Genomic DNA, 115,343 nt, shown 5'->3' with positions numbered 1-115,343 from the left:
CACAAACGCCACCCAATGGGAAAAGTCCCTGTACTTGAACATAACGATACAACAATCATTGATTCAACCGTTATTGCCCATTATCTTGACGATACCTACCCCGTTCCCCCACTTTATCCGGGCGACGCTAAACAACGAGCGAAAATTCGTTGGTTTGAAGCTTATGCTGCAACGCGTGTCACGTCATTACTCGGTGGCGTTTTGTTTTACCAAAAAGTATTGCGCGATAAAATGCAAGATAAGTCGTGTGATGGAGAAGCAGTGGCTCAATGCCTTACTCATCATCTTCCTAATGTGTTGAATTACCTTGAAGAGCAACTCCCCGAGCTAGGGTATGTTGGCGATCATTTCTCAATGGCTGAAATAAGTATCTGGAGTATTTTTAGAACGGGATGGATGGCAGGGCTACGATTGCAACCCCATTATCCTACTCTACACCACTATCTACACCGTATAGAGCAAGAGCCATGGATAGCCAATATTGTGTCAGAAGAAGATCATCAATTACAAAGTTTCTATTGCGAAGCTATGATATGGCCTAACCTGCATGATAAAGTCTAATGTTAGATATCATCATGTTCAAAGCGAGCTATCTCTGGCGACTTTCCAAGAGTCCCTTGAGTCGCAAAATCACGTTTTAATTCAGCTTTACTCTTAAATTTTATTTCGCCACCGGCTGCAACCGTCATATGTTGCGCATCACTATTATGGCGAGACTGATAAAGCATCACAGCCTGCATAGCAGAATCTCTTTGATTAGCCGTTAATACTGAACCATCAGGCCACTTTCCGGTTTCTACTGCAGTTGATATCCGCTCAAAAACTTCTGGCGTCATAGCCTTCAATAATTGCGACACATCCATATCCACTCCTCATTTTGATACTAACAGGCTTGTTTAAGTACATCGCTGTAGCTTATAAAATACGTAATAACAGTCAACGCTTTCCCCTCAAACTGTAATAGCGATCACAGGTTGATAGCTCTATCAAAATAAATTCACCATTTTCGAGATCATCCGTCGATAACAACAAATGACATCGTTATATTTATCCTTATTCGTAACCAACATGTAGGTCACTATGGCGTATTACTCCGCAATTATAGAAACATCAAAAAGAGTAGTGCCGACAAGGTTGCTCTTAAACAGTACTAAACGTCTTATCACAACGATCAGTATGAGCTTATTATTAACTGGCTGTTTTGAACGACACCGTACCACAGATAGCTTATGTGAAAGTTATCCTGAATTGTGTACCCAGCTCAACGTCAATGATGGTCAATGTCGTATTCAACGAACAGGATTAATTTGGCAACGTTATGATGTGTTGAAAAATCCAACCGACCAAGAAAAATTTAAAGAGCTTGAAGCGACGCAAAAGTACATTTTTTGCTTGGAATATGCCGCTCGTATTGAACCAACAGAGCTAAAAGATCGAAAGACTATTCGCATGAACGCACTCTACGATAGCTATAACAATGTAACACGCCTAAACAAAGAGCTATCGTTGTCGACCGATCCAGAGATTATTTACTACCGTTGGAGTCAAGGTGATGAACAAGCACAACAACAATTTCTCGCTCTCGAAGGTAAAAAGGAGTTAGAAACCCCGGATCTTCAGCTTGCGCTTGCCAGCTACTACATCAGCAAAGATAAGGATAAAACCTATCAATTACTGCATCATGCACTTTCACTCTATAAGAAAAATGAAACAGTAAACCAAGATATTATTAAATCATTGGCAACCTTATCTCAGCAGCAAAAAAAACTGAAGGAAGCTTATATCTGGGTATTAATTGCTAATGATATGAATATGCCTGTAGTCGAGGCCAAAAATATCGCCAACCTATTTTTATTAACAGAAGATGAACAGAAGGTTTTAAATAAAAAAGCAGTCAATATTTTAGATAATTTACAAAATGGCAGCTATGAACGAAAAATGATTAATTAAAATTTTATTGCAAATATCAAATAATTTTATAATTGATACATACAAGATTTAATCATTAAACTTATTTAATTTTAAGCGTTATATTTAGATATTTATTTCAGCGACGGTCAATAATTATATATTACCGTCACTCATACGTTTTATTCATCTGCAAAAATTAGAGAAACAGAATTAACACAGTAACGTTCACCTGTTGTTTGCGGGCCATCAGTAAAAACATGTCCAAGATGACTATCACAATGCTTACAGCGAATTTCTATGCGCTGCATGCCATGACTATTATCTTCTAAATAAGTGATACAATCGTTATCAATAGGCGCATCAAAGCTAGGCCAACCGCACCCTGAGTCATACTTATTCGCTGAAGAAAACAGTGGGGAATCACAACAGACACATGAATAAATACCTGTTTTATGATTATGAAGAAGCGTACCGCTAAAGGGAGGTTCAGTTGCCTGTTGTCGACAAACTTGATAAGCCTCTGCTGATAATTTCTCTTGCCAATAAGTATCAGGTTTATTTTTCATCACACCCTTCCCTTCTTTCCCTCAATATTACTTTTCAAAATATATTTTTTATTTATAAAGACTGTAACACATATGGCTGTTTTAAAAATTCACAGTTTAAAGAAAAACCGTCTAATGTATTTATCAGCGATATAAAATTGAAAATTACGCCGCTGTTAAATCACACAGTATTTGTATGATTTACCGCCGTTGTAGTCAAAATGTAAATTAAATCCGATCTTTTTTTTGATTTTAAGCAATATAAACGATTTTTTTGCTTGCAGGGTCACGTAGTATTATGTAATTTTACTACCAGTTATCTTTCATTAGAAATTAAGTTGTGGAGCAACTGTAATGACAATTAAAGTAGGTATTAACGGTTTCGGCCGTATCGGTCGTTTTGTTTTCCGTGCAGCGCAAGAGCGCAACGACATTGAAGTTGTTGGTATCAACGACCTTATCGATGTTGAGTACATGGCATACATGCTTAAGTACGATTCAACTCACGGCCGTTTCAACGGTACTGTTGAAGTTGAAGGCGGTAACCTAATCGTTAACGGTAAAACTGTTCGTGTAACAGCTGAACGTAACCCAGAAGATCTTAAGTGGGATGCAATCAACGTTGACGTTGTTGCTGAAGCAACTGGTCTTTTCCTAACTGACGAGACTGCACGTAAGCACATCACTGCTGGTGCTAAGAAAGTTGTTCTTACTGGTCCATCTAAAGACGCAACTCCAATGTTCGTTATGGGTGTTAACCAAGACACTTACGCAGGTCAAGATATCGTTTCTAACGCTTCTTGTACTACTAACTGTCTAGCGCCTATCGCTAAAGTTCTTAACGACAAGTTCGGTATCGAATCTGGTCTTATGACTACAGTTCACGCAACTACAGCTACTCAGAAGACTGTTGACGGTCCTTCTGCTAAAGACTGGCGTGGCGGTCGTGGTGCTTCTCAGAACATCATCCCATCATCAACTGGTGCAGCTAAAGCTGTAGGTGTTGTTCTTCCTGAGCTAAACGGCAAACTAACTGGTATGGCTTTCCGCGTACCAACTGCTAACGTTTCTGTAGTTGACCTAACAGTTAACCTTAAGAACGGTGCATCTTACGAAGCTATCTGTGCTGCTATGAAAGAAGCATCAGAAGGCGCTCTAAAAGGCGTTCTTGGCTACACTGAAGATCAAGTTGTTTCTCAAGATTTCATCGGCGAAACTCAAACTTCAGTATTCGATGCTAAAGCTGGTATCGCACTAACTGATAACTTCGTTAAAGTTGTATCTTGGTACGACAACGAAATCGGCTACTCAAACAAAGTTCTAGACCTAATCGCTCACATCTCTAAGTAATGTAAGCAATTAGCTCGCTTTCTTTGAAAGCAATTAAAAAGGCGGCGCATTTTGCGGCGCCTTTTTTATATCTAGTACAATACAAAAAACGATCAGAACTCTTCACTGCTTTAACAAATTAATTTTCATATTTTTTGATATTTTAAAGCGAAAAATAAGTGTTTTTTTGCTTAATGTTTAATGCACGAATAAACGCTAAACAAATAAGCACTTCCTGCTTTTAACTTTTAAGGAATGAAGATGAACCTACGTCAACTTTCTACTGTTAACGCTTTATCCGACAACGTCACAGTTTGTGAATATCAAGGGATTAATATCATTCGAGTGATCCACCCTCTTGCTGAAGCTGGAATTTCACTGCATGGTGGCCACCTGTTATGGTTTAAACCACAAGGTGAAAAAGACATTATTTGGTTAAGTGAAAAGGCCATTTTTGATCAGTCAAAAGCGGTACGTGGCGGTATTCCAATTTGTTGGCCTTGGTTTGGTCAAGCTGGTACCCCATCTCATGGTTTTGCCCGCACATCGCAGTGGTCATTATTAGAACACCGTGAAAATGAAAACGGCGTTATTGTCAGCCTAGCACTGGAAGATAATGAAGAAACCTATGCGATTTGGCCGCATAAGTTTAAAAACGTCTTAACGTTTGAAATCGGTCAAGAACTCAAAGTAAGCCTGACATCGACTAATACCGACAATCAACCATGGTCATACAGCGGCGCATTGCATACTTACTTTGATATTGCCAATATTAACGATATTGATATTACAGGAATGGGGCCAAACTACCTTGATAGCACACAGCAAGGCAAAGCGTGTGAAGGTGGTTCTACACTGACCTTCAACAGCGAAACTGATCGTGTATATACTCAGCCAGAAGCCACTATCACGATTAATGATAAAAACAATAATCGTGAAATTTTGGTCACTAACGAAGGTCACAATGCTGCTGTAATTTGGAACCCTTGGCAAGCTCTATCCATTAGTATGGGTGATATGGCTGATAATAGTTTTGAAACTATGGTATGCGTGGAATCAACAATCCACCAACCAAGTATTGAGCTAACGCCTGAACAGTCACATACTTTAGTGACAACGATTTCTAGCCGTTAATTAGAAACGAACCACGGGCAATATTATTGCTCGTGGTTCAAGCATACATTTTTGCAGAAGCTTCAATCAATACCCAGCCATTTCCATCGGGATCATTAAACGTAGCAAACTTACCACCGACTAAATTAACAATACTTGATAATAATACACCACGTTGCTTGAGCTCTTTATGTGTTAGCTGTATATCATCCGTTTGTACGACTAAACCTTGCACTGTACCTGCTTCCATTCCGCCAAATGGCGTCACTAAACTGATTGTCGTTTCTGCACCTCTTGGTGCTAATTGCAGCCAGCGTTTTTTATTATTCGAACAATGATCTCGGATCAATTCAAAACCAAGTGCATCTCGATAAAACTTCAAAGCCTGATTTTGATCCGAAACCGGAATGGAAACAGTATCGACACGTGAAATTGTCATAAAGCCACCTACCTATACAATTTTTAGGACTTCATTTCAGCTTATGTCAGAGAAAGCTGTTTCGTGGAAAAAAAATATCTTAGGCTCAAATACACAAAAAAATTCTCAATAATTGTCCTTCTCTATCAATAATTCAAAAAAAAACAAATAAAACCAAACAAAGCCAATAGACCAAAACAATAATTCAACACAAAAAAGTTTTATAGTTTTTTACTTCAACATAACCCACAAAAACAAGATTCTTCATTAATTACTATAATTAACAGTAGATTTACATATTAACAATAAAAAACAAAAGCATTTTAGCGTCAAAAGCGCTTGCAGAACCCATCCCATAAGAGGATAGTAAAAATATACGGTTAAAAAACATCCAGTTTTAAACCGTTATCACAAGCTATTTTTTATTTAGAAATCATTAACTCAGTACAGCAAATTGATTAGTTCGGTCTAGGCTTACAGTAAGGGATGCAAAAGAGGTTGATTTTCGTCCTGTCTAAATGATCAAAGAACGATTCAGGGGGCATACCATGAGTATTTTTGACCACTATCGTCATCGCTATGAAGAATCCAAGGACGAAGAACTTTCATTACAAGAATTCCTTGATATTTGTCGTAACGATCGCAGCGCCTACGTCAACGCCGCAGAGCGTCTATTGATGGCGATTGGCGAACCAGAAATGATTGATACCGCACAAGACCCATATCTTAGCCGTCTCTTCTCTAATCGGGTCATCTCTCGTTATAAAACGTTTGAAGACTTCTACGGTATGGAAGATGCGATAGAACAAATTGTCTCTTACCTCAAACATGCAGCCCAAGGGCTTGAAGAGCGTAAGCAAATTCTTTATTTATTAGGCCCTGTCGGCGGTGGTAAATCGTCGCTAGCAGAAAAATTAAAAAGCTTAATGCAGAAAATGCCTATTTATATTCTAACGGCAAATGGTGAGCGTAGCCCAGTTAATGATCACCCTTTCAGTTTATTTGATAAATCAGAAGATGGTGATCTACTTGCCAATGAATACAATATTCCATCACGCTATTTAAATACCATCATGTCACCGTGGGCGGCAAAACGACTCCATGAATTTGGTGGCGATATTACACAATTTAAAGTGGTGAAAGTGCGTCCGTCCATCCTTGACCAAGTCGGTATCGCAAAAACTGAACCGGGAGATGAAAATAACCAAGATATTTCATCGCTAGTTGGTAAGGTAGATATACGTCAACTTGAACATTATTCTCAAGACGATCCTGATGCTTATAGTTATTCAGGTGCTCTATGTAAAGCTAACCAAGGCTTAATGGAGTTTGTTGAGATGTTTAAAGCGCCGTTAAAAGTACTTCACCCACTTCTTACCGCAACACAAGAGGGTAACTACAACGGTACTGAAGGGTTATCCGCATTACCTTTCGATGGAATGATCCTTGCTCACTCTAACGAGTCAGAATGGCAGACCTTTAGAAATAACAAGACGAATGAAGCTTTCTTAGATCGTGTTTACATCGTCAAAGTCCCTTATTGTTTACGGGTTTCTGAAGAAATAAAAATCTACCAAAAACTACTTGAAAATAGTGAGCTATCAGCCGCACCTTGCTCACCAAGTACGCTTGAGATCCTTGCTCGATTCACCGTTCTGTCTCGCTTGAAAGAGCCTGAAAACTCAAGTGTGTATTCAAAAATGCGAGTCTATGACGGTGAAACACTAAAAGATACCGATCCAAAAGCAAAATCTTACCAAGAATATCGCGACTATGCCGGTGTCGATGAAGGTATGAATGGGTTATCAACTCGTTTCGCCTTTAAGATTTTATCGCGGGTCTTTAACTTCGATCATTCAGAAGTTGCAGCAAACCCTGTTCACTTGTTCTATGTGCTTGAGCAACAAATTGAACGTGAACAATTCCCACAAGATATTGCTGAAAAATATCTTGAACATTTAAAAGGCTTCCTTACACCGAAGTATGTCGAGTTCATTGGTAAAGAGATCCAAACCGCTTATCTCGAATCTTACTCCGAATATGGTCAAAACATTTTTGACCGCTATGTCAGCTACGCCGACTTCTGGATTCAAGACCAAGAGTACCGTGATCCTGAAACTGGACAGCTCTTTAATCGCGAAGCACTTAATAACGAATTAGAGAAAATAGAGAAACCAGCGGGGATCAGTAACCCTAAAGATTTCCGAAATGAAATTGTTAACTTCGTTTTACGTGCTAGAGCAAACAATGCAGGCAAAAACCCCAACTGGACCAGCTATGAGAAACTCAGAACAGTCATAGAGAAGAAGATGTTCTCAAATACTGAAGAGCTACTTCCTGTTATTTCATTTAATGCAAAAACATCAACAGATGAGCAAAAGAAACATGATGATTTCGTCGCTCGTATGATGGAAAAAGGCTATACCCGCAAGCAAGTACGCTTATTGTCTGAATGGTATTTACGCGTACGTAAATCGTCGTAAACCAGCTGCAAATGAAATAAGGGGGAGCTATGGCATATTTTATCGACCGCAGGCTCAATGGTAAAAATAAAAGTACGGTTAATCGCCAGCGCTTTTTACGCCGCCATAAGCAGCAAATAAAAGAATCTATTGCTGATGCGGTAAATAAACGCTCGATCACGGATGTTGATAGTGGTGAAGATATCACTATCCCATCTCGTGATATCCGAGAACCTAGCTTTCATCAAGGTAAAGGTGGACAACGTGATGTTGTCCACCCTGGCAACGACCAATTCACACCCGGTGATCGTATCGAGCGACCGCCAGGTGGCGCTGGTCAAGGTGGGGCTGGTAAAGGAGATGCAAGTCCTGATGGCGAAGGCAATGATGAGTTTGTTTTCCAAATATCTAAAGATGAATATCTTGATCTTTTATTTGAAGATCTTGAATTACCTAATTTACAAAAAAACCAAATGAACAAAATAGTCGAGTGGAAAACCTTCCGTTCAGGCTATAAATCACAAGGTGTTCCCGCAAATATTGCCATTGTGAAAACCTTGCAAAATTCATTAGCAAGACGTACCGCAATGACCGCAGGAAAAAGAAGAAAACTGCGTGATTTAGAGCAAGCGCTCACTTTATTATTTAACACTGAACCTGCACAACCTTTTGAAGAAGAAAGGATAAAGCAAGAAATCGAGTCATTGAAACAAAAAATAAATAGAACACCATTTATTGATACCTTTGATCTTCGCTATAAAAATTATGAACGCCGACCGCAACCATCAAGTCAAGCGGTGATGTTTTGTTTGATGGATGTATCAGGCTCGATGGATCAAGCCACAAAAGATATTGCTAAACGTTTTTATATTTTGCTTTATCTCTTTTTAAACCGTACCTATAAAAATGTGGATGTTGTTTTTATTCGCCACCATACCCAAGCAAAAGAAGTGGATGAACACGAATTTTTCTATTCACAGGAAACTGGCGGCACCATTGTTTCAAGCGCACTACGTATGATGAATGATATTGTAAAAGACCGATATCGTCCTGAAGAGTGGAATATTTATGCGGCTCAAGCTTCTGATGGCGATAACTGGGCTGATGACTCACCCGGTTGTCGAGAGCTATTAGATAAGCATATATTGCCATTTTCACGTTATTACTCATACATAGAAATCACACGACGAGCACATCAAACATTATGGCGTGAGTATGAAGCGCTACATAACAGCCATGATAATTTTGCGATGCAAAACATACGGACTGTAGATGATATTTTCCCAGTATTTAGAGAGCTATTTAAAAAACAAGTAAGTTAATATTTGAAAGCTTACTAAACGATAGTCAGCGATATTGAAACAATATCGCTACTCTTTCTGGCCGGTATCACGCGCTTTAAGGGGATCTTAGTCATGAATACAAAGACAAAAACAAAAACACTCAGCGATGGACCGGATTGGACCTTCGACTTATTAGAACAATACCATGTCGAGATCAAGCGAGTTGCAGAGCACTATCGCCTAGATGCCTATCCGAACCAAATTGAGATCATTACTGCCGAACAAATGATGGATGCCTATTCAAGCATTGGTATGCCCATCAATTATCATCATTGGTCTTTTGGTAAACGTTTTATCGAAACCGAGCGAGGCTATAAGCATGGGCAAATGGGACTCGCTTATGAGATCGTTATCAATTCGAACCCTTGCATCGCTTATTTAATGGAAGAAAACACCATCACAATGCAAGCCTTAGTAATGGCACATGCCTGCTATGGTCATAATTCATTTTTTAAAGGTAATTACCTGTTTAAAACATGGACTGATGCAAGTTCAATCATCGATTATCTTCTCTTTGCTCGAAAGTACATTACTGAATGTGAGGAGAAATACGGCGTCAATGACGTCGAAAAGCTCATTGATTCCTGCCATGCATTAATGAACTACGGTGTGGATCGTTACAAACGCCCACAAAAAATTTCATTAGTCGAAGAAAAGGCGCGTCAAAAAGCCCGTGAAGATTACCTTCAATCACAAGTTAATTCGCTATGGCGCACCATTCCTGTTCAAGCCGAAAAAGAAACCGTGATTGAAGAAACACGATTTCCTTCTGAGCCACAGGAAAATATTCTCTATTTCTTCGAAAAGCACGCTCCGTTGCTTGAACCTTGGCAACGTGAATTAGTCCGGATAGTACGTAAGATAAGCCAATATTTTTATCCTCAAAAACAAACTCAGGTTATGAATGAAGGCTGGGCGACATTTTGGCACTACACGATTCTTAATCACCTCTATGATGAAGGCTTGGTGACTGAGCGTTTCATTATGGAATTTCTCCATAGTCACACTAATGTTGTTGCCCAGCCTGAATATAACAGCCCCTATTACAGTGGTATAAACCCTTATGCTTTAGGGTTTGCTATGTTTCAAGATATACGTCGAATATGTGAAAATCCTACAGAAGAGGATAAGCATTGGTTTCCTGATATAGCAGGATCTAATTGGCTTGATACCCTACATTTTGCGATGGAAAATTTTAAAGACGAAAGTTTTATTAGCCAGTTTCTTTCACCTAAAGTTATGCGAGATTTTAAACTTTTTGCAGTAAATGATGATGATCGTCATAACTATGTTGAAGTGAGCGCTATACATAATGAAGAAGGTTATCGTGCGATAAGAGAAAAACTCTCTTCACAATATAACCTCAGTAATAATGAACCCAATATTCAAGTCTGGGATGTTGCTTTGCGCGGTGATCGCTCATTAACACTACGCTATATTCCCCATAATCGGATCCCACTTGGTGATAGCCATAAAGAAGTAATTAAACATCTTCATCGACTTTGGGGATTTGATGTTACATTAGAAGAAGAATTACCGGACGGACGTACCCAAATCATTGCGACTTGTCCAATTAAGACACAATATAATACTGAGATTTAAATTTTCTATCTCTCGTTAAAAACAACGCCACTGAAATCTTTAATTTCAGTGGCGTTTTATTTATTAGAGTAAATTAGTAATTAAAACTTATAGGTTGCGCCTAAGTACCAAGAGCCAACAGACATATCATAATCTTTATTCGTCGCTTCAAGTGTATAGAAGTCTGCTTCATAAGCTGTTCGAATACCTAAACCTGGTGCTTGTTTAATTTGATACTCGAAACCCGCACCTAAACGAATTAAACCACCATCATCTTTAAATCCAGGCTCTTTAACAGAGATTTGACCTAAACCAACAAGAGCAAAAGGGCGTAAACCATTATCAAAGGTATAACCCAAGTTTGCAGCTAGGCTGAAAGATTGATGCTCTGTTTTACCAGTGAACTCGTGACCTTTTACTTCTAATGTATTTTTAATATCACCATAGGTCGTGTATTGCGCTTCTAAAGCAACTACGCGGTTAAACTGATAACCCGTAATTAGTTTATAACTTTCACCATCAGCTTTATTTGAATAACCAATTTCGTGGTTATTTTCAAAACTGTTTGTAAGTGATTTATCATAATGAAAATCAGTAGTACCCACACCAGCACCAATATAAAAACCATTATATTTATTAGATGGGTTTTCAGATGCTGAAGCATAAGATGAAGTTAGTGTGCCAATAAGTGTCACTAATAATAATTTTTTCATATTTTTACGTTTTAAACTGCTTTACAAAAGAGGTGCCCAGCTTAGTAAATCATGTATAAAAAAAACAAATGAAAACCAAACCTTAACTACACTAAAAATAAATCAACATAAAAAACAAACAAAATCATAATGATACATTTAAATTGGTTACTGCTTGTCGGTATAACAAACCATATCAAACGCTTCATTTTTGCTATCAGTGAAAAAATACAATCTATTATCTATTCTCTTATAGCGATAATAGATGCTGTAGCCTTCATAATCTTTATAGGCTCTATTTAAATTAGGATCATCATGTTCTTTTAAAATTCTAACACGATTAAAATTCAAGGTTAAATGTTCTCTCGTTTGTATATAGTCGCCTTCATAATAAAGCTCCATCAGCTTATACTCATCATCCCCTTCCTGAGCTTGTATAAATTCATTAATCAAAAAGCTTCTTTTAGAGCTAAATGTTAAGATCATACTTTCAGATATATGACTATATTTAGTATAAGATTTTGATATAAACCCCGACTTTATTTGGTCGCATACCCATGTCGTTGACACTAAATTATCTTTATTTGTAAATAAGTAACAAAGACCTAATATAAGGAGAAAAACAACGACCATTAATACTGCATTAATATACTTCAACATACTACTTTTTTACTCTTCAAATAGTCATTTAACTGTTTAGAAAATCTACCATTAATAAATTTTGACATTCTAAAATTAAATGTTCTACCATCTGATGTAATTATAAACACTACGACTGCCGTATTGTTCGCTATTCTCGTATTATAATAAAATTGTATAAAAACCTTAGAGTCACATATTGATGAAACACCTTTCTTTATATCTTTAATAAAGAAAACTTTATCAACCTTATATTTATCGATATTATTGAAATATATATTATTACTACCAATACTGAGTTCATTACTATAATTTTTAGTATCAATAAAATACGGTAATGAATGTATTTTATTATTTGTATAAATAAATATGCTTACTAACACAACAGCCAGAAAAAGTAGCAAATAAAAAAAACGTTTATGAGCATAGAATGACAGTTTTATTTCTTTAATCTTATCATCACCTTTCTCGATAGCATCATCCTCTGAAACTGGTTCAGGTGTAATATCGCAACTTTCTTGGTGGCATTGAGTTATAAAACTTTTTTCTTTTATTTCAAGTAAATACCCTGATTTACTGACGGTTGTGATCGTAATCATCTCTAAAGCATGATTGGCTAATACTTTTCTAAGTTTAGAAATCACATTTGTTAAGGCCTGCTCAGATACAATCGTATCTCCCCAACACTGAGATAATAAAAACTCTTTTTCTACACATTTTCCTTGGTGCGCCAGTAAAAGTAAAAATACATCACTCACACGAGGCGTAAAATACTCTGTCTGTCCATTGTCATGAGTAAGAGTTCGTGTGGAACTGTCGTAGGTTACGGAACCAATTCGGTACACTTCACTGCTTGCCATACTGACCATTTTATTAACATAATTAATCCTTAATTATTAGTTATGCTAACTATACAATCAACTTACAATCGAGTTATTCACCTTCAAGCATCCCTATTTACATCAAGATGCTGATTTAAACAGCAGAAATACAGGCATAAAAAAACCAAGTGCTTAACACTTGGTCTAATATTCGCCGCAGTAATTTTAAATTATTGCTCTTCTTCGTACATATATTTTGAAATTTCAACACGGTGACTATACCAGATCGCACCACTTTCACGTCCATATAAACGAATACGATCAGCAACTAGCTCTGGTTTATTTTCATCACAGTATGATTTCATGTCGCGGTAGAAGTTTAATGCTAATTCACATGCTTCTGGCTTCATAAAATAATAACCACCAACACGCGTATAAATTTTACGTAAGCCATTAATAGTTAAAACATAAAGTGTATTACCAGACTTACCCGCCATACCTTGGAATAGACGATAATCATAATAGTTGAACGCACGAGCTAAACAAATTTCTTCACAAAGCTGTGGATCATCTTTGCCGTATTTATCTACGATTTTTTTAACTTCTTGAATAAGATCAATACGATCATCGCTGTTTTCAATAAACTCAGCAAAGCTTGATGCTTTTCTAAGTCTTTCAACTGAGTCAATGACATGCTGAATTAGAAGACTTGATTCTTCTGCATTACCTCTTACAGCATAACGCATAAATACGCTACTAATGTCAGTTCGAGCAGCAAGAAGATCGGTTAATACTCGTTGAACATCCTGCCCATCTAGTGTCACTAAGGTATCAAGGATATTTAAACCTGAAGTATCCATGTAGTTATTAACACGTGTTGGCTTACCATGTTGGATGGTTAACCATCCATCACGTGCTAAACGCTGCAATACTTCACGTAATGTTGTTCGAGTTACGCCAATTAACTCTGAAAGTTCACGCTCAGCAGGAAGAATCGACCCCTGAGGAAAGTGATTATTCCAAATGCTTTCAATAATATATTTCTCAGCAAATGTCGCTGGGCTATCTGCCTTAATGACCATCTAAGTAAAATCCAGTTCGCTTCATGCACTTTTATAATTGCACTCATCATACCACTAGTTTCTTATTAGAAGAAACCTCACTATTAACTCTGACATGAACATGAAAGAGAAGTATAAAAATACAACGATATTGTTAAACTGATCACTAAAAAAAAGGGAATTTGAATGCATCTAACAATTCCAGTCATATTTTCTGTATACTGTGCGGTTTATAACACTGACATATTCAACTCCCATTTCAAGATGAAAATGTAACGAAATAATTGCATTATTGTTTAACTTATTGACTAATATCTCTTAAACGGTAGAGTTATATAAAGATGAACTGGGAGCGAATGGAAGCTGCTGCCTAAGAAAGTTAAAACATCCGAGAACCATATTCTTGTTTAACTTTGATACCTCAATCTCGACCATTAATCTTTTGCAAGAAGCGACTGATTACCCTGCTGATTGATCAATCAAGGCATTTAGCCAACATCAGATCCATACTATTTTGCGCTAATAATAAAGAGATCCAACACATGGCTATATCGCTAGGGAATGCCTTTATCAAAAATTTTTTGGGTAAGGCACCTGACTGGTACAAAATTGCAATCATTACTTTTTTGATCATTAACCCTATTGTCTTTTTTCTTATTGATCCGTTTGTTGCTGGCTGGTTGTTAGTAATTGAATTCATCTTTACTCTCGCAATGGCATTAAAGTGTTACCCATTACAACCTGGTGGGTTATTGGCAATAGAAGCTGTTGCTATTGGAATGACAAGCCCAGATCAAGTAAAACATGAACTTGTTGCAAATATTGAAGTTTTACTCTTACTGGTCTTTATGGTCGCGGGTATCTACTTCATGAAACAGCTTTTGTTGTTCATGTTTACTAAAATATTAATCGGCATCCGCTCTAAAATTTTACTTTCTCTCGCTTTTTGTGTGATGGCCGCTTTTCTTTCCGCTTTCCTTGATGCTCTAACCGTTATTGCGGTTGTTATCAGTGTAACGGTAGGTTTCTACAGCATTTATCATAAGGTTGCTTCAGGGCAAGATCCTCATTCTAATCATGATCATACCAATGATAATCACGTTCCAGAGCTCAGCCGCGATGACTTAGAAAACTACCGCGCTTTCCTACGTAGTTTGCTAATGCATGCTGGTGTAGGTACCGCGCTAGGTGGCGTAATGACAATGGTAGGTGAACCACAAAACTTAATTATTGCCGATCAAGCCGGATGGGATTTTGGTGAGTTTATTATTCGTATGGCGCCCGTTACTGTCCCTGTCTTTTTCTGTGGCTTGTTAACCTGTGCACTGGTTGAGAAATTTAAAATTTGTGGCTATGGTGCTGAATTACCTGAAAATGTTCGCCAAATTTTAGTCGACTTTGATAATGAAGAACGTAAATCACGTACTAACCTTGACTACGCGAAATTGATTATTCAAGCGGCAATAGCAGTATGGTTAATTATCGGCCTTGCAATGCACTTGGCTGCGGTGGGTTTAATCGGTTTAACCGTTATTATTTTGGCAACATCGTTTACTGGGATCACCGAAGAGCACGCTTTGGGTAAAGCATTTGAAGAAGCACTGCCCTTTACCGCACTACTTGCTGTGTTCTTCTCTGTCGTTGCAGTCATCATTGATCAACAGCTATTCGCACCTATTATTCATTGGGTGTTAAGCCTTGAAGGTAGTTCACAGCTTACTATGTTCTACATTGCGAATGGCTTGCTATCTATGGTTTCAGACAATGTATTCGTTGGTACGGTATATATTAACGAAGTAAAAACCGCGCTAACAAACGGTGTTATTAACCGTAGTCAGTTTGATATGTTAGCCGTTGCTATCAATACAGGTACTAACTTACCATCAGTAGCAACGCCAAATGGTCAAGCGGCATTCTTGTTTGCTTTAACCTCTGCTATTGCACCACTTATCCGTCTTTCTTACGGTCGTATGGTATACATGGCGTTACCTTACACTATTGTTCTTGCATCCGTAGGTTTAGCCGGCATTGAGCTAATGCTAGTTCCTATGACAGATTGGTTCTATACCATGGGCTGGATCACTGATGCATCATCAGCCGCCGCAACAATACCTGCACTTGCTCACTAATTCACAATAGCGAAATTGACAGATGATTTACTTCTCTATAAAGCTATGATTGAATATTGGTGTTAGATTAGTGTCATAACGTATATGAAAACCCTGATAGTTCAGGGTTTTCTTTTATCTTAATTAGTACGTAGAGTATCGATGATGCAATACCTCAATACCTTTTCAAAATCACGTTTAGCATGGCTGCTACTACTTCTTTCTATTGTTACCTTTGAAGGTTGTGCCCTATTCTTTCAACATGTAATGAACCTTGCACCGTGTGTGATGTGTGTTTATGAACGTGTCGCGATGATGGGGATCGGTTTTGCCGCTCTTGTTGGTCTTCTCGCCCCTCAAAATGCCTTTTTCCGATGGATTGGTTTAGCCGGTTGGGGATATTGTGCATACCGTGGTGTTGTATTGGCCTATCAACATGTGGGTTTTCAGTTAAACCCATCACCATTTGCAACCTGTGATTTATTCGTCCGATTTCCAAGCTGGGCGCCAATAAATCATTGGGCTCCTTGGATGTTTGAAGCATACGGTGATTGTGCAAAAATTGTTTGGCATTTCTTAACACTTACGATGCCACAATGGTTGGTTGTTATTTTTGCTGGAAACCTCATTGTTTGGGCTGTCATGGTTATCGCGCAGTTCTTCGGTAAGAAATCAGCTTAAGTTCGAAGCGAATAAATAAGACAGAAAAAGCGAAGACTAACAATTTAGGCTTCGCTTTTTTGTTAGTCGTTACTTCGCTAATACATGTTGTTCTAAGGCGGTTAGAATAGGGTAATCAGCAGGACATAATGGATAACGTTTAAATTCGTTTAAACTCACCCATACCATTGCTTGATGCGTATTTAATACAATATCGCCTTCACACCATCGAGTTAAATAACCTTTTAATTCAATGATTTTATCACCGTAATCAAACACGCTATCAGCCAACCATTGTTGTGTTTTAGTCGTGATCGCTAACTCTTCCATAAGCTCACGCTCTAATGCGTACTCTGGTAATTCCCCCACTTCAACTTTACCGCCAGGAAATTCCCATAAACCACCTTGGCTCGCATTATCTAATCGCTGAGCAAGTAGGTACTTACCTTCTTTCTCAATCACTCCCGCAACAACAACGATTGTTTTAAGCTTTTGCATTAATGTGACTTACCGCAGCACTGTTTGAATTTCTTACCACTATCACATGGGCAAGGATCATTACGACCAATATTTTTATAAGGGTTAATCGCTTGTGCTCCTGTGCCAATTTGAAGTTGATCCGCTGCCATCATTACTTCAGTTAGCATCAATGGTAGTTGCGAATAAAGCTCACTTGGTGCCGGCATTCCTGTTACGCCCGCTTGCTCCATTTGTTCCAGAGTACCTGCTTCATCAACACATAACATTAGCGTTGTCAGTAATGCTGATAACATACGCATTGTGCCATCTGAAATCGACATCTCTTCCCAGTTTGGTTCAATGTAATGCCAAACAGCTAAAAAGCCTTGAGCAAACTGTGAAAGTGCCTCATTTGTTTCACCACTTTCTTGCCATTTAAGCTCTACCGGTAATTGGTATTCACCCGCTTTTACTGTGCGATACTGCATTTCAAAGTGATTTAATACGGCAACTTTATCGGTATCTGATAGCGCTGTATCATTACCTTCAGTGACAGCACCAGTTAATAACACGGGTAACCAAATCTCAGGTTCCATTGGTTTCGGGTTTGCATTTGCAGCAAATAACGCGCCTTCAATAAAAGAAGCTGACATGCCATCCCAGCCAGTTGGGAGTGTCATTAATGTATTCATGATAATTTCCAATAAAAGTTTCTATCGCCATTATACCTGAACTCATCCTTTAACTTCATATCATCACTTATTGAGTAGAATAAATCGCAATATTGATTGTTTCTGATAACAATGTAAGTCGTGCTGATTAAAAATTTATTATGCTAATTACTTGATATTTGATGCAGTTCAGCGAAATTAAACATATATTCTGTTTAATTACAGATAAATGTCATCATTTATAATCTATGCGATGGGAATAGCCATGGATAATCACGATTTAAATGCAATCATTGCTGGCGCGAGTGGTTTAGTTGGAGATGAACTCTTACACCAGTTACTTGCCAATAAAAAATTTAAACATATTTATGCTCTATCTCGTCGTGAATTACCGTTTCACAGCAGTAAATTACACCAAATCATTGATCCGCTCCTTCGAATAAATAACTGGGAGCACGAAACGCCTCAGCCGCAATATGGTTTTATTTGTTTAGGTACGACAAAACGTAAGGCGGGCAGTAAATCGGCACTTGCAGCAGTTGATCTCGATTTGGTAAAAGATGTCGCCACCACAATGAAAAATCTGGGCGTTAGACACATTATTGTCGTATCCAGTCTTGGTGCATCGAGCCGCTCTCCTTCCCACTACTTACGCTGTAAAGGAAAAATGGAGCAAGCAATCACTAAGATCGGATTTGAACACTGTATTTTTATTCGACCAGGCCCTTTAAAAGGTGAGCGCAGTGAAATGCGTACTGACGAGCAATTATTACAACACGTGTTTGATGTGATCAATCCATTGGTTGTCGGTCCCCTAAAGCATTTCTCCCCAATACCAGCTGAGTGCGTGGCACGTAGCATGGTGAAAATGGCGCTATCTTGTCAACAACATCAACTTGAACAAAAAACCATTGTTTCGGGTCATCAACTCCGCACTATTTAAAATCAATGGTGACAAATTAACCCTCTCGCACTAGAATCTTGCCCCTTATATGTAATTACCGAGCAGAGCTATAACCACTATGCGAGTTATTTTAGGCCCGATGGAAGGCGTCTTAGACCATTTAATGCGTGAGATGCTGACTGAAATTAATGACTACGATCTTTGTGTCACTGAATTTGTCCGTGTCATTGATAGCCTATTGCCTAGCAGTGTTTTCTATCGTCTATGTCCCGAGTTACGTCAAGGTGGAAAAACACGCTCAGGTACCCCTGTGCGGGTACAAATTTTAGGACAAGATCCTAACTGGATGGCTGAAAATGCGCAGCGTGCATGTTCACTAGGCTCTGCAGGTGTTGATATTAACTTTGGTTGTCCAGCAAAAGCGGTCAATAAAAGTCGTGGTGGTGCTGTTTTGCTAAAAGAGCCAGAGCGTATTTATCAAATAGTTAAAGCTTGTCGCGCTGCTGTCAATCCCATTAAGCCTTTAACGGCAAAAGTACGTTTAGGCTGGGATGATCCTGCCCAATGTTTTGAAATTGCAGATGCTATTGCCCAAGCCGGTGCCGATGAAATGGTAGTCCATGCGCGTACTAAAGAAGATGGTTACCGTGCAGAGACGATTAAATGGGATTATATTAAGCAGCTTAAACAAAGTGTCACTATCCCAATTATTGCTAATGGCGAAGTCTGGAATTATCAGGATGGTCAAGCATGCCTATCTGCCACCAATACAGATGCATTAATGGTCTGTCGCGGCGCGCTTAATTTGCCAAATTTAGGCAATGTCGTAAAACATAACCAAGCGCATATGAGTTGGGAAGAAGTACTCTCTTTATTATTAACTTACTCTCAATTTGAGATCAAAGGAGATAAAGGGCTTTACTACCCTAATAGGGTAAAGCAATGGTTCTCTTACCTACGTCATGAGTACCCCCAAGCGAAATTATTATTTACCGATATTCGCGCCTTAAATAAAGCTACCCCCATCATCGAAGTGCTTCAGCGCGCGCAGCAGTAGTCGCATCAATGGACAGCCCAACCTAATTAGGCTGTCTTCTTTTACCTTCCACCATCATTGAATACTCCCCATTCTTCACACTTGTGCATAAATGGCAGGCCATGCCGTTCAACCTGACGGTTTTACACATCGCACCTCTGCACAACGTATTAAATGGTTTAAGAAAAGGCTACAAACTGACGATCCTCGTCAATGCAATTCCTTTAACACGTTGTAATCACTTCCTCACTAATCAGCCTAATTAGCATACTTATTTATTAGACTATATTTTATTTCAGCTATCTCTCACTTCTTATAAAAATCACTTTGCTCTCAACCGTGTATTTTGTATATATCTCGCTGTATTAGGACTCTTTCAAGTTACGTTTTAGCGTTTATCAGCACTAAAACCATTTCTTATCAGTATGGATTTTTATGAATAAACATTTAATTATGGCTGCACTGTGTTGCTATTCATCATTCAGTTTTGCTGGGTTTGATGTTATTACACTTGGCGCTAAAGGTGGGATCCAAGACGGCAACCTGACCGCATTTATGCTGAAATCAAACACTGACAACAATTACATAACCTTAGATGCTGGTAGCATTGTCAATGGGCTTATCGCTGCGACCAATAAAGATGCATTCAATGACATGATGGCACCGATATCCAGCCCTTACACCCAAGAAGGTTATATCCTAACCCAGAAAATTCAGGGCTACTTTATTAGTCATGCCCACCTTGATCATATTGCAGGACTTATTATTGCTTCGCCAGATGACAGCAATAAACCTATTTATGCCCTTCCGTCTGTTCATCAAACTATCAGCCAAGATTATTTTAATTGGAAGGCATGGCCTAATTTTACGAGCCAAGGTGAAGGCTTTAAACTCGGCAAATATGAGTTAGCACCACTGACTATCAACCAGTGGTTACCCGTTGCCAATACCGAATTAAAAGTAAAAGCCTTTCCATTAAGTCATTCAGGCGCAGAATCTACCGCATTCTTATTTAAAAATGCCGCCAACGAAGTGGTCATTTATTTAGGGGATACTGGTCCTGACGCGGTCGAAAAAAGCACGGCGTTAGATACTATTTGGCAACAGATTGCACCGTATATTCAGCAAAAGAAACTAAAAGGGATCTTCATTGAGACTTCTTTTAGCAATAGCACACCAGATAAATTACTATTTGGTCACTTAACACCAAAATGGTTACTCGCAGAATTAGATTCATTGGCAGGCTATGTTGGTGGTGAACAACCATTAAAAGATCTTAATGTGATCATCACACACATTAAACACAGCTTAAAGAAAGGCACGAATCCACAAACCGTTATCGAACAAGAACTCAATGCAGATAATAAACTAGGTGTTAATTTTATTTTCACTGAGCAAGGCGATAAAACGCTGCTTTAGATTATTATAAAAATAAACAAAAAAGGCTCGTTATCTAACGAGCCTTTAATATATATCTTTTAAATCAACGACGTAAGGGGTGATTTGTGATGTGATCTTCCCAATCAATCACATCAATTTCGTACACAATCTTGTCGCGTACCGATTCGTTGGCTTTATGCATCGCTTCTTTTGAACCAGTGAGCAATGGATGCCACTCAGGTAATGGTTTTCCTTCTGCTAATAAACGGTATGCACACGTTTCAGGAAGCCAAACAAACTCATCAATACGATCACGAGTCAACTTTAGGCATTCTTCTCCGGATTCAAAACGATTAGGATAATCTTTACAAGAACATGTTTTATTATCTAATAAACTGCATGCCACATTGGTGTAATAGATATCATCTGTATCATCATCAATAAGCTTATGCAGACAGCACTTACCACAACCGTCACAAAGTGATTCCCACTCCTGATCGGTCATTGTTGCTAAGTCTTTTTCTTGCCAAAAATGCGTCATGATACCTACACCGAATTCACGTTACGCGCTTTATAACAGCGCTAAATTACCATTTACTATTTTATTATAGCGCGGTGTTTATAGCGATCCTGACGGTAAACTGCAAATTTAAATTACCTATTAATAAACAACAGCATCGAAATGAGAGCTATTATTATTTATAGAAATAAAGTAAATATATCGCTGAAATAGTTCTTTAATTTTGATCTTATGAATAAGGAGTGGTAATTTGCGCAGCCAATTTAAACAATGAAGAGAGTGATTGATGGAATGTCGTCTTGGCTGTGGTGCCTGCTGTATAGCTCCAAGTATCTCATCAAGCATACCAGGAATGCCAAACGGCAAGCCTGCAGGTGTCCCTTGCGTTCAACTCAATGAGCAAAATTTATGTAAACTTTTTGGCAAAGCTGAACGCCCTGCTGTATGCCACCACTTTAAAGCTTGCCCTGATATTTGTGGAAAAACCAATGAGCAAGCTTTAACGATAATTACAGAATTAGAGCAAATGACTTGATCAATGCTCACTATCTTGCGACGGCGTTATTCTGTCGTTTTCCCCGTCAGAATACGTAACGCAATTTTTGCGCTTTCCGCCACCTGATGGCCAGTATGTGTTAAATAACCACCATCTAGTTGAGTAACCAATCCTTTCGCATATAAACGTTGAGCAGCTGAAACCAATGCTGGATTTGCATCACTATGAACTTTTACCCCTTCCATGTTGCTATGAATAGGGAATTTCACTAATAGATTCATTTCTTCAACAATATCTTGAGTGTATGGCATAACGACCTCTTATTAGTCTCTATTTAGATCTCAATGTCTAACGACTGACCTATTTAATATCATGAGTTAATACTAGCGGTTACTGGTGATAAAACTAGGTGCCAAGATCAACATCTTACGATCTTTATATCAGTGAAATGCGATCGCGCTCATAATTTTATAACTCTTTTTTCGGATGTTTACAATTGTACAAAAAACGCCCTAACCTGTTGAGAGATATAAAAAAGCCGCTAATAAAAGCGGCTTTTAAATTAAGCTTGAATACCGACAATTAACCATGGTGCATTTGGCGTTTTTAAATCTCGCTCTAAATGCCATACATCATTAATATCTTCTTCAATCCCTTCTTGGGTATCTTTATAACGACCAGAGAACTTAATACTTAGCTGTGCTGAATTTGCGTCATAGTCTGCACGTACAAGTTCAGCATCAACGTACATCACTTCGGTGTGTTGCTCACCTGAAAGTTTAGCACGTTCAGCTTGTAAATCAGCAAATAACGCAGGTGATACGTACTCTTTGATTTTCGCTAATTCGTTATGATTCCATGCACCTTGAATAATGCGATAGTGATCGCGAGAACCACTTAAAAATGCATTCATATTAAAGTTAGGCGGCAAATTAAATGGCACATCACTATCGGTTGACTCAAAACCACCATTTTGTGGTTGAGATTGCGAACCTGTCGCTTGACGATATTGCTGTTGTGCTTGTTGTGGCTGCTGTCGTGGAGAGTTTCCTGCATAAGATTCACGATGCCCCATCGGAGTGCCTTTATTTGCACGCATTGCTTTAAATAATTTAAACAATACAAATGCAATCACACCGATAATGAGAATATCCATAAACTGGATACCATCAAATGAACCACCAAAGAAAGCAGCGAGTAAGCCACCTGCAAGTAAGCCACCTAATAGACCGCCCATTAAGCCTTTCTTGCTCGATGACGCAGGTGAGTTTTGTTTACGAATAGTATCTGTTTGTTGTGGCTGTTGTTTTTTCATTGGCGCAGTTTTAAAACTTTTACCAAACGACTTGCCACCACCGAATTTCTTTGCTTCAGCATGCGGAGCCGACAATGCGACCACAAACACTAAAGCAAATACGGTAAAAAAGCGTTTCATCATTGTTGAAGTACCTTATCCATGTCCTGTATGCATCGTAGCCATATAACGGAGAATGTCAATTCAAAGCCGTCGCGAAATTGTTACTATTTCTTAACATTTATCGGTGATAATCTCATCATTCTTAAATACAGCGCCTAAATATTTTTGTATACTGTTTTTTATTTAAACGACTTATAAAAATGTTCTTCTTTTTATGGCACTTTCCCCATCAAAAGTGGTCTTTTATAAGTAATCACACGTTAAGTCTTTGTTGTTTTTTATCTTACGATATTTTCAACACTAACATGGATATTTTTATGCAAGAGAATAACACTCACAGCAAAATCATTGGTTATCTACTCTGGATATTCGGCTTTACGGGCGCTCACCGCTTTTATTATGGCAAACCTGTAACAGGGACTATTTGGTTTTTAACCTTAGGTCTATGCGGTATTGGCTGGTTAATTGACTTGTTCTTAATTCCATCAATGAACAGAGAGTCTGACTTGCGTTTTGCTAGTGGTGAGATTGATTATAATATCGCTTGGCTACTGCTCACTTTTCTTGGCGTGTTTGGCGTCCACCGCATGTACATGGGTAAATGGATCACAGGGATACTTTATCTTTGTACCTTTGGGTTCTTCCTAATAGGTATTCTTATCGATTTTTGGACGTTAAACGATCAAGTATCTTTAGAAAATACCAAGAATAAAACTGTATAGCGTTTAGTATTGGTGATTTTTGTTGTGACAAGATATCATTTCCAATCTTTAGAAATAAATTGTCACAACTTGTTCTGGCATCGAATTCCTAACAACTATGGTTTCGATTAAATAACAATAACAATATTGAACACCGTTCTATAATTAATAACGTTAGTTTTTAAAATACGATAAGCAAACACATCAAAGAGTAATACCCATGGCAAGAAGAAATGACCATACTCGTGAAGAGTTGGTAAGCATGACACTGGAGCAGGTAAAAAACTTTCTCAATGAGCACCCTCACCATGAGCTAAGTTTACGTAAAGTCGCCGCTATGATTGGCTATGTTCCAAGTACATTAGTGAATGTATTCGGTAACTATAATTTACTGTTACTACACGCAGTTGCCCAAACACTTGATGAATTATCTCAAGAAGCACAGACGTGTTTAACAGGTGCAACCAATCCAGAGCAGGCACTTCGTAGTCTCGCATATTGTTATCTCGACTTTGCAATTGCTCATCCATACCGCTGGCAGTTAATCTTCCAACACACCATGAATGGTGAAGATTTACCAGAATGGCAATCAGATCGAATCAATAACATGACGGGCATGTTGGAATCATTGATTGGTCAAGTTAGCAGTAACATGTCTAAAGAAGAAGTACTGGAAACAAGCCGTGTTATTTGGGCTGGTGTTCACGGTATTACACTACTGACTGTTGATGATAAGCTATTTACCTCGACGCCTGTTGACGGCAAAGCACTTATTGATAACCTTTTAAATACTTATCTAAATAAGTGGAATTAGTAATAGAGATAGCGTAAATGACCACAAAGCCCCAATCGAGTCTTCTAACCAAACGGCGTTTCTTACCGTATTTTTTAACGCAGGCACTTGGGGCATTTAATGATAATGTTTACAAAAATATATTATTAATCCTGATCGCTTACGCTTCTGTTGATACCCTTCCACTGAGTGCTAATTTACTGATTAACATTGCCGCTGGGTTATTTATTTTACCTTTCTTTTTATTTTCAGCCTCTGCTGGTGTTATTGCCGATCAATACGATAAAGCAATGATCATGCGCCGAGTTAAACTCGCTGAAATTGTGATAATGAGCCTTGCTGCAATAGCCTTTTTCTATCACAGTTATTCCGCCCTTCTGGTGTTGCTCTTTTTGATGGGAACCCAATCGGCTTTCTTCGGGCCTGCAAAATATGCCTTACTTCCCCAGCACTTAAAATCAGAAGAGTTAATATCAGGTAACGCTTTGGTTGAAACAGGGACCTTTTTAGCTATTTTACTTGGCACATTGCTCGCAGGTTTTATTGCCGACAGCCATAACGCTCACTATATTGCTGCAGGAGCCGTGATCATTTTTGCGATATTAGGCTATCTCACATCTCTTGCTATTCCGAGCGCGCCACCTACGGTAAAGAAAACAACGTTCAAATGGCAACCGATTAAACAAACTCGTTCAACCATGGCTATTGCACGACAAGATAAAACGATTTTCCAATGTATTATGGGGATTAGTTGGTTTTGGTTTTTAGGGGCTTGCTATCTCACCCAATTCCCTAATTATGCAAAAATCAGCCTCGGTGGTAATGCCGCTTCGGTCTCTTTCTTACTGATGCTATTTTCTATTGGTATTGCTATTGGCTCAATGTGTTGTGATCGCTTATCTCAACACCGTATAGATCCAGGAATAGTGCCTATTGGTAGTTTAGGGATCACGTTATTTGGTTCAGGTTTATATTTCCTCGCCCCAGCAACTACAGTGCAAACTCAGAGCCTAATGGCGTTTATGACGGCACCAAGCCTATGGCCAATCTTTGCGTCATTGCTTTTACTCGGTATTGCTGGCGGTATTTTTATTGTTCCGCTTTATGCCTTAATGCAGCAGCGCTCTAAAGAAGATGAACGTGCACAAATCATTGCAGCAAATAATATATGGAATGCTGTATTTATGGTTGTCAGTGCTATTTCAGCCATTGTCTTCTTATCTGTTTTAAAGCTTTCCATTCCAGAGTTCTTCTTAATCTTAGCGGCGGTTAATTCATTAGTTGTTGTCTATATCTACTTCCAAGCCCCTGATTTTTTTTGGCGCTTTGTGGTTTGGATGATCACTCATACGATGTATCGTGTAAAAAAACAGAATTTGAATAATATTCCTGAACAAGGTGGTGTGTTACTTGTCTGTAATCATGTCAGCTACATGGATGCATTACTATTAGCAGGCAGCTGCCCACGCCCTATCCGCTTTTTGATGGACCGTGATATTTATAACCTGCCATTGGTCAAATCCTTCTGTAAAGCATGTAAGGCGATTCCTGTCGATGCGAATGACCGTACATCTATTCGTAATGCTTTTTCAAAAGTGTCAGAACATTTGGATAATGGCGATATTGTTTGTGTTTTTCCAGAAGGACAGCTCACCTTTGATGGCGAAATAGCCCCGTTTATGCGTGGCATTGATTTAATCATTAAACGTTCGAATGTCACGGTGATCCCTGTGGCATTGCAGGGGCTATGGGGAAGTTATTTTAGTCGAGAGGGTGGCGTTGCTTTATTAAAATGGCCAAAACGTTTCTGGTCACAAGTCACTATCGTCGCTGGGGAGTGTCTATCTTCCCAAGAGGCAAATAGCCAATTGTTATATCAACAAGTAACGCAATTACGGGGCGATAGAAAATAGTGCTCTTCTTTGTTAGGTTCTAACTAACAAATAGATTAAAAAGGCGAAGCTATATTAGCTTCGCCTTTTTATTATTGCTTAGATAACCAGTCGGCTAATTTCGTCCGAGAGAGTTTAATCCCTTGATAAATATCGCCATCAGGTAAAGCAAGATAACGAACTGGGCGCTTAAACGCAGCCACTTTATCTGTCATATAAGTCATCACATGATCAATAAATACCGCATCCATCGGGCAAGTTGTTTTCACAATAGCAACCGGTCGTTGACCAAAGTCATAATCATCAATGGGTAAAACAACAGCTTGCTCTATCTCTGGATACTGTAACAGTACCGCTTCAATATCTTCTGGTTGAACATTCTCTCCACCAGAAATAAACATGTTATCTGCGCGACCATGAATAAATAGCTCATCATCGTGCCACTCACCCATGTCTTTAGTTGCAAACCATTCCCCGTCGTGGCCATGGTTATCTAAAATAGAAAAAATAGTATGGTTACGGTAATACCCCAAGCACAAGCTTTTACCTCGAACTAAGATCTCACCATCACGTAAAAGTAATTCTCTATTCGGTAATACGTTACCGACACCACTACTCTCATTCGCTTGTTTAGCCGATATTGTTGATGCCATTTCCGTCATACCGTAACCACACCAACAGCTAATACCAGCACTGTGCGCTTTATTAGTGAGAGTAACTGGGATATGTGCACCACCTAATAACACCTGTTTTAGCATCATCGATGATGGTGCTGCCGTATTATCAATACTCTCGAGCAGACGTTGTAATTGCGTTGGTACTAATGATGCGTGAGTCACCCAATGCAATGCTTGTTGCTGCTGTGCCTTATCGACAATAACTAAACATGCTCCGCGATATAACCAGCGCCATACAATCGCTAAACCCGAAATGTGGAATAACGGTAATGACAATAACCAACTATCCTCTGCTGTGAATGTCATTTGACTCAGCAAGCCAGAAGCACTGGCTAAATGTGACTCGGCATTATGAACCACTGCCTTGGGTATACCCGATGAACCTGATGTTAAAGTCAGTGTCATTGGACGATGCTCTTGCCATGTCACAGGTACCATCCGTGCCACAGTGGGGAATTGCAGAACAATATTTTGCCCAGTTAGCACTGTTATATCGTGTTCACTATCCGACCAAATATAGTCATTATCGAGTACCACTAACTGTTGCTGCAATTCAGAAGAAGACAACTTCGGGTTAAGCCCTACATAGCGTGCCCCCACTCGAAAAATTGCAAGCATCAGCCATAATACTTGGATCGAATTATCAGCGATGACGGCCACAAGTTGATCACGCTTAACGCCCTGCTCGACTAACCCTTGTGCGTAATCATCAACGTTTGAAGAGACATCTGCCCAGGTGTACGTTTGTGCATCACGCGTTTTATCACCTAAAGAGATGGCTATATCTGATGGGCGTTCTGCAGCCCATCGCTGCCAAGGCCATGTTAGAAAATCGTGTTTTATTTCTGCCATACTAGGTCTAATTCTGCTAAAGAGATCATTGGAAGTTCACTATCCGGCCAAGGTGTCACCAATTGTGCTTTAAACAACTGCATGGTATCTAGACCGGGGATAACATTGGGTGTTTGCCACTGGGCGAAACGCGCTAACTGATTTAATCCTAGGCTTGATTCTAAACTTGAACTAATCACTGCCGTTAACCCTACCGCTTGAGCTTGTTCCACCAGCTCGATACAACGGGCTAAGCTACCAGTTAGTGTGGGCTTGATAATAATTGCCGCAACACCTGGTTGTGCTTTTACTTCAAAATGAGGCTCGCGGACAGTTTCATCCCAGGCAATATTAATACCTGTTTGCTCTGCAAAAATCAGGCTATCTTGAGGATCAATACAAGGCTCTTCTAAAAACGCGATCCCTTGCCGATTTTCAGGCTTCACATATTTAGCAAACTGCTGTGCTTTAAGCGGTGTCCATCTACGGTTAGCATCTAAACGTAACTGAACCTCAGGGATCGCTTCAATAAACATATTAGCGACAATACCATCACGTACCGCTTCATACATGCCGACTTTAATTTTAGCGACTTTATCGCCATTTTCGGTATTTAAACGCTCAATCAACTCGTCAGGATCACCGGAGCATAATGGCGCTACCGCATAGTTTGCAGTAAGGGGTAATTCGCCCGCTAACTCTGCCATTGCACAACTAAAACCAAAGGCAACAGAGGGATAAGCATCGTTGATATGGATATCTTTCCCTTCAAGCCAATGTTCAACTAGTTGTTTTGTTTGATCTAACGCTTGCTCTAGCGTTTCATTGCTAAACTCAGGCAGTGGCGCAATTTCACCTACACCAACTTTGTCACCTTGAGTAAGTTCGACAACCAAACCTTCACGTGTTACTAAACGTTGATCACGTAAAATAACACCAGAATCCATCGGTAACTGATATCGATATAACTTAACGCTGCGCATTCTTGATAACCTTTAATTAATACCAGAGCATAAAACACGCTAAACCTTAGTTTAACGGCATATTAAATCACTTTAATTACAATGGCTCGTTACAACTTTTGAATAAAAGCAGATAAGGCAGATGTAAATGCATGTGGTTGTTCTACATGAATATTATGCCCAGCATCAGGGATCACTTCTACGCTTAGCTCTGATTGCATAGCGATCTGACGAAATTTTGCATCATATTCACCACAAACATAACGAACGGGTAATTTTAAGTTTTGTAGCGGTGTGAGTAATAATGGTTGTTTAGATAATGACGTTGCTAGCAACATATTCGCGACACCTTGGCCAAGGTTATCACTACGTTTAGCGACTAAGCTTTGTCTTTGGTCATGGTTCAGTGATGAAAAAACAGTTTGTTGATACCAATCATTCAGCACTGAAATTAGAGATTGTTGAGAAAAACGTGCAGCCCATGTTTTATCATTATCAAGACGCGCCGCACGGTCTGAAAGCGGTAATCCAAAGTGCCCACCTTCTAAAAAGATCCCTTGCAACCTTGGCCCACGCTTAGTGGTATCCTCATTTGATAATTGCGTTGCCAGATACATAGCAAGTCGCGCACCTAACGAATACCCTACCAAAACGAAACGTTGAATACCATGGTGTTCCAACGTTTTTAGTATCGCCTGATAACTCTGTTTAAAGCCAATATCAGAATCATCTAGTGGCATAGATACTGACGCACTAAAGCCATGCCCAGGCAGATCGATAGTTACACAACAATAGTGATGCATTAGTGCTGAAGTAATTAATCGCCAGTCCCGCCCTGAGCCTAATAGCCCATGAAGAAAAACAATCACGGGTTGGCCTGCTTGCGGGCATTTTCCAAATACTTCAGAGTAAAGACGCACGTTTTACCTCAGAAAAGATCTCTTTTAACATCTGCCCAGCTTCTCCAGCAGGCGTTTTAATTTCGATGATCGTTGTCTGGTTAACTTGTTGTGCATTCACTACCGCAGTTTGGGCTTCAGCAACTGTTGTTGGGCTTTGATAGTTAAATCCAAACATGGCAGCTGCATGGCTAAATTCAAAACCATGAGGCATACGATAAAAATCATCTTTTTGCTGCTCTGGTACTGGTAACATATCAAAAATACCGCCACCATCATTATTCGTAACCACCACGACCATAGGTAATGCAGTTTGTTTTAATAATGCGAGAGAATTAAGATCGTATAAAAATGACGTATCGCCTAATAGCATCACTAATGGTGCTTTTCTAGCGCGTTGCACACCAGCCGCTGTTGCTATTAATCCATCAATACCTGATGCACCACGGTTGGTAAATGTCGCTGTAGTTGGTAAATCACCAAACATATCTAGCAGTCGAACAATCATGCTATTACCGAGAAACAACTCAGAATCAGGTGCGAGCCAATCTCTCAATAATGTCGCTAATGACATTTCAGATAAATTGTCACAATGCTGCTTCGCTATTTCACGATAACGCTTAGACGCGCCCACTAACGGTAATGCCCATCCACTATGTGGTGATGTTTTTTCATCAAGAAGCGCTGCACAGGTCCACGCGCTCACATTCGCTTGAATACGAGAACCAGAATGATGATGAGGGTCTAAACGTCCTTGTTGTGGATCGATTAACCAATAATCATCCCACGGCTGATCGCCAATAAACTGTAATAAACGTTTAGAAACAATCCGTGCACTAAATTGCAGTAATACTTGTGCTTGAGACAAAACTTCGGCACAGGCTGGATTTTGTAACCAACCATCAAACCCCGCATATTCGCTCGAGCCTCCAGCTTGAGGATCGACCAATAATGGCCAGCCTAATCGGGCTGCTAACGCTTTCACATCAGCAAGTTCATTGGCCGCTAACTTACCCGCAACAATTATGCCTTTTTTATCGCACAACCGCTGCCATTGCACTGAATCAATGACGATATCAGCGCTAGTCGCTTGTTGATGTTGGCAATACGGTAATACCGTTGCCTGCCACTTTTTAACTGGCGCTAGATAGGCCGAAAAATCTATCGCCTCACCATATAGCGGCTCAGGGTAATGACAATTTAAATGGATGGCTCCGCCACGTAACTGCTGTTGATGCATCAACTCATCAACCACGCCTAATAACCAATTAGGAGAGATATCAAGTGTAGGGGCGGGTAGATCAACAAACTCTGTTACATGTTGCGAAAAAATACCATGCTGGCGTATGGCTTGATTTGCGCCACATTGCAGTAATTCAACAGGACGATCTGAGGTTAACAGCACTAATTTTTCTTTTGTTAGCCCAGATTCAGCAACTGCAGGTAATAAATTAGCGACTGCTGTACCTGATGTCACAATCACCGCAATGGGGGTTTGTGATGCTTTGGCTAAACCTAATGCGAGAAAGCCTAAACCACGTTCATCAAAATGAGTGTGAATAGTCAGTTTTGACTGCTTTGCTGCCGCTAACGTCAATGGTGTGGAACGAGAACCTGGCGCAATACAAACATGTTGAACACCTTGTCGGACTAACTCTTCAAGTATCAGCTCAGCCCAACAACTATTTAATGCAGCCCTATAAGAAAGACTATTCGATAAGGTTAATTGCATGATGCGCTTTTATACTCCATTTCAGCAGTTAACGAGCTATCCGTCTCTTGCTCAAATAAACTACAGAGTGTTGATGTTTTTCGATCAAGTTCTTTCCATTCACTTTCAGCTACTGAGCCCGGCACAATGCCTGCTCCTGCAAATAAATGAACTTCACCTTCAATGATTAATGCACTACGAATAGCCACACAAAACTCACTATGCTGCTGGCTAATATAACCCACCGCCCCACTATACCAACCGCGAGAAAAAGGTTCGTTTTCAGCTATAAAATGAAGCGCAGGATCACGAGGTAATCCAGCAATCGCAGCGGTTGGTTGTAAATTATCTAATAGATCTGCACTAAAGACGCCACTATTTAATTCAGCATCAATACTTCGCTTTAAATGCTGGACTTTACGTAGTTGAACCAACTCAGGAGTTTGAGACACATTCATCGATTGGCTACAGGGCACTAATCGATTAACAATATCATCAACCACTAAACGATTTTCGTAGCGATTTTTATTATCAGATAATAACCATTGTGCTAATTGCTGATCTTCTACATCATCTTTACCACGCCCAATCGTACCTGCCAACGCTTCAGTTTGTATCGCATGTTCATGGCGTTGAAATAAACGTTCTGGCGTTGAGCCCATAAAGCCATGCTTTTCATCCAGCGCCAGTAAAAAGTGAAAACTATTGCTGTTATTAGCGCAACTCGCTTTCAGTAATTGAGCGGGTGATACAGGTTTATCAAGCTGTAACTTTGTTCGTCGAGCAAGCACCACTTTTTCAAATTCTTTATGTTCAATCGCATCTAATGCTCGTGTCAGCATGTTTGACCAACCAGAAAAATCTGGCGTATAACTGCGATTTAAAATTTTACTGTGAATACCACTGATCAACGATGTATCAAACATCAAATGTTGTAATGCCGTCACAATACGTGCGCGATCTTCACCGACATTAACAGCAATATGCCATTCATTATCCAGACGGCTTAATTCAAGCAGCGGTAAAAAGAAAAAGGAGGAGAGACAACGTTTATTTCGCTCTGTTCTTCCATCAAAAGATCGCCCGCCCCACACTCGCTGCTCATCAGAAATCACTTTCTCAGCGGCTTTAGGATCAGTAAATGTTTTTATTTGTCCTAGCGCGACAACCTCTTCTCGGCAATTACGCGATTGCCAATAGAATTTGGGATACAAAGCTTGTGTATCCATCCAATCAATCAGGTCGATATGTTTTGATAGATCTAATTTAACCAATATACGCTGGGTTGTTGCAGATGCTTGCTCTAATTTAGCAATTAATCGTTCAACGGCTTGTTGTAACGCAGTCAAGATAACCTCGCTCAGCTCTATTACACCAATACGGCTCATCCCTGGCTGAAAGATACATATGTCACTCTCTTAGACATATTTTCCTTACTAAGAATAGACACTTATTTCCTAAAGAGAGAGAATAACTGCTAATTCTCTTAGTAAAGAAGAATGATGTATTATTCTACCTCACAAGAAAGCATCTGACTAATGAAGTAACACATTTGTATTACTTATCTGACTAGCAGAAACCTCTGTTCAACTTTGCTGATTCTAGTTAAACACGCCATTTTCATTCTGCCAAAAGAAAACAAAACACTATTTTACATAATTATCTTCTAAAAGGTGTTCCTATATCCCTCTTTTATAGTGTAATTTGTGGTTATACCTAATAATCATCAGGAAAGCCTCATATGCAAAAATTCGGGATGTCATCCAAGCTTAATAATGTTTGCTATGACATACGTGGTCCCGTTCTGAAACACGCTAAGCGTATGGAAGAAGAAGGGCAAAAAATACTCAAACTAAACATCGGTAATCCAGCACCGTTTGGTTTTGATGCCCCTGATGAAATTCTCGTGGATGTGATCCGTAATCTACCAACTTCCCAAGGTTACTGTGATTCAAAAGGCATTTATTCTGCGCGTAAAGCCGTTGTTCAACACTACCAAAAGCGCGGCTTACTTGATCTTGATGTCGAAGATGTTTATATCGGTAACGGTGTCTCTGAATTAATCGTTATGGCAATGCAAGCACTGCTAAACCATAAAGATGAAATATTGGTTCCATCACCTGATTACCCATTATGGACAGCAGCAGTCTCATTATCTGGTGGCACACCGGTTCACTACACATGTGATGAACAATCAGATTGGTATCCAGATCTTGATGATATAAAGAAAAAAATCACGCCAAATACTCGCGGTATTGTTTTAATCAATCCGAATAACCCGACGGGTGCGGTATATAGCCGAGATTTTCTGATCGAAGTGGTTGAAATTGCACGTCAGCACGATTTGATTATTTTCGCCGATGAGATCTACGACAAAATTCTATACGATGGTGCACAACATACCTCTATTGCCCCATTAGCAGAAGATGTAGTTTGTGTAACCTTCAATGGCCTTTCAAAGTCTTACCGAGTGTGTGGTTTCCGTGCAGGTTGGATGGTTATTTCAGGGCCAAGACACCGAGCTAAAGGTTACATCGAAGGGTTAGAAATGCTGTCATCAATGCGCTTGTGTGCCAACGTACCTATGCAGCATGCCATTCAAACTGCATTAGGTGGTTACCAAAGCATTAATGAATTAATCTTGCCGGGTGGACGCCTGCTCGAACAGCGCAATAAAGCTTATGATTTATTAACTCAAATCCCTGGAATTTCTTGTGTTAAGCCAAAAGGCGCGTTGTATCTATTCCCGAAATTAGATCAGAAAAAATTTAATATTCAAGACGACCAAAAAATGGCAATGGACTTTTTACTACAAGAGAAAGTGCTTGTTGTACATGGAACCGGATTTAACTGGAAACAACCGGATCACTTCCGCATTGTAACCTTACCTCATGTCGATGATCTTGAACTGGCAATGGGACGCTTAGAGCGCTTCTTACATAGCTATCGTCAATAACCTTTACAAACAATTCTTAAGCCTCGGTAAACCGGGGCTTTTTATTAACTAAAAACTGTCAATATTTCCCTAACTTCTGTTACCTTTAGTGCATAACGTCTATAGATGCTGCTCATCAGCACATTTAGTTTAAGAGAATTGGTCATCATGGAAAAAAGTCATTTCTTCGCTCACCTTGCTCGTATGCGTTTAATTCAACGCTGGCCATTAATGCGAAGTGTCGAAACTGAAAATATCTCCGAGCACAGCCTTCAAGTTGCTTTTGTCGCTCATGCACTTGCGTTAATTAAAAATCGAAAATTTGGTGGGAATCTAAACCCTGAACGTATCGCGCTGCAAGGTATGTTTCACGATGTTAGTGAAGTACTCACAGGTGATATGCCAACCCCAATAAAATACTACAACCCTGCAATTGCTGAAGAATATAAGAAAATCGAATTAGCAGCAGAACAACGACTTATTTCTATGCTTCCTGAAGAATTTCAGGATGATTATGCCTCTCTGCTTGATAGCCATAAAATTGATGCTGAAAATGCAGCTATTGTTAAACAAGCCGATACATTATGCGCTTATATAAAATGCCTTGAAGAACTCAGTGCAGGGAACCATGAATTTACTCGAGCGAAGAAAAGATTGGAAGAAACTCTTGAGCAACGCAAAACACCTGAGATGACCTATTTTCTTGAGACATTCGCTGATAGCTTTAATCTTACTTTGGACGATATTAGTTAATGACAGAATTTACTATCTCACCTGCATGGGAAGAGCGCTTTTATAACGAACAAAAAATGCGTCGTGATGATCATCGCTCAGCTTTTCAGCGCGATCGAGCCCGAATTCTTCATTCTGCCGCCTTTCGTCGTTTACAAGCAAAAACTCAAGTCCATGGCGCTGGTAATCACGACTTCTATCGGACTCGACTCACCCACTCGCTAGAAGCATCACAAATCGGTACAGGGATTGTTGCACAACTCAAATTAAAACAACCTGAGTTTAAATCATTACTCCCTTCAACAAGTTTAATGGAAAGTTTGTGCTTAGCACATGATATCGGTCACCCACCATTTGGTCATGGCGGTGAAGTCGCTTTAAATTACATGATGCGAAATCATGGCGGCTTTGAAGGAAACGCACAAACCTTTCGTATTGTAACCTTACTCGAACCTTATACCGAAGGATACGGTATGAACCTCGCCAGACGTACCTTGCTTGGTTTACTAAAATACCCAGCTCTACTCAGTGAAACTACCGCTCCAGAGCGCGCACCTGATGTCGTGAACTTTCGTCACCTTAAAGCAAAAGACTGGTATCCAGCGAAAGGCTTATATGTGGACGATAAAGAGGTCTTTGACTGGGTATTAAGCCCGTTATCAGGCAAAGATAAAGCCCTCTTTGCGCAAATGCGTTGTGAGCGTTTATCGCCAAAAGAGCCCTGTAAGACACGTTTTAAATCATTAGATTGTTCAATCATGGAATTAGCTGATGACATTGCATACGGTGTCCATGACTTAGAAGATGCCATCGTAATGGGGATTGTGACACGTGATGATTGGCAAGAAGCGGTTGCATCAAAAATAGCAGAATGTGGTGATCCATGGCTAGAAGAACGGATAAGTGATATCAGCGAGCTGATGTTTGCTAGCCACCATCAGCGCAAAGATGCCATTGGCGCGCTGGTCAATGGTTTACTTACCTCTATAACCATTAGTCCTACGATTCAAAACGGTACTGATTTTTTTGATGAGCCATTATTACAATGGAATGCCTTTTTATCCGAACCGATGGAGCGCGCTTTAGAGGTGCTTAAACAGTTCGTAAGTATCTATGTGGTAAAAAAACCGGAGATACAACTGTCAGAATATAAAGGGCAACAATTGATCATGGAACTCTTTGAAGCTTTTGCTTCTGATCCCGAAAGATTGTTACCAGATAATACTCGCATGCGGTGGTTAGAAGCTAAAGAGCAAGAAGATAACGAGCTTAGGATCATTGCCGATTACATTTCAGGCATGACGGATGGATTCTCTCAACGTCTCTATAGCACATTATTCTTACCTACCTCTGAAACAGGTATCAGCAATAATGGTTATGGTTTTTAATCATTAACCAGTGAATATAAAGGGAGCCCATGCTCCCTTTTGTGTGCCAACTAATCCTTATAGTTTTTATCAAATACGCCGGGCGGCATTTGTTGAATTTGAAAATTAATCATATTTTCGAATGTATAGAGCAATGGCTGAAGATTTAAAGATATTGGCTCTAACACTGATAATGCTAAATATCCCGCCTCAACCGTTGATACTCCCTGCTCTTTTGGCGATTTTCTAATACGATAGTTTCCAGTCTCTACATTATCTAAATGGACTAACGGTAAGTGATGTAAATTGGTCGATAGTTGCCACATTTTATAGGCTTTCTTCCAAGTCCCATCAAGTAAAATAATCACGTTGTTTCGAGATGGCTGAGCCTGCTCTGCTACATCAGACAGTGCTATCGCACGCTCTCCTGGGTAAACTACATAAATATCACGTTCGGAATCAGTTAAAGCTGCATTTAATTCCTCATGCTGCGAAAAATCCTCACCTACCCAAAGTCGGCTATTGGGTAAAGAAAGTGATAGTATTCTTGCAGTACCAATTGCTCGTTTAACTTCTGATGGATGTTGTAATATCCATAACTCTGTTTGAGTTGCAATAGGTTTAATCCAGTGGCAAATGCAGGCTTTGTTTGCTTTACCACAGTTATCACAGTACCGACTCATTGAGGTTGCCTTGTCTATTCGAAATTATATTGTTATTGCGATAATCATGATGGTTATAGCTCAATTACCACAATGTCAGCCATTATTAGTTTGGGATCGCCAAGACATTATCAATGGCGAATTATGGCGGATCCTATCAGGAAATTTCACGCATACCAATTGGGTGCATCTTGCAATGAATGCTAGCGCCTTTGCAATCATTAGCTATATTTTCCGTGCCCATTTTCATGCTAAGTCTTATAGCTTATTGATCTTAATTTTATCGTTCACTATAGGTATTGGGCTCTTTGCTACCAGTATTACTTGGTATGCTGGATTTTCAGGTGTACTACATGGCATCTTCGCTTGGGGTTGTATTCGTGATATCCAATCAAAAACGCGGGGGGGATGGCTCTTACTCCTCGGGCTAATCATTAAGATAGGTTGGGAACAATACTTTGGAGGATCTGTGAGTTCTGAAGAATTGATTGGCGTTCGTGTAGCAACTGAAGCCCATTTGATTGGCGCAATCACAGGCATACTGTATGCCTTGCTTATCAAGCAAAAAATCAACGCTCAAGTTGAATATAACCGCTTTAAATGACGATCAATATACGGGAGCACGCTCGCTCCCGTTAATATTAATAATTACAATTCAATACGCTTTCTATTTTTATCGACAGTCGCCTCACCGATCCCTTTCACTTTAGTTAGATCATCAACGCTCGCAAATTTACCATGCACTTTTCGATAATTAATTATCGCTTGTGCTTTCTCAGCACCAATGCCGATTAGTAATGTATCCAATTGCTCAACATTAGCAGTGTTAATATTAATTTTGATATCAATACCTTCATGCGTATTGTCAGCAGCGTAACTTAAAGAGGCGAGTGCTAATCCACCAGCCAACGAAATAACTTTAAACAAGCGAGATGGCAACATATTTTTATCCTTTATTGGTATGAGTGTTTAAAAAGGATAAAAAGAAAAGCGGGACGATGAGGGAATTATTTAAAAATAAAAGATAAAAAAACGACGGGCCGCACAATAGCGGCCCGTTAATAGAAATGTAAATTTCAATTAATTTGCTGGTTTGTCCAACATTGGGTAAGTCACTTTCGCCGACTCACGTAAAGTCTGAAGTGTTGTTGATAGATCTTGTTGAGCAAACATATTCTCAACTTGGGTTGCAAACTGAGTATCAACATCATCTTTCGATGGTGTAACATTCACAACTTTATCTAATGCAATAATTTCAACATTACCTTTGTTGTCACGTGTTACACCATAAGACACTTTACCGTCTTTTGGTTTAGGTAATGTAAACGCAACACGTGCAACATTAGCATCAGGACCTGAACGTGTTATGGTTTGATCGCCAGAGAAACTTAAGCCATCTTTTGCTACAACATCTGACTTACCGTCACGTAATGCTGCAATGATAGAATCCGCCTTCTCAGTTGCTTGCTTCTCACCTTTTTGTTGAGCCAATAGTGTTTTCACTTTTGCTTCAACATCAGTAAATGGCAGCACTGATTCAGGGCGTGCATCATCAACACGAACCACAACAACATGCTCTGGTGCAATCTCAATTACATCAGAGTTCATACCGTCATCATGAACCTCAGGGCTTTGTAATGCTTCTTGCACTTTCTTATCACTTAACACACCGGTCTCATCTTGTAATGAGATAAAGCCTGTTTTAATGATCTTAGCCTTTACAGCTTCTGCTGCTTCATCTAGTGAATCTGGTGATTCAAATGCTGTCTCAGCTAGCTTGCTTTGTAGCTTATAGAATTGCTCTGCTACTTGCTGCTCTTGAAGTTCAGCGACAATGCTAGCTTTAACATCAGCAAAAGGTTTAACTTTAGGCTCTTCGATACCATCCAGTAAAATAATGTGGTAACCATAAGGTGACTTCACAAGGCCAGACATATCACCTGGTTTTGCTAATGAAAATGCTGCTTTTTCAAACGCAGGATCCATCACACCTTTACCGAACCAATCAAGCTTACCGCCATCTTTTGCACTGAAAGTATCATCGGATGATTTTTTCGCAACATCAGCAAAGTTAGCACCAGCTTTCAACTCAGCCAGTAATGCTTCCGCTTCTGCTTTAGAAGCATCACTATCACCTTTTACTAAGATATGGCTAACTTGAATCTTCTCAGCAGTACTGTATTTGCTCTTATGTTCGTTGTAATACACTTCAGCTTCTTTATCAGTGATCTTAATATTGTTCACTAGATTTTTATCTGACAGTTCAATGTAAGACACTTTCACTTGAGCTGGGCGTGTAAACTGCGTTTTATTCTCATCATAATAAGCTTTAGCTTCTGCATCCGTTACCGTTACTTTATCGGTAAAGTCTGCAAGGTTTAGCTTCAAAGTACGAACAACGCGCTCTTGTGATTCAAGTTTACGAAGTTCATTCAATTCATTTTTAAGTGCGAAGTCACTGCCTTCTAATGCGCTTAAGAATTGTTGACGTAGCATGTCTTTACGGATTGACTCTGCAAACTGCTCAGGAGAAATTCCAGCACGACGTAACGTTAAATTATATTGTTCATTATTGAACACACCATTAACTTGGAAAGCAGGCATTGCTACAATCGCTTGCTTAACTTGAGCATCGCTCACACTCAGGCCTAGCTCTGTTGCGCGTTGCTCAATCAACTCATCATTAACCATACGCTCAAGCACGCTATTACGGAGTTGCTGTACGTAAGCAGGATCACCCATTAGTGTTGAGAAGTAATCACCTAAACGTTGCTGCATTTGGTTACGTTGATTTTGATAAGCCTGCTCGAATGCACGCTGACTAATTTCTTTACCATTAACTTTTGCTGCAACTTGCTCATTACCGCCCGCCAGATAACTGCCGACACCAGCAAATACAAAAGAAAAAATAATTAAGCTAAGAATAATCTTAACCCAGATGCTGTTAGCGCCTTCGCGCAATCGCTCCATCATAATTTGCCGTCTCTCCTACTTGTTCGATCTGGCACGGTTTCGAACTACAAATGTGTGCACAAAATATCGGTATCAACGCGATAGCCGAACCTTCAATATTATTAAGCCGTTACTGACTAAAACGTAAATAACCTGTTGTATTAGTTTTTAAACTAAAGATAGCACCAACACAATAAGCCACAAAGCGCATAGTATGATAACTTGATACCGATTTGACTAATGAAATGTTCTTTATCTTTATATTGGTTAAGAAACAAAACAATAAATCCCTAGTCAAATAGGCATCATTATAAAGTAAAAAAAGCGCATCAACCGATGCGCCTTTGTTGTACTGGATCAGTATACCCTTTCCAGTAGCAATATTTAAGCCATGATAACATGACAAAACAGTCAGAAAAAACCAACTATTTCTTAGTTAACAGAGTCTTTTAGCGCTTTACCCGGTTTAAAACCAGGTACTTTTGCAGCTGCAATTTGAATTTCTGCACCTGTCTGTGGGTTACGGCCAGTACGAGCTGCACGTTCACGTACAGAGAAAGTCCCAAAACCAACCAATGCAACTTGCTCACCGTCTTTCAATGTATCTGATACCGCTTCGATGAATGCGTCTAAAGCACGACCCGCTGATGCTTTTGAAATATCTGCGCTTTCTGCGATTTTATCTACTAGTTGAGTTTTGTTCACGATTAAATCCCCTTAATGAACTTGCCTACCCGTAACTCGTCACTGAGACGCTGTGAATAGTAGACAATAAATTGTTTCTAGACCTGATTGTATTGATAAAAACTTAACAGGCCTTAATAATACATCGCTTAGCGCGGATTAGAGTTAACTTATAGCCAGACAAAAAAACGCTGACAAGGACTTTTGTCTTTGAAAGCGTTTTTTATTTAGGTAATTTTGCTACAGGTCACTATTTTGAGCATTTACCAGCTCAATACCTGTTGGATTATTCTGAAGTGCAACAGTTAACACTTCATCAATCCAACGTACTGGACGTACTTCCAAGTCGGCGATTACGTTCTCTGGGATCTCTTCCAAATCACGCTCGTTCTCTTTGGGAATAAGCACTGTTTTAATGCCACCGCGGTGTGCCGCTAATAGTTTTTCTTTCAAACCACCGATAGGTAAAACTTCACCACGAAGTGTAATTTCACCCGTCATAGCCACATCAGCACGAACAGGATTACCCGTTAGGCTAGATACAAGTGCTGTACACATTGCAATACCCGCACTTGGGCCATCTTTCGGTGTCGCACCTTCAGGTACGTGAACGTGAATATCACGTTTTTCGTAGAAATCAGCTGCAATACCTAAACGCTCAGCACGAGAACGTACCACCGTCATTGCCGCTTGAATCGACTCTTGCATCACATCGCCGAGTGAACCGGTATAAGTTAACTTACCTTTACCTGGCATAGACTCTGTTTCAATGGTTAATAAGTCACCACCTACTTCCGTCCACGCAAGTCCTGTCACTTGACCAATGCGATTACTTTCGTCAGCTTTACCGTAGTCGCAACGCTGAACACCTAAGTAATCTTTTAAATTATCTTGGCTGATTTCAACGTGTTTAATGTCTTTATTAAGTAAAATTTCTTTCACTGCTTTACGGCAAAGTTTAGATATTTCACGCTCAAGGCTACGAACACCCGCTTCACGTGTGTAGTAACGAATAATGCCAATAATCGCAGAATCATCAACAGTCAACTCACCCGCTTTTAAACCATTACGTTTAATTTGCTTATCAAGTAAATGGTTCTTAGCAATGTTTAGCTTTTCATCTTCGGTATAGCCCGATAGACGAATAACTTCCATACGGTCAAGCAATGGACCTGGGATATTCATTGAATTAGATGTAGCGACGAACATCACATCAGATAAATCGTAATCCACTTCTAAGTAGTGATCATTAAATGCACTGTTTTGCTCTGGATCTAACACCTCCAGCAATGCTGAAGCCGGATCACCACGCATATCAGATGACATTTTATCAATTTCATCTAATAGGAAAAGTGGGTTTTTCACCTCTACTTTTGCCATTTTCTGAATCAATTTACCCGGCATAGAACCAATATAAGTACGGCGGTGACCACGAATTTCCGCTTCATCACGTACACCACCTAATGCCATACGAACATACTTACGGCCCGTTGCCGCAGCGATCGATTGACCTAGAGAGGTTTTACCAACACCAGGAGGACCAACTAAACATAGAATTGGGCCTTTTAGCTTGTTTACACGGCTTTGTACTGCGAGATACTCAAGAATGCGTTCTTTCACACGCTCAAGACCATAATGATCGGCATTAAGCACTTCTTCGGCTTTTGCAAGGCTCTTCTTCACTTTAGAGCGCTTGTACCAAGGCACGCTTAGCATCCAATCAATGTAGCCACGAACAACGGTTGCTTCCGCTGACATTGGTGACATCATTTTTAACTTTTGCAGCTCTTGCTCGGTTTTTTCACGAGCTTCAGCTGGCATTTTAGATTCTTCAATCTTTTTCTTTAGCGCTTCAAACTCATCTGGCGCATCATCAAGCTCACCCAATTCTTTTTGGATAGCTTTCATTTGCTCATTTAAGTAATACTCACGCTGAGATTTTTCCATTTGCTTCTTAACGCGTCCGCGGATACGCTTTTCAACTTGAAGTAAATCAATCTCGGATTCCATCATTGCCATTAAGAACTCTAAACGTTCTGTAATATCAACGATTTCTAATACTTTTTGCTTATCAGCCAGTTTCAGCGGCATATGCGCAGCAATGGTATCTGCTAGGCGGGCCGCTTCATCGATACCGTTAAGTGAAGTTAATACTTCAGGCGGGATCTTTTTATTTAGCTTGATAAAGCCTTCAAACTGGCTGATAGCGGTGCGAACAAGTACTTCTTGTTCGCGTTCATCCATTTCAGGCGTAACCAGATATTCAGCATGAGCAGTAAAGAACTCATCATCAGCTAAATCTTCAACTTTGGCACGTTGTTGGCCTTCAACCAAGACTTTTACGGTACCGTCAGGTAGCTTCAATAGCTGTAAAATAGTTGCAACAGTACCGACATCATAAAGATCAGTGATTGACGGTTCATCTGTCGCTGCTTCTTTTTGGGCAACCAACAGAATCTGTTTATTGTTCTCCATTGCCGATTCTAGGCAACGAATAGATTTTTCCCGTCCCACAAACAATGGAATAACCATATGAGGGTACACCACCACGTCACGTAGTGGCAGAACCGGGATCTCAAGGCGCTCAGAACGCTCCAGGTTCATATTCATCTCTCTTCCTGTCAATACTAATCGTATTAAGTAACTGATTGAGTCACTTACTTAATACGACTAGAAAGTTAGCTTATATTGAGTATATGGGGGTGAAACATGATTATTCAACGAAAGAAGTAACAGAAAATAAAAAAGGAGGCTTATGCCTCCTTTTTTTAGCCTTTATGTGCACTTATTAGACACTTACTCAGCTGCAGCTGCTGGTGCTTCCGTGTTTTCATAAATCAGTAGAGGCTCAGACTCACCTTTAATTACTGACTCATCGATAACAACTTTACTTACACCTTGCTGAGACGGGAGCTCATACATAGTATCAAGCAGTACCGCTTCCACAATAGAACGTAGGCCACGAGCACCTGTTTTACGCTCCATTGCTTTACGTGCAATAGCAACCAGTGCATCATCACGAAACTCAAGTTCAACATTCTCTAGCTCTAATAACGCAGCATACTGTTTAGTTAGTGCGTTCTTAGGCTCACGAAGGATCTGAACTAGTGCTTCTTCGTCAAGCTCACCTAATGTTGCTGTGACTGGTAGACGACCGATAAATTCCGGAATTAAGCCGTATTTAACAAGATCTTCAGGCTCAACTTTTTCAAACAGATCACTTAATGTGTCGGCTTGGTCTTTTGAACGCACTTCTGCGCCAAAGCCAATACCAGTACCTGTTGCTACACGCTGCTCAACAACTTTATCTAGGCCTGCAAATGCACCACCACAGATAAATAGGATCTTAGAAGTATCAACTTGTAAGAATTCTTGTTGAGGATGCTTACGACCACCTTGTGGTGGCACTGATGCAACAGTACCTTCGATCAACTTCAGTAATGCTTGCTGTACACCTTCACCAGATACATCACGAGTAATCGATGGGTTATCTGATTTGCGAGAAATCTTATCGATTTCGTCAATGTAAACAATACCACGTTCAGCTTTCGCCACGTCGTAATCACATTTCTGTAGCAATTTCTGGATAATATTTTCTACGTCTTCACCCACATAACCCGCTTCAGTCAGCGTGGTTGCGTCAGCCATCGTAAATGGAACATCTAACATTCGTGCTAGTGTTTCAGCTAATAGTGTTTTACCACTACCAGTAGGGCCGATAAGTAAGATGTTACTCTTACCTAGTTCAACACCTTCACTAGTTGTATCGCCATTACGTAGACGTTTGTAGTGATTATATACCGCAACAGCTAGCACTTTTTTCGCATGTGCTTGCCCAATTACGTAATCATCTAGGTTGTTACGAATTTCTTGCGGAGTCGGCAGTTCATCGCCATCGCGTTTAGGCATCACTTCTTTAATTTCTTCGCGAATAATATCGTTGCATAAATCAACGCATTCATCACAAATATAAACAGAAGGGCCTGCAATCAGCTTGCGAACTTCATGCTGACTTTTACCGCAGAAAGAGCAATACAATAGCTTACTGCTACCACTCTCTTTTCGCTTATCTGTCATTCGCTAACCTCTTATTGGGGTATTCCCATCATTGCCTTGTCTTGAGTGTATAACAAGTCGGCTTATTTTGCTGCGTTAACTATCTAGAGTTAATCAGCGAAATAAGTACTTAGTCACGTTGACTCAACACGGCATCCACTAAACCATATTCTACAGCTTGTTCTGCAGACATAAAGTTATCACGGTCAGTATCACGCTCAACAACCTCTAGTGGTTGGCCTGTATGTTCAGCCAATAAACCGTTTAGACGTTGTTTGATTGTTAGAATTTCTTGTGCATGGATTTGAATATCCGATGCTTGTCCTTGGAAACCACCTAATGGCTGGTGAATCATTACACGTGAGTTCGGTAGACAGTAACGCTTACCTTTCGCACCACCAGCAAGTAAGAATGCTCCCATTGAACATGCTTGACCCATACATACAGTACTCACATTTGGCTTAATGAACTGCATAGTGTCATAAATTGACATACCCGCAGTAACAGAACCACCTGGAGAGTTGATGTATAGGAAGATGTCTTTATCTGGGTTTTCTGACTCTAAAAATAGTAGCTGTGCCACTACTAAATTAGCCATGTGATCTTCAACCTGACCCGTTAAGAAAATCACACGCTCTTTTAAGAGACGAGAATAGATATCATAAGAACGCTCACCACGAGAAGTCTGCTCGACCACCATAGGTACCAGCGCATCCAAAATTGGTGACATGGCGTTTTTTTCTTGGTAGCTCATAACGTTATTTCCCTAAAATAAATGGCCCGAATGAAATGACTCACACGGACCATTGTTAGCAGAAGACTTGAGATAATGTCAAATCTCTACATCAATTTCAGCAAATTAAGCAGCAGGATTCATTAGCTCGTTGAAGCTAACGTCTTTATCAGAAACCTGTGCTTTAGCTAGAAGTGCGTCAATCGCTTGCTCTTCTAGAGCAACATTACGCATGTTGTTCATTAGCTGTTCGTTAGTTTCGTAGTATTTAACTACTTCTGATGGATCTTCGTATGCAGAAGCCATTTCAGCGATGATTGCTTTAACGCGCTCTTCGTCTGCTTTTAGCTCTTCTGACTTGATCACTTCACCAACTAGAAGACCTACAACTACACGACGTTTAGCTTGCTCTTCGAACAACTCACGTGGTAGTTCAGGCATGTTCTTAGCATCACCGCCAAAACGTTGTGCAGCTTGCTGACGTAGTGCTTCGATTTCTTGATCGATAAGTGCAGCAGGAACTGTGATGTCGTTTTGCTCAACAAGACCGTTAAGAACTTGATCTTTGATGCGACCTTTAACAGCTTGCTTAAGCTCACGCTCCATGTTCTTACGAACTTCAGCTTTAAGACCGTCAACAGAACCGTCTTCAACACCGAACTTAGCAACGAACTCTTCAGTTAGTTCAGGAAGCTCTTGTGCTTCAACTTTGTGAAGTTTAATAGCGAATGCTGCAGCTTTACCTTTTAGGTTTTCAGCGTGGTATTCTTCAGGGAACGTTACTTCAACAGTAAACTCTTCACCCGCTTTTTTACCTACAACGCCTTCTTCGAAACCAGGGATCATACGACCTTGGCCCATAGCAAGTGCGAAACCTTCAGCTTTACCGCCCTCGAACTCTTCACCGTCGATAGTACCAACGAAGTCGATAGTTACACGGCTGTTTGCATCAGCGGCTGCATCTACTTCAGTCCACGTAGCTTGTTGCTTACGTAGAGTATCAAGCATTGTATCAACGTCAGCTTCAGTTACTTCAACAACTGGCTTCTCAACAACAACTTTATCTAGACCTTGAAGTGCGATCTCAGGGAATACTTCGAAAGTCGCTTTGAATACTAGGTCTTTACCTTCAGCAACTTCTACTGGAGTAAATGTTGGCGCGCCTGCTGGATTGATTTTCTCTTTAACGATAGCTTCGATAAAGTGACGGTGCATTACTTCACCTAGGATGTCTTGACGTACTGATGCGCCAAACATTTTAGCAACCATCTTAATTGGTGCTTTACCAGGGCGGAAACCGTCGAAACGACGAGTTTTAGCAATTTTCTTTAGTTCAGCTGTTACTGCATCTTCGATGTTTGCAGCAGGAACTGTGATTGTTAGTTGGCGTTCTAGGCCTTCAGTGGTTTCAACGGTAACTTGCATTATATTTAACCTCAAAACTTACTCAGCTTTCTGAGTGATGTTGCCGAACAGCCATTTACTGACGGTGGCATCCTTTTCGTGTTACGGCTCGAAAACCATAACGCCTCAATTCTTTTACTTTATTTCTAAACTGTCAGATATGCTCATCCAACTTAGAAATTAAAGCGCGTTATTATAACGACACACTTAGGTGGCGTCGAGGTGAGATAGACTAAACTGCTATCTAGCTCTACAACTGAAACACAAGATAGGGTCTATAACGAACATTTCAAGGGGTAAGGAGAAAATAATCATAGATCTCTGCGTTTTTTGGGTTCAAATGTTGGAAAAACAGTCGAATTAACGCAAATATGACGTAACAGAGAAAGCATTTTTTAGCCGTTATAAGACTAACTACAGAGTGATTTTTGTATTAAAAAAGCTTAGAAATGAATTAGATTTTGGATCTTATATATAAAGAAGAGAGAATGGCACGCCCTGCAGGATTCGAACCTGCGACCACATCCTTAGAAGGGACGTGCTCTATCCAGCTGAGCTAAGGGCGCATCATTGTGTAACATGGCGTTACGAGGCAGGATTATACGTTGCTAATCATTTAGGTCAATACGTTTACTTTAAATTTCATGATTTAAACCGCCAAGCGATTAAAGTTAAAGCAATCTGTTTTATTTTCAGTTTTTTTAGTGCAATTGTAGATACCTATTCCCTTCAACGATAAACACTTAAGATTGTTCGCCATTATTAAACAAACAAAAAGCAAACGTTTGCGTTATAGCTAAAGTAATCATTTTCTGACACAATAATAGCGTCCACATGCTTAGCCTATATAAAAAGGATTACCATGACCGCCCAAATTATTGATGGGAAATTAATATCCCAAACAGTTCGACAGGAAGTTGCCGCTAGAGTGAAAGCTCGTAAAGATGCTGGTCTTCGTGCACCCGGCTTAGCTGTTGTGCTCGTAGGTCAAGATCCTGCTTCTCAAATTTATGTTGGTAGTAAGCGAAAAGCCTGTGAAGAAGTCGGCTTTGTCTCTAAATCATTCGATCTACCACCAACAGCCTCAGAAGAAGAATTATTACTTCTTATTGACGAATTAAATCTCGATCCAACGATTGATGGCATTTTAGTCCAACTTCCATTACCAGCTGGTATGGATAGCACACGAATTTTAGAGCGTATTGATCCTGAAAAAGATGTTGATGGCTTCCATCCATACAATGTCGGACGCTTAAGTCAACGTATCCCAAAACTACGCTCTTGTACCCCTAAAGGTATTATGACCCTCTTAGAACGTTACAATATTCCGGTACGAGGGAAAGAAGCGATTATTGTTGGCGCTTCTAATATTGTAGGTCGCCCGATGACACTCGAATTATTATTAGCAGGGGCTACAACAACAACTTGTCACCGTTTTACTCAAGATCTTGAGAGCCATGTTCGTCGTGCAGATATCCTTGTCGTCGCTGTAGGTAAACCTAACTTTATTCCTGGCGCTTGGATTAAAGAAGGGGCTACCGTCATTGATGTGGGTATTAACCGATTAGATAATGGTAAATTATGTGGTGATGTTGAATTTGATATTGCCAACCAAAGAGCAAAACATATCACTCCAGTCCCTGGTGGTGTCGGCCCAATGACAGTCGCAACATTAATAGAAAATACTATGTTAGCTTGCGAGCAGTTTCATGGCGAATAATTGGTAATAAAAGAGTGATACCTATTGCTCTTTTATTCTCCAAAACAATGCTATTTTAAATTAGCACTCCTCTTCTTATTAACAAATAGAATAAATAAAAAAAGCGATGGAACACCATCGCTTTTTCTTTTGATTATACAATTTATGGCGTCGACTATAAGCTTTTAGCTAGTTGTTTGACATACGCTGTAAATTCTTCACCAAATTGATTATGGCGCAAACCGTACTCAACAAACGCTTTCATGTAACCAATTTTACTACCACAATCATGGCTTACGCCTGACATATGAAATGCATTCACTTGTTGAGATTGCATTAGCATATCGATAGCATCGGTCAATTGAATTTCATCACCCGCGCCAACAGGCGTACGGGCTAATAATGCCCAAATTTCAGCTGGAAGTATGTAACGACCGACAATAGCTAAATTAGAAGGCGCGTCTTCAACTGAAGGCTTCTCAACAACCTTTGTCATCGGTGCTGATTCGCCAGCATGTAATTCCACACCATTAATATCCGCAACACCATAGTTTGACACTTCAGACATAGGAACAGGTTCAACCATCACCTGACTCACTTTAGTCTCGTTAAACATTTTCACCATGGCAGCCATATTATCGCAACGTAAATCGCTCGCAACATCATCCAAAATTACGTCAGGTAAAACAACTGCAAAAGGCGCATCACCAACAAGGGGATGTGCACACAATACTGCATGACCCAAACCTTTAGCTTGACCTTGACGTACATGCATAATGGTCACATCAGGTGGACAAATCGCTTGTACTTCTTCAAGTAGCTGACGTTTTACTCGCGCTTCTAATGTCGCTTCTAATTCAAAAGAGGTATCAAAGTGGTTCTCAATCGAATTTTTTGAAGAATGCGTCACTAAAATAATTTCTTTAATTCCTGCTGCAACACACTCATTCACTACATGCTGAATAAGCGGTTTATCAACAATTGGAAGCATCTCTTTTGGAATAGCTTTTGTTGCAGGTAACATTCGAGTCCCCAGACCAGCAACAGGAATAACAGCTTTACGCACTAATGAAGTATTCAATTTTTTTTCCAGTATATTATGTTTGCAAACATCGTATTAGATGGCTTTCAAATATGCAAAAGAGAGTTCTAACTTATAGAAAAAATGATCATTTTTTAAGTAAATCAGTGTTATCTACGCTTACTTTTACAGGCTTACCTAACAAGTTAATCAGCATAAATGAGCGTTTCTCACCATCCGGCTCTTGGTAAATAGCTTCAAGACCTTGAAACTTACCTTGCTCTAACTTTAATTTTTCACCGGGCTGAGGAAGCATTGACAACAAACGTTGATGCTCTTCACTATCTTCATTCATCATTAAGTTGTAAATAAGTTCTTCACGTACTTTTTGTGGCATTGCACCACAGCGAATAAAGTCAGCCACACCACGTGTTGATCGCACCGACGTATAACTTACCATTTCAGGATCAAATTGAACAAAAACATAACTTGGGAATAATGGTTCGATTGACTCTATGCGTTTGCCTCGGCTCACTTTTTTTACTGTTACCTGAGGGTAGTAGCAATCCACACCTTGACGATCCAGATTGATCACTGCACGCTCTTGTTCACTGCGCTTACAATAAAGCAAATACCAATCTTTCATCATCAATCCTAAACATTAAAATTCATCGCTATTATATACATAAATAGCTACTTTTTATATTGCGGCTAATTCGGGATATAAAGTATTTATTGAGTGCTTATTGTTGCTCAACTCATTTATGGAAACCAAGACAGTCACCACTTTTACAGTAATTCCACAGTCAAACTTTGTAACATTCATGAACAATCCAAATAGATAGACAAAAAAACCACAAAAATATTAAAAAACAAAATATAAAACCAAATAATTAATAATTATAAAAACAACAACATAATTACCATACTAAAAATTAACTTTTCAATTTTGACTAAGAAATCTACAACCATTTGTTTTTCAATAGGTTGAAATGTTTATCATTTGTTCTTTAAATGTAAAAACTTGCAGTCGTATATATTGTGCTTTATAAAACCACCGGTATTAGCAAACACACCATCACAATAATATAGAGAATCCTATGAGTCATAATAGTAGTGGTACCTTATTGGGCCACCCAAAAGGCTTGTTCCTGTTATTTGGAACTGAGCTATGGGAGCGTTTCTCCTACTACGCCATGCGCGCTATTTTAGTTTTGTACTTAACAGATAAAACAATCAATGGCGGCTTAGGCTGGAGTACTCAAGAGGCATTAAGCCTATATGGTATTTACACCGGTCTTGTCTACTTTACTCCTTTAATTGGTGGATGGATTGCAGATAACTACTTGGGTCAACGTCGATCAATTATTATTGGCGGCGTATTAATGGCTATTGGTCAATTTACTCTCGCACTCCCGCACAGTGTCGTTGATCCTCATGCTGTAAACGCTTTCTATTTAGGCCTTACTTTCCTGATCATTGGTAATGGTTTATTTAAGCCAAACATCTCAACCATGGTGGGTGATCTCTACAAAGAAGGCGATAACCGTCGTGATGGTGCGTTTACTATTTTCTATATGGGTATCAACATAGGTTCATTACTTGCCGGTGTTATTGCAGGTACAGCTTCTGCCATTTATGGCTGGAAAGCAGGTTTCTTATGTGCCGGTATCGGTATGCTACTCAGCCTATTGATCCAACTGTTTTTCGCACAACGTTACCTAGGTGATATTGGTACTGTTCCAGCTGCAGTTCGTGACGCAGCAAACAACGCAAGCGGTAAAAAAGAGCCACTAACCAAAATTGAACGTGATCGTCTGAAAGTAATTATGGTGATGTGTACTTTTGTTATCGTATTCTGGGCAGGCTTTGAACAAGCTGGCGGCTTAATGAATATCTATTCTCAAGAATACACAAACCGTATGATTGGTAGTTTCGAAGTGCCGGCAGCTTGGTTCCAATCACTTAATCCATTTTTCATTATTATTTGTGCTCCGATTCTTGCTGCTCTTTGGGTAAAATTGGGTAAGAAAGAGCCAAACTCACCTGTGAAATTTGCACTAGCAATGTTCTCGTTAGCAGTAGGCTTTGCTTGTATGATCGGTGCTGCGCTTGAGCAAGGTGGCGATATGACAGTGAAAACCTCTATGCTATGGCTGATTGGTGCATACTTCTTCCATACGATAGGTGAGTTATGTTTATCACCGATTGGTTTATCAATGGTGACAAAACTTGCACCTCTTCGCTTAGCATCATTAATGATGGGTGCATGGTTTGGTGCTAACGCCATTGCTAACTATATTGCAGGTGAGATTGGTTCACGTATTGGTGAAGCCGGTCCTCTAGCAATCTTCTCTGGTATTGCAATTACTGCAGTGATTGCCGGTGTATTACTGCTGTTACTATCCAATACCTTAATTAATTGGATGCATGGTGCAGAATCTTCATCTCATGATGAAACTGCAGAGGTTAAAACAGTAGAAGCGTAATGCCGTACTGATAATAATCCATTTAAGGGTAGTGTTGCTAACACTGCCCTTTTTTACATCTTAATGTTTTTAAAGTTCACACTAAAACTAGCATGCCCCAATTGGCTTAGCGATAAACGCCCACCTGATGGAGACAATGCTAGCTTCGATAACATATTGTGCCTTGCTTCTCGTCCAAGCCATTCACCTGATGCGACTTCAAAAGAAGCGTCACTTGTTCGAAGTTGTGCTTCAATACCTGCAGGAAGAATATGCAAACATCTATCAGACAAATCAAATACGCCAAACAAAGCCTTGATAGGTGACGCATAACCTGAGTGCTTCATCCCTTTTTCAATCAATGTGACTAAGTGGCTTAAGCTTTCTAAACAATTACCTTGATTACGTAAATAATCATTAAAAAAAGCACGAATTAATAACGCAGTTGCCGTCGCATTATGATCACCACTACTGGTATCAAGAAGGTAAAAGGCTAATTGACCATCTAATAGCCAAGTATAATCAAGAATAACTGGAAGGGAATCAATGGATTGTAAAACACAATAATTTAACTGCCATCGCCCATAAGTCGATTGTGTTTCAGGCATTAGTCCCACTAATAGCTCACGTGCCGCTTTAGGGTTATTTTGCAAATCTTTAATATGCCATTCCAATTCTTCTTCAACAGGCTCTGTATCTTCTGTAGTATCAAACCATCGATTAGAAAAATCTTGTCGATGATGTGTCGCACTGTCTTGCCCCTTCAATACCGATATCATAGAAGATTTCAGCATTAAAATATTTTCTAATGGCTTTATTAAGAAATCCTTAACACCAAGTCGCAACGCTAAAGCGACATCTGTCATTGCTCCCGTTCCTGAAATAACAATAATTGGTATCATTGGATATTGAATAGACACTTCTTCAACAAACTCCATACCTGTCATAACTGGCATAGCGAGATCGCAGAGTAACAGATCAGGAATATGCTCCTTTAATGCACGTAGCCCTTCTAAACCATTATCAGCCTCTTGCACCAAGCATCCTTGGCTCTCAAGAAAGCCAACAATCATATTTCTAAATACTGGGTCGTCTTCTACAACGAGAACATCTTTCCCTTCTAGCAAAACCACCTCCACCAATACCTACTTAGTAGTTTAAGGCACATTACAAGCTGAAATTAAAGGCCTTAAAGACTGTCTAATTTTTGCGACTCTATTAAGCATAGAAAAAACACCACAAAAAATATGTATTCATGAACATTTAATAAAAATAAATTCATTTATGTAATACACTTCAAATTATCGTACCCCTTTATTTTGGTAAATTGACCATAATAAACATGATAAAAATACTATTTCAGTAGGAAAAACAAAGAAAAAGAGATGCATTTGACTCATTTTGTTATACAATTGCTCATCATAAGCGTTCAATAATGACTTTTTTATGAAACTTGACGATCTAAACTTATTCCGCATGGTTGTGGAAAATGGCAGTTATACCGCTGCATCTAGAAAAACCCAGGTACCAGTTGCGACACTGACACGTCGAATTCAAGCACTTGAAGAAGGCCTTAATATTCGCCTGCTTAATCGTCATGCCCGTAAACTGTCACTTACTGAAGCCGGTCAAAAGTTCTATCATGACTGTGCGCCTTTACTACAACAGTTACTTGATACGACTGAACATATTAGTGAAGAGTGTAAAGGTGCTGCGGGCAAGCTACGTATTGCCGCACCAACCAATATTACCAAGGTAATGCTTCAACCTTTATTGAATGCCTTTATGTTGGAACATCCAGCAATTAGCATTCAGCTATATATGAGCAATGAGCCAGATCAACTTGATCCGACGGACTGGGATGTTATGTTCCGTATTGGTCCTCAACGAGATTCAACACTGATCGCTCGTCGTATCAATGAAGTAAAAGATATTCTTGTTGCTAGCCCTGAATATTTAAAGAAAAACCCAGAGCCTAAACATGCTCAAGATCTTCACGACCATGTTTTACTGAAGGGTAATCCTTTACTACGCTGGCGTCTAAATAACCACAACGGCGAAACGGTTACGATTAATGAACGAGGTCGCTTTGAAGCAAGCGAACTTAACGTCGTTCGTAAAGCGTGTTGTGCAGGCTTAGGGATCACGTTAATGCCTGATGTTATGCTGGAAAAATACATTACAGCTGGTGAGGTGACTCAAGTACTTAAAAACTGGTCAGCAAACCCACGTGATGTATATTTGATTTATAATCACCGTGATTACCAACCAGAAAAATTACGTCTATTTATTGATTTTGCAAGTCACTACTTTGACTTAGAAAAACACTAAAAACATTTATTAATAACGTAATATTTTAGAAAAATGCCATATTAGCCATTAATATGGCATTTTGTTTTTATCCTGTTAATAACAATCACCCACATAAAAAAAACATACAGTTACAAATCTTGCCCTCCCCCAAAAACCAAGAATGGCGTACTCTTTCCGCATCTCAGTTTTCTCATGATCTCAAGTCTTGTAGAACTGACTTATTCTGTATATTTACTTAATACTGCCGTCCCCATTAATGCGCATCCATAAAGAGCGTGGCTTTATTTATGCATGCTCAATTGTTACTGCAGGACAGGCGATTCTCACATCGCCAGTGATCTTATAGAGTCATGGTTAGAGGCCAGAGCTTATCCATTAAAAAAGCCGGAGTTTTTACACTCCGACTTATCACTACTATATTGGCTCACATATAAGGTTTAAATACCTTCGTTATGTAACTCTAAATTAGCTAAATCCTGCTGAATTTCACGCTGCTTCTTCGAATCATCACTGCGTAGTGAATCTAAATACTCTAAGTACTTTTGGTTCACATCACCGGTAACGTAATTACCATTAAATACAGACGTTTCAAATAATTTAATTTCAGGATTACCTTCGGCAACGGCATCAACCAAATCTTGTAAATCTTGGAAAATCAAACCATCAGCGCCAATAATATTTGAAATTTCTTCCACTTCGCGACCATGAGCAATTAACTCATTAGCGCTTGGCATATCAATACCATAGACATTAGGGAAGCGAATTTCAGGAGCTGCTGATGCTAAGTAAACTTTCTTCGCTCCTGCTTCTCTTGCCATTTCGATGATCTGCTCTGATGTGGTACCACGAACAATAGAGTCATCGACTAACAATACATTTTTATCTTTAAATTCAGAGCGAATAGCGTTAAGTTTACGACGCACAGACTTACGACGCATTTGTTGTCCTGGCATGATAAACGTACGGCCCACATAACGGTTTTTAACAAAGCCTTGGCGATAAGGTTTATCTAACGTACGTGCAATTTCTAGCGCACTGTCACAAGAAGTTTCTGGAATAGGAATAACAACATCGATATCAATATCTGCCCATTCTCGTTTAATCTTTTCACCCAGCTTGGTGCCCATCGCTAAACGCGCGCCATAAACAGAGACTTTATCAATAAATGAATCAGGACGAGCAAAATAAACAAACTCAAATACACATGGATTTAACTGTGGATTATCGGCACATTGCTGAGTAAATAATTGCCCATCAAAAGTGATGTAAACGGCTTCACCAGGCGCAATATCACGGACAAAATCAAAACCAACCGCATCAAGTGCCACTGATTCTGAAGCTACCATGTATTCGGCTTTACCTTGTTCTTCACGCTTACCAATACATAAAGGGCGAATACCATTTGGATCACGAAATGCAATTAAGCCATGACCGATAACCATAGCAACAACCGCATACGCACCTTTTACAATTCGGTGAACTTCACTGATTGCTTTAAAAATTTCCTCAGGGCTAATAGGATAACTTGGACAATGCTCAAGTTGATTTGCCAGAATATTCAGTAAAATCTCAGAATCTGAGGTTGTATTGACATGACGTTTAGCTTGCTCAAATAAGGTCTCACGAATATCTGCTGCGTTGGTTAAATTACCATTATGAGCCAGTGAAATACCGTAAGGAGAATTAACATAAAACGGTTGGGCTTCTGATGCACTAGAGCTACCCGCAGTTGGATAACGCACGTGTCCGATACCTACATTACCTTGTAAGCGTTGCATGTGTTTAGCTTCAAAGACATCACGCACTAAACCATTCGCTTTACGCAGACGGAAACGATTGCTTTCTAAGGTACAAATACCCGCAGCATCTTGGCCGCGATGTTGCAGCACAGTAAGTGCATCATAGATAGACTGGTTTACCGGGGTTGAGCCCACGATTCCAACAATACCACACATTTCCAAAATCCTCGTCGTGCATAAAAATACAGTTACCAAATCGAATAAATTTGGTAACTGCTATTAATTTGGCGCTATTTCATGTTAGGTAAGAAGCTTGAACTGTGTTTGATATAGGAAAAAAACCATTCAATGACAACGCCAAACTGTGGGATGAGTTTTGACTGTTTCCACCAATCAGCACTTGCAAACCCTGTAAAGGCATCGAGAAAGAACAATACTGCCGCAACAATTAACACGCCGCGAACCCCACCAAAAACTACGCCCAAAACTCTATCAGTACCAGATAACCCTGTTTTCTGTACTAACTGACCAATAACATAGTTAACTACCGCGCCAACAATCAGCGTTGCGATAAATAAAACGGCAATAGCGCTACCGTTGCGAAGCATTTCATCATGAAAGTTTGTAAAGTAAACCGCAAGCTGTGGGTAGAAATTACTCGCCACAAAAAACGCAGTAAACCAGATAACTAATGAAAGTGCTTCTTTAACAAAACCACGGATTAAACTTACCAAAGCGGAAAAGCCAATCACGGCTAAAATTACATAATCAATCCAGATCATCATGTGTATTTCGTCTTGTTGATGCGTATTCTAACAGAAAAAATGAAGACGCAAACGTTTACTTAAGGTTTTATTGGGCTAAATTGATACAATTTACCACTTAACCCGGTTAATTTTTTCAAGTCATCAATCTTAGCCAAAAGCTTATCTTTTGAAAGATCGGGTCCCACAACAACTTTTACATACTGACCCGGTTGCGCATCTTTAGGTAATAAATGTGCCTGGTAACCATTTAATCGCAGCTTCGCCACTAGTGCGCTGGCATTCTTAAAATTACCAAACGTACCTAATTGGATCATCCAGCCACTATTTTTTAATCCTTGCTCAGACACAACTGCAGGCTCTGGCTTTACAACAGGTTGGGGTGTTACGACAGTTTTTGGTTGCTCAACGGGCACAACAGGCTGTTCAGGTTGAGGTGCTTTGTCTTCTTCAACGGTATAGGTTTCATTATTATCACCTGATGATGTTGAAACCGTATCTTTACCATTATCCACTGTTACTGTGACAGGATCTTTAGGTAGCTCCGAATTTACCGTTTCAGGGTTAGGTATTTGAGTAAACTCCTTTTGATCACCCATTTTAGGCTGTAACGGAATGCTTTCGAACTGCTCTTTATAGTGCTGTTTTTGCCCATCAAAAAGATCAGGAAGAAAAATCACGCCAACGGTTACCAAAATAATGGTACCAATCAGTCGATTTTGAAATTGGCTAGCCACATGGACTCCTATACTATTTAACCACTTTATAATAAAAGTGTTTTTCACTCATTAACGTAAATGACTCGTTATTTGCCCGACAGTGTAAAACGAGCCAAAGACGATTACCATATCATCTCGGTTAGCTTGTGTTAGCGCTTGGTCAAATGCAGCCTCTGGCTTATCAAAACCCATACAATCTGGTGGTAAATACTGCAATATTTCATCGGCAGTCGCCGCTCTTGGGCCCGTTAAAGAAGCGGGATACCAATGATCTACTACATCTTTCATCATTGCGATAGTCGACGCGATATCTTTATCGTGAAGCATCGCAACGACAGCATGAATATGCTTCTTACCTTCTTTTTGTTTAATTCGGTTTAATTGCTGAGCGAAATATTCGGCTGAATGGGGATTATGTGCGACATCCATAATGATCAATGGATCATCACTCACACGCTGCATACGTCCTGGTAATTGAGCTTTACTTAAACCTTGAATAATATTCTCTTCCGAGATATCAATCTCTGCCGTTCCTAAAGCCATTAATGCTGTGGCTGCATTAGGGAGCGGTAAATTAGGTAGTGGCAAGTGAGATAAATCAAATGCACCACACTGCCAGTTCCAATGGTCATCGGCTACTTGATAATCAAATTGATAACCAACTTGATGTAATTCTGCGCCAATATCATCCGCGTGAGCAGGAACCGTAGCTGGCGGATGAGGTTGGCCGCAAATAGCCGGTTTACCTGAGCGAAAAATACCTGCTTTTTCATAACCAATTACGTCTATATTATCACCAAGCCAATCGACATGATCGATTGCAAGACTGGTGATCACGCTAACATCATGATCAACAATATTAGTGGCATCTAATCGCCCACCAAGGCCAACTTCCAATACAACAACATCCACTTGATGTGTTTTAAATAGTGTTAACGCAGCAAGCGTACCAAATTCAAATAAGCTTAAACTTATATCACCCCGCGCCGCTTCAACGCTTGCAAATGCTTTGCTATGTTCACCGTCGTCAAGCTCTTTATTATTGATACGAACACGTTCGTTATAACGTACAAGGTGAGGAGAGCTATAAACACCAACCTTATAACCTGCTTCAATTAAGATAGCTTCTAGCATGGCACAGGTTGAACCTTTACCATTAGTACCCGCAACAGTAATAACACAAGGCGCAGGTTTAAGAAGATTTGCTTTTTCACCCACAGCTTTAACGCGATCTAATCCAAGATCGATTGCACTGGTATGTAATTGCTCAAGATATTTCAGCCATGTTGAAAGCGAGGCTGTCGCTTGTGGTGCAGTCAATCCTGACATGAGAAATCATTCACTTGTTTATAAATTACTTGAGCCATAATTTACCATCGAATCTTAAATAACTTAAACCTATGACGATATAAATTCGATTAAACGCCACGTTAATGGCAATAGCGCTATTACATACTCAAAAAAAAACCGCCTAGCGATTAGCTAAACGGCTTCTATATTCATCAATCAATATAATCAATTAGGTGTTTTCTGAATCTTCAGCTTGGACAGTAGCCTCAACAGACTCTGGCTTACTATCGACAGAAACAACTAACGGTGATGCTTGGTTGGTCATTTTGGCAACAAGACCTGCAACACGCTGACGCATTTCACGGCGATCAACAATCATATCAATCGCACCATGTTCAAGGAGGAACTCACTACGTTGGAAGCCTTCTGGTAGCTTCTCACGTACGGTTTGCTCAATAACACGTTGACCTGCAAAACCGATCAGTGCTTTGGGTTCACCAATATTGATGTCACCAAGCATTGCAAGGGATGCTGATACCCCACCCATAGTTGGATCGGTTAACACAGAGAAGAAAGGTAAGCCTTTCGCTGATAAACGCTCTAACGCCGCACTGGTTTTCGCCATTTGCATCAGTGACATCAGTGCTTCTTGCATACGTGCACCGCCACTTGCAGAGAAGCAGATCAATGGGCAGTTATTTTCAATTGCCGCATCCACTGCTCGTACAAATTTAGCACCAACGACAGAGCCCATTGAACCGCCCATAAAAGAGAATTCAAAAGCACATGCAACAATAGGTAGACCTAAGACTTCCCCTTTCATTGCGATTAATGCATCTTTTTCACCCGTGGCTTTTTGCGCGCTATACAAACGATCTTTGTACTTTTTAGAATCGCGGAATTTAAGCTTATCTTGCGGCTCTAGCTCTGCGGCAATCTCAACTTGCGTATCAGCGTCTAAGAAAGTTTCAAGACGACGACGTGCTTTCATACGCATGTGATGATCACACTTAGGGCACACCTCTAGATTGCGCTCAAGATCTGCATGGTACAGTACTTGATCACAAGAGGTACATTTCGTCCAAACGCCCTCAGGAATCGACACTTTTCGTGAAGAGACAATGTTGCTTTTAGTTAGAATCTTTTCAAGCCAGCTCATGAATGACCTTTATTCTTTAATGCTTCCGCCGTCAATGGCCGAAGATACAAATTCATTGGATAACGATCAGAGATTAAAACACAATCTTACTAATCTGTAGATAAAAAACTGGTACTACCTTATCAAGCTAACCCTTGTAACTCAATCAGCTAAGAATAACGGACCTAATGGTACACGCGGTAAATTGTGCTCTTTCGGGTAATCAACATCAACCAAATACAAGCCTTCAGCTTTGGCTGTTGCTCCTGCTAATGTGCGATTTTTTTGCGCAAGTAGCCACTCAATCCACTCTGGTTTTTCTTCACCTTTGCCGACTTTAATTAAGCTACCTGTGATGTTACGTACCATATGGTGAACAAACGCATTCGCTTTGATATCAATGATCACAAAGTCGCCTTGGCGAGTGACATTCAGGTGCATTAAATTACGCCATGGGCTTCGAGATTGACAGTGAACCGCGCGGAACGACGTAAAATCATTTTCACCCAGTAAGTACTGACCAGCCTCATGCATTTTTTTCTCATCAAGATGGCCGTGATAATGGCTAACACCATTACCTAAAATAGCGGGACGTAAGGCGTTATTAAAAATGATGTAGCGGTAACGGCGTGCTGTCGCAGTAAAACGAGCATGAAAATCCTCATTCACTTCTGTCGCCCAACGTACCGCAATATCTTTAGGAAGATGAGCATTAGCACCCATCGTCCACGCCACCATTTTGCGATCAATATTAATATCGAAGTGAACAACCTGCCCCGTGCCATGAACGCCAGCATCAGTTCGTCCAGCACAGAAGACTTCTACTGGTTGATTGGCGACTTTAGAGAGAGCTTTTTCCAAACGCTCTTGTACGCTATCTACATCACGTTGGCGTTGCCAGCCATAATACTTAGCACCATCGTACTCTACACCTAAAGCTATTCGCATAATTTATTCAACTTCGATTAATCAAACCTATGTAAACCACTAACACGTAATTTACGAAACTGTTCCGAATTATAAGTAATTCACAAGATAAGGGAAAGAATAGCGCGATAGGGATAACATAATGCAGCAAGTAAAAATAAAAAAAGCACGATAGAATTATCTCTACCGTGCTTGTTCTATCTTAAACAAGAGTGATGTTACAACTTCAAAAGCAATCTTTTGGCTTCTGCTTGAAGATCTTGTTCAGCATTTTTCGCAATATCCTCTAATAAACCAACAGCACCTTCGCTATCATTCATTTCTAAATAAGCTTTAGCCAAATCAAGTTTACTTGCATACTCACCATTAGTATCAACATCATAGTCACCAATACTGGCTAACATATCAGGGTACTCGTCAAGCCCTACCTCTAAATTTAAAGGATTGGTATCGGGATCAACTTGCTGATGCGATGGGTCATCTTTCATTAATTCATCAATACTAATATAAGATGGTTTTTCAGCTATAGATTGTTCAGCCAGTAACTCACTGGTTGCTACGCTTTCCAGATCATTGGTATGTAATGAGAAGTCAGACTCTAACGAAACAGACTTCACGTCGTCTTTTACCAAATGCGGTTGTTGTGTCCAATCTTCTTGAGCTAACTCAGGCTCAGATACCGAGGTTTGCCATACTTTAGCATCATCATCAGACAGCTCATCGTCAAAAGTATAATCTGCTTCTAACTCATCTTCTGTTTGCGTTAATAATCCATCACGTTCACCGTCTTCTAAACCCAGCCCAGAGCGCTCCACTTGCTGTTTGGGTAATTCATCCATTAATAATGGTTCAGTCTCAACATCAGTCGTGTTGTCACTAACCTCTTGTGGCTGTATTGACTGAGATGGGCCTTCATTATCTGCATTACCTGCATTACCTGCATTATCATTTAATGAATCATCAAACAGTAATGCATCCATATCAAGACCTGCAGAATCAACCATGGTTTGATCCAACTGATCTAATACAACTGGCTTCTCTGTTACCTCAATAGGCTCTTCATTGGGTAAACGTAAACCTTGTTCAATTTCATATTGCTCAAGCTCATGTTGTTCATCCAATGAGGCTTGCAGCGCTTCACCTTCATCAAACTCTGGAATGGTCGTTGGATCGAGTTTTTCAAAAGGATAAACATCCCTTTGAGCGGTATCAAATGGCGATACTTCATTTTCACTAGCAACCGTTGATGCTGGTAACGATGACTCATCAGGTAATTCAGGAGCGGTTTCAGCAACAAAATCTACTGTATTTTCAGGAGATAATTCAGATTTAGGTGAATACTTATCTGCAGCTTCCGCGGCTTGCTGCAATTGACGAATAACATTATCAAGTGCGATTTGCTCATCAATGTCGTTATTAAGTTCTGTTTCGTCAAAAGGCTCAGCATCAGGATCATCCAATGCCGCTTGTTCATCAAATTCAGGTAAATCATCGAGTGATAATACGTCTTGATGAACAGCATCTTCTTGTGGTGATTCATACACATCATCAGCAAATGCTTTTAATGCATCCTCTTCATCAAAAGAAGGAAGATCGTCTACATTCAGCGGTTCATGTTGCTCTGCTGCAACATGACTCGCTAATGCATCTTGCTCATCTAGTTCACGTTCAAGATCTGAAACGGTTAATGGCTTAACATCACTGTCTAGCGATTGACGATAAAAGTCTTCGTCTAAAACATCATCTAAGATCTCATCGAATTTCTGTTCACTACTTGGCGATAAGGTTTGCAGCTCTTCAGTATTTTGTGACTCAAGGACTTCTTTCGATGGCGTATCGCGAGTGTCACTCGCAAATTCAGACGTGAAAACATCATTCGGTGCTTCTTCACTCGGCAATTCAGTTACAGCTTCAGACCCTAATATATCAGGCTCTAAAGTATCAGCATTGCTTTCATCAGTAAGAGATATGTCTTTTTCCTGTTGAGCATATTTTTCAACATCACTTTCAGGATTAATAACATCCTGTGATTTCTGCTCTAGATCAGAAGCGAATGATGGCGATTCGATAATTTCATCAAGATGTTGATTCTCATTATTAGGAGCATCTTGTTCATCGACTGCTGCTAACTGCTCAGATAAAATTTCATCTAACAATTCAGTACTGGATTCATCGATAGCAATATCATCTTGTGGTGATGAGGTTTCACTTTCAGCGTCATTGTCTTTCAATAATTCATCAAGCAGTTCAGTACTATCTTCAGCCACTTCTATCGTTGAATCAGATTGTTCCGGTTCATCCTCATCTAAGATCAACTCATCAAGCAATGCTGTACTGTCTTCAGCCACTTCTATCGTTGAATCAGACTGTTCCGGTTCATCCTCATCTAAGATCAACTCATCAAGTAATGCGGTACTGTCTTCTTCAAGTTCAATATCACTACTTAATTCATCATCTTCTACTAACTCATCAAGTAATGCAGTACTACCTTCTTCAAAAACACGTTCATCATCTTGTGTTTCATCCGTCAGTTCATCTGAAACAGTTTGATCTAATTCAGGTAAATCAGCACCAAAGCTACCAAATAATGCATCCAATTCATCTTGGTCAATATTCTCAGAGGCTTTAACTTCAACATCTTTTGACTCATCATTAATTTCAGACGTAACGTGGTCTTGGCTTTGCTCTTCTGCTTGTTGCAAAATTTCATCTAATAATGATTGCTCTAACAAGCCGTTATCTAACTCTTCATTTTCGTTATCTGCTGGCAATGGCTTAACATCGTCATTATCACTAAGATCAAAGTCATCCTGAGATAAATCAAAATCATCGAGACTATTTTCAGAATCTTCATTTTTCGCTGATTCATTGAGAGATTTCTCCCACATTAACGCTAAGGCTTCATCTGAACTTGGCTCGCTCTCATTATCCATTTCATCAAGAGCACGCTCCATGTCTTCTAAACCAATAGCATCATCACCTTTAACTGAAATACTACTACTTAAGTTATTTTCAAAAGCTTCATCAAATTCAATATCATTAACAACTGCTGATTCAGTCTTCGTATCAGCGTCATCGCTAAATTCAGTAACAGACTCTTTTACCTCTTCTTTCTCATTTTTAGTTGACGGATCATTCTTATCATCAATATCTAACGTAAAGTCAGGCTCATTGAATAGATCATCATCCGCAAACAGGTCATCTAGGTCATCTGAAGTATCAAGAGCTTGCTCATCACCATCAATAGGAGGGATGACAACAGGTGCCGTTTCAGCAGCTGAAGCCTCTGGAGCATTTAATGATTTCACCTCATCTTGCTCTTCTTCTTTACGACGCAATAAGAAGAATGCCAACAATGCAGCAAGTAAACCGCCAGGAATAATACCAGCAGCAGCTAATGCCCAAGGGTTATTAGCCAGTGAATCAAACCAGGTTGAAGTAGGTGGTGTCACAGGTTGTGGCGCATTTTGCAGTTGTTTTTGTTGCTCTAAGAAAGTCAGCAGTTCTTGGCGTACATCATCGCTATCTTTAACTTGATCTTTTAATGCATCAACTTCTTGTTGCATTTCCGCTAAGCGTAAACGAAGCATGTGGTTACTTTCCACCAGCTTTGTCATTTGCTCATCTGTCATCGCTTTTTGCTGTTCTGATAATTCAGGCTTGGCAGGAATAGCCGTATTTTCTACATTATCAACATCAACATCAGCAACTTCAACGTTTTCAGTTTTAGGCGTTTCAGAAATAATCGCGGTTGATTCAGCTGGTGTCGCTGCACTAATCACAGCAGCAGTTGTTGCTACCGCTACCGCTTTCTCTATTGTTTTTGCTGGAACATTTGTTGTTGAGTTAGCCGTTTCATCAACTACCGCCACAGGCTTTACAACTGGCTCTGCGGGCTGTGTGCTTTTTACGTCTTTTTTCGCTGCTTGCTCTGCTTGTATTTTTTGTAGTTCTTCAGGCTTGGGCTTTAATTTTACAACACGTTTTTGGCTAGCTGGCTTTGCTTTAATATAGGGTGCACGTCTTTTATCCGCTTCTAATTGACGACGGATCAAGCTCTCTTTCTCGTTCTTAACCTGGCTTAATGTTGGCATAACCAAGGTACTACCAGGGATCAATCCATGAATATTGCTGTTTTCAAATGCTTGTGGATTAACGTGATAAATAGCACCGATAACTTGGTATACAGATACTGAAGCATTAGGACGATTTCGAGATGCGATTGACCACAAGGTTTCTTTTTCACCTGTAGGGCCATAACGACGAGTAGAAAGTGGTGCGGTGTTAGACTGCGAAATTGAACGCAGATCAGGTGTATCAATACCTCGGCTCGCTTGCGAATAGGATCCATCCTCATTCGACGGGCCAATAATCCGAACAGTATTCGCATTCACCACAGGCAAATAAGAAGAAATGGTAACGAAAGCTACCGGTACAATAAAGCGCTTTACTATCTTAGGGATATCAGACACTGCCTGCGTTCCTCTCTGGCAGAGATAAATAAGCCGAAAACGTTAATTCAATGAACGCATTTCGAAACAATACGAGTTGCTTATATGTTCTACAAACTACACATATAACGACAACATAAAGAAAATCTTAAGGTTGTTATGGCTAATTTTTGCTAGCTGACGATGTATGTCAAGTGACTACTTAGGGTTTTACCAGCAAGATCATGGAAATGAGAAAGGAGCAATCTCTTGCTCCTTTTTTTATTTCTTTTACAAATATTCTTCAATTAGCTTTTCAGCAATCTGGATACTATTTGTTGCCGCACCTTTACGAACGTTATCAGCTACAACCCACATATTCAGACCACATGGGTGGCTTATATCTTCACGGATACGACCTACCATCACGTGATCTTTACCTACTGAATCTGTTACCTGTGTTGGGTAATCAGTACCATGGAAGACTTCAATACCATCAGTATTTTCAAGTAGATTAATTGCATCTTCGATGACAACAGGTTGATGCGTTTCAACATGTACCGCTTCTGCATGACCAAAGAAAGCAGAAACACGCACACAAGTTGGGTTAACACGAATACTTGAGTCGCCAAGAATTTTTTGTGTTTCCCACACCATTTTCATTTCTTCTTTGGTGTAACCGTTATCCATAAACTCATCGATATGAGGTATGCAGTTAAATGCAATTTGCTTGTCATAAGCACTGTTTTCAGCTGGCAAACCATTTAGCAATTTTGCTGTTTGACCGGCAAGCTCATCAATTCCCTTACGACCAGAGCCAGATACCGATTGATAAGTCGCAACATTAATACGATCAATACCATAAGCATCTTGAATTGGCTTAAGAGCAACTAACATTTGAATCGTAGAGCAATTGGGATTTGCAATAATATTACGGTTGCGGTAATCAGCAATCGCTTCAGGGTTTACTTCAGGGATCACTAACGGAACATCATACTCATAACGGAATTCAGATGTGTTATCGATCACCACTACACCAAAATCTGTGGCAATAGGCGCCCAATGACGTGATGCTTCAGCGCCTGCTGAAAACAAAGCAATTTGAACTTGGCCCCAATCGAAATCTTCCACGTTCTTCACACGGATTGATTTACCTTTAAAACGTAACACTTTGCCAGAGCTACGATCACTTGCCAGCAAGTAAAGATTGCGAACAGGAAAATTACGCTCTTCTAGCACCTCGACCATAGCTTCGCCGACAGCACCTGTTGCGCCTAGTATTGCGATATCATATTCCTGACTCATTGAGTGACCTCTACTACTGTAAAACCTAATTTAGCCAGCGACTCTACCTCAAAATCGGCCTTGCCTGCTACTGTAATTGCACTATATTCACGGCGATCCCAGTAGTTTTTTCGCATCATATCAAAAGCAGTGGCCATTTTGCTGTTATCGTCACCAGCTAGCTGCATTTGACGACGGAACATACCGTCATCTTTACGTACATCATACACCAATTGGGTAAGGCTAAATAAACTTGCCTCGTCCCATTGACGACTTAATTCAACTTGAGGAATTGGCGCAACAGGCAATAGTTCACTCGCATCTACCTGCTTATCAACACCTAGAAACTCACAAAAGCGGTTGAAAACCATGGTTGTTCCACGCGCTTTACCTTCAAGCCCGTATCCAGCTACATGCGGTGTCGCAAAAGCTAAATACGGTAGTAGCTCTAAATCCACCAATGGCTCTTGCTCAAACACATCAAGTACTGCTGTAAGTGCCTTCCCTGTACCATTATGAGAAGCCACTAAGGCCGCTTTTAAAGCACTATTATCAACAATAGGACCACGTGCCGCATTAATTAAAATAGCATTGGGTTTTAATGCATTTAGAAAAGCGTCGTTGACTAAGTGATGAGTTGGAAACTCGACATCGCGAGTTAACGGGGTATGGGTTGTGATGACATCACACTCAGCAAGTAGCGTTTCAACTGAATCAAATTGACGCGCATCGCCTTGCGCTTGCTTTAATGGATCGTTAAGCAGATAACGAATACCTAATGCATCTAAACATTTCGCCAAATATGAGCCAACATTACCAGCACCAATGATCCCAACAGTGCGATCAAAAATAGAAAAGCCTTGTTGCTGGCCTAATACCATTAAGCTACTCAGTACGTACTCAGCAACACCCACTTTGTTACAGCCTGGTGCTGCTGTGAAAGTAATACCACGCTCAGCTAATAGCGGTTGATCAACATGATCTTGTCCTGCTGTTGCAGTTCCCACAAATTTTAACTTATCGGCTTTTTCTAACAGACTGTTATTAACTTTCGTCACCGAGCGGATCATCAGGGCATCAATCCCTACCAAATCATCAGCCGTTAAATTTCGACCTGGTTTGGCGATGACCTCACCAAGCTCACTAAACAACGCCAACGCATACGGCATATTTTCATCAATAAGGATTTTCATTTCGGCTTCCCTGCTTTACTTAATCAGCCCCGAATAAATCTCGGGTATATACTTTTTCTTGTACATCTTGAAGTTCAACCGCCATACGATTAGAAACAATCACATCAGACATCGCTTTAAATGCTTCAAGATCTTTGATGACTTTCGAATTAAAGAATTCATCTTCTTCCAGTACGGGTTCAAACACCACCACTTCAATACCTTTGGCTTTTATACGTTTCATGATGCCTTGAATACTGGATGCACGGAAATTATCTGACCCCGATTTCATTATTAAGCGATAAACCCCAACCACTTTAGGCTGTTTGGCAATAATTGAATCTGCAATAAAGTCTTTACGTGTGGTATTCGCATCCACAATCGCACCAATAATGTTATTCGGCACGTCACGGTAATTCGCGCGTAATTGCTTAGTATCTTTCGGCAAGCAGTAACCACCATAACCAAAGGATGGATTATTATAATGATTGCCAATGCGAGGGTCTAAACCTACGCCTTCGATAATCTGACGACTATCCAAGCCTAATGCTTCCGCATAGCTATCAAGTTCATTAAAATAAGCCACACGCATCGCAAGGTAAGTATTGGAAAATAATTTTACCGCTTCTGCTTCTGTAGAATCTGTAAATAAAACGGCAATGTCTTGCTTTTCAGCACCTTGTTTTAATAGTCCTGCAAAGATCTCAGCTCGCTCTGAACGTTCACCGACAATAATACGAGAAGGATGTAAATTATCGTACAGTGCACGACCTTCACGTAAAAACTCTGGCGAGAACATAATATTTGTAATGCCGAACTGTTTTTTAATACTTTCTGTATATCCAACAGGCACGGTTGATTTAATCACCATGGTCGCTGATGGATTTTTCTCGATCACATCTTTAATAACGGCTTCTACTGAGCTGGTATTAAAGTAATTTGTGATCGGATCATAATCAGTTGGGGTCGCTATAATGACAAATTCAGCGCCATCATAAGCATGTGATGCATCCGTTGTTGCTACAAGGTTCAATACTTTATGCTGTAAAAACGCTTCAATTTCCGTATCAACAATTGGAGAGAGACCTTGATTAATTAACGCAACTTTCTCTTCAATAATATCGAGTGCAACAACCTCATTATGCTGAGATAACAGCACCGCATTAGACAGACCGACATAGCCGGTTCCCACCACAGTAATTTTCATTACCTAACCTCAATGAATAAATGTGCAAGTAACTGTAATTCAACCCTTGCCTACTGACTTTAGTGTAACTGAAAACATGTTAAAAAAACAAAAGCAGCAATAACTAACAACTATCTCACTGTATTATTGAAAAAGAGTGAATAAAAAAAGAGCCATAATCACTTATGGCTCTTTCTTAATATAAACGGTGAGTAATTAAATACGATTACGCTTCGTATTTCTTAATCACTAGTGTTGCGTTAGTACCACCAAAACCAAAGCTGTTAGACATAACAGTCTTCAGTTCAACATCACGCTTCTCAGTCACAATATCAAGACCTTGTGCTGCTTCGTCTAGGTTATCAATATTGATGCTTGGTGCAACAAAACCGTGCTCTAACATCAATGTTGAATAAATCGCTTCGTGCACACCCGCCGCACCCAATGCGTGACCCGTCATGGCTTTTGTTGCAGAAATTGCAGGGCTGTTTTCGCCAAATAGCTCTTGGATTGCACCTAACTCTTTCACATCACCAACAGGCGTTGATGTACCGTGAGTATTGATGTAATCAACAGGCGCATCTAGATCTTGCATCGCCATCTTCATACAACGAACTGCGCCTTCACCTGAAGGTGCAACCATATCGTAACCATCAGATGTTGCGCCATAACCGACGATCTCACCGTAGATTTTTGCGCCACGTGCTAGTGCGTGTTCTAGCTCTTCAACCACAACCATACCGCCACCACCAGAAATCACGAAACCATCGCGATCAGCATCATAAGTACGTGATGCTTTTGATGGATCATCATTATATTTGGTTGATAGTGCGCCCATTGCGTCAAACATCATCGTTAATGACCAATCGAGCTCTTCACCACCACCGGCAAAAACAATGTCTTGTTTGCCCAGTTGAATTAGCTCTAATGCGTGACCAATACAGTGTGCAGATGTTGCACATGCAGAGCTCATGGTGTAGTTAACACCACGGATCTTAAACGGTGTAGCTAAACACGCAGAAACCGTTGAAGACATTGTACGGGGTACCATGTAAGGACCCACACGTTTCACGCCTTTTTCACGTAGCGTATCAACTGCAATGTATTGATTATGCGAAGACGCGCCACCTGAACCTGCCACAAGACCAGTACGCTCATTAGAAACTTGATCTTCAGCTAAGCCTGAATCGGCAACCGCTTGTTCCATTGATAGGTAAGCAAAAGCGGCAGCGTCACCCATGAAACGCATTTTTTTACGATCAATATGTTCTGCTGGGTTAATTTTCAAATCACCCCAAACATTTGAACGTAGTTTCATTTCAGCAAACTGCTCAGAAAAATTAATGCCTGACTTGCCTGTTTTCAATGACTCTAGTACTTCTGCAACGTTGTTACCAATACTAGATACAATGCCCATGCCTGTAATTACGGCTCGTTTCATGATGACTTCCTACTAAAATTAATTGGATATAGCCTAACCGTGAACTATCTCTACGGTGGATTTTCTCCCAAACGGCTTTAAGATGCACGTTCATAACAGCAATTTTACCGTCTTAACGGAACATCATATCTTAAAGCGGTTTGGCGTTTGTTATACCGAGATAACAGAGCTATCGACTATAACGGCTTTAGTGGTAAAAAGTGGTCAGCTTTCCTGATATTCGGGTACAATCGGTTCAAAATTGCCATTTCTTTCTATATTACGCCTAAAAGTGGTGATATTTAAACCAAGTTTTTCATAATCGTTTGTCCGTTATAAAAGAGGTTTCCCTTTTGTCTTCTTCACAACAAGAAAAATCCCCCTTACAAATTGAAAATGCTGTTCTTGATTGGAATGATGTGGGAACCCCCGTCTCAAATAACTTTGATGATGTCTACTTCTCCAACGTTAATGGATTAGAAGAAACGCGCTATGTTTTCATTAAGCAAAATGGCTTACCTGAGCGCTGGATTGACGGCGATCGACGTCGTTTTGTTATTGCAGAAACAGGATTTGGTACCGGATTAAACTTTTTAGCCGTATGGAAAGCATTTAAAGATTACCGCTCTCAACACCCTGATGCCACAACCACTGAGCTACATTTTATCAGCTTTGAAAAATTCCCGGTAACTCAGCAAGATTTGATTAAAGCCCATCAAGCATGGCCTGAACTTGCTGAGTTTGCAGAGCAACTTCATGCCCATTACCCACCCGCTATTGCAGACTGTCATCGTATCGTATTAGAAGATGGCATGATCACCTTAGACCTCTGGTTTGGTGATATTAAAGATTGTATGCCTCAAGTATGGGTTGGCGATGAGGGTATCGTCGATGCATGGTTCCTTGATGGTTTTGCCCCTAGCAAAAACCCTGAAATGTGGAATCAAAACTTATTTAACGGCATGGTTAAAATGGCACGTAAAGATTGTAGCGTAGCAACCTTTACCGCTGCGGGCTTTGTTCGTCGAGGGTTAATAGAAGCCGGTTTTGATATGCGCAAAACCAAGGGCTTTGGTACTAAACGTGACATGATCGTAGGTCACGTTGTTGAACGTCAGCATAAAACGAATATTATGCCTTGGTATAATCGTGAAGCACAGACAGAGCCAAACGCAAATATTGCGATTATTGGTGGTGGTATCGCATCTGCAACTACCGCACTGTCTTTGCTTCGTCGAGGTCAAAATGTCACATTATATTGCGCTGACAATGAACTTGCTGAAGGTGCATCAGGCAACCGACAAGGCGCTGTCTACCCGCTATTGAATGGCAATAATGATAAGTTATCCCGTTTTTTCTCTAGCGCTTTTATCTATGCACGACAACTTATAGAGCAAGCCGCAATTCACAGCGATTTTAGTCATAACTGGTGTGGCGTAACTCAACTGGCGTGGGATGATAAATCAAGCCATAAACTCGCAAATATCATCAATGGTGGTTTTGCATCTGAACTTGTTCATCATCTCGATAAGGAACAAACCAAACAAATCACGGGTATTGAAACCGGTTTTGAAAGTGTTCATTACCCACTTGGCGGATGGCTATCACCTAAAGAGTTAACCACAGCGTTAATTGAACATGCCGTTAATGAAGGGAAACTGACGCTACAAACACAAAAAGAATTATGTCAGCTAGAACAAGTTAACAAAACTCAATGGCAACTGACTTTTACAGATGGTAGTGAAACGCGGCATAGCACAGTTATTTTGGCTAATGGTCACCGCTTTAATCAATATCCTCAAACCCAGCAGATCCCTGCTTCTTCTGTACGCGGGCAAGTCAGCCACGTGCCGACCAACCCATCACTGGGCGAGCTAAAAACGGTGCTTTGTTATGACGGCTATCTCACTCCAATAAACCCAGAAACCCAAAGCCACTGCATTGGAGCAAGTTACGATCGTCGTAATATTGATCTTAATTTTAATGAAAACGACCAACAAGATAACAAGCAACGGTTAGTAAACTGCTTACCTAATGTTGAGTGGCCTAAACAAATTGATATCGATGGCTTTGATGTTCACAACAGAGCACGTGTTGGTATTCGTTGTGCAGTACGAGATCACTTACCGTATGTGGGTAATGTTTGTCGTTATGATGATTTATTACAGCAATACGATGATCTTAGAGATAATCAAACGTCAGCGAAAGCTGCCCCAATCTATAGCAATCTTTTTGCTATTGTTGGTTTAGGCTCTCGTGGATTAAGCTCAGCACCATTACTCGGTGAACTCTTAGCATCGCAAATTTGTGGTGACCCACTACCACTACCACTTGACGTACTTGAAGCGCTCCACCCAGGTCGCATGTGGGTTAGAAAGCTACTTAAAGGCAAAGCAATTCAGGCACTATAAATTAATAAAAAAGCGCAATGACTATCCTCTAATTACTAGCGGATAACTTATTGCGCTTTCTTTATTTTACCGTTACTTCAATTCTGCCGACATAACATTCATTAGTTCATTATTTTCATCGCCAGATAAATCCCATACAAAAAGACCTGCAAGCTTGTTTTTCTTCACCCAATCAGCTTTGGCTTTTACCGAGCGTGAATCATCATAACTAATAAAGACTTGTTTCTCTTCATTCCACAAGTAAGGTGCCTCAGCTTTCTCGTCATAACCTGAGATATAGCCTTGTGCTTTTGTATAGTTACGTTTTAAGTCCCAATACATAAAGTAACCAGGCTCTTGTGCTGACGTACCAAAACTTGCACCTTGCGTAGAAGAAAGCTCTTTCGGAATGGCTTTGCCATCAAATCCTTTGGTTCCTTCCCAGCCTCTACCATAAAATGCCGCACCAACAACTAATTTATCAGCAGGGATCCCCAGAGAAATCATTTTATTCACAAAGACATCGGTGCCCATTCCCCACCAACCATTATCCGTTGCATGAAGATTAGTTAAATGCCCTGTTTGTGTCCCCCATCCACCTAAATAATCATAAGTCATCGCAAACATATTAGTTAAGTGCGGAGCAACAGCAGCCCAATCAATTGACTCTGCTTTACTTCCTACACCAACAGCAGTAGAAAGCTCATATTCACGCCCTGTTTTTTTCTCTAAGTTATCTAACTCTGCACGTAGTGTTTTAACTAAATGGGTATACGCTTCTTTTTCTGATGCTTTCTGCTCATCCGATAATTTAGTATCAGGATTCCAAGGAGAGGTTGTTAAACCGCCACCACCTGGGTACTCCCAATCTAAATCAATACCATCGAAAAAATCATACTGAGCAATAAGTTCAACAGCTGATTTTGAAAAGTGCTCAATCGATGCTTTATCTTTTGCCATTGCATGGAAAGGTTCAGACATTGTCCAACCACCAAAAGAAGGCAATATTTTTAATTCCGGCTTTTCATTTTTTAAATCTTTAAGCTGAGCAAAATGTCCTTTATAAGCAACCTTAGCTTTCGTCGGCCCAAAATCTTTCTGTAATGCTGATACTTGATCAACTATCACCGCACTAAAAGGCTCTTTACCCTGACATGCAGCTTCAATTTGTTTCTGTACCGCATCACTCGCACCTTGATGTGGACCACACATGCTTAAAAAAGCATAAATAACATGAGTAAGCTTATCTGCAGGAATATCTTTAACAGTATAAGGATTAGCTTCATTATTGTATTGCCAGTCGGCAAAGTAACCCGCAACAACAGGAGAATCAGCGGCAACTGCTGAAGAGCTTAATAGAGCGGCTATCGTAAGAGGTAAAATCGCTTTCATAAATGTCCTTATTTATCATTATAACTAGCGGCTAATGCTTTTAGCTTCACAATAAAAAAGAACAACAGCTAAGATAACAATAAGCCAATATAGAGTAATGACTACCTTAGTTTGAATATTGATAAGAAGGGATAAATAAAAAGCGTAAAGACTAAATTTTAGATATTTTTCAGATTCAGCTCTTATTTATAATTGAAATGAAATTTAAACCATTAATTTTATTCAATACAAAGCATCTTATTATATTGAGAGCAAACAGCGTAATCACTCTCAAAATAAAGACATTAGAAATACTATTGAATCATATTGCTATTCATGAGCAGCAATAATGATATGGGCTTCGGGCTTACAGTCTTGTAAACATTTTGCCAGTTGTGTTTGCGCAACAACATCACCATGAACAACACGGATCACTGTAGGACCCTCATTGATCCCAGCAACAAACTTGACTAAATCATCTTGTGCAGCATGAGCCGAATAGCCAGACATTTGATAAATATTAGCTCCAACATCTATCGCTTGATTATGTATTTCAACCACTTCATCGCCATTACATAACGCACGTCCCAGTGTTCCTTCTGCTTGATATCCAGCAAAAATGACATCCGTTCTGGAATCTGGCAATAACGCTTCTAAGTAATTAACAATCCGTCCGCCTGCACACATTCCACTTGCGGCAACGATAATCGCAGGCTCCCCTGAGTGCTTTAAACGATTAACTAACTCGATATGATCTTGATGTGTTTCTATCGTAATACACTGTTCAAAAGAAAGAGGGTGACGCCCCATATAACGTCGATCTTTTGCTTCTTTTGACCATAACTCTTGAAAATGGCGATATTGCTCCGTCACCTTCAAGGCTAATGGTGAATCTAAGATCACTGGTAATGATTTCCAACGACGATAGGTATTATCATGACTCGAACCTGTTAACACATCAGCTAATATATTCTCGATATCAAACAATAGCTCTTGTGTACGACCCACGCTGAAAGCTGGAATTAAAATTGCTCCGCCATCTTGTAATGAATGTTCTATAATTTTCCGCAAATGAGCTTCACGTTGCTGGGTATCATGTAGGGCTTTATCACCATAAGTACTTTCAATTACAAGTACATCAGCTTTGTCAGGGGAAACTGGATCGGTTAATAGCGGTGTATTGCAAGGGCCGAGATCGCCACTAAATACTACAATATTTTGATCAGGAAGCTCTACTTCGATATAGGCAGAACCTAAAATATGACCAGCTTGACGAAAGCGAACAGAGACACTATCTCCATTTAATAAAACGACTTTCGCCCAACAATCATAAGGGACAGGACGTATTTTTTGCTGAATAAGTTGTGTAAACTGCTTACATTGCTGAGAGTTAAAACCTAATTGGATTTTTAAACCATCTTCAAGCATTAATGGCAATAATGCTGCCGTTGCTTCTGTCGCATAAATTGGACCGGTAAAACCAGCGGCAAGTAACCATGGTATACGACCAATATGATCAATATGGCTATGAGTGATCAAGAGCGCTTCAATACGTTTAACATCGAATTCAATATCAAACTTATTATTCTTACTTTCAGCACCCTGAAACAGACCACAATCAATTAATAGGCTGCTATTACCAATCACTAACTCATGGCACGATCCTGTTACGCCAGTTTTTGCTCCATGGTGAATAATATCCACGAACATTCCTTGTGTTTATATTTCGTCCAATTTTTGATAATGACAGAGCCATTACCATGATAGAAATATTAACAACTAGAATCGGATCAGGCTCACGAAATCAACGATAAACAATCTTGTAACACGCAAATAACGCACTACTGACTCAATAAATAAACCATATTTATAAACGGAAGATTAAAGTTTAGCCACCCAGGCTTGTGAGGCTTGCTCCACTAACATTAATGAATGCTCAAACGCTTCACAACTTTGACGGTATGGATCAGGAATATCACGTTGACCAATCCATTGTCCAAACAACATAGTTTTACCTCGAGCTTCAGGAGCTATATTGGTTACAGCTTCAATATGGCCTTTTTCCATCACTAAAATCAGATCATATTCATGACATAACTCAGGCGTTAATTGCTGCGCTTTATGATCGGATAAATCCACACCATATTGCTCCATCACCTCACATGCCATCGCATCAGCACTCTTACCAACTAACCCACTTTTTTGAGTTGCAATACCCGCAGAGGCGATATGTTTCGCTGGCAACTTTTTCTGCAAAAGACGTTCACCCGAAGGAGAGCGACAAATATTGCCAACACATACCGCGAGGATTTTGTTGAACATGGTTAACTCCGTTTAATTATATTCAATAATCGAAAGTAAACAAAAAGGCCAAGTAATATAGTACTTAGCCTTTCATTTATTTTCTAATTTTATTCTACGTTAAATTATTTTATTTAGCGTTTTTATTAAACGCGCTCTTTAATAAAACAATTGCAACACCGAGCATCATACCAAGTAAGAAACCTAATACTGCAATGAGTGGGCGCTTTGGCTTATCACGACTGATTGGATAATCAATATTTTGCAAATAGCGAACACTTTTTAAGGCTAGATTATGATCCATTTTAATTTTAGAGAGTAACTCTAATTTAGTTTGAATAATTCCAAGCTGAGGCTGGAACACACTAAGATCTGTAATTTTTTTAAGAACCTTACTTTTTTCAGTTAGAGCTTCTGTTCCAAGATCGATTTGGAATAACTCACCATTATTGTTCATATCGGCTAATGGTTTAGTTACATCAGCTGATTTAGCCATATCTAAAGCATAATTTGTTTTGATTAATTCATTTGCTAGCTGTTGTTTAGCATTAGCCTCTAACGATATTTTGTTAGCTTGTAAAATTTGTTGGTGATATGAAATTTTAGCATCAAGTTCATCAATTAAATCATTACGAACTTTATTTGAGATAGCATCTGAGTACGCAACTAAAAGATCGTGTGCTAATGTTGAAGACGTCGCCTCAAAGCTCAGTTGATAAAAATCTGGTTGATTTTTTTTATCGGGTTGTGATGCTGAAATTCTTTTTGCCCAGCGAGTGATAAACTGTGCTTTGTTTTCATCAGTAAGCTTTGCTTCATCAGCATATTGCTTCATAATCTCATTATTTTCAATAAACGCTTTTTTATTATCAAAGGCATTAAACTCTGTAATGTAATCACTTAATAAAGCATCACTACTCAAAATTCCATTGATTTTTGCAGGATTATTAATAACAGCATAGAGATTTGTTATTTGACTCCGAATATTAGCAGTATTTTGATACTGCCCTGCTGTTATAACAGCTTTCGATGTCCACCACTGCTGAGCCGTGAATGCATAAACAATAGCACAGGCTGTGAAAACGACTGAACATACAGCTATCGTCACTTTACCTTGCCAAAGCGTTTTGACTAACTCAACTAAATCAATCTCATCACTTGGAGAGTTATTTACAGCTTGAATATCACTCATTATTTTTCCACAAACCTAAAACTAAGCCGAAACTTTTTGCCACATTTGGCACACAAGAACATAATCTGATGGAGAAAGCTCACTTTTTGCATCAGCAATGCTTCGCTCTACTTTTTCCTTCATTGCTGACAGTTGTGATTCATTTTCTAATTCACAATCAGCAGCCGCTAATGAAATATGCCCACGCAAATAACCACCAGCAAACAGCTCATCGTCTGTTGCAGTGTCTATTCCATCGTCGATAAGCTGCAATAGCCTCTCTTCGTATTCTTGAATTGTCATTTCCTATCCTATACACAACCCATTTCATTATATCGAACGTGTTATGTGAAATCCTGTTCTGTTAACTGTTTAATACCATAAAAAGCTCGAAATACATCAGATAGCATTTTTGCTCGTTCTGGAACTCCGTACTCTAAATAGGTTAGTACTTGTTCACGCACTTTAAACGTGAATGCTACCCTATCAGGCTCACAGTCACCACTCAAGTTGTCACAGCTTACTTGGAATGTAAATCCGCAACTTGCTGATAAAATCCACTCTATGGCCTGTGGTTTAATCTCTACTTTCTCGAATGCTGCTTGAACAGCTTCAGAGCGTCCATCAGGTTCATACCAATAACCATAATCCTCTAATTTGCGTCGCTCAGCACCTGCGATACACCAGTGTGCTAACTCATGCATTGCCGAGGCAAAATAGCCACGAGCAAAAATTATCTGATTATGCTGTCGCTCACTAGAAGCAGGCAGATAAATTGGCTCTTCACCGCCTAGAAGTAACTCTGTATTGAGACTGTCTAAAAATACCCCATTGAAAATAACGATTAAGTCGTTGTAATCATGTCTCATACTAATGGTAACTTCTAAAATACATAACTTATCGATTATACAATGCAGTGAATCTAAGTGCGAATATTCTTAAGGTGACAGACTATGACAAACGTCATGTTATTGTCATTTTATAAAGAGATGACAATTTTTGCTTACTTTTCAGTCAACTATTCTAATAAAAATAAGAATACGCCACTCAAAGCATAACAAACTTAAATACTCAGCTATTAATTTAGGATGAATTAAATTCATGTATAACCATTTTCTTTTCATTAGAAGTAGATGACTATCACAAATACAATCAGTTCAATTTCTTTTTGGACGATGAATATCATGCTGCTTTCAATTTTATATATTATTGGCATTACTGCAGAAGCAATGACCGGTGCATTAGCAGCAGGTAAACGCCACATGGATTGGTTTGGGGTAATGCTGGTTGCAAGTGCTACTGCAATTGGTGGCGGCACGGTACGAGATATTTTACTCGGTCACTATCCACTAGGTTGGGTCGCTCACCCACAATATTTAGTGATCACGTGCGTTGCAGGGATTTTAACTACCTATTTTGCCCGTTGGGTAGTTCGTTTTCATAAAGTGTTTATCTTGCTCGATGCTATCGGCTTAATCGTTTTTAGTATTATTGGATGCCAAGTTGCAATGACAATGGGGCTTTCTCCAATTATTTGTGTTGTTGCGGCGGTAGTGACAGGCGTATTTGGTGGTCTGCTACGTGATATGATCACTCGCCGTAAACCTATGGTGCTACATAAAGAGCTTTATGCATCGGTCGCATTTATTGCAGGTATTATGTATTACGCCATGTCGTATATAGGTATCCATCCTGATATCACCACACTCATTACTTTAATTACAGGTTTTAGTCTACGCATGGCTGCTGTCTATTTTAGCTGGAGCTTACCTGTGTTTGAGTTTAAAGAAGAAACCTTCCACTAAAGCTCAACGTATTATTAGATAAAGCAAAGCCACGCTGAATATGTCAAGGCGTGGCTTTTATATATCAATTAGTTTATTTGGTTAAATCTTCGGTGTATCGGTAGCAACATCTGCGTTTTGACCACGATGACGTAATAGATGATCCATTAAAGTAATCGCTAACATGGCTTCAGCAATAGGTACCGCACGAATGCCAACACATGGATCGTGGCGACCTTTCGTCACAACTTCCGCTGATTCACCCTGCTTAGTAATGGTTTCACCAGGAACCGTAATACTTGATGTTGGCTTAAGCGCAATATGTGCCACAACATCTTGACCAGATGAAATACCCCCTAAAATGCCACCAGCATGATTAGTTTTAAAACCTTCCGGTGTCATCGCATCACGGTGTTCGCTTCCACGTTGTTCAACCACATCAAAGCCATCACCAACTTCAACACCTTTTACCGCATTAATACTCATTAAAGAGTGCGCAATATCGGCATCCAAGCGATCAAAAACGGGTTCACCTAAACCAACAGGGACATTTTGCGCAACCACGGTAATTTTCGCACCGATTGAGTCGCCTTCTTTTTTCAGCTTACGGATCAATTCATCGTAAGCTTCAACTTTATCGATATCAGGGCAGAAAAAGGCGTTTTGCTCGATTTGCTCCCAATCTACTTTATCTATTTTTACGTCACCCATTTGTGATAGGTAAGCGCGTACTTCAATGCCATGTACTTGCTTTAGGTATTTCTTTGCCACAGCACCTGCAGCAACACGCATTGCCGTTTCACGAGCAGATGAGCGACCACCGCCACGATAATCTCGTACCCCGTATTTTTGATGGTAAGTGTAATCAGCATGTCCTGGACGGAATAAGTCTTGAATATTCGAGTAATCTTTAGAGCGTTGATCGGTATTTTCAATCAAGAGACCGATAGATGTGCCCGTTGTTACACCTTCAAATACGCCAGATAGAATTTTCACTTCATCCGGTTCGCGACGTTGCGTGGTATATTTTGATGTTCCCGGACGACGGCGATCCAAGTCATGCTGCATATCAGCTTCAGTTAATGCGAGTCCCGGTGGGCAGCCATCTATAATACAGCCCAGCGCCAAGCCATGGCTTTCGCCAAATGTGGTGACGCGAAATAGTTGTCCAATCGTATTTCCTGCCATTACTTCCTCTGTGATATCTCTATGCTTACATGCATTTTTAATTTTTACTAATACAGACATAGTGCAAAGTTGTCCGATAGATTGCAAGAACAAGTGTACAAATTGCCGCCAGTGCCATCTTTCCAAAACAAAAAAAGCGACAGGCTTTCACCTATCGCTTTTATTTAACTCTTTAAATTAGAGGTTAAGCTGTCGCTAATGCTCGTTCAGCCTTCGCTTTACGTACTTTCTTAAGTGTTACCGCAACAAGAGCAGTAACGACCATACCTGATGCCATACATAATAGGGCAAGAACCGGTTTGTTCATCGCACCCAGTAGAGCAACAACTGGACCACCGTGTGCTACGCTGTTGGTAATACCGAAAGAGAACGCCATCACTGCAGCAACCATACTACCTAACACGTTTGCTGGAATCACCGACAGCGGATCTTGCGCTGCAAATGGAATTGCACCTTCAGAGATACCTACTAAGCCCATTGCACCTGCCGCTTTACCGGCTTCAACTTCTGATTGCTCAAAGATATTTAACTTACGACCAAGTACTGTTGCTAAGCCCATGCCTAAAGGAGCGACTGGAATAGCACATGCCATTGCACCCATGAACTGTGTATGACCGTTTGCAATCATACCAACAGAGAACAAGAACGCGACTTTGTTAAAGGGACCGCCCATATCAAAGCCAGCCATACCACCCAGTACAATACCGAGTAATACTACGTTACCTGTGCTCATTTCAGTAAGCATGCTGTTCATGCTATCCATTAATCCAGCGATTGGCGCACCAATAACGAAGATAAATAAGCTAGCGATAAACAAGGTACCCGTAATTGGCGCAATAAGAATCGGCACTAATGGCTGCACCATCTTATGATAATTACGTGTTGCAACCCAGCGAACGAAGTAACCCACAAGCAAGCCCGCAACAATGGCACCAATAAAGCCAGTACCCGCACTTGCGTCATAAAATGAACCGTTATTAGCAATCCAACCACCGATAAAACCCGGTGCTAACGCAGGACGGTCGCCAATCGCAAAAGCAATGTAACCCGCAAGAATTGGGATCATTAAAGTAAACGCAACAACACCAACATCGAGCACTTTTTGCCATAAACTACCCGCAGGGATCTGCATACCGGCATCTGTTGGTTGACCACCAATGGCCAGTGATAATGCGATTAACAAACCACCGGTAACTACAAACGGGATCATGTGCGATACACCGTTCATCAAATAACGATATAAGTTCGAACGGGTTTGCGCGACTTTGCTTTCGCTCGAATCAGAGGTGTCATCACCATCAGCTTCATAAGCTTTCGCTACTAATGCTTGTTGAATAAGACCTTTTGCATCTTTAATTGGCGCTTTTACGCCAGTTTTAATCAGTTTTTTACCAGCAAAGCGAGCCATATCGACTTGCTTATCACAGCTAACCACTATCGCTTCTGCACGAGCAATTTCTTCAGCTGTTGGGGAGTTTTTGACACCAATTGAGCCATTAGTTTCTACTTTTACTTCATACCCAAGCTCAGTACCGGCTTTTTCTAATGCTTCAGCGGCAAGGTAAGTATGAGCAATTCCAGCAGGACAGCCAGTCACACCAATGATCAAACCTTTCGTTTGAGCTTGCGTAACGGCTTGCTCTTTTTCTTCAAGCAATAAGGCTAAGGCTTCTTTTTCAGTCTTAGCGGCTAAGAACTTCTCAACAAAACCATCTTCAATCAACTTTGATGAAAGTTCAGCTAAGACTTCAATATGATGGTTATCGCCGTTATCAGGTGATGCGATCATGAAAAACAGTTGTGATGGTTTGCCGTCTTCTGCGCCGTATTCAATACCGGCACGGCTAACACCAATCGCTACCGCAGGCTGTGCAACGGCTGCACTTTTCGCATGAGGGATAGCGATCCCTTCTTCAAATCCTGTATTGCCTAATTCTTCACGTGCTTTTACATCAGCAATGAATTGCGTTTTATCAGCCACGCGCCCTTGCGCTGCCAATATTTCAGCCATTTCATTAAACACGTCATCTTTGGTTTTCGCCTTAAGATTAAGGTTAATTAAGCTTTCGTTGATCAAGGAAGTGATCATGTTCTATCCCCAAGAATTATTTTTATCGCCCATCACACTGCGCTTGATGGATTTGAGTATGGGAATATTGTCTAGTGTTTGGCTGCTTCAAAATAGAGCATAGAAAAGGCTTTAACTGGATAAATGTAACCTTAGAACAAGGATGTGAACTATCACACATTTTACTCAAACATCAATAAACTGATAGGGTAAAGATTAAAATCTTTTTTTATCAATCAATTAAGGTTAAATTAAAGTTTAAACATATACAAAAACCTATAGCGATAAATTTTTATTAACTAGAAATAACACACATCCGACATTCCATCTCAGCCTACTTTTAGTGAAAGACTTCACACTATCAAAAACAAAAAAAGCGACAGAATATTCTGTCGCTTTAAATAAGTGCTAGGACGTTAGATCTGCTTAGTTGTAGGCGCGGGCAAAAGTACCAACACAAGTGACTTGATACTGCTCAGTATAAGCCGGAATAAACACTGACTGACCTTTCTCTATTTCAACACTATCACCATTACTATGAGTCAATGTTACAGGTGCATCAATAGCAAAAACGATTTCAGCACTATTCACCGTAAGACGAATATTGTCTACTTGCTTGTAAACACTGAACTTAAAATCAGGAACAGGGATAGCGTAATGTAAACCATTTTCTGCTTGTGTTGGGGCTAATAGCAATGAATCAAACGCCATTGGCGTAAAATAGGTGTTTGCAACGAGCTCAGGTACATCCATGTATTTTGGCGTTAAACCAGCGCGCAATACATTATCGGAGTTCGCCATGATCTCTAAACCCGTACCTTTAATGTAGGCATGTGGCGTACAGGCACTCAAAAACATCGCCTCACCCGGTTGAAGGGTTAGTACATTTAACATTAACGGTGCAAATAAACCGATATCACCAGGATATTGCTCAGCTAACTCTGATAATAAAGCAAACAATGGCTGATCTTTATGTGCTTCACTGTAAGCCAATAATGCGTTTACCGCTGAAGCTTTTTGCTCACCTTCTAGCGATAACATTGCCGCAAAGAAATCACTTAAGCCCGCTTCCGTTTGATTTACATTAAATGCAGCGACTAGCTCACTAATAGTCGTAATTTCAAGTGCATTGAACTGCGCAACAATGTCTTCAATTTGGCGGAAACCATTCATCGCTTGGTACGACGTTAACGCAAAGACTAACTCTGGCTTGTGGTTTGGATCTTTGTAATTACGGTTCGCCGCATTACGCGCAATGCCCATTTGCTCTTCTTTGGCAAAGCCGACTTCTGCTTGCTGCTTATTTGGGTGAACCTGAATAGACAGTGCTTTTTCTGCCGCTAACACTTTAAATAAATACGGCAGCTCACCAAATTGTTGCTGGGTTTGCACACCAATGATCGCATCCGGATCCGTTGCAATAAAGTCAGACAGCTTTACCGCTTTTCCCTGCATTTCAATTTCAGAGCAGCCATTCGCATGAGCGCCCATCCATAATTCTGCTTGTGGTTTCGCTTCAGGGTTTGCGATACCAAACAAAGATTCAATCGAGGTTTTACTTCCCCATGCATAATCTTGAATCACGTTATTCATTTTAAAAAACACAGGACGGTGAATTCCAGCCATATTCATTCCTAAATTTATTATCGTTGTGCATCGATGAAGATAAAATCGTATTCCACTTAGCAAATCTGAAAAAAACTAAGAGGAATGCCATTTAAGCAATGCTAAATGTTACATAAGTCAAAAAGTGGTACATCAATCAGATCACCATAAGCCCTTATTCGATATAATCCATTAAGTGAGTTATGTTTTACGAAATATTGCTCTGAACTATAACAAAAATAGCCATAAATATTTATTGCTAACTCACAATTCCTCACAACATTGGGTGACTTAACGCAAATTATGGATACCGTATTTCTTAATCTTATTGATTCTATTCTCGAAGAGCGAGAAAGCTTTAACCATATTTGGTTTGCTAATGATCACACCACACCGCCACAATTTAGTTACCAAGTGAATTTCCCTCGTCTTGAACTCGTGCTTAAAGGCGAATATGTGAATCAATTGGAAGACGGTGAGTATGGCATTAGAGATATTAACTTAATGCTGGGTGATGCTCTGTATATTCCACCGAACTGTTGGAATAAACCCAATTGGGATACGGAATGCTCGGTATTGAGCCTACTGTTTGGTAAAAGACAAATTGGTTTCAGTTTAGTCAGCAAAAGCAAAGACAATCCTCACTTTTTTGATGTGCAAAAACACTCAATCCAAGCCGCGACAGGACATGCTATTGATCCTATTTTATCGGCATTGAATATGCTGGCAAAAGAGCCAACGAAAAAACCAATGGATGAATACCTATTGTTAGCGCTCCTCAGCTATAGCCGCTCTATGCTCAATACCCCAGATAGAGTGAAAAAAAATCGTTGTGAAGATCTTTATCAAGGGATTTGTATTTATATTCAAGAAAATTTTCACCGCGCGATCAGCCGAGAATCTATTGCTCATCGTTTTAACATTACCCCCAATCACCTCTCGCGCTTATTCAGACAACAGGGACATATGCGATTAGCAGATTACATCTGCTGGGTACGGTTAGAACGCGCAAAATTTATGCTCAAGAAATACAATTTTCGTTTAGCGGAAGTAGCAACCCGATGCGGGTTTCAAGATATGAATTACTTCTGTCGGGTATTTAAAAACAAAACAGGCCGTACACCAACTGAATATCGTAGCCTTTAATCAGACGCTAGCATCGCCTCAATGATCAGCGCTTGTATAACATTACTATCAGAAGCTTGGCGTAAAGCATCTGCATAACGATCTTGTAGTAGTCGCTTTGAAAACCGAGAAAAAGCCATGAGTACAGAACGCGATAAGGGCTTAGGTAATACCATCATCAATACCTTGCTTACATCTCCTCGTGCGCTGTGCCAATTCATTTGCTGACAACAAGAAATCACCATCGCAGGCTGAGTAATAGGTTCTATCATCACATGGGGCATCGCAATACTATTGCCCATTACAGTAGCAGAAATACTCTCACGTTTTTCTATCGCAGCTAACACCTCTTGATAATCATCGACTTTAATCACTTTTTCATCCACCAGCGAGCGCGTCATCGTTGCTAATAATTGTGCTTTATTATCGGCTTGAATCTGTTTTGGCGTGATAAAAGACAGAGGAAAATCCAGCATTGTCATACGCTGTTTTAAAATAGCATTTCCCTTACTATCGCTCGATGGCAACAATAACGGACAAGCATATTCGTGAATAATATCAGTCAGCACCAATAGGGCTAATTCAGCATCCACGCCTGTAATAACGAGCTGACACAATTGATAAGGCTTACTTGCAAGCGTTGAAACGCGCAGAGGCTTGGTTACCGATTCAGATCGTAACAATTGCAAGTTAAACACCTGCACATCGGCAGTAAAATAGCTGGCGAGCTTTTTCAATTTGTCTAACTGATAAAGGGGTAATCCACTATGACCACAATAGAACGTAAGGCGCCTTTCCAACATCGTAATGCTCTGCTATTGGGTAATTAATTGCTGGCAACGTTTTAGCACAGCTTCTGGATCAACCAAGACCTCTTCAATAGTAACACAATGGATTTTACTGCCTGTGAATCGGCTACGCTGCTCTACTTCAATATCTGAAGCAATCAAGGTTAAATCTGCTTTAGCTATATCTTGCAGTGTTAACTGATCTTCAATCCCCATCGCACCTTGGGTTTCAACGTGGATCTGAATTCCCATTTTATGAGCCATTTTATTTAGCGCATCTGCTGCCATGTAAGTATGGGCGATCCCCGTAGGACAAGCTGTTACAGCAACAATTTTCATGCTCTTTCCTTATCAATATCATCGCGAGTAACGACTACAAATAAAAACGCCCTTTAAACTATCTACTCTGTCTAGAGAATGTATAGAAAACTAAAGGGCATTATTTATCTATTTAAGTGAATTAATCTTCTCTTTTAGATTTCCACTTTTTGATGCCAGTACTTTTACCACCAAAGCTTGGTTTTGAACCACGATCTGAAGGACGCGCTGGACGACGATTATCATTACGTCCCTGACCACGCTGTTGGCGCGATTCACCACCTTCTTCATTGCGGCGATTTTGACGCTGACCACCAGGACGACGAGTAAATTCCCCCGTACCACTGTAGGTTTTAAACGCTTTTTCTTGAGCACGCTTTTCATTACGCGCTTCTTGCTGGCGGTGATCGTAAAGTTTCGCATCGGTGGCTTTAGCAATTTTACGACCTTCAGCATCAACTTTTGATGCTTCTTCAGTACCTGATGATTGTGCAATTAAACGGTTAATTTCACCGATTTCATCATCAGTTAAGTAACGCCACTTACCATTAGGTAAACCATCAATAGTGATGTTCATAATGCGTACACGGCGAAGTTTATACACTTCATAACCAAGCGCTTCACACATACGACGGATCTGACGGTTCAAACCTTGAGTTAGCACAATACGGAAAGAGAAATTCGTTTCTTTCGTTACCTTACAAGGTAGGGTTACCGTATCTAAGATCTCAACACCTGATGCCATTTTCTCTAAGAATTCTGGCGTGATCACTTTATCAACACGGACTACATATTCTTTTTCGTGAGAGTTACCCGCACGTAGGATCTTATTAACGATGTCGCCATCATTCGTTAAGAAGATCAAGCCATCTGATGGCTTATCTAAACGACCAATAGGGAAAATACGCTTGCGGTGACCAATAAAATCAACGATGTTACCTTCGATATGACGTTCGGTGGTACAGGTGATCCCAGTTGGCTTATTTAGCGCGATATAAATTGGACGCTCTTTGCTACGAAGTGGCTTATCATCAATAAGCACATCATCGTTATCCATTACTCGTACGCCCATCTCTGGTTTTTGACCATTGATAGTGACGCGTCCCTGATCAATCAGCTTGTCCGCCTCACGGCGTGAGCAATAGCCTGTATCACTAATGAATTTATTAAGACGAACCCCTTTTGGGCTCTGCTGTTCAGTTGGATTCTGTGACATGGTTTTCTTCTATAAAGGGCTTTAGGACGATCAGGGTAAAAACTGCAAACGTGCAGTTTAATTACTCGATAGTTATCTATGCAGAAGTTTAACTGATTGCTCACTAAAGAGGTAGTCGCCGTAAGCTTGCACCGATAAAAAGGTAAATAAAAAGGCGACAAGGTTTATCCTTATCGCCTCTTATTAAGCTAACTCTTTAATAGCATTCTCTATAAATAGATCATCTATTTAGGTAAATCACCATGGCTAATACGCCCTGTGTAATCATGTTGCAGCTCTTTTTCTAACAAGCTTTCGACATAACCCGGTGATTTCGTCTTACCAGCCATTAAACGGTACATTGCAGGAATAACAAACAAGGTCACTAAGGTCGCGAACGCCATACCGAAGAACACAACTGTCCCCACAGAGATACGGCTTTCAGCCCCCGCTCCCGTCGAGATAATCAGCGGAATTGCGCCAAATAAAGTCGTAAATGCAGTCATCAATATTGGACGAAGACGACGTACTGACGCATCAATGATCGCTTGTTCAAACTCAACACCTTTATCACGCAATTGGTTAGCAAATTCTACAATCAGAATACCGTTTTTAGTTACCATACCAATAAGCATGATCATACCAATTTGACTGTAGATATTGAGCCCTTGCCCCATTAACCATAACCCAGCTAAGCCACCGAAGATCCCCATAGGAACTGTCAACATCACCACCAGCGGGTTTACAAAGCTTTCAAACTGCGCAGCAAGAACTAAGTAAGCCACTAGCAAAGCTAAACCAAAGACAATGGCAATACTGCTTTGATTGTCTCTAAAGTCTTTCGACTCTCCCGCATAGTTAATAGTTATATCCGATGGCAACTTCTCTATCGCTTGTTGATCCAAGAAATCCAACGCTTCCCCTAAGGTGTAACCTTCAGACAAATTCGCCATTAACGTGATCGATTTCTGTTTCTGGTTATGGCTAAGCTTCTGCGCTGAAGCGACTTCATCAATCGAAGCTACGGTATCAAGCGTGACAAGTTGACCATTTTTCGCTCGTAAATAAATCTGACTAAGATCAGCAGAGCTATTAAAGCGATTCTCGTCACCACGCAGGTAAACATCGTATTCTTCACCACGCTCAACAAAAGTAGTTTCACTTCGTCCGCCCAACATCACTTCCAATGTTTCTGCAATATCTGAAACTGGAATACCTAAATCCGCCGCACGTTGACGATCAATATTAACCATTAACTCAGGCGTCGTTTCTGCATAATCTAAATCAACCCCTTCCATCATTGGACTGTCTTCTGCAATGTGTTTTAGCTCCGAAGCCCACTTAAACAACTCTTGATAATCAGAGCCACCGAGCACAAATTGAACTGGCTCAGAAGAACCGCCGCGAAAGCCTGGCATAATTGGAATAACACGCACATCAGGAATCCCCGTTAGTGCTTTACTCACCATGCCTAATGCTTGTTGTGCCGACACACTGCGATCTTGCCAATCTTCTAACTGCATGATCACAAAGCCTGTTTGATCTCCTGCTCGACCACCAAACGCGGGTGATTGAATACTGACAGATTTCAATACGCCTTTGCCCAACATTGGCAGCAAACGGCTTTCAACTTCATCCATATTGCCGATCATACGGTTATAACTGGTACCTTCTGCACCTTTCACAAAGGCAAACAATACACCGCGATCTTCTTGTGGCGCTAATTGAGCAGGGATCACCTTCATCAACGCAGCACTTGCGCCAATACACGCTAATACAACAATCGGTGCGATAAAGCGTTTTTTAACCGCAAACGTAACACCTTTGCGGTAGACATTTTCAAGCTTATCAAACTGACGATTCACCCATAGGTTAAAGCGAGTTGGTTTTACATTAGCTTTTAAGATTTTACTCCCCATTACAGGCGTTAAAGTTAACGCAATTAATGAAGAGAAAATGACCGCCATCGCGAGCAATACTGAGAACTCAGTAAATAAGCGCCCTACCATGCCTTCCATAAAGGAAATCGGTAAGAACACCATCACCAATACCGCTGTGGTCGCAATCACCGCAAACCCCACTTCACGGGTACCTTTAAAAGCGGCAAGCAATGGTGATTCACCGCGCTGCATGTGATGGAAAATATTCTCAACCACCACAATGGCATCATCGACCACCAACCCAATAGCAAGAATTAATGCCATTAAGGTCAGCAAGTTGATTGAAAAGCCAAAGAAATACGCGGTAATAAACGCTGAAATTAACGATACTGGCACCGTTACCGCTGGAATTAAGGTTGCGCGAGCTTGTCCAATAAAGACATAAAGCACCAAAATAACCAAAGCACCCGTGACTAATAATGTGCTGTACACTTCACTGATTGAGCGATCTATAAATACCGTCGCATCATAATCAACCGTTAAACTTGTCCCTTCAGGTAAGAACTTCTGCATTCGCGCGACTTCTGCGCGAACATCTTTTGCCACTTCTAATGGGTTAGCATCAGACATAGTGACAATACCCAAACTTAAGTTAACGACTCCGTTGCTTTTAAAGGTTGAATTTTCGTTTTCTGCACCAATCGCAACATCAGCCACATCTTTTAAGTAAATCGGCGTACCATTTTCTGTAGTTCTAACCGTCAGGTATTTAAAATCATTAGCCGTGCGATATAAACGGGCCGTTCGCACAGCCATCACGGTTTGGTCATTACGTACTTCACCACCGGGTAATTCAACGTTTTCATCACGTAACGCGTCAATAATATCTTTGGTGGTAACACCGCGACCTGCCATTAATTCAGGTTTCAGTTTTATGTACATCACCTTATACAGGCCACCACTTAAACTGACTGAACTCACCCCATTAATTAAGCTGAAACGATCTTCCAATACTCGCTGGGCGTAATCCGTTAACTGCGTACGATCCATCTCTGATGAGGATAAATTGATATAAACGGCAGGCTCACCTGAACCATTGTCTTTCGACACAATAGGATCGCTCGCATCATCCGGTAGACGTCGTTGAGCACGGGCAACCGCATCACGCACATCACTGACACCTTCGGTAAGGTCCCAATCCATCGAAAATTCAATCGAAATACGTGACATGCCATTTCGTGTTATCGAGGTGATGTTGTCAATGCCACTAATACCTGACAACTCATCTTCGATCGGAGTAGTAACTTGGCTTTCCATTACCGTCGCAGATGTGCCGTCATATGTAGTCATCACGGTAACAACAGGGCTTTCTACATCAGGCATTTCTCTTATGGCTAATTTAGAGAAAGACACCACACCAAACACACACAGCAATAAGCTTAAAACAATGGCAACAACAGGGCGTTTAACCGAAATGTCTGATAACCACATTAACTACTTGCTCCATGCTGTGAATCATTCTTTGTTGCTGTTATATCCGAAACTTTTATTCCATCTCGCATATTCACTAATCCTTGAACAACAATACGATCGCCAATCTCTACCCCCTTATTAACGACCACGGTATTATCAATACGGGCACCAAGCTCCACTTCAGTTCGATGGACTTTTTGTTTATCGTCAACAAGGTAGATAAAGCGTTTAGTTCCTGAGTATTCAATCGCTTGAACTGGAATTACCGCTTTAGGTTGTGGGACAAAACCTATATCTGCCGCTAACAGCATGCCAGGCTTAAGTGAATTATCTTTGTTATCAAATACCACTCGAACTTTGATATTTAAAGAATCGGTTTGAACACGTGAATCAATCGCTTGTACTTCACCATTAAACACACGATCAGGCCATGCTTGGCTTGTTGCGATAACTTTCATTCCCGGTATAAGGTGTGAGAGATATTGTTCAGGAACAGGAATGTCTAATCGCATTGTCGAAAGATCGTCAAACGTCAACAGTTCCACGCCTTCAGCAACACGATGACCTTGGCTGAAATCAAAGAGTCCAACTGTGCCATTAAAAGGCGCACGGATCATATAATCATTAAGCTCAGCACGCGCCGCTTTTAAACGAGCTTGAGCGATATTGACACTGGTCGTCTGCGCATCAATTTCTGTTTGAGTGATAGCTCCACGTTTCACTAAGCGTTTAAATTCGTTTAATTTACGTTGCTCGTCATTGAAATAGGCTAGAGCTTCATCAAAAGCCGCTTTTGCTTTGTCATCATTAAGTTGAATTAATAGCGTGCCTTTTTGAACACGTTGATTTGGTTTAACCTCGATGTTTTTAATCTGTGCAGATGTTTCTGCTGCAATATTGACAGAGTGCTCAGCTTGCAACTTTCCAGTTAAAGAAAGTGATTGAGCGATAGGCATAGAAGAAACCGTTCCCGTCGTGACACTCACAACACGGCTTGATCGCGCATCCTTCTTTTCTTGCGCAGCATGAGAGGTTCCCTGAAAGTAGAAGTAACCACCAGATAACACTGCAGTTACTAATATTGCTACGGCCATTTTTTTCATTATCAACACACCATAAATAATCCTGCCGCAATCATATCTGAATCTACGGTTTAGCAACGTCAAGAAATGTAAATATAAGCAACAATTGGTAATCTGATGAAAATTCAGGCAAACACTCAGTATTTAAAAGAAAAGTCTTTACAGGATCCGAATGTTTGCTATTATCCGCCCCGCACTTGTGGTGGGGTTCCCGAGTGGCCAAAGGGAGCAGATTGTAAATCTGCCGGCACTGCCTTCGAAGGTTCGAATCCTTCCCCCACCACCATCTAATTTGAAAAGCTGTCGCCACTGACGTCTTTTCTGGCGAAAGCCAAATATAGCAACACCCCGTGGTGGGGTTCCCGAGTGGCCAAAGGGAGCAGATTGTAAATCTGCCGGCACTGCCTTCGAAGGTTCGAATCCTTCCCCCACCACCATCTAATTTGAAAAGTTGTCGCCACTGACGTCTTTTCTGGCGAAAGCCAAATATAGCAATACCCCGTGGTGGGGTTCCCGAGTGGCCAAAGGGAGCAGATTGTAAATCTGCCGGCACTGCCTTCGAAGGTTCGAATCCTTCCCCCACCACCATCTAATTTGAAAAGCTGTCGCCACTGACATCTTTTCTGGCGAAAGCCAAATAATAAGCAATACCCCGTGGTGGGGTTCCCGAGTGGCCAAAGGGAGCAGATTGTAAATCTGCCGGCACTGCCTTCGAAGGTTCGAATCCTTCCCCCACCACCATCTAATTTGAAAAGTTGTCGTCACTGACGTCTTTTCTGGCAAAAGCCAAATATAGCAATACCCCGTGGTGGGGTTCCCGAGTGGCCAAAGGGAGCAGATTGTAAATCTGCCGGCACTGCCTTCGAAGGTTCGAATCCTTCCCCCACCACCATCATTTAAACCAGTAGCTCAGGCTGCTGGTTTTTTTCTATCTATACCTTTACTCCCTCTTAAATATTTCCCATCTAAGTTCTAAATTTGTACGTAAAAAAATTGCTATAATTTCATTATATGATTACTTTTATTCATGACATTTAATAATGAACAACATGCATATTAAATATCATAAACATCAATAATAACAATTAAATGGATAGTATATGGCTTTGGGTTTCACGGAATTAGAACAAGAAAAGTGGAACACCATAAAAGTACTCATCGTAGATGATCAGCTCTCTTCTGCTCAACTCGTTAAAAGTGTCTTAGATAAAATTGCGATCAAATCAATTGATATCGCGACCTGTTACCAACACGCTATTCAGTTATGCCAAACCCAGCGTTATGATCTTATTTTGTTTGATTTCCATCTTAATCAAAATATTAATGGTGGTGAGTTACTGTCTTTACTCAGACAGCAAAACCTTATTCGTTCAAATTGTGGAATCATCTTTTTTTCTGGAGATCACTCACCTGAAGTCATTTCAACCACAATGGGAATAGAGCCTGATTGTTTTCTTACCAAACCCATTAACATCGGCACCTTAAAACAACGAGTGATCAGTGTCTATAAAGTTTGCTTACACAGAGAGCCAATATATCAAGCTTTAGACAAGCAAGATCATCAACAAGCAATACAGTTATGCCGTCATTTACTCCGAGAGCAAGGCCATAATCTGCATATAGAAACGCTTTTACTAGAGCTACTTATCGAAATAAAACAATGGCAGCAAGCAGAGCAATTATTACTTTTATTTAAGCAACACTCTCAACACCATAAGTTATCATTGATTGAAGCAAAACTTGCGACAAAGAAAGGCTATCACCTCGAAGCGATTAACCGACTAAAACGGTTAATTAAGCATGTCCCTCTTTGTGTCTTTGCTTATGATGAACTAGCGTCCCTTTATCAACAAAATAACCAAGTCGATAAAGCTCAAGAAGTCGCCATGCAGGTACTCACCTTAACACCAACCATACCGCATCGAGCTTTAACTGTTGCTCAATTATCTGCAGATATGAATGATATTGATAACTTTCTGCAGGCAGGGAAAACATTAGCAACACATCTACCGATTATTGATAAGTTATGGCTAGTACACTTTGCTGAATATACCGCTATTTTCGAGCAAATTTACACAAACCAATTATCAAACCAGCATAACCATCGACTACACACTGCTATTAAAGATATCCATCACTTAGCTCAGCTAAGATTACAGGGTGAAAAAAAGCAACATTTAGACGCCTTCGCCAATATTGCACTGGCTCGTCTCTACCACATAGATAAAAAGATCCAAAAATCCAAAAGGCGTTTACTAAAAGGATTAAGTCCATTTTTCGGTGTGATGCTTCAAGCTCCGTCAATAGTCATGATCGAAGCACTTCCTATGCTAATCAGTTATGGTGAAAGCCGTTTAATTGGAGAGATATACCAAGTATTAATGACACGATCTGAACTCGATGAACACAGTCAGCACCGTTTAAATGAATTAAAAGAGAAACAGCTCATCATTGAAAATGTACGTTTACTTGTAAGCCATTTAGAAACAGCAAAAGCTAATTTGATACAAGATCCCAAACGAGCTGGTGCGCTATATCAAACGATTTTACATGATTACCCACAGTGTAGTGAGGCAATGCTAGGTTATTGTGAAAGTTTACTCAATCAAAAGGCTTACAATCACTCTGATATTCAAAAAAGCTTAAAACAACTAAAAACCATCGAGTTACCACAACCGTTAGCGGATTGGAGAAAATCCTTAATAGCGAAATTATCCTCTCCACAGGTCATATAATAACGACGGAAAATAAAAGCCTAACCTAAGTAGTTTCTAAACGAACACATACTACGTTAGGCTTTTTCGCATGACTCAATCGTCAATTAACGAATAAATCGGTTATAGATAAATAGCAGCACTAAAGCACCGACGGTGGAAATAATAATAGTACCAAGCAGACCCGACGCACCTATACCCAACAGTGAACCAAGGAAACCACCAGCAAAAGAACCAGCAATACCTAAGCCACATGTTGCAATCCAACCGCCACCATCATTTCCAGGCATCAACCATTTAGCGAGTGCACCTGCTATAAGGCCAACAATAATCCAAGTGATAATAGACATGATATTTTCCTTCGTCCGTGGCAGTAACAAGGTAATTACTGCACCATATTGATAAAAATACTTTTTAAAACAACATGTTTGAGTATTTCGTATTCATTCAGCATAGACCTGATAACTCACTCAGTACAAGTAAAGTACTCATTTTTTATCTCTTTTTATCATGACCTAAACTTCTAGCTAAAAATAGACTGTTATTAACAATCTAATATATTGATTTTTAATAACTATATTTCATCAACCCATTAATATTAAATTCTTCCTCAAAGCAATAAAACACTGATTTATTTATTTGACAGACTTACCACGAGGGGTATGTAAACAGATTGTTTAAATATATTTCAGAAAAAACAACATTATCTTTAGCTATTCATCCCTTCTCGGTACCTAAAAAAATAAGTGATCTTCATCACAAACGCGTATCCGTGAGAGACTTAATATAGTGACACTATTTGTATGATGTAAGAGCTAGCTATGAACAGATTTGAAGGAAAAGTTGTCATTATCACAGGTGCGGGTAATGGTATGGGTAAAGCTGCGGCACACCGTTTTGCCTCTGAAGGCGCAATTGTTGTTCTAGCAGATCTTTATCAGGACGCACTAGATAAAGTACACAGTGAGCTAATTTCAGAAAAAACACTGTGTGTTAAAACCGATGTTTCAAATGAAGCTGAAGTAAAAAACCTTATTGATCAGACCATTGAGAATTTCAATAAGATTGACATCTTAATCAATAATGCTGGCGTACATATTCCAGGCACAATATTAGACGGTAGCATTCAAGATTGGGAGAAGATCTCTAGCGTAAATATTAATGGTGCTATTTACTGCTCTAAATATGCATTACCTCACTTGATCAAAAGCAAAGGCTGCATTGTTAATAATGCCTCTGTTTCTGGTTTAGGTGCTGACTGGGGCGCAGCTTACTACTGCGTATCTAAAGGCGCTATTGTTAACTTAACTCGTGTACTTGCACTGGATTTTGGCCTACAAGGTGTGCGTGTTAACTCTGTATGCCCAAGCCTAGTGAAAACCAATATGACTAATGGCTGGCCGGAAGATATTCGTAATAAATTTAACGAACGTATTCCGCTTGGTCGTGCAGCAGAGCCTGAAGAAGTCGCAGCGGTAATGAGCTTCTTAGCAAGTGATGATGCCAGCTTTGTAAACGGTGTTAACCTACCTGTAGATGGTGGTGTTACCGCTTCTGACGGTCAACCTAAAATCGTTGCATAATCATAAATAACACCTGCCGAAGGCGGCTCTTTATCTTTCTCGTCGCCTTCATTTATTCCTCTTACCTTCGCTTTATATCGATTAACCTCATCGTTTATTTAAAAGAAATAGGCTCTACCAGCGTTAAATATCTATGTTAGTATCTTTGCTTATCCGTAATTAAAAAACTGACAGAAATCGGAATAAATGATGAAAGTTATCTCCTTCAATATCAATGGGCTACGCGCTCGCCTTCACCAACTTCAAGCCTTAATTGAAAAGCATCAGCCGGATGTGATCGGCTTACAAGAAATCAAAGTTCATGATGAAGCCTTCCCTTTAGCGGATGTTGAAGCGATGGGCTACAAAGTTTACTTCCATGGTCAAAAAGCCCATTACGGTGTTGCAATGCTATGTAAGCAAGAGCCAATTAGCGTACAAAAAGGGTTCCCAACCGATGATGAAGATGCCCAACGTCGAATGATCATGGCCACCTTTAAGCAAGACAATGGCAAGAACATCACTGTCATGAACGGTTATTTCCCACAGGGCGATAATATTAAGCACGAAACAAAATTTCCTGCAAAAGAGAAGTTCTACGCTGATCTGATGAATTACCTAAATACGGCCCACACTAACGATGAAGAATTGATCGTGATGGGCGATATTAATATCAGCCCTACGGATTTAGATATCGGTATTGGTCCTGCTAATGCTAAACGCTGGCTAAAAACAGGTAAGTGCTCATTCCAACCGATTGAGCGTGAGTGGTTACAAACCTTGCTAGACTGGGGTTTTGTCGATACTTTCCGTCAACTTCACCCAACCGTCGATGATAAATACTCATGGTTTGACTACCGCTCGAAAGGCTTTGTTGATAACCGAGGTCTACGCATTGATGTTATTCTTGCGACACCATCACTGGCTGAGCGCTGCATTGAGTCCGATATCGACTACGAATTACGTGGTATCGAAAAACCCTCTGATCACGCACCTATTTGGTCTGTCTTTAAATAATTAATAAAAGGTGAGTCTCTACTCACCTTTTTATCTTCACTCTACTTCACCACAAGGGACTAATTATGAAGTTGTTTGTATTTGATCATTGCCCTTTCTGCGTAAAAGCAATGATGATTGCGGGCTTAAAAAAAGCCGATATTGAATTGGTTTACCTACAAAATCACGATATTGATGCACGAATCGAAAAAGTAGGCGCTAACATGGTACCTATTTTACAAAAGCCAGATGGTAGCTATATGGCTGAAAGCCTAGATGTCGTTAAATTTATCGACAACAACGATGGCAGTCCTGTTTTAGCGCCGGAAGTACATCAAGATGAATTAGTACAATGGGCTGAAGCAGCACGAGATTGTGTACCCTACCTACTCTACCCACGCTGGCTAAAAATAGATCTACCAGAGTTTCAGGTTGAAGAAGCAAAAACGTGGTTCTACAACAAAAAAACGCCAATGTTATCCGTCAGTTTTGAACAAGCTTTTGAAGACTCTTCGCACTACATTGAGCTGGCCAATAAAGCGCTGCAAACATTAGAATGGGTAACATTGCCTTCTGAGCGAAGCAACCAACTTAGCTATGATGATATTCATCTATTTCCAATGCTACGTAATTTAACTGTCGTGAAAGGGATCCAATACCCAACTCGCGTACGTCAATACATTGATGAAGTCGCAGCACTGACTTCAGTCCCACTTTATGATGATGTGGCGGTGTAAAAAAAGCGCTGATAAAACAAAAAGCTCAGCATCTATCATTAGCATGCTGAGCTTTTTCTATTCAACTTTATTAATCTGTTATTTCAGTTAATGGCTGTAAATGGCGTAAATACCGCGCTTCAAGTTTTTTAAATACCCAGATTATGACAAACGTCAGCACCATGTAACAAAGCCCAGCAAACAAGAAAGATTCAAACGGCGCGTAGTAACGAGAGTTTACAATTCTCGCGGCCCCTGTTAAATCAACAATCGTCACAATACCGGCAACGGCTGAGCCATGAACCATGAAGATCACTTCATTACTGTATGCAGGTAACGCTCGTCGTAATGCACTAGGAAGAATAATACGACGAAACGCTTGAAATGGGCCCATACCATAAGCTTTCGCCGCCTCTATCTCACCTTGCGGCATACTATTAATAGAGCCTCGAATAATTTCAGCGGTGTATGCGGCAGTATTTAAAATGAAAGCAACTAACGCACAGAACCATGCTTCTTGCCACATTGTGCCCTGAACATTGATAACTTGGCTTAATCCGTAATAAATAAGATAAAGCTGAATCAATAGCGGCGTACCACGAAAGAAATAAATATATGCCCAAGCTGGAAACGCAATAAATTTATTACTGCTATTTCGCATCATTCCTATGGGGATCGCGCAAATTAAACCGATCACTAGCGAAACGGTAACCATCCACACTGTAGTGTAAAAACCTTCTAGATAGATTTCCCAGCTTTCTGTAAAGATACTAAAGTCCATCGGCTCTACCTCGTCGGAATACTGTATTTACGCTCGGCCCAATTCAGTACCAAGGTGGAAATAGAGGTGAAGATCAAAAATACAACCGCAATAGTAAAATAGAAGGTAAACGGTTTTTGAGTGGTTCCTGCAGCCAATGCCCCTTTACGCACCATGTCATCTAAACCAATGATAGAAACCAGTGCGGTGGTTTTTAATAACACTAACCAGTTATTACCAAAGCCAGGTAAAGCATGACGGATCATTTGCGGCAGTAAAATTCGACGAAAGGATAAAAATGCACTCATGCCATAGGCTTTACCCGCTTCAAGTTCACCTTTATCTACCGCTAAGATCGCGCCTCTAAAGGTTTCTGCCATATAAGCACCAAAAATAAAGCCTATTGTCAGAACACCAGCAACAAAGGGGCTGATCTCGATATAATCAGGAAGGTAACTTGTCCATTCGTGGTTAGGATCAGATTGAGTAAAAGAATTATTCAACCATTCATTAATATTATACAAGCTATCATTAAGTAGCATTTGACCGCCGAAGAAAATCAGCATCATCAATACTAAATCAGGAATACCACGGATCACCGTGGTGTAAAGTGTGGCGATAGCACGCGCCCAACGGTAAGGTGAGAGTTTCGCTAAAGCGCCTAACATACCCAGTGTTGCTGCTAATAAAAGAGAAAGCAGTGCCACTTGTATTGTTATCATCGCCCCTTGAGCTAAAGACCATCCATATCCATATAAATCGAACAACGTCATACTCCTTCATTGTTCGAATAAGAGAGCACTTAGCTTAGCCCTTTGACGAACTCGCCAAACTAGAAGCTAGGTGCTCTTTATTCATTTATGACTTACTGACCGTAAACATCATATTTGAAATACTTATCAGCGATCTGCTTGTATTGACCGTTTTCACGCAGTGCAAGAATTGCTTCATCCAGTTTTTTGGTTAGATCTTTGTCTTGTTTACGCACGGCAATACCAAAACCTTCACCGAACCATTTAGGATCTGTTAATGATGGGCCGATAAATTCAAAACCTTCACCACCGTCTTTATTTAGCAAACCTTCTTCTAATGCTGATGCATCACCCAATACGCTAGCAATACGGCCGGCTTTTAAATCTAGGTAAGCTTCGTCAAATGAGCCATAACGAACGATTTCAACAGACTCTCCGAAATTATCCGTTAAGTATTTGTCATGAGTCGTTGCACGTTGAACACCAATCTTCACACCTTTAAGCCCTTCTTTAGTGAAGTCGAGCTCGGTACCTTTTTTGGCAACAAACTTGTTCGGGATAAGAGCATACTTACCAGTAAAGTCGATTTTCTTTTTACGCTCTTCGGTAATAGACATTGCAGCGATGATTGCATCGTATTTACGAGCAAGCAGTGATGGAATAATACCATCCCAATCTTGGGCTACAATTTTACATTTGACCTGCATTTGCGTACAAAGCGCGTTTGCCATATCCACATCAAAACCTTTCAGCTCACCGTTTGGCTCAGTCCAGCTAAAAGGAGGGTAAGCGCCTTCAATACCAAAACGCACTTCTTTCCACTCTTTTGCTTGTACTGCTGATGCACCCATCGCTGAAATTAATGTTGCGGCTAAAATCCATTTTTTCATATCGCTTCTCCTGCTACGTTTAATTGTTCACACCAAGCCATGCTGTGAACCTTGTACTATTTGTACGGTTATCTAATCACAGAGGGTTAGCCTCTATGTCTTAATCAATAACCCTAAGTTTAGTAAATAGACGAAATAAATTGCTGCAATCTTTCAGATTCAGGCTGGGTAAATAGCTTATCGGGATGACCTTGCTCTTCAACAAGGCCTTGGTGTAAGAACATCACTTGATTGGATACATCGCGAGCAAAAGCCATTTCATGAGTGACTACCAGCATGGTACGGCCTTCTTGCGCTAAATCTTGCATTACACCTAATACCTCACCCACCAATTCAGGATCTAAGGCCGATGTCGGTTCATCAAACAACATCACTTCAGGATCAACAGCAAGGGCTCGCGCAATTGCTGCACGCTGCTGCTGACCACCAGATAAATGGGCTGGATAATAATTACGGCGTTCAAATAAGCCCACTTTTTTGAGTAAGGCTTCCGCTTTTTCAATCGCTTCTGCTTTAGGGACACCGAGCACATGTATCGGCGCTTCAATCACATTCTGTAGTACTGTCATATGAGACCACAGATTAAATCCTTGAAATACCATGGCTAAACGGGCACGAATGCGTTGAACTTGTTTATCATCAACAGGTAAATATTCACCGCGACGATTATTGTGCATTTTAATCAATTCACCATTAACCCAAATTTCGCCTTGAGTAGGGGTTTCAAGTAAATTGACACAACGTAAAAAAGTACTCTTTCCTGAGCCTGATGAGCCAATAATCGAAACGACATCTCCTCTTCTTGCCGTCAGCGAAATACCTTTTAATACTTCATTGTCACCAAAAGATTTATGCAGGTTCTTAATTTCTAGCGCCACGTCATCCTTCATGTGCGCATACTCCTGTCCCTTTAGAAATCATCTACTACTCGTTTGCCAATTCTATAGCAAAGCACGACATTTCATTAAAAATCATCTTTTTTGAAAGTATCATCTGAAATTCATGATTGCAACATTTCATTAACCTAACCAACATATATCAAACAGCACCATAACCTGCCATTATACCCACATAAATAGCATAAATACTCAGTTCTGTTTTTATATTCATTTTTCTTATAAGCAGGAGAACAGCCTTTTTTGGGTGATATAAATGAAGGACAAAAGACTAACTGGTAAGATTTGAGCAATATTTTATTTTATGTCTATTTTATTGACTCAACATTGACGAAAAAATAGCGGATATCTTTATAGTATTTTTTAACAAGGTCGAGAGTGCCATAAAATTCGCATTCTAATATTACTCTGCTATGTTTGTTTGAAGAATAAAAATGACTCAAATTTGCATATCCTTGTAAGTCATCATATTAATTATCTCGCCTTTTTTTTGTGACCTTTAACAATAAAAACAAAATGGCGTTACATTAAAAGAGGCTATTCATATTTTTCAGTAACAATTAAATTATTTTTGAATATATTGGTTTTATTTAATGTCTCACATACGTTAAATAAAACCCAAAAAAACAACAAACACATGATAAATAACAACTATTCTTTTTTGGTATTTAAAGACCAGCCAAATGTAATAAAATTACATTAAAATTTTCTTTAGTTTTATCAAAAAAATTATATCGTTAATTTTCAATAATTTACAATCATGAGAGATATAACAAAATGTCTAATTTTGTTATAAATTTTCACAGCAATGATCTAGGTCAAATATATGATGCGTCACCTTTGGTATTATCTCCTCAGCGAATTAAATCTCACTTCAACTCAATTAAAGAGCACCTGAGAAAATGGAAAATAATTCTTTCGACTCGTTAATGCCACCAGCAATGGCAAAAAAAGCTGAAGAAGTCGGTGTTTACAAAGCAACTAAGCACCCACTACAATCTTTCTTCTTAGCGATTACCGCTGGTGTATTCATCTCTATTGCATTTGTGTTCTACACAACGGTAACTACAGGTGCAGGCGATATGCCATGGGGTATGGCAAAATTCGTTGGTGCATTAGCATTCAGCCTTGGCCTTATTTTAGTCGTTATTTGCGGCGGCGAGCTTTTCACTTCTTCTGTTCTCATCACTGTTGCTCGCGCAAGTAATCGAATTACTACTGGTCAATTATTACGAAATTGGGTTGTTGTTTATGTTGGTAACTTCATCGGCGCGTCATTCTTCGTAATTTGCATTTGGCTAGCAAAACAACACCTTGGCGATAATGGCCAATGGGGTATTACGGCGATGAAAATAGCTCAGCACAAACTGCACCATACCTTCGGTCAAGCCGTAATACTTGGTATGTTATGTAACTTAATGGTGTGTCTAGCCGTATGGATGACATACTCTTGCCGAAGCGCAACAGATAAAATCATGGTTATGCTATTACCTGTTGCTATGTTTGTTGCTTGTGGTTTTGAGCACAGTATTGCAAATATGTTTATGATCCCAATGGGCATCGTTATCCATAACTTTGCATCGCCAGAATTTTGGACAATGACGGGCGTAGCCCCTTCACATTTCGCAGATTTAACAGTTAACAATTTTATTATGAACAACTTAATTCCAGTCACTATAGGTAACATTATTGGTGGTGGTTTCTTAGTTGGTCTCACATACTGGGTTATTCATCGTCGTCCGGAACTTAACGGCAATAAAAAGCACTAAGTTCTAACGTCGGTAACAGGTATTTTTTTCTACTGAAATAGATAGATAGGTAGGTATACAATGGCAGAGCAATTTGCTGGATGGGAAGGCTTTACAGCTGGTGATTGGCAGAACGAAGTAAACGTTCGTGACTTTATCCAAAAGAACTACACTCCTTACGAGGGTGACGGCTCTTTCCTTGAAACAGAAGCAACTCCAGCTACAGCGAAACTTTGGGACGCTGTAATGGAAGGCATCAAACAGGAAAACGCGACTCACGCACCTGTTGATTTTGATACAGATGTTGCCTCTACTATCACTGCACATGATGCAGGTTACATTGAGAAAGAACTAGAAACTATTGTTGGTCTTCAAACTGACGCGCCTCTTAAGCGTGCTTTGATCCCTAACGGTGGTATCCGCATGATCGAAAATTCATGCAAAGTATACGGTCGTGAATTAGACCCTATGCTTAACAAGGTTTACTCTGAACTACGTAAAACACACAACCAAGGTGTTTTCGATGTTTACACGCCTTCAATCCTTAAGTGTCGTAAGTCTGGTGTTCTAACTGGTCTTCCTGATGCATACGGCCGTGGTCGTATCATTGGTGACTACCGCCGCGTAGCACTTTACGGTATTGATTACCTAATGAAGGAAAAACTAGCTCAATTCGCTTCTCTAGAAGAAGAGTTTTTGAATGGTGAAGACCTTCAGATGACGATGCAACGCCGTGAAGAAATTTGCGAACAGCACCGTGCACTTGGTCAAATCAAAGAGATGGCTGCTAAGTACGGTTGTGATATCTCACTTCCAGCTGTTACTGCACAAGAAGCTATCCAGTGGACTTACTTCGGCTACCTAGCTGCTGTTAAATCACAAAACGGTGCTGCAATGTCTCTAGGTCGTACTTCGACTTTCCTAGACATCTTCATCGAGCGTGATATCGCTGCGGGTAAGATCACTGAAGCACAAGCGCAAGAAATGATCGACCACTTCGTAATGAAACTACGTATGGTTCGTTTCCTACGTACGCCTGAGTACGATGAGTTATTCTCTGGCGACCCAATCTGGGCAACAGAATCAATGGGTGGTATGGGTCTTGACGGTCGTACACTAGTTACACGTACTAACTTCCGTTTCCTAAACAGCCTATACACTATGGGTCCTTCTCCAGAGCCAAACATCACTGTTCTTTGGTCTGAAAAACTACCTGTAGGCTTCAAGAAGTTCTGTGCGAAGGTATCTATCGATACATCTTCTATCCAGTACGAAAATGATGACCTAATGCGTCCAGACATGAACTCTGACGATTACGCAATCGCTTGTTGTGTATCTCCAATGGTTGTTGGTAAGCAAATGCAGTTCTTCGGTGCTCGTGCTAACCTTGCTAAGACTATGCTTTATGCAATCAACGGCGGTGTAGATGAGAAGCTTAAGATTCAAGTAGGTCCTAAGACTGAAAAAGTAACTGCTGAAGTTCTTGACTACACAGATACTATGGATCGCCTAGATCACTTCATGGATTGGTTAGCAACAACTTACGTTGCAGCACTTAACGCTATCCATTGGAGCCACGACAAGTACAGCTACGAAGCATCGCTAATGGCTCTACACGATCGTGACATCAAGCGTACAATGGCTTGTGGTATCGCTGGTCTTTCTGTTGCAGCTGACTCACTATCAGCTATCAAATACGCAAAAGTTAAACCAATCCGTGATGAAGACGGTATTGCAATCGACTTCGAAATCGAAGGCGACTACCCTAAATTCGGTAACAACGATGCTCGCGTAGATGACATCGCTTGTGACCTAGTTGAGCGCTTCATGAACAAGATCCGTACTCACAAAATGTACCGTGATGCGATCCCAACTCAGTCTATCCTAACTATCACATCTAACGTTGTGTACGGTAAGAAGACGGGTAACACACCAGACGGTCGTCGTGCAGGTGCTCCTTTCGCACCAGGTGCTAACCCAATGCACGGTCGTGATGAGAAAGGTGCTGTAGCATCTCTAACATCTGTAGGTAAACTACCATTTGCTCACGCTAAAGATGGTATTTCTTACACATTCTCTATCGTACCGAACGCGCTAGGTAAAGATCTTGATACTCAAGAAAACAACCTAGCAGGCCTAATGGATGGTTACTTCCACCATGAGTCTGGCATTGAAGGTGGTCAACACCTAAACGTTAACGTTCTTAACCGCGAAACGCTTGAAGACGCAGTTAAAAACCCAGAGAAATACCCACAGCTAACTATCCGTGTATCGGGTTACGCAGTGCGTTTTAACTCTCTAACGCCAGAGCAGCAAGCTGACGTTATCTCTCGTACTTTCACTGCATCTCTATAATATAGAGCGTACAGTTTAGTATGTAGGAAACTTGTTTCCTGATAAAAACCGGTCTTAATGGCCGGTTTTTTTATGTCTACATATATTCCCCACAAGCCTCGCTATTGTTTATCGACTCAATGCAGATTTTTTAATAATTACAACATATCTATTACCAATAAAGTCATCTCTCCAAATTTTTATAAGTTAGCGATAAATTGACACAAAATAAGAGAATACCCCTAATTTCCATCCCGATATTTCGCTACAATACCCTAGTGGTTTGTAATAAAATAACACTCAAATAAACGCAGCATGCGGAGAAGTAATCAATGTCAGCAATAGGTCGTATTCACTCATTTGAATCTTGCGGAACCGTCGATGGACCTGGTATCCGTTTTATTGTTTTTCTGCAAGGTTGCTTAATGCGCTGTCAGTACTGTCATAACCGTGATACATGGGATACTCATGGTGGTCGTGAAGCTACGGTAGACGAACTTATGCATGAAGCGAAATCATACCGTCACTTTATGAATTCATCTGGCGGCGGTGTTACTGCTTCTGGTGGCGAAGCAATGCTTCAACCTGAATTTGTTCGTGACTTTTTCCGTGCTGCGCAAGCTGAAGGGATCCATACCTGCTTAGATACCAACGGTTATATTCGCAAACATACTGATGTGGTTGATGAAGTGTTAGACGCAACGGATCTTGTGATGCTAGATCTTAAGCAAATGGATGATGGTGTTCACCAAAATCTGGTTGGTGTTTCCAATAAACGCGTACTCGACTTTGCTCGTTACCTGCACCAACGCGGTCAAAAAACTTGGATCCGTTATGTTGTTGTTCCGGGTTACACCGATGACGAACATTCTGCACATCAACTTGGTGAGTTCATAAAAGATATGGACAATATCGAGAAGATCGAACTACTTCCTTACCATCAACTCGGTGAGCACAAGTGGGAAGCTATGGGCTTTGAATACCCGTTAGCCGGTGTGAAACCACCGAAAAAAGAAACCATGGAAGCGATTAAAGAAATCCTTTCTAGTTATGGCCATAAAGTGATGTACTAATCCACTCAACAAAAAATACAAAAAGCGAGCATTAGCTCGCTTTTTAATACGTGTTAAACGGTAACTATCTTAACGGGATAATGGCAAAATAATCGTCAAAAAGGTGATAAAAAATAACATAATGCCAATCGAAAGTGGTGCTGTATGTTTCAACGTAGTCACTGGCTCGTTCATTGATAGCTTCCTTTAATATTTTTAATGATTTTGATATATATCAAATTTTAAAGTGTAATGATGAATAAACACACAGCCAATATTGCAACCAGAGTTTACAGTATTCACCAAATTCATCTTCATACTTCTACTCTATATATCGATATACTGCTTCTGCTCTAGTGACTAAATAACCACTTTCTTATTCTTTTATTACCTATCTCTAAAACGCATTCAATAAATCTTATATACGGTACAAAACGCAACCAAAAACAGCAGCAATTTATAACAACAAAAATAAAATTAACCATGATAAAATGATGGTATAAAAGAAAAGCAAACGATTGCGTCACTATATACATCTTTATCTATAGTATTTAAAACCAACACCATCAATATCACGCAGATACGCATGATTTCCACTGTGAGGATATAGCCTATATGAAAAGCGACATCGATATTTGCCGTGACACCCTACTCTCTCCGATTGAAGGCATTGCCAAAAAAGCGGGTATTCAACCACAGGAACTGACACCGCAAGGTTCATTAAAAGCAAAAATAAAACCTGCCATTTTGAATCGGTTATCGGATCAAGCAGAAGGGAAACTGGTGGTCGTTACTGCGATTACACCAACCCCACTAGGAGAAGGAAAAACCGTTACAACAATTGGTTTAGCACAAGGGTTAGCAAAAATTGATCGCTCAGTAATGGCTTGTATTCGACAGCCGTCAATGGGACCTGTCTTTGGCGTAAAAGGTGGCGCAGCGGGCGGCGGTTATAGCCAAGTCGCACCAATGGATAAGCTAAACCTTCATCTTACGGGTGATATTCATGCGGTTACGGCAGCGCATAACCTTGCAGCTGCTGCAATTGATGCTCGCTTATATCATGAATCACGTTTAGGTTATGATCTATTCAGTGAAAAAACTGGATTACCTGCGCTACGTATCGACATTAATAACATCACTTGGAAACGCGTGATGGATCATAATGATCGTGCTTTGAGAATGATCACCATCGGTCAAAATGAACCAGATAAAACCATTAATGGTTTAGAGCGCCATGACGGCTTTGATATCACAGCCGCCTCTGAACTCATGGCTATTTTAGCACTTGCCGATGATCTCCATGATATGCGTAAACGCATTGGCCGTATTGTCGTCGCTTATGATCTTGATGGTAATCCTGTTACTACAGAAGATCTGCAAGTAGCAGGAGCCATGACTGTCACTCTCTGCGATGCCATTGAGCCCACCCTAATGCAAACGTTAGAAGGCGTACCCACTCTTATCCACGCAGGTCCTTTTGCCAATATCGCGCACGGAAATTCATCTATTATTGCAGACAAAATCGCATTAAAACTCAGTGACTTCACCATTACTGAAGGTGGCTTTGGCTCTGATATGGGATTTGAAAAAGCCTGTAATATTAAAGCCCAGCAAGCAAAAAGAGGCCCTGACTGTGCCGTTGTTGTGGCAACATTGCGTGGCTTAAAAGCCAACTCTGGTCTTTATGATTTACGTCCAGGACACGCTTTACCTGACGGTATTTTTGCCAAAGACAATGATGCGCTGGTTGCAGGGTTTGAAAACCTAAAATGGCATATCAGTAATGCCGCCCGTTATGGTGTTCCCGTTGTTGTCGCTATTAACCGTTTCCCACAAGATACAGATGAGGAATTAGCGCAACTACAAGCAATGATCAAAGCAGAGAGCTTTGACACTTTTGTAGACGTTGCTATCAGTGAAGCCTTTGGTAAAGGCGGTGAAGGGGCGATTAAACTCGCAGAGTGTGTGGTAAAAGCCTGCCAACATAAAGCAAACTTCACTCCTTTATATCAACTAAACCAGCCATTAGAAGAAAAAATAATGGCTGTGGCTGAAGTAGGATATGGGGCTAGTCATGTAGCGTTATCAGAGGTAGCTCAGCAACAATTAGTCAAATTTAAAGCTCTAGGGTTTGATGAGCTGGCTATTTGTATGGCAAAGACACCGCTATCTATTTCAACCGACCCTAGTATTAAAGGGGCACCAAAAGGCTTTACCGTCCCAGTACGTGAATTAAAATTGTGTGCAGGAGCTGGATTTATTTATGCTTTATGCGGCAATGTAATGACAATGCCAGGGTTACCTGAAAAGCCCGCATTTATGAATCTTGATATCGATGAGAATGGCAATATTATCGGCTTAAGCTAACAACGGCTAAAGGTTAACAATAAAAGGTTGTTGTTGCTTAACGCATGCAATAACAACCTGTTAAACGACGCTATCTTATACTTGCCCGAATACAGAGATAGCTATATTACTTTAACGATATCACTCGACAATAACCAAAAAAAAAAGACCTTAAAATAAATATGGCTTTTCATTTTTAATAATATACTGTAACAAAAAAAGATGCCCATATGGTGTCAGATCAATTTATTTTATACCTAACCTGCTACTCTCAATGGCAGAAAATAAAATATTAATGAGGCTAACTCAAATGGAAATGACCCACGCTCAACGCTTAATTTTATCTAATCAGTACTACTTGATGTCAAAACTGACACCTGAAAACGCAGCACATTATCGTCGCCTTCAAACCATTGTTGAACGTGGCTATTCATTACAAATGCGTGAACTAGATAAAGACTTTGGTGATTTACCTGAAGATGATTGCCGTCAAGTTATCGATTTTATGGAGATGTACCACGCTCTCCAAGAATCGTTTAATCTTGAAGATTGTCGTTGCGATGGTGCCAAAGATATTGATCAACGCCGATTACAATTCCTTGGTTTTGATGCTGCCACTGAAGCACAGCTTGTGCATTACGTCCGCTTCCTCGTTGATGATGAAGGTTTATATCCTCAATTTGAGAAAACAGAACATCGCTTCAATAGCCAAGTCCCAATGCTAGAAAAATACCAACGTATGCTAAAAGTATGGCGCAACTGTCCACGCCAATACCATTTATCTTGCAACGAAATTCAGCAAATAATCACAGCGTAAATTTTCATTCAGCCCTAAAAAACCGAGTCTATGCTCGGTTTTTTTATGGCATGATATATTTACCTTTGTCCCGATTAATAGCTATAAAACGCTCATAACATACCATATACACCTCTTTTTTGTGAACTATACCGTAAATTGCTATTGATATAAGGCATGAATTGTTACTAAATGGTATAGCTACATTCCTAATTATCTAAAAGTATAAAAATTTAGTCGAGATACGCTAGGGATTACGGATTAACATGGTACGCTTCTTTTCCTTCCTCTTTTTTTTCGCCACGCCAGTACTTGCCCAACCGACTCAGAATTTAATCGTTCTAACGACATTTTCAGAATCTGTACTAAACCCGATCGTTAAACAATTTAAACAGCAGTATCCAGAAAGCGAAGTTAGAGTCATTGTACGACGTGAAGAATCAGGGCTTCGGTTATTGCAACAGAACAACCATGATATTGATATTATCATTTCATCATCACCAACCTTCTTCCAGCCTCTAATCAATAGCCAAAAGTTATTACCGCTTCATGAAACTACAATTAGAAAAACGCCTCAGCAACTTTCACGTAATGTTTTTTCCTTCGGCCACACAGGATTCGGATTACTGTGGAACAATAACTATTTAAATAAGAATAAGTTACCAATTCCTAGCCGATTAAAGGATTTGATAAAACCTTATTACTATCGTCACATTAGTATTAGCAGTCCTTATCGTTCAGATACCACCCATTTAATGATTGAAAATATATTGCAGCAATATGGCTGGGTTGAAGGTTGGCGATTGCTCTATCAAATTGGAGGAAACCTAGCGTCAGTGGAAACCAGTGCGTTTTCACTCAGTGAGGCTATCTCTCGCGGTTTAATTGGAATAGGGCCGGTTGTTGATAGATATGCACACACTTATAAAAAACAATTTTCATTTGTTGATTTTAGCTATCAACCACAAAGCGCTTTATTACCCCATTATGTAGCCATGGTAAAAAACAGCCACCATTCACAATTTTCGAGAGATTTTGTGAGTTTATTACTTTCACAAGAATGCCAAACCAAATTAACAATTGACGGGCAACTCGCCAATAATGGTGATATTGGCCGAGATGAGTTTATTAAAAAAACGTTTAATGTTGCATCGCTAGATTACGATGTCATTCAGCAACGTTCAGGCTTAGTAAAGCACCTTTTTGAACAAACGATTAGTAGTCAACTTCCTCAACTTAACCAAGTATGGCAATTGCTGCATTCGATTGAAGCTTCATCAAATAAACTAACAAAACAACAACATGCTGATTTTCTTCATGCGAAACACTTAGCTTCTACCTCACCGATTGGCGTAGATGATTTAAAAAATAAGATATATCATGAGTTACCGCTATTTAGAGATAACCCGCAAGTTGATTATTTTAGACAGCAATGGCGGGGAAAAATGGCAGCACAACTTGAGCAAGCCATCGCATTAAGCCAAAAGATTATTAACGGGAATCCGGCATTGCAATGATCCGCTATATCAACAAGAAAACCATTGGTAGTCGCCTTATTATGGCGATTATTTTGATGGCATTTCTCACCATTACAGTCAGCCTTATTGCTGTCATCAACTGGGAAAAACTCAGCACACAAATTGAAACGATTACAGATAACAATATGCCAACCTTACAGGCAAGTTATCAGTTAGAACGCAACACCGCTGAGCTACAGGCAACATTGAATAACTTGGGCCAAAATACCAACCCGCTCAAGCATGAAACCATTAAAAACAAAATCACACATATTCTCGATAATATAAGCTTAGCCATTAATAACATTGCTAACCTACACTATTACCCCGCAATAAAATCAGGTCAACAAACCCTTGTTAAACAAATAGATAATTACACAACACTGTTACAACAGAGAAATAGTGGCTTGTTTACCTTAAAGCAGACAGAAAACAGCTTAAAATGGATCCATCACGATCTTATTGATGAACTGACACCACTACGCCAAGAAGTTGAGTGGAAACTCAATAACATGAACCGTCACGGAATTAAAAAAGACGCCGTTCAACTTGATGTTGTTAACAACGTTATGAATGAATTCTCATTAATTCAATCGATCACCATTAAAGAAAATGAGCTTCATCAATTAGTCGAAGAGATCGTTCAACAACGCAAAAATAGAGACATTGAAAACGCCTTTAATTTTATTGGTCATAAAATTACCGAGCTTAATGCTATTAGTAAGAATATTAGTAATTATCCTTCAGCCGTTCCATTTCGCCAATTATTAGAGAGATTTACCACAATCTTAAAACCAGGTGGTCAACTCGAACAACAACTAAAGCGGGATGTCGTTTTAGGGTTGCAAATAGACCGAGCTAAGCTGGATATTAAACAGCGCCTCTATCAGCAAGAAGAAATGATCCAAACATTGGTTGAACATGCAGATAACTCTCTTAAAAAACTAAATGATGAAACACATAGCGCTATTTTTCTGAGTAACACCATGTTATTTGGCGTTGTCTTTATTACTATCATACTCACTATTTTTCTCTCGGTTTACCTTGTCGGTAACGGTATTGTGAATCGCTTAAATTTATTAAGTAAAGATTTATACGCGGTTGCAAAAGGCGATCTTAATGTAAAAATTGCAACAACAGGCGAAGATGAGATAGGCATGCTTGGCGAAAACCTGCGTGACTTCTGTCAGCAAATGCAAGATATTCAAACCACCAATGCCCTTAACCTAATCAATAACACTCAGGCGAGCATCATCACTTGTAACATGCTAGGTGTAGTTGAATCTGTCAATTTACAGGCGCTAAAGCAATTTAACTTTGATCGTATAAGCCAACACCAAACATTATGGGATTTATTTGATAGCTCAGTATCTCATAAACTGATCCAACTCTTTGATCAAAAAAGCCCATTAAGACAATTAGGTGCCTATAAACTCACGGTTACCTTTAGTACAGACCAAAATAGCATCTTCTATCTCAGACTCGATTTTCGCGTATTCAAACAAGGTAATCAGGATAAAGTCATAATCACTATGACTGATATTACAGAACAAGAAAAAACCACCCGTTGGCTTGAAAGTAAGGTCACGGAAAAAACGCAATCATTGATATTAAGAAACCAACAACTAAAAGCCGAAATAGAAGATCGCAAACGTATCGAAGGGGATTTAATCGCCACTCAAGATGAATTAATCCAGGCGGCTAAAATGGTCACGGTTGGTCAAACCATGACATCACTCGCTCATGAGTTGAACCAGCCTCTTTCTGCTATTTCGACACGTCTATTTAGTGCGAAACTTGCAATTGATAACAAAAAATATGAAAAATTACCGGATAATATCGAAAAGATAGATGATTTAGTGATGCGTATGAGTAAACTGATCACTAGTTTACGTAATTTTGCAAAAAAACAGTCAGCAACGAATCCGTTAACGCGAGTTGATATTCAAGACTCGATCAAGCAAGCTATCGTCATCGTTGAAAGTCGCGCAAAAGTACAAAAGACAACCATAACAAACACCATTACCACACCGCTTTTTGTACAAGCCGATCAGGTACAACTTGAACAAGTACTGGTAAACCTACTGGTTAATAGCTGTGATGCTGTTGCTAGCTGTGAAGAACGCCAAATAACAATTCTTCAGCTAGAAAGCACAAAAAAAACTATCAGGATTGCAGTTTTAGATAGCGGTAATGGCTTTAGTCATGACATTATTGAGAAACTATTCATACCTTTTACGACAACAAAAGATGTTGGTCTTGGTCTAGGATTAAGCATCTGTGGTTCAATTATGACAAGGTTAAAAGGTAACATCTTCCTCGCTTCTGGTCTCACAGGTGGAGCGATGATTGTTTTGGAGTTAAAAAAAGATGATGAGTGATGAAATAAATGTACTGATTGTCGATGACGATCAAGATGTATTAGATGCCTACCAAGAGTTATTAGAGTTGTCAGGCTACAATGTAGCAACGGTTCAAGACTCAACCAAAGTAATTAATATGTTAAGTCATAATTGGTCTGGAGTGATTGTAACAGATATGTACATGCCCGGTTTAGATGGCATGGAACTATTAGAAAAAGTTCAAGATTTTGATAACGAAATTCCTGTCATTATCGTAACGGGTCATGGTGATATTCCAATGGCTGTTGACGCACTTAAAAAAGGGGCGATTGATTTTTTACAAAAGCCATTACAGCCTAACGAACTGATAAAACTATTAGAAAAGCATCTACCTCAGCGTAAAAAGATCATTGAACAGCGTAAAACATTGCATAATACCGCCACCGAGTTACTTCTCGGTGAGAGTCCATTGATTGTAAAAATACGCGAACAATTAAAACTGGTTGTTAATTCAACCAAGGATGCCTTAATTGAAGGTGAAAACGGCACGGGGCGTCATACCGTTGCTAAAATTCTGCATAAGAATAGCCCACTTCATCAAGGCCCGTTTATCGAGGTTGATGGCTCAAGTATTACTTGTACCCCCGATCTTCAACGTAGCATGATTTCAGCTCGCAGCGGGTGTTTGTGTTTAAGTAATCCACACATTATGCCAATCGAAAGCCAGCAATGGTTATGTCGTTTCTTATTAGAACAAGAGCGACAAGGTAAAAAAGAAGTGCGTTTACTTGCTCTATTCACAGGCTCACCTGAACCATCGGTGGAAAGTGAGCAGTTTTTACCTGAACTATTTTATTTTTTAAGCCAAGTACGTTTTAGTCTGCCGACACTGCGTCAACGTAGTAGCGATATTACCTTTATTTTTAAACACTACTTAAAACAGAGTTGTAAAAAACTTAATAAAGCATTACCTGCTATTGATAAAGCCTACATCAACACACTCTGTCGCTATGAGTGGCCAGGGAATGTCTTAGAGCTTAAAAACGTTGCAGA

At 40.1% G+C, this 115,343-nt stretch carries 97 protein-coding genes and 6 tRNA genes (2 of these 103 cut by a window edge); 44 read left to right on the top strand and 59 right to left on the bottom strand.

Annotated elements, in window-relative coordinates; all coding sequences use genetic code 11:
- Positions 1–561, top strand: partial view of a glutathione S-transferase family protein gene (locus tag C9J45_RS08225; protein WP_107260126.1) — the 3' portion only. 123 nt of this gene lie to the left of the window's left edge; 561 of the gene's 684 nt are visible here — the last part of the coding sequence; its start codon lies off the left edge, out of view; the stop codon is at positions 559–561.
- A 2-nt stretch (positions 562–563) separates the two neighbouring features.
- Here the strand turns inward: C9J45_RS08225 and C9J45_RS08220 are convergent, their stop codons facing one another.
- On the bottom strand, positions 564–863 hold the full coding sequence (locus tag C9J45_RS08220; protein WP_107206100.1) for a YeaC family protein: 300 nt from the start codon (positions 861–863) through the stop codon (positions 564–566).
- Between the two features lie 313 nt (positions 864–1,176).
- On the opposite strand from C9J45_RS08220, the gene C9J45_RS08215 reads away from it, so the two are divergent.
- Positions 1,177–1,950: a DUF2989 domain-containing protein gene (locus C9J45_RS08215; RefSeq protein WP_107245800.1), complete on the top strand. Its 774-nt coding sequence runs from the start codon at positions 1,177–1,179 to the stop codon at positions 1,948–1,950.
- A gap of 140 nt (positions 1,951–2,090) precedes the next feature.
- On the opposite strand, the gene msrB is transcribed toward C9J45_RS08215, so the two are convergent.
- Positions 2,091–2,477 carry a peptide-methionine (R)-S-oxide reductase MsrB gene (gene msrB / locus C9J45_RS08210; protein ID WP_107245799.1) on the bottom strand — a complete coding sequence of 129 codons (387 nt, stop codon included), beginning with the start codon at positions 2,475–2,477 and terminating at the stop codon, positions 2,091–2,093.
- A 333-nt stretch (positions 2,478–2,810) separates the two neighbouring features.
- Between msrB and gap the strand changes: the two genes are divergently transcribed.
- Complete coding sequence (gene gap, locus C9J45_RS08205) at positions 2,811–3,806, top strand: type I glyceraldehyde-3-phosphate dehydrogenase (protein ID WP_105059727.1); 996 nt, start codon at positions 2,811–2,813, stop codon at positions 3,804–3,806.
- 240 nt (positions 3,807–4,046) lie between these two features.
- Positions 4,047–4,919, top strand: coding sequence for a D-hexose-6-phosphate mutarotase (locus C9J45_RS08200; protein WP_107292407.1), 873 nt, complete (start codon positions 4,047–4,049; stop codon positions 4,917–4,919).
- 37 nt (positions 4,920–4,956) lie between these two features.
- Here C9J45_RS08200 and C9J45_RS08195 read toward each other — a convergent pair whose 3' ends face one another.
- The gene (locus C9J45_RS08195; RefSeq protein ID WP_107206096.1) at positions 4,957–5,337 is read right to left on the bottom strand and encodes a VOC family protein; all 381 of its coding nucleotides are present in this window, start codon (positions 5,335–5,337) and stop codon (positions 4,957–4,959) included.
- Between the two features lie 527 nt (positions 5,338–5,864).
- Between C9J45_RS08195 and C9J45_RS08190 the strand changes: the two genes are divergently transcribed.
- The 3 genes from C9J45_RS08190 to C9J45_RS08180 all read left to right on the top strand — a co-directional run bounded on the left by C9J45_RS08190 (position 5,865) and on the right by C9J45_RS08180 (position 10,723).
- Positions 5,865–7,799 (top strand): PrkA family serine protein kinase, encoded by a 1,935-nt coding sequence (locus C9J45_RS08190; protein ID WP_107206095.1) that lies wholly within the window; start codon positions 5,865–5,867, stop codon positions 7,797–7,799.
- 29 nt (positions 7,800–7,828) lie between these two features.
- Complete coding sequence (locus C9J45_RS08185) at positions 7,829–9,100, top strand: YeaH/YhbH family protein (RefSeq protein WP_105059723.1); 1,272 nt, start codon at positions 7,829–7,831, stop codon at positions 9,098–9,100.
- Between the two features lie 93 nt (positions 9,101–9,193).
- Positions 9,194–10,723 (top strand): SpoVR family protein, encoded by a 1,530-nt coding sequence (locus C9J45_RS08180; RefSeq protein WP_107206094.1) that lies wholly within the window; start codon positions 9,194–9,196, stop codon positions 10,721–10,723.
- Positions 10,724–10,803: 80 nt separating this feature from the next.
- Here C9J45_RS08180 and C9J45_RS08175 read toward each other — a convergent pair whose 3' ends face one another.
- The 4 genes from C9J45_RS08175 to fadR all read right to left on the bottom strand — a co-directional run bounded on the left by C9J45_RS08175 (position 10,804) and on the right by fadR (position 13,936).
- Complete coding sequence (locus C9J45_RS08175; RefSeq protein ID WP_107292406.1) at positions 10,804–11,415, bottom strand: outer membrane protein; 612 nt, start codon at positions 11,413–11,415, stop codon at positions 10,804–10,806.
- A gap of 147 nt (positions 11,416–11,562) precedes the next feature.
- Complete coding sequence (locus C9J45_RS08170) at positions 11,563–11,964, bottom strand: hypothetical protein (RefSeq protein WP_233217659.1); 402 nt, start codon at positions 11,962–11,964, stop codon at positions 11,563–11,565.
- 83 nt (positions 11,965–12,047) lie between these two features.
- Positions 12,048–12,893, bottom strand: a complete 846-nt coding sequence (locus C9J45_RS08165; protein ID WP_233217658.1) for a winged helix-turn-helix domain-containing protein — start codon at positions 12,891–12,893, stop codon at positions 12,048–12,050.
- Positions 12,894–13,084: 191 nt separating this feature from the next.
- The gene (fadR, locus tag C9J45_RS08160) at positions 13,085–13,936 is read right to left on the bottom strand and encodes a fatty acid metabolism transcriptional regulator FadR (protein ID WP_045084018.1); all 852 of its coding nucleotides are present in this window, start codon (positions 13,934–13,936) and stop codon (positions 13,085–13,087) included.
- A 521-nt stretch (positions 13,937–14,457) separates the two neighbouring features.
- Between fadR and nhaB the strand changes: the two genes are divergently transcribed.
- Positions 14,458–16,044 (top strand): Na(+)/H(+) antiporter NhaB, encoded by a 1,587-nt coding sequence (nhaB, locus tag C9J45_RS08155; RefSeq protein WP_107206091.1) that lies wholly within the window; start codon positions 14,458–14,460, stop codon positions 16,042–16,044.
- Positions 16,045–16,188: 144 nt separating this feature from the next.
- Positions 16,189–16,704 carry a disulfide bond formation protein DsbB gene (gene dsbB, locus C9J45_RS08150; protein ID WP_107246047.1) on the top strand — a complete coding sequence of 172 codons (516 nt, stop codon included), beginning with the start codon at positions 16,189–16,191 and terminating at the stop codon, positions 16,702–16,704.
- Positions 16,705–16,773: 69 nt separating this feature from the next.
- On the opposite strand, the gene C9J45_RS08145 is transcribed toward dsbB, so the two are convergent.
- Positions 16,774–17,181, bottom strand: coding sequence for a (deoxy)nucleoside triphosphate pyrophosphohydrolase (locus C9J45_RS08145; RefSeq protein ID WP_107287174.1), 408 nt, complete (start codon positions 17,179–17,181; stop codon positions 16,774–16,776).
- Entirely contained in the window at positions 17,181–17,834 is a 654-nt protein-coding gene (locus C9J45_RS08140) for an SEC-C metal-binding domain-containing protein (RefSeq protein ID WP_107292404.1), read from the bottom strand. The genes C9J45_RS08145 and C9J45_RS08140 overlap by 1 nt, the downstream gene beginning before the upstream one ends.
- Before the next feature lie 244 nt (positions 17,835–18,078).
- Here C9J45_RS08140 and C9J45_RS08135 point away from each other — a divergent pair, with 244 nt between their 5' ends.
- The 4 genes from C9J45_RS08135 (at position 18,079) to C9J45_RS08120 (ending at position 21,172) form a co-directional block, all read left to right on the top strand.
- Positions 18,079–18,756, top strand: coding sequence for an NAD(P)H-binding protein (locus C9J45_RS08135; protein ID WP_107292403.1), 678 nt, complete (start codon positions 18,079–18,081; stop codon positions 18,754–18,756).
- Positions 18,757–18,835: 79 nt separating this feature from the next.
- Entirely contained in the window at positions 18,836–19,774 is a 939-nt protein-coding gene (dusC, locus tag C9J45_RS08130; protein ID WP_107292402.1) for a tRNA dihydrouridine(16) synthase DusC, read from the top strand.
- Between the two features lie 91 nt (positions 19,775–19,865).
- Positions 19,866–19,991, top strand: a complete 126-nt coding sequence (locus C9J45_RS21830) for a neutral zinc metallopeptidase (RefSeq protein WP_233217760.1) — start codon at positions 19,866–19,868, stop codon at positions 19,989–19,991.
- A 197-nt stretch (positions 19,992–20,188) separates the two neighbouring features.
- Positions 20,189–21,172, top strand: coding sequence for an MBL fold metallo-hydrolase (locus C9J45_RS08120; RefSeq protein WP_107260106.1), 984 nt, complete (start codon positions 20,189–20,191; stop codon positions 21,170–21,172).
- Positions 21,173–21,236: 64 nt separating this feature from the next.
- Here the strand turns inward: C9J45_RS08120 and C9J45_RS08115 are convergent, their stop codons facing one another.
- Positions 21,237–21,674 carry a YcgN family cysteine cluster protein gene (locus C9J45_RS08115; RefSeq protein ID WP_080896326.1) on the bottom strand — a complete coding sequence of 146 codons (438 nt, stop codon included), beginning with the start codon at positions 21,672–21,674 and terminating at the stop codon, positions 21,237–21,239.
- 265 nt (positions 21,675–21,939) lie between these two features.
- On the opposite strand from C9J45_RS08115, the gene C9J45_RS08110 reads away from it, so the two are divergent.
- Positions 21,940–22,188, top strand: a complete 249-nt coding sequence (locus C9J45_RS08110) for a zinc/iron-chelating domain-containing protein (RefSeq protein WP_006646428.1) — start codon at positions 21,940–21,942, stop codon at positions 22,186–22,188.
- A 26-nt stretch (positions 22,189–22,214) separates the two neighbouring features.
- Here C9J45_RS08110 and C9J45_RS08105 read toward each other — a convergent pair whose 3' ends face one another.
- Positions 22,215–22,460, bottom strand: a complete 246-nt coding sequence (locus C9J45_RS08105) for a TIGR02647 family protein (RefSeq protein ID WP_107206085.1) — start codon at positions 22,458–22,460, stop codon at positions 22,215–22,217.
- 251 nt (positions 22,461–22,711) lie between these two features.
- Positions 22,712–23,584, bottom strand: a complete 873-nt coding sequence (locus tag C9J45_RS08100) for a Tim44 domain-containing protein (RefSeq protein WP_199187027.1) — start codon at positions 23,582–23,584, stop codon at positions 22,712–22,714.
- 299 nt (positions 23,585–23,883) lie between these two features.
- Between C9J45_RS08100 and C9J45_RS08095 the strand changes: the two genes are divergently transcribed.
- The 3 genes from C9J45_RS08095 to C9J45_RS08085 all read left to right on the top strand — a co-directional run bounded on the left by C9J45_RS08095 (position 23,884) and on the right by C9J45_RS08085 (position 26,973).
- A complete protein-coding gene (locus tag C9J45_RS08095; protein WP_107206083.1) occupies positions 23,884–24,288 on the top strand; it encodes an NINE protein in 405 nt (134 codons plus the stop codon).
- Between the two features lie 199 nt (positions 24,289–24,487).
- Entirely contained in the window at positions 24,488–25,081 is a 594-nt protein-coding gene (locus tag C9J45_RS08090) for a TetR/AcrR family transcriptional regulator (RefSeq protein ID WP_107206082.1), read from the top strand.
- A 17-nt stretch (positions 25,082–25,098) separates the two neighbouring features.
- On the top strand, positions 25,099–26,973 hold the full coding sequence (locus C9J45_RS08085; RefSeq protein WP_107206081.1) for an MFS transporter: 1,875 nt from the start codon (positions 25,099–25,101) through the stop codon (positions 26,971–26,973).
- Positions 26,974–27,044: 71 nt separating this feature from the next.
- Here C9J45_RS08085 and menE read toward each other — a convergent pair whose 3' ends face one another.
- The 5 genes from menE to C9J45_RS08060 all read right to left on the bottom strand — a co-directional run bounded on the left by menE (position 27,045) and on the right by C9J45_RS08060 (position 33,381).
- Positions 27,045–28,481, bottom strand: a complete 1,437-nt coding sequence (menE, locus tag C9J45_RS08080; protein WP_107292401.1) for an o-succinylbenzoate--CoA ligase — start codon at positions 28,479–28,481, stop codon at positions 27,045–27,047.
- Complete coding sequence (menC, locus tag C9J45_RS08075; protein WP_107292400.1) at positions 28,469–29,443, bottom strand: o-succinylbenzoate synthase; 975 nt, start codon at positions 29,441–29,443, stop codon at positions 28,469–28,471. Before menC ends, menE begins: the two co-directional genes overlap by 13 nt.
- Positions 29,444–29,532: 89 nt before the next feature.
- Positions 29,533–30,342, bottom strand: coding sequence for a 2-succinyl-6-hydroxy-2,4-cyclohexadiene-1-carboxylate synthase (gene menH, locus C9J45_RS08070; RefSeq protein WP_107292399.1), 810 nt, complete (start codon positions 30,340–30,342; stop codon positions 29,533–29,535).
- Positions 30,326–32,053: a 2-succinyl-5-enolpyruvyl-6-hydroxy-3-cyclohexene-1-carboxylic-acid synthase gene (gene menD, locus C9J45_RS08065; protein ID WP_107292398.1), complete on the bottom strand. Its 1,728-nt coding sequence runs from the start codon at positions 32,051–32,053 to the stop codon at positions 30,326–30,328. The genes menH and menD overlap by 17 nt, the downstream gene beginning before the upstream one ends.
- Positions 32,044–33,381 (bottom strand): isochorismate synthase MenF, encoded by a 1,338-nt coding sequence (locus C9J45_RS08060; RefSeq protein WP_370445780.1) that lies wholly within the window; start codon positions 33,379–33,381, stop codon positions 32,044–32,046. Before C9J45_RS08060 ends, menD begins: the two co-directional genes overlap by 10 nt.
- 392 nt (positions 33,382–33,773) lie before the next feature.
- Between C9J45_RS08060 and C9J45_RS08055 the strand changes: the two genes are divergently transcribed.
- From C9J45_RS08055 to C9J45_RS08045, 3 genes are all read left to right on the top strand, one after another.
- Positions 33,774–34,988 carry a pyridoxal phosphate-dependent aminotransferase gene (locus C9J45_RS08055; RefSeq protein WP_107206075.1) on the top strand — a complete coding sequence of 405 codons (1,215 nt, stop codon included), beginning with the start codon at positions 33,774–33,776 and terminating at the stop codon, positions 34,986–34,988.
- 147 nt (positions 34,989–35,135) lie between these two features.
- A complete protein-coding gene (gene yfbR, locus C9J45_RS08050) occupies positions 35,136–35,720 on the top strand; it encodes a 5'-deoxynucleotidase (RefSeq protein ID WP_105059702.1) in 585 nt (194 codons plus the stop codon).
- On the top strand, positions 35,720–37,087 hold the full coding sequence (locus C9J45_RS08045) for an anti-phage deoxyguanosine triphosphatase (RefSeq protein ID WP_107292396.1): 1,368 nt from the start codon (positions 35,720–35,722) through the stop codon (positions 37,085–37,087). The genes yfbR and C9J45_RS08045 overlap by 1 nt, the downstream gene beginning before the upstream one ends.
- Before the next feature lie 50 nt (positions 37,088–37,137).
- Here the strand turns inward: C9J45_RS08045 and C9J45_RS08040 are convergent, their stop codons facing one another.
- Positions 37,138–37,749: a tRNA-uridine aminocarboxypropyltransferase gene (locus C9J45_RS08040; RefSeq protein ID WP_107292395.1), complete on the bottom strand. Its 612-nt coding sequence runs from the start codon at positions 37,747–37,749 to the stop codon at positions 37,138–37,140.
- A gap of 10 nt (positions 37,750–37,759) precedes the next feature.
- Here C9J45_RS08040 and rrtA point away from each other — a divergent pair, with 10 nt between their 5' ends.
- Entirely contained in the window at positions 37,760–38,332 is a 573-nt protein-coding gene (gene rrtA, locus C9J45_RS08035) for a rhombosortase (protein ID WP_233217657.1), read from the top strand.
- Between the two features lie 44 nt (positions 38,333–38,376).
- On the opposite strand, the gene C9J45_RS08030 is transcribed toward rrtA, so the two are convergent.
- The 8 genes from C9J45_RS08030 to C9J45_RS07995 form a co-directional block, all read right to left on the bottom strand.
- On the bottom strand, positions 38,377–38,670 hold the full coding sequence (locus C9J45_RS08030; protein ID WP_107245752.1) for a ComEA family DNA-binding protein: 294 nt from the start codon (positions 38,668–38,670) through the stop codon (positions 38,377–38,379).
- 138 nt (positions 38,671–38,808) lie between these two features.
- A complete protein-coding gene (gene ppiD, locus C9J45_RS08025) occupies positions 38,809–40,701 on the bottom strand; it encodes a peptidylprolyl isomerase (protein ID WP_107292394.1) in 1,893 nt (630 codons plus the stop codon).
- A 411-nt stretch (positions 40,702–41,112) separates the two neighbouring features.
- A complete protein-coding gene (locus C9J45_RS08020) occupies positions 41,113–41,385 on the bottom strand; it encodes an HU family DNA-binding protein (protein ID WP_005369098.1) in 273 nt (90 codons plus the stop codon).
- Positions 41,386–41,604: 219 nt separating this feature from the next.
- Positions 41,605–43,968: an endopeptidase La gene (gene lon, locus C9J45_RS08015; protein WP_105061295.1), complete on the bottom strand. Its 2,364-nt coding sequence runs from the start codon at positions 43,966–43,968 to the stop codon at positions 41,605–41,607.
- Between the two features lie 192 nt (positions 43,969–44,160).
- The gene (gene clpX / locus C9J45_RS08010; protein WP_107206068.1) at positions 44,161–45,441 is read right to left on the bottom strand and encodes an ATP-dependent protease ATP-binding subunit ClpX; all 1,281 of its coding nucleotides are present in this window, start codon (positions 45,439–45,441) and stop codon (positions 44,161–44,163) included.
- A gap of 109 nt (positions 45,442–45,550) precedes the next feature.
- Positions 45,551–46,174, bottom strand: a complete 624-nt coding sequence (gene clpP, locus C9J45_RS08005; protein WP_005369103.1) for an ATP-dependent Clp endopeptidase proteolytic subunit ClpP — start codon at positions 46,172–46,174, stop codon at positions 45,551–45,553.
- A 105-nt stretch (positions 46,175–46,279) separates the two neighbouring features.
- A complete protein-coding gene (tig, locus tag C9J45_RS08000) occupies positions 46,280–47,578 on the bottom strand; it encodes a trigger factor (protein WP_105059697.1) in 1,299 nt (432 codons plus the stop codon).
- Positions 47,579–48,046: 468 nt separating this feature from the next.
- Positions 48,047–48,123 (bottom strand) — tRNA-Arg (locus C9J45_RS07995).
- A 296-nt stretch (positions 48,124–48,419) separates the two neighbouring features.
- Between C9J45_RS07995 and folD the strand changes: the two genes are divergently transcribed.
- Positions 48,420–49,277: a bifunctional methylenetetrahydrofolate dehydrogenase/methenyltetrahydrofolate cyclohydrolase FolD gene (folD, locus tag C9J45_RS07990; RefSeq protein WP_107245750.1), complete on the top strand. Its 858-nt coding sequence runs from the start codon at positions 48,420–48,422 to the stop codon at positions 49,275–49,277.
- Positions 49,278–49,431: 154 nt separating this feature from the next.
- Here folD and galU read toward each other — a convergent pair whose 3' ends face one another.
- On the bottom strand, positions 49,432–50,337 hold the full coding sequence (gene galU / locus C9J45_RS07985) for a UTP--glucose-1-phosphate uridylyltransferase GalU (RefSeq protein ID WP_107206066.1): 906 nt from the start codon (positions 50,335–50,337) through the stop codon (positions 49,432–49,434).
- 88 nt (positions 50,338–50,425) lie between these two features.
- Entirely contained in the window at positions 50,426–50,923 is a 498-nt protein-coding gene (rfaH, locus tag C9J45_RS07980) for a transcription/translation regulatory transformer protein RfaH (protein ID WP_107206065.1), read from the bottom strand.
- A 454-nt stretch (positions 50,924–51,377) separates the two neighbouring features.
- Here rfaH and C9J45_RS07975 point away from each other — a divergent pair, with 454 nt between their 5' ends.
- Positions 51,378–52,766 carry a peptide MFS transporter gene (locus C9J45_RS07975; protein ID WP_107260091.1) on the top strand — a complete coding sequence of 463 codons (1,389 nt, stop codon included), beginning with the start codon at positions 51,378–51,380 and terminating at the stop codon, positions 52,764–52,766.
- A 53-nt stretch (positions 52,767–52,819) separates the two neighbouring features.
- On the opposite strand, the gene C9J45_RS07970 is transcribed toward C9J45_RS07975, so the two are convergent.
- Positions 52,820–53,872: a response regulator gene (locus C9J45_RS07970; protein WP_107206464.1), complete on the bottom strand. Its 1,053-nt coding sequence runs from the start codon at positions 53,870–53,872 to the stop codon at positions 52,820–52,822.
- 319 nt (positions 53,873–54,191) lie between these two features.
- On the opposite strand from C9J45_RS07970, the gene C9J45_RS07965 reads away from it, so the two are divergent.
- On the top strand, positions 54,192–55,076 hold the full coding sequence (locus tag C9J45_RS07965) for a LysR family transcriptional regulator (protein WP_107206063.1): 885 nt from the start codon (positions 54,192–54,194) through the stop codon (positions 55,074–55,076).
- Positions 55,077–55,495: 419 nt separating this feature from the next.
- Here the strand turns inward: C9J45_RS07965 and purF are convergent, their stop codons facing one another.
- The 11 genes from purF to fabB form a co-directional block, all read right to left on the bottom strand.
- On the bottom strand, positions 55,496–57,013 hold the full coding sequence (purF, locus tag C9J45_RS07955) for an amidophosphoribosyltransferase (protein WP_107260087.1): 1,518 nt from the start codon (positions 57,011–57,013) through the stop codon (positions 55,496–55,498).
- 74 nt (positions 57,014–57,087) lie between these two features.
- Positions 57,088–57,579, bottom strand: a complete 492-nt coding sequence (gene cvpA, locus C9J45_RS07950) for a colicin V production protein (RefSeq protein ID WP_006646399.1) — start codon at positions 57,577–57,579, stop codon at positions 57,088–57,090.
- A gap of 62 nt (positions 57,580–57,641) precedes the next feature.
- Complete coding sequence (dedD, locus tag C9J45_RS07945; RefSeq protein WP_107260085.1) at positions 57,642–58,298, bottom strand: cell division protein DedD; 657 nt, start codon at positions 58,296–58,298, stop codon at positions 57,642–57,644.
- A gap of 51 nt (positions 58,299–58,349) precedes the next feature.
- Positions 58,350–59,609 (bottom strand): bifunctional tetrahydrofolate synthase/dihydrofolate synthase, encoded by a 1,260-nt coding sequence (gene folC / locus C9J45_RS07940; protein ID WP_107260083.1) that lies wholly within the window; start codon positions 59,607–59,609, stop codon positions 58,350–58,352.
- 190 nt (positions 59,610–59,799) lie between these two features.
- Positions 59,800–60,729 carry an acetyl-CoA carboxylase, carboxyltransferase subunit beta gene (accD, locus tag C9J45_RS07935; RefSeq protein ID WP_107206059.1) on the bottom strand — a complete coding sequence of 310 codons (930 nt, stop codon included), beginning with the start codon at positions 60,727–60,729 and terminating at the stop codon, positions 59,800–59,802.
- A gap of 141 nt (positions 60,730–60,870) precedes the next feature.
- The gene (gene truA / locus C9J45_RS07930) at positions 60,871–61,656 is read right to left on the bottom strand and encodes a tRNA pseudouridine(38-40) synthase TruA (RefSeq protein ID WP_107206058.1); all 786 of its coding nucleotides are present in this window, start codon (positions 61,654–61,656) and stop codon (positions 60,871–60,873) included.
- A 197-nt stretch (positions 61,657–61,853) separates the two neighbouring features.
- Positions 61,854–66,107, bottom strand: coding sequence for a FimV/HubP family polar landmark protein (locus C9J45_RS07925; protein WP_107292393.1), 4,254 nt, complete (start codon positions 66,105–66,107; stop codon positions 61,854–61,856).
- Positions 66,108–66,356: 249 nt separating this feature from the next.
- Entirely contained in the window at positions 66,357–67,370 is a 1,014-nt protein-coding gene (locus tag C9J45_RS07920) for an aspartate-semialdehyde dehydrogenase (protein WP_045127745.1), read from the bottom strand.
- Positions 67,367–68,542, bottom strand: a complete 1,176-nt coding sequence (locus C9J45_RS07915) for a 4-phosphoerythronate dehydrogenase (RefSeq protein WP_107292392.1) — start codon at positions 68,540–68,542, stop codon at positions 67,367–67,369. The genes C9J45_RS07920 and C9J45_RS07915 overlap by 4 nt, the downstream gene beginning before the upstream one ends.
- 19 nt (positions 68,543–68,561) lie before the next feature.
- A complete protein-coding gene (locus C9J45_RS07910; RefSeq protein WP_107206054.1) occupies positions 68,562–69,728 on the bottom strand; it encodes a nucleotide sugar dehydrogenase in 1,167 nt (388 codons plus the stop codon).
- Between the two features lie 205 nt (positions 69,729–69,933).
- Positions 69,934–71,148 (bottom strand): beta-ketoacyl-ACP synthase I, encoded by a 1,215-nt coding sequence (gene fabB, locus C9J45_RS07905; protein WP_107245737.1) that lies wholly within the window; start codon positions 71,146–71,148, stop codon positions 69,934–69,936.
- A gap of 332 nt (positions 71,149–71,480) precedes the next feature.
- On the opposite strand from fabB, the gene mnmC reads away from it, so the two are divergent.
- Positions 71,481–73,538, top strand: coding sequence for a bifunctional tRNA (5-methylaminomethyl-2-thiouridine)(34)-methyltransferase MnmD/FAD-dependent 5-carboxymethylaminomethyl-2-thiouridine(34) oxidoreductase MnmC (gene mnmC / locus C9J45_RS07900; RefSeq protein ID WP_107292391.1), 2,058 nt, complete (start codon positions 71,481–71,483; stop codon positions 73,536–73,538).
- A 72-nt stretch (positions 73,539–73,610) separates the two neighbouring features.
- Here the strand turns inward: mnmC and C9J45_RS07895 are convergent, their stop codons facing one another.
- The 6 genes from C9J45_RS07895 to C9J45_RS07870 form a co-directional block, all read right to left on the bottom strand.
- The gene (locus C9J45_RS07895) at positions 73,611–74,909 is read right to left on the bottom strand and encodes a glycoside hydrolase family 18 protein (protein WP_107292390.1); all 1,299 of its coding nucleotides are present in this window, start codon (positions 74,907–74,909) and stop codon (positions 73,611–73,613) included.
- 309 nt (positions 74,910–75,218) lie between these two features.
- Positions 75,219–76,592 (bottom strand): MBL fold metallo-hydrolase, encoded by a 1,374-nt coding sequence (locus tag C9J45_RS07890; RefSeq protein ID WP_107260070.1) that lies wholly within the window; start codon positions 76,590–76,592, stop codon positions 75,219–75,221.
- A gap of 177 nt (positions 76,593–76,769) precedes the next feature.
- A complete protein-coding gene (locus C9J45_RS07885; RefSeq protein ID WP_107260066.1) occupies positions 76,770–77,210 on the bottom strand; it encodes a phosphotyrosine protein phosphatase in 441 nt (146 codons plus the stop codon).
- 109 nt (positions 77,211–77,319) lie between these two features.
- Positions 77,320–78,381, bottom strand: coding sequence for an LPS O-antigen chain length determinant protein WzzB (locus C9J45_RS07880; protein WP_107292389.1), 1,062 nt, complete (start codon positions 78,379–78,381; stop codon positions 77,320–77,322).
- A 21-nt stretch (positions 78,382–78,402) separates the two neighbouring features.
- Positions 78,403–78,663, bottom strand: a complete 261-nt coding sequence (locus tag C9J45_RS07875) for a YfcL family protein (protein ID WP_107206032.1) — start codon at positions 78,661–78,663, stop codon at positions 78,403–78,405.
- A gap of 41 nt (positions 78,664–78,704) precedes the next feature.
- On the bottom strand, positions 78,705–79,229 hold the full coding sequence (locus tag C9J45_RS07870) for an elongation factor P hydroxylase (RefSeq protein ID WP_107292388.1): 525 nt from the start codon (positions 79,227–79,229) through the stop codon (positions 78,705–78,707).
- 315 nt (positions 79,230–79,544) lie between these two features.
- Here C9J45_RS07870 and C9J45_RS07865 point away from each other — a divergent pair, with 315 nt between their 5' ends.
- A complete protein-coding gene (locus C9J45_RS07865; RefSeq protein WP_107206460.1) occupies positions 79,545–80,165 on the top strand; it encodes a trimeric intracellular cation channel family protein in 621 nt (206 codons plus the stop codon).
- Between the two features lie 81 nt (positions 80,166–80,246).
- On the opposite strand, the gene aroC is transcribed toward C9J45_RS07865, so the two are convergent.
- The 3 genes from aroC to manA all read right to left on the bottom strand — a co-directional run bounded on the left by aroC (position 80,247) and on the right by manA (position 85,026).
- Positions 80,247–81,332, bottom strand: coding sequence for a chorismate synthase (aroC, locus tag C9J45_RS07860; protein ID WP_107245724.1), 1,086 nt, complete (start codon positions 81,330–81,332; stop codon positions 80,247–80,249).
- A gap of 184 nt (positions 81,333–81,516) precedes the next feature.
- On the bottom strand, positions 81,517–83,421 hold the full coding sequence (locus C9J45_RS07855) for a fructose-specific PTS transporter subunit EIIC (protein WP_107287205.1): 1,905 nt from the start codon (positions 83,419–83,421) through the stop codon (positions 81,517–81,519).
- 405 nt (positions 83,422–83,826) lie between these two features.
- Positions 83,827–85,026: a mannose-6-phosphate isomerase, class I gene (gene manA / locus C9J45_RS07850; RefSeq protein ID WP_107292387.1), complete on the bottom strand. Its 1,200-nt coding sequence runs from the start codon at positions 85,024–85,026 to the stop codon at positions 83,827–83,829.
- A 282-nt stretch (positions 85,027–85,308) separates the two neighbouring features.
- Between manA and C9J45_RS07845 the strand changes: the two genes are divergently transcribed.
- Positions 85,309–86,151, top strand: a complete 843-nt coding sequence (locus C9J45_RS07845; RefSeq protein ID WP_107206027.1) for a helix-turn-helix transcriptional regulator — start codon at positions 85,309–85,311, stop codon at positions 86,149–86,151.
- Here the strand turns inward: C9J45_RS07845 and C9J45_RS07840 are convergent.
- The 5 genes from C9J45_RS07840 to C9J45_RS07820 all read right to left on the bottom strand — a co-directional run bounded on the left by C9J45_RS07840 (position 86,148) and on the right by C9J45_RS07820 (position 92,887).
- Positions 86,148–86,828, bottom strand: a complete 681-nt coding sequence (locus C9J45_RS07840; RefSeq protein WP_233217661.1) for a PTS sugar transporter subunit IIA — start codon at positions 86,826–86,828, stop codon at positions 86,148–86,150. The genes C9J45_RS07845 and C9J45_RS07840 overlap by 4 nt on opposite strands.
- A gap of 117 nt (positions 86,829–86,945) precedes the next feature.
- Entirely contained in the window at positions 86,946–87,257 is a 312-nt protein-coding gene (locus tag C9J45_RS07835; protein ID WP_107206025.1) for a PTS fructose transporter subunit IIB, read from the bottom strand.
- A 121-nt stretch (positions 87,258–87,378) separates the two neighbouring features.
- Complete coding sequence (rluF, locus tag C9J45_RS07830) at positions 87,379–88,452, bottom strand: 23S rRNA pseudouridine(2604) synthase RluF (RefSeq protein ID WP_107260056.1); 1,074 nt, start codon at positions 88,450–88,452, stop codon at positions 87,379–87,381.
- Between the two features lie 224 nt (positions 88,453–88,676).
- Positions 88,677–91,802 (bottom strand): multidrug efflux RND transporter permease subunit, encoded by a 3,126-nt coding sequence (locus C9J45_RS07825; RefSeq protein WP_107292386.1) that lies wholly within the window; start codon positions 91,800–91,802, stop codon positions 88,677–88,679.
- The gene (locus tag C9J45_RS07820) at positions 91,802–92,887 is read right to left on the bottom strand and encodes an efflux RND transporter periplasmic adaptor subunit (RefSeq protein WP_107287208.1); all 1,086 of its coding nucleotides are present in this window, start codon (positions 92,885–92,887) and stop codon (positions 91,802–91,804) included. The genes C9J45_RS07825 and C9J45_RS07820 overlap by 1 nt, the downstream gene beginning before the upstream one ends.
- A gap of 180 nt (positions 92,888–93,067) precedes the next feature.
- Here C9J45_RS07820 and C9J45_RS07815 point away from each other — a divergent pair.
- From C9J45_RS07815 to C9J45_RS07790, 6 genes are all read left to right on the top strand, one after another.
- Positions 93,068–93,152 (top strand) — tRNA-Tyr (locus C9J45_RS07815).
- Between the two features lie 66 nt (positions 93,153–93,218).
- Positions 93,219–93,303, top strand: a tRNA-Tyr gene (locus tag C9J45_RS07810).
- A 66-nt stretch (positions 93,304–93,369) separates the two neighbouring features.
- Positions 93,370–93,454: transfer RNA gene (locus C9J45_RS07805), tRNA-Tyr, on the top strand.
- A gap of 68 nt (positions 93,455–93,522) precedes the next feature.
- Positions 93,523–93,607 (top strand) — tRNA-Tyr (locus tag C9J45_RS07800).
- 66 nt (positions 93,608–93,673) lie between these two features.
- Positions 93,674–93,758: transfer RNA gene (locus C9J45_RS07795), tRNA-Tyr, on the top strand.
- 208 nt (positions 93,759–93,966) lie between these two features.
- Complete coding sequence (locus C9J45_RS07790; RefSeq protein ID WP_107292385.1) at positions 93,967–95,601, top strand: response regulator; 1,635 nt, start codon at positions 93,967–93,969, stop codon at positions 95,599–95,601.
- 86 nt (positions 95,602–95,687) lie between these two features.
- On the opposite strand, the gene C9J45_RS07785 is transcribed toward C9J45_RS07790, so the two are convergent.
- Positions 95,688–95,930 (bottom strand): GlsB/YeaQ/YmgE family stress response membrane protein, encoded by a 243-nt coding sequence (locus tag C9J45_RS07785; protein ID WP_107206019.1) that lies wholly within the window; start codon positions 95,928–95,930, stop codon positions 95,688–95,690.
- A gap of 471 nt (positions 95,931–96,401) precedes the next feature.
- Here C9J45_RS07785 and C9J45_RS07780 point away from each other — a divergent pair, with 471 nt between their 5' ends.
- The 3 genes from C9J45_RS07780 to grxB all read left to right on the top strand — a co-directional run bounded on the left by C9J45_RS07780 (position 96,402) and on the right by grxB (position 98,875).
- Positions 96,402–97,163, top strand: a complete 762-nt coding sequence (locus C9J45_RS07780) for an SDR family NAD(P)-dependent oxidoreductase (protein WP_107247387.1) — start codon at positions 96,402–96,404, stop codon at positions 97,161–97,163.
- A gap of 189 nt (positions 97,164–97,352) precedes the next feature.
- On the top strand, positions 97,353–98,159 hold the full coding sequence (xthA, locus tag C9J45_RS07775) for an exodeoxyribonuclease III (RefSeq protein ID WP_107206017.1): 807 nt from the start codon (positions 97,353–97,355) through the stop codon (positions 98,157–98,159).
- A 65-nt stretch (positions 98,160–98,224) separates the two neighbouring features.
- A complete protein-coding gene (grxB, locus tag C9J45_RS07770; RefSeq protein WP_107247386.1) occupies positions 98,225–98,875 on the top strand; it encodes a glutaredoxin 2 in 651 nt (216 codons plus the stop codon).
- A gap of 70 nt (positions 98,876–98,945) precedes the next feature.
- Here grxB and C9J45_RS07765 read toward each other — a convergent pair whose 3' ends face one another.
- The 4 genes from C9J45_RS07765 to C9J45_RS07750 all read right to left on the bottom strand — a co-directional run bounded on the left by C9J45_RS07765 (position 98,946) and on the right by C9J45_RS07750 (position 102,146).
- On the bottom strand, positions 98,946–99,635 hold the full coding sequence (locus C9J45_RS07765) for an ABC transporter permease (protein WP_107247385.1): 690 nt from the start codon (positions 99,633–99,635) through the stop codon (positions 98,946–98,948).
- Between the two features lie 5 nt (positions 99,636–99,640).
- Entirely contained in the window at positions 99,641–100,381 is a 741-nt protein-coding gene (locus C9J45_RS07760; protein ID WP_107206459.1) for an ABC transporter permease, read from the bottom strand.
- Positions 100,382–100,479: 98 nt separating this feature from the next.
- On the bottom strand, positions 100,480–101,256 hold the full coding sequence (locus C9J45_RS07755; RefSeq protein WP_005369222.1) for an ABC transporter substrate-binding protein: 777 nt from the start codon (positions 101,254–101,256) through the stop codon (positions 100,480–100,482).
- A gap of 119 nt (positions 101,257–101,375) precedes the next feature.
- Positions 101,376–102,146 (bottom strand): ABC transporter ATP-binding protein, encoded by a 771-nt coding sequence (locus C9J45_RS07750; RefSeq protein ID WP_107247384.1) that lies wholly within the window; start codon positions 102,144–102,146, stop codon positions 101,376–101,378.
- Between the two features lie 908 nt (positions 102,147–103,054).
- Between C9J45_RS07750 and focA the strand changes: the two genes are divergently transcribed.
- From focA to C9J45_RS07710, 8 genes are all read left to right on the top strand, one after another.
- Positions 103,055–103,921, top strand: coding sequence for a formate transporter FocA (gene focA, locus C9J45_RS07745; RefSeq protein WP_107292384.1), 867 nt, complete (start codon positions 103,055–103,057; stop codon positions 103,919–103,921).
- Positions 103,922–103,981: 60 nt separating this feature from the next.
- Positions 103,982–106,255: a formate C-acetyltransferase gene (gene pflB / locus C9J45_RS07740; protein ID WP_105059643.1), complete on the top strand. Its 2,274-nt coding sequence runs from the start codon at positions 103,982–103,984 to the stop codon at positions 106,253–106,255.
- 311 nt (positions 106,256–106,566) lie between these two features.
- Positions 106,567–107,307, top strand: a complete 741-nt coding sequence (pflA, locus tag C9J45_RS07735) for a pyruvate formate lyase 1-activating protein (protein WP_107206011.1) — start codon at positions 106,567–106,569, stop codon at positions 107,305–107,307.
- Between the two features lie 594 nt (positions 107,308–107,901).
- Complete coding sequence (locus tag C9J45_RS07730) at positions 107,902–109,656, top strand: formate--tetrahydrofolate ligase (RefSeq protein ID WP_107290887.1); 1,755 nt, start codon at positions 107,902–107,904, stop codon at positions 109,654–109,656.
- A gap of 289 nt (positions 109,657–109,945) precedes the next feature.
- Positions 109,946–110,452 (top strand): YfbU family protein, encoded by a 507-nt coding sequence (locus tag C9J45_RS07725; protein ID WP_107206009.1) that lies wholly within the window; start codon positions 109,946–109,948, stop codon positions 110,450–110,452.
- Positions 110,453–110,697: 245 nt separating this feature from the next.
- Positions 110,698–111,948, top strand: coding sequence for an ABC transporter substrate-binding protein (locus C9J45_RS07720; protein WP_107206008.1), 1,251 nt, complete (start codon positions 110,698–110,700; stop codon positions 111,946–111,948).
- The gene (locus tag C9J45_RS07715) at positions 111,945–114,329 is read left to right on the top strand and encodes an ATP-binding protein (RefSeq protein WP_107206007.1); all 2,385 of its coding nucleotides are present in this window, start codon (positions 111,945–111,947) and stop codon (positions 114,327–114,329) included. The genes C9J45_RS07720 and C9J45_RS07715 overlap by 4 nt, the downstream gene beginning before the upstream one ends.
- On the top strand, positions 114,319–115,343 hold the 5' portion of the coding sequence (locus C9J45_RS07710) for a sigma-54 dependent transcriptional regulator (RefSeq protein ID WP_107206006.1). 250 nt of this gene lie beyond the right edge of the window; 1,025 of the gene's 1,275 nt are visible here — the first part of the coding sequence; it begins with the start codon at positions 114,319–114,321; the stop codon falls past the right edge of the window. Before C9J45_RS07715 ends, C9J45_RS07710 begins: the two co-directional genes overlap by 11 nt.

The organism is Photobacterium sp. GB-1, assembly GCF_003026165.1.
Lineage (GTDB): Bacteria > Pseudomonadota > Gammaproteobacteria > Enterobacterales > Vibrionaceae > Photobacterium.
This window is presented reverse-complemented; position numbering and strand designations above follow the sequence as displayed.

Excerpts from the sequence above, each read along its gene's own strand:
- nhaB (WP_107206091.1), top strand. The coding sequence starts at position 14,458 with ATGGCTATATCGCTAGGGAATGCCTTTATCAAAAATTTTTTGGGTAAG.
- fadR (WP_045084018.1), bottom strand. The coding sequence starts at position 13,936 with ATGGTCATTAAGGCAGATAGCCCAGCGACATTTGCTGAGAAATATATT.
- gap (WP_105059727.1), top strand. The coding sequence starts at position 2,811 with ATGACAATTAAAGTAGGTATTAACGGTTTCGGCCGTATCGGTCGTTTT.
- C9J45_RS08030 (WP_107245752.1), bottom strand. The coding sequence starts at position 38,670 with ATGTTGCCATCTCGCTTGTTTAAAGTTATTTCGTTGGCTGGTGGATTA.
- C9J45_RS21830 (WP_233217760.1), top strand. The coding sequence starts at position 19,866 with ATGGCAGGCCATGCCGTTCAACCTGACGGTTTTACACATCGCACCTCT.
- folC (WP_107260083.1), bottom strand. The coding sequence starts at position 59,609 with ATGTCAGGATTGACTGCACCACAAGCGACAGCCTCGCTTTCAACATGG.
- C9J45_RS07920 (WP_045127745.1), bottom strand. The coding sequence starts at position 67,370 with ATGAGTCAGGAATATGATATCGCAATACTAGGCGCAACAGGTGCTGTC.
- C9J45_RS08115 (WP_080896326.1), bottom strand. The coding sequence starts at position 21,674 with ATGACGCATTTTTGGCAAGAAAAAGACTTAGCAACAATGACCGATCAG.
- C9J45_RS08185 (WP_105059723.1), top strand. The coding sequence starts at position 7,829 with ATGGCATATTTTATCGACCGCAGGCTCAATGGTAAAAATAAAAGTACG.
- C9J45_RS08095 (WP_107206083.1), top strand. The coding sequence starts at position 23,884 with ATGCAAGAGAATAACACTCACAGCAAAATCATTGGTTATCTACTCTGG.
- C9J45_RS07785 (WP_107206019.1), bottom strand. The coding sequence starts at position 95,930 with ATGTCTATTATCACTTGGATTATTGTTGGCCTTATAGCAGGTGCACTC.
- C9J45_RS08145 (WP_107287174.1), bottom strand. The coding sequence starts at position 17,181 with ATGCAAAAGCTTAAAACAATCGTTGTTGTTGCGGGAGTGATTGAGAAA.
- C9J45_RS07870 (WP_107292388.1), bottom strand. The coding sequence starts at position 79,229 with ATGAGACATGATTACAACGACTTAATCGTTATTTTCAATGGGGTATTT.
- rfaH (WP_107206065.1), bottom strand. The coding sequence starts at position 50,923 with ATGAAAGATTGGTATTTGCTTTATTGTAAGCGCAGTGAACAAGAGCGT.
- C9J45_RS08120 (WP_107260106.1), top strand. The coding sequence starts at position 20,189 with ATGAATAAACATTTAATTATGGCTGCACTGTGTTGCTATTCATCATTC.
- tig (WP_105059697.1), bottom strand. The coding sequence starts at position 47,578 with ATGCAAGTTACCGTTGAAACCACTGAAGGCCTAGAACGCCAACTAACA.
- C9J45_RS08090 (WP_107206082.1), top strand. The coding sequence starts at position 24,488 with ATGGCAAGAAGAAATGACCATACTCGTGAAGAGTTGGTAAGCATGACA.
- C9J45_RS07715 (WP_107206007.1), top strand. The coding sequence starts at position 111,945 with ATGATCCGCTATATCAACAAGAAAACCATTGGTAGTCGCCTTATTATG.
- folD (WP_107245750.1), top strand. The coding sequence starts at position 48,420 with ATGACCGCCCAAATTATTGATGGGAAATTAATATCCCAAACAGTTCGA.
- accD (WP_107206059.1), bottom strand. The coding sequence starts at position 60,729 with ATGAGCTGGCTTGAAAAGATTCTAACTAAAAGCAACATTGTCTCTTCA.
- menE (WP_107292401.1), bottom strand. The coding sequence starts at position 28,481 with ATGGCAGAAATAAAACACGATTTTCTAACATGGCCTTGGCAGCGATGG.
- rluF (WP_107260056.1), bottom strand. The coding sequence starts at position 88,452 with ATGTCACAGAATCCAACTGAACAGCAGAGCCCAAAAGGGGTTCGTCTT.
- C9J45_RS07825 (WP_107292386.1), bottom strand. The coding sequence starts at position 91,802 with ATGTGGTTATCAGACATTTCGGTTAAACGCCCTGTTGTTGCCATTGTT.
- C9J45_RS07865 (WP_107206460.1), top strand. The coding sequence starts at position 79,545 with ATGCTGCTTTCAATTTTATATATTATTGGCATTACTGCAGAAGCAATG.
- C9J45_RS08200 (WP_107292407.1), top strand. The coding sequence starts at position 4,047 with ATGAACCTACGTCAACTTTCTACTGTTAACGCTTTATCCGACAACGTC.
- msrB (WP_107245799.1), bottom strand. The coding sequence starts at position 2,477 with ATGAAAAATAAACCTGATACTTATTGGCAAGAGAAATTATCAGCAGAG.
- C9J45_RS07755 (WP_005369222.1), bottom strand. The coding sequence starts at position 101,256 with ATGAAAAAATGGATTTTAGCCGCAACATTAATTTCAGCGATGGGTGCA.
- C9J45_RS08040 (WP_107292395.1), bottom strand. The coding sequence starts at position 37,749 with ATGAGTCGGTACTGTGATAACTGTGGTAAAGCAAACAAAGCCTGCATT.
- clpP (WP_005369103.1), bottom strand. The coding sequence starts at position 46,174 with ATGAGCTACCAAGAAAAAAACGCCATGTCACCAATTTTGGATGCGCTG.
- C9J45_RS08110 (WP_006646428.1), top strand. The coding sequence starts at position 21,940 with ATGGAATGTCGTCTTGGCTGTGGTGCCTGCTGTATAGCTCCAAGTATC.
- C9J45_RS07720 (WP_107206008.1), top strand. The coding sequence starts at position 110,698 with ATGGTACGCTTCTTTTCCTTCCTCTTTTTTTTCGCCACGCCAGTACTT.
- C9J45_RS07820 (WP_107287208.1), bottom strand. The coding sequence starts at position 92,887 with ATGAAAAAAATGGCCGTAGCAATATTAGTAACTGCAGTGTTATCTGGT.
- C9J45_RS07855 (WP_107287205.1), bottom strand. The coding sequence starts at position 83,421 with ATGATCACTTCCTTGATCAACGAAAGCTTAATTAACCTTAATCTTAAG.
- fabB (WP_107245737.1), bottom strand. The coding sequence starts at position 71,148 with ATGAAACGAGCCGTAATTACAGGCATGGGCATTGTATCTAGTATTGGT.
- C9J45_RS08140 (WP_107292404.1), bottom strand. The coding sequence starts at position 17,834 with ATGAATACATTAATGACACTCCCAACTGGCTGGGATGGCATGTCAGCT.
- purF (WP_107260087.1), bottom strand. The coding sequence starts at position 57,013 with ATGTGTGGTATTGTTGGAATCGTGGGCTCAACCCCGGTAAACCAGTCT.
- C9J45_RS08045 (WP_107292396.1), top strand. The coding sequence starts at position 35,720 with ATGACAGAATTTACTATCTCACCTGCATGGGAAGAGCGCTTTTATAAC.
- C9J45_RS08175 (WP_107292406.1), bottom strand. The coding sequence starts at position 11,415 with ATGAAAAAATTATTATTAGTGACACTTATTGGCACACTAACTTCATCT.
- C9J45_RS07725 (WP_107206009.1), top strand. The coding sequence starts at position 109,946 with ATGGAAATGACCCACGCTCAACGCTTAATTTTATCTAATCAGTACTAC.
- C9J45_RS08100 (WP_199187027.1), bottom strand. The coding sequence starts at position 23,584 with ATGAAACGCTTTTTTACCGTATTTGCTTTAGTGTTTGTGGTCGCATTG.
- C9J45_RS08190 (WP_107206095.1), top strand. The coding sequence starts at position 5,865 with ATGAGTATTTTTGACCACTATCGTCATCGCTATGAAGAATCCAAGGAC.
- C9J45_RS07790 (WP_107292385.1), top strand. The coding sequence starts at position 93,967 with ATGGCTTTGGGTTTCACGGAATTAGAACAAGAAAAGTGGAACACCATA.
- C9J45_RS08135 (WP_107292403.1), top strand. The coding sequence starts at position 18,079 with ATGGATAATCACGATTTAAATGCAATCATTGCTGGCGCGAGTGGTTTA.
- C9J45_RS08055 (WP_107206075.1), top strand. The coding sequence starts at position 33,774 with ATGCAAAAATTCGGGATGTCATCCAAGCTTAATAATGTTTGCTATGAC.
- pflA (WP_107206011.1), top strand. The coding sequence starts at position 106,567 with ATGTCAGCAATAGGTCGTATTCACTCATTTGAATCTTGCGGAACCGTC.
- dusC (WP_107292402.1), top strand. The coding sequence starts at position 18,836 with ATGCGAGTTATTTTAGGCCCGATGGAAGGCGTCTTAGACCATTTAATG.
- C9J45_RS07730 (WP_107290887.1), top strand. The coding sequence starts at position 107,902 with ATGAAAAGCGACATCGATATTTGCCGTGACACCCTACTCTCTCCGATT.
- lon (WP_105061295.1), bottom strand. The coding sequence starts at position 43,968 with ATGAACCTGGAGCGTTCTGAGCGCCTTGAGATCCCGGTTCTGCCACTA.
- focA (WP_107292384.1), top strand. The coding sequence starts at position 103,055 with ATGGAAAATAATTCTTTCGACTCGTTAATGCCACCAGCAATGGCAAAA.
- C9J45_RS07835 (WP_107206025.1), bottom strand. The coding sequence starts at position 87,257 with ATGAAAATTGTTGCTGTAACAGCTTGTCCTACGGGGATCGCCCATACT.
- C9J45_RS08165 (WP_233217658.1), bottom strand. The coding sequence starts at position 12,893 with ATGGCAAGCAGTGAAGTGTACCGAATTGGTTCCGTAACCTACGACAGT.
- C9J45_RS08105 (WP_107206085.1), bottom strand. The coding sequence starts at position 22,460 with ATGCCATACACTCAAGATATTGTTGAAGAAATGAATCTATTAGTGAAA.
- C9J45_RS08180 (WP_107206094.1), top strand. The coding sequence starts at position 9,194 with ATGAATACAAAGACAAAAACAAAAACACTCAGCGATGGACCGGATTGG.
- C9J45_RS07765 (WP_107247385.1), bottom strand. The coding sequence starts at position 99,635 with ATGGACTTTAGTATCTTTACAGAAAGCTGGGAAATCTATCTAGAAGGT.
- C9J45_RS07975 (WP_107260091.1), top strand. The coding sequence starts at position 51,378 with ATGAGTCATAATAGTAGTGGTACCTTATTGGGCCACCCAAAAGGCTTG.
- C9J45_RS07845 (WP_107206027.1), top strand. The coding sequence starts at position 85,309 with ATGGATACCGTATTTCTTAATCTTATTGATTCTATTCTCGAAGAGCGA.
- C9J45_RS07910 (WP_107206054.1), bottom strand. The coding sequence starts at position 69,728 with ATGAAAATTACTGTGGTGGGAACCGGCTATGTCGGTCTGTCTAATGCG.
- C9J45_RS08215 (WP_107245800.1), top strand. The coding sequence starts at position 1,177 with ATGAGCTTATTATTAACTGGCTGTTTTGAACGACACCGTACCACAGAT.
- menD (WP_107292398.1), bottom strand. The coding sequence starts at position 32,053 with ATGCAATTAACCTTATCGAATAGTCTTTCTTATAGGGCTGCATTAAAT.
- C9J45_RS07750 (WP_107247384.1), bottom strand. The coding sequence starts at position 102,146 with ATGAAGGATGACGTGGCGCTAGAAATTAAGAACCTGCATAAATCTTTT.
- C9J45_RS07880 (WP_107292389.1), bottom strand. The coding sequence starts at position 78,381 with ATGAGTGATATTCAAGCTGTAAATAACTCTCCAAGTGATGAGATTGAT.
- C9J45_RS08220 (WP_107206100.1), bottom strand. The coding sequence starts at position 863 with ATGGATGTGTCGCAATTATTGAAGGCTATGACGCCAGAAGTTTTTGAG.
- xthA (WP_107206017.1), top strand. The coding sequence starts at position 97,353 with ATGAAAGTTATCTCCTTCAATATCAATGGGCTACGCGCTCGCCTTCAC.
- C9J45_RS07895 (WP_107292390.1), bottom strand. The coding sequence starts at position 74,909 with ATGAAAGCGATTTTACCTCTTACGATAGCCGCTCTATTAAGCTCTTCA.
- dsbB (WP_107246047.1), top strand. The coding sequence starts at position 16,189 with ATGCAATACCTCAATACCTTTTCAAAATCACGTTTAGCATGGCTGCTA.
- pflB (WP_105059643.1), top strand. The coding sequence starts at position 103,982 with ATGGCAGAGCAATTTGCTGGATGGGAAGGCTTTACAGCTGGTGATTGG.
- aroC (WP_107245724.1), bottom strand. The coding sequence starts at position 81,332 with ATGGCAGGAAATACGATTGGACAACTATTTCGCGTCACCACATTTGGC.
- ppiD (WP_107292394.1), bottom strand. The coding sequence starts at position 40,701 with ATGATGGAGCGATTGCGCGAAGGCGCTAACAGCATCTGGGTTAAGATT.
- C9J45_RS07875 (WP_107206032.1), bottom strand. The coding sequence starts at position 78,663 with ATGACAATTCAAGAATACGAAGAGAGGCTATTGCAGCTTATCGACGAT.
- grxB (WP_107247386.1), top strand. The coding sequence starts at position 98,225 with ATGAAGTTGTTTGTATTTGATCATTGCCCTTTCTGCGTAAAAGCAATG.
- menC (WP_107292400.1), bottom strand. The coding sequence starts at position 29,443 with ATGCGCAGCGTTAAGTTATATCGATATCAGTTACCGATGGATTCTGGT.
- C9J45_RS08195 (WP_107206096.1), bottom strand. The coding sequence starts at position 5,337 with ATGACAATTTCACGTGTCGATACTGTTTCCATTCCGGTTTCGGATCAA.
- cvpA (WP_006646399.1), bottom strand. The coding sequence starts at position 57,579 with ATGATCTGGATTGATTATGTAATTTTAGCCGTGATTGGCTTTTCCGCT.
- C9J45_RS07965 (WP_107206063.1), top strand. The coding sequence starts at position 54,192 with ATGAAACTTGACGATCTAAACTTATTCCGCATGGTTGTGGAAAATGGC.
- clpX (WP_107206068.1), bottom strand. The coding sequence starts at position 45,441 with ATGACAGATAAGCGAAAAGAGAGTGGTAGCAGTAAGCTATTGTATTGC.
- yfbR (WP_105059702.1), top strand. The coding sequence starts at position 35,136 with ATGGAAAAAAGTCATTTCTTCGCTCACCTTGCTCGTATGCGTTTAATT.
- manA (WP_107292387.1), bottom strand. The coding sequence starts at position 85,026 with ATGGCTGGAATTCACCGTCCTGTGTTTTTTAAAATGAATAACGTGATT.
- truA (WP_107206058.1), bottom strand. The coding sequence starts at position 61,656 with ATGCGAATAGCTTTAGGTGTAGAGTACGATGGTGCTAAGTATTATGGC.
- C9J45_RS08085 (WP_107206081.1), top strand. The coding sequence starts at position 25,099 with ATGACCACAAAGCCCCAATCGAGTCTTCTAACCAAACGGCGTTTCTTA.
- C9J45_RS07915 (WP_107292392.1), bottom strand. The coding sequence starts at position 68,542 with ATGAAAATCCTTATTGATGAAAATATGCCGTATGCGTTGGCGTTGTTT.
- C9J45_RS07780 (WP_107247387.1), top strand. The coding sequence starts at position 96,402 with ATGAACAGATTTGAAGGAAAAGTTGTCATTATCACAGGTGCGGGTAAT.
- C9J45_RS07885 (WP_107260066.1), bottom strand. The coding sequence starts at position 77,210 with ATGTTCAACAAAATCCTCGCGGTATGTGTTGGCAATATTTGTCGCTCT.